Annotated in this window: 105 protein-coding genes, 4 pseudogenes and 1 other annotated feature (2 of these 110 running past the window's edge); of the genes and pseudogenes, 40 read left to right on the forward strand and 69 right to left on the reverse strand. The window is 54.2% G+C overall.

Features of this window, described 5'->3' with window-relative positions; translation table 11 throughout:
* From SK50_RS14120 to hslJ, 4 genes are all read left to right on the forward strand, one after another.
* Positions 1-931 carry the 3' portion of a cytochrome ubiquinol oxidase subunit I gene (locus tag SK50_RS14120; RefSeq protein WP_032671196.1) on the forward strand. 464 nt of this gene lie to the left of the window's left edge, so 931 of the gene's 1395 nt are visible here — the last part of the coding sequence; the start codon falls outside the window, past its left edge; it ends in the stop codon at positions 929-931.
* Between the two features lie 5 nt (positions 932-936).
* Entirely contained in the window at positions 937-1947 is a 1011-nt protein-coding gene (cydB, locus tag SK50_RS14125; protein ID WP_045345113.1) for a cytochrome d ubiquinol oxidase subunit II, read from the forward strand.
* The gene (locus tag SK50_RS14130; RefSeq protein ID WP_017382264.1) at positions 1947-2075 is read left to right on the forward strand and encodes a DUF2474 domain-containing protein; all 129 of its coding nucleotides are present in this window, start codon (positions 1947-1949) and stop codon (positions 2073-2075) included. Before cydB ends, SK50_RS14130 begins: the two co-directional genes overlap by 1 nt.
* Before the next feature lie 123 nt (positions 2076-2198).
* Entirely contained in the window at positions 2199-2636 is a 438-nt protein-coding gene (gene hslJ / locus SK50_RS14135) for a heat shock protein HslJ (protein WP_015570436.1), read from the forward strand.
* Position 2637: 1 nt separating this feature from the next.
* On the opposite strand, the gene SK50_RS14140 is transcribed toward hslJ, so the two are convergent.
* On the reverse strand, positions 2638-2904 hold the full coding sequence (locus SK50_RS14140; protein ID WP_003856935.1) for a putative hemolysin: 267 nt from the start codon (positions 2902-2904) through the stop codon (positions 2638-2640).
* A gap of 270 nt (positions 2905-3174) precedes the next feature.
* On the opposite strand from SK50_RS14140, the gene nifJ reads away from it, so the two are divergent.
* Together nifJ and ompC are read left to right on the forward strand one after the other, a co-directional pair.
* Complete coding sequence (gene nifJ, locus SK50_RS14145) at positions 3175-6699, forward strand: pyruvate:ferredoxin (flavodoxin) oxidoreductase (protein WP_045345112.1); 3525 nt, start codon at positions 3175-3177, stop codon at positions 6697-6699.
* A gap of 386 nt (positions 6700-7085) precedes the next feature.
* The gene (gene ompC / locus SK50_RS14150; RefSeq protein WP_045339863.1) at positions 7086-8201 is read left to right on the forward strand and encodes a porin OmpC; all 1116 of its coding nucleotides are present in this window, start codon (positions 7086-7088) and stop codon (positions 8199-8201) included.
* 34 nt (positions 8202-8235) lie between these two features.
* Here ompC and SK50_RS14155 read toward each other — a convergent pair whose 3' ends face one another.
* The 3 genes from SK50_RS14155 to SK50_RS24170 all read right to left on the reverse strand — a co-directional run bounded on the left by SK50_RS14155 (position 8236) and on the right by SK50_RS24170 (position 9209).
* Positions 8236-8658 carry a GFA family protein gene (locus tag SK50_RS14155; protein WP_045339865.1) on the reverse strand — a complete coding sequence of 141 codons (423 nt, stop codon included), beginning with the start codon at positions 8656-8658 and terminating at the stop codon, positions 8236-8238.
* Between the two features lie 2 nt (positions 8659-8660).
* Positions 8661-8858, reverse strand: a complete 198-nt coding sequence (locus SK50_RS14160; protein WP_000790642.1) for a hypothetical protein — start codon at positions 8856-8858, stop codon at positions 8661-8663.
* Between the two features lie 219 nt (positions 8859-9077).
* Positions 9078-9209: a hypothetical protein gene (locus SK50_RS24170; RefSeq protein WP_255248861.1), complete on the reverse strand. Its 132-nt coding sequence runs from the start codon at positions 9207-9209 to the stop codon at positions 9078-9080.
* A gap of 70 nt (positions 9210-9279) precedes the next feature.
* On the opposite strand from SK50_RS24170, the pseudogene SK50_RS23325 reads away from it, so the two are divergent.
* Both SK50_RS23325 and ttcA read left to right on the forward strand, forming a co-directional pair.
* Positions 9280-9477: pseudogene (locus tag SK50_RS23325) on the forward strand (tyrosine-type recombinase/integrase); the annotation flags it as partial.
* Positions 9478-9526: 49 nt separating this feature from the next.
* On the forward strand, positions 9527-10462 hold the full coding sequence (gene ttcA, locus SK50_RS14165; protein WP_001186974.1) for a tRNA 2-thiocytidine(32) synthetase TtcA: 936 nt from the start codon (positions 9527-9529) through the stop codon (positions 10460-10462).
* Positions 10463-10505: 43 nt separating this feature from the next.
* On the opposite strand, the gene dbpA is transcribed toward ttcA, so the two are convergent.
* From dbpA to SK50_RS14300, 27 genes and pseudogenes are all read right to left on the reverse strand, one after another.
* Positions 10506-11879: an ATP-dependent RNA helicase DbpA gene (gene dbpA / locus SK50_RS14170; RefSeq protein ID WP_017382257.1), complete on the reverse strand. Its 1374-nt coding sequence runs from the start codon at positions 11877-11879 to the stop codon at positions 10506-10508.
* 57 nt (positions 11880-11936) lie between these two features.
* Positions 11937-12083 (reverse strand): proline-rich small protein YnaL, encoded by a 147-nt coding sequence (locus SK50_RS23900; protein WP_275427718.1) that lies wholly within the window; start codon positions 12081-12083, stop codon positions 11937-11939.
* A gap of 281 nt (positions 12084-12364) precedes the next feature.
* Complete coding sequence (zntB, locus tag SK50_RS14175; protein WP_017382256.1) at positions 12365-13348, reverse strand: zinc transporter ZntB; 984 nt, start codon at positions 13346-13348, stop codon at positions 12365-12367.
* A 90-nt stretch (positions 13349-13438) separates the two neighbouring features.
* On the reverse strand, positions 13439-14569 hold the full coding sequence (locus SK50_RS14180) for a methyl-accepting chemotaxis protein (protein ID WP_023303809.1): 1131 nt from the start codon (positions 14567-14569) through the stop codon (positions 13439-13441).
* Between the two features lie 316 nt (positions 14570-14885).
* Positions 14886-15374 (reverse strand): hypothetical protein, encoded by a 489-nt coding sequence (locus SK50_RS14185; RefSeq protein WP_032103614.1) that lies wholly within the window; start codon positions 15372-15374, stop codon positions 14886-14888.
* A 28-nt stretch (positions 15375-15402) separates the two neighbouring features.
* A complete protein-coding gene (locus tag SK50_RS14190; RefSeq protein ID WP_032103615.1) occupies positions 15403-16719 on the reverse strand; it encodes a VasL domain-containing protein in 1317 nt (438 codons plus the stop codon).
* 23 nt (positions 16720-16742) lie between these two features.
* Positions 16743-17198, reverse strand: coding sequence for a type VI secretion system baseplate subunit TssE (gene tssE / locus SK50_RS14195; protein WP_015570427.1), 456 nt, complete (start codon positions 17196-17198; stop codon positions 16743-16745).
* Positions 17198-17743, reverse strand: coding sequence for a type VI secretion system lipoprotein TssJ (tssJ, locus tag SK50_RS14200; RefSeq protein ID WP_026080520.1), 546 nt, complete (start codon positions 17741-17743; stop codon positions 17198-17200). Before tssJ ends, tssE begins: the two co-directional genes overlap by 1 nt.
* On the reverse strand, positions 17721-18806 hold the full coding sequence (gene tssG, locus SK50_RS14205) for a type VI secretion system baseplate subunit TssG (RefSeq protein ID WP_023324760.1): 1086 nt from the start codon (positions 18804-18806) through the stop codon (positions 17721-17723). Before tssG ends, tssJ begins: the two co-directional genes overlap by 23 nt.
* Complete coding sequence (tssF, locus tag SK50_RS14210) at positions 18770-20524, reverse strand: type VI secretion system baseplate subunit TssF (protein WP_048229568.1); 1755 nt, start codon at positions 20522-20524, stop codon at positions 18770-18772. The genes tssG and tssF overlap by 37 nt, the downstream gene beginning before the upstream one ends.
* Positions 20525-20565: 41 nt before the next feature.
* On the reverse strand, positions 20566-22167 hold the full coding sequence (gene tssA / locus SK50_RS14215; RefSeq protein WP_032673230.1) for a type VI secretion system protein TssA: 1602 nt from the start codon (positions 22165-22167) through the stop codon (positions 20566-20568).
* Complete coding sequence (locus SK50_RS14220; protein WP_310996159.1) at positions 22167-25622, reverse strand: ImcF-related family protein; 3456 nt, start codon at positions 25620-25622, stop codon at positions 22167-22169. Before SK50_RS14220 ends, tssA begins: the two co-directional genes overlap by 1 nt.
* The gene (locus SK50_RS14225; RefSeq protein ID WP_048229569.1) at positions 25585-26520 is read right to left on the reverse strand and encodes a hypothetical protein; all 936 of its coding nucleotides are present in this window, start codon (positions 26518-26520) and stop codon (positions 25585-25587) included. The genes SK50_RS14220 and SK50_RS14225 overlap by 38 nt, the downstream gene beginning before the upstream one ends.
* A 22-nt stretch (positions 26521-26542) precedes the next feature.
* Positions 26543-26761, reverse strand: coding sequence for a hypothetical protein (locus SK50_RS14230; RefSeq protein WP_048229571.1), 219 nt, complete (start codon positions 26759-26761; stop codon positions 26543-26545).
* Positions 26762-26812: 51 nt separating this feature from the next.
* Positions 26813-27718 carry a DUF4123 domain-containing protein gene (locus tag SK50_RS14235; protein ID WP_017382246.1) on the reverse strand — a complete coding sequence of 302 codons (906 nt, stop codon included), beginning with the start codon at positions 27716-27718 and terminating at the stop codon, positions 26813-26815.
* 209 nt (positions 27719-27927) lie between these two features.
* Complete coding sequence (locus SK50_RS14240; RefSeq protein ID WP_033486884.1) at positions 27928-28887, reverse strand: putative type VI secretion system effector; 960 nt, start codon at positions 28885-28887, stop codon at positions 27928-27930.
* Positions 28884-31652: pseudogene (locus SK50_RS24265) on the reverse strand (T6SS effector BTH_I2691 family protein). The gene SK50_RS14240 and the pseudogene SK50_RS24265 overlap by 4 nt, the downstream one beginning before the upstream one ends.
* A gap of 46 nt (positions 31653-31698) precedes the next feature.
* Positions 31699-31965 carry a PAAR domain-containing protein gene (locus tag SK50_RS14255; protein ID WP_017382243.1) on the reverse strand — a complete coding sequence of 89 codons (267 nt, stop codon included), beginning with the start codon at positions 31963-31965 and terminating at the stop codon, positions 31699-31701.
* 15 nt (positions 31966-31980) lie between these two features.
* Positions 31981-34353: a type VI secretion system Vgr family protein gene (locus SK50_RS14260; protein ID WP_032673231.1), complete on the reverse strand. Its 2373-nt coding sequence runs from the start codon at positions 34351-34353 to the stop codon at positions 31981-31983.
* Positions 34350-36995 (reverse strand): type VI secretion system ATPase TssH, encoded by a 2646-nt coding sequence (tssH, locus tag SK50_RS14265; RefSeq protein ID WP_047735461.1) that lies wholly within the window; start codon positions 36993-36995, stop codon positions 34350-34352. Before tssH ends, SK50_RS14260 begins: the two co-directional genes overlap by 4 nt.
* A gap of 172 nt (positions 36996-37167) precedes the next feature.
* A pseudogene (hcp, locus tag SK50_RS14270) lies at positions 37168-37659 on the reverse strand (type VI secretion system effector Hcp).
* A gap of 5 nt (positions 37660-37664) precedes the next feature.
* Positions 37665-39371: an OmpA family protein gene (locus SK50_RS14275; protein WP_048229579.1), complete on the reverse strand. Its 1707-nt coding sequence runs from the start codon at positions 39369-39371 to the stop codon at positions 37665-37667.
* On the reverse strand, positions 39368-40057 hold the full coding sequence (gene tssL / locus SK50_RS14280; RefSeq protein ID WP_015570416.1) for a type VI secretion system protein TssL, short form: 690 nt from the start codon (positions 40055-40057) through the stop codon (positions 39368-39370). Before tssL ends, SK50_RS14275 begins: the two co-directional genes overlap by 4 nt.
* Complete coding sequence (gene tssK / locus SK50_RS14285) at positions 40054-41394, reverse strand: type VI secretion system baseplate subunit TssK (RefSeq protein ID WP_017693345.1); 1341 nt, start codon at positions 41392-41394, stop codon at positions 40054-40056. The genes tssL and tssK overlap by 4 nt, the downstream gene beginning before the upstream one ends.
* A gap of 15 nt (positions 41395-41409) precedes the next feature.
* Positions 41410-42945 (reverse strand): type VI secretion system contractile sheath large subunit, encoded by a 1536-nt coding sequence (gene tssC, locus SK50_RS14290; RefSeq protein ID WP_023324775.1) that lies wholly within the window; start codon positions 42943-42945, stop codon positions 41410-41412.
* A 40-nt stretch (positions 42946-42985) separates the two neighbouring features.
* A complete protein-coding gene (tssB, locus tag SK50_RS14295) occupies positions 42986-43477 on the reverse strand; it encodes a type VI secretion system contractile sheath small subunit (RefSeq protein ID WP_003856899.1) in 492 nt (163 codons plus the stop codon).
* A 614-nt stretch (positions 43478-44091) separates the two neighbouring features.
* Positions 44092-45708, reverse strand: coding sequence for a peptide ABC transporter substrate-binding protein (locus SK50_RS14300; RefSeq protein WP_017693344.1), 1617 nt, complete (start codon positions 45706-45708; stop codon positions 44092-44094).
* A 183-nt stretch (positions 45709-45891) separates the two neighbouring features.
* Here SK50_RS14300 and mpaA point away from each other — a divergent pair, with 183 nt between their 5' ends.
* A complete protein-coding gene (gene mpaA / locus SK50_RS14305) occupies positions 45892-46605 on the forward strand; it encodes a murein tripeptide amidase MpaA (RefSeq protein ID WP_017382234.1) in 714 nt (237 codons plus the stop codon).
* Here mpaA and ycjG read toward each other — a convergent pair.
* Entirely contained in the window at positions 46596-47561 is a 966-nt protein-coding gene (gene ycjG, locus SK50_RS14310) for an L-Ala-D/L-Glu epimerase (protein WP_017693343.1), read from the reverse strand. The two genes, mpaA and ycjG, sit on opposite strands and share 10 nt — an antisense overlap.
* A gap of 106 nt (positions 47562-47667) precedes the next feature.
* On the opposite strand from ycjG, the gene tpx reads away from it, so the two are divergent.
* Positions 47668-48174 (forward strand): thiol peroxidase, encoded by a 507-nt coding sequence (gene tpx / locus SK50_RS14315; protein ID WP_015570410.1) that lies wholly within the window; start codon positions 47668-47670, stop codon positions 48172-48174.
* A gap of 34 nt (positions 48175-48208) precedes the next feature.
* Here tpx and tyrR read toward each other — a convergent pair whose 3' ends face one another.
* From tyrR to SK50_RS14330, 3 genes are all read right to left on the reverse strand, one after another.
* Positions 48209-49750 carry a transcriptional regulator TyrR gene (tyrR, locus tag SK50_RS14320; protein WP_045142579.1) on the reverse strand — a complete coding sequence of 514 codons (1542 nt, stop codon included), beginning with the start codon at positions 49748-49750 and terminating at the stop codon, positions 48209-48211.
* 111 nt (positions 49751-49861) lie between these two features.
* Positions 49862-50914, reverse strand: coding sequence for a YcjF family protein (locus tag SK50_RS14325; protein ID WP_017693341.1), 1053 nt, complete (start codon positions 50912-50914; stop codon positions 49862-49864).
* On the reverse strand, positions 50911-52308 hold the full coding sequence (locus SK50_RS14330) for a YcjX family GTP-binding protein (RefSeq protein WP_017382231.1): 1398 nt from the start codon (positions 52306-52308) through the stop codon (positions 50911-50913). Before SK50_RS14330 ends, SK50_RS14325 begins: the two co-directional genes overlap by 4 nt.
* A 155-nt stretch (positions 52309-52463) precedes the next feature.
* Here SK50_RS14330 and SK50_RS14335 point away from each other — a divergent pair, with 155 nt between their 5' ends.
* Positions 52464-53474 carry a LacI family DNA-binding transcriptional regulator gene (locus SK50_RS14335; RefSeq protein ID WP_017693340.1) on the forward strand — a complete coding sequence of 337 codons (1011 nt, stop codon included), beginning with the start codon at positions 52464-52466 and terminating at the stop codon, positions 53472-53474.
* A gap of 33 nt (positions 53475-53507) precedes the next feature.
* Here the strand turns inward: SK50_RS14335 and SK50_RS14340 are convergent, their stop codons facing one another.
* The 15 genes and pseudogenes from SK50_RS14340 to pspA form a co-directional block, all read right to left on the reverse strand.
* Complete coding sequence (locus SK50_RS14340; RefSeq protein ID WP_048229581.1) at positions 53508-54422, reverse strand: OmpG family monomeric porin; 915 nt, start codon at positions 54420-54422, stop codon at positions 53508-53510.
* Positions 54423-54487: 65 nt separating this feature from the next.
* On the reverse strand, positions 54488-55570 hold the full coding sequence (locus tag SK50_RS14345) for an ABC transporter ATP-binding protein (RefSeq protein WP_048229583.1): 1083 nt from the start codon (positions 55568-55570) through the stop codon (positions 54488-54490).
* 13 nt (positions 55571-55583) lie between these two features.
* A complete protein-coding gene (gene pgmB / locus SK50_RS14350; RefSeq protein ID WP_026094298.1) occupies positions 55584-56249 on the reverse strand; it encodes a beta-phosphoglucomutase in 666 nt (221 codons plus the stop codon).
* Positions 56239-58518 carry a glycoside hydrolase family 65 protein gene (locus SK50_RS14355; RefSeq protein WP_017693338.1) on the reverse strand — a complete coding sequence of 760 codons (2280 nt, stop codon included), beginning with the start codon at positions 58516-58518 and terminating at the stop codon, positions 56239-56241. The genes pgmB and SK50_RS14355 overlap by 11 nt, the downstream gene beginning before the upstream one ends.
* The gene (locus tag SK50_RS14360; RefSeq protein ID WP_101731572.1) at positions 58512-59570 is read right to left on the reverse strand and encodes a Gfo/Idh/MocA family protein; all 1059 of its coding nucleotides are present in this window, start codon (positions 59568-59570) and stop codon (positions 58512-58514) included. The genes SK50_RS14355 and SK50_RS14360 overlap by 7 nt, the downstream gene beginning before the upstream one ends.
* 11 nt (positions 59571-59581) lie before the next feature.
* A complete protein-coding gene (locus SK50_RS14365; RefSeq protein ID WP_017693337.1) occupies positions 59582-60370 on the reverse strand; it encodes a sugar phosphate isomerase/epimerase family protein in 789 nt (262 codons plus the stop codon).
* A gap of 16 nt (positions 60371-60386) precedes the next feature.
* A pseudogene (locus SK50_RS14375) lies at positions 60387-61439 on the reverse strand (zinc-binding alcohol dehydrogenase).
* 28 nt (positions 61440-61467) lie between these two features.
* Positions 61468-62310 carry a carbohydrate ABC transporter permease gene (locus SK50_RS14380; protein WP_015570402.1) on the reverse strand — a complete coding sequence of 281 codons (843 nt, stop codon included), beginning with the start codon at positions 62308-62310 and terminating at the stop codon, positions 61468-61470.
* Positions 62297-63178, reverse strand: a complete 882-nt coding sequence (locus SK50_RS14385; protein ID WP_003856862.1) for a carbohydrate ABC transporter permease — start codon at positions 63176-63178, stop codon at positions 62297-62299. The genes SK50_RS14380 and SK50_RS14385 overlap by 14 nt, the downstream gene beginning before the upstream one ends.
* A gap of 21 nt (positions 63179-63199) precedes the next feature.
* Positions 63200-64492 carry an ABC transporter substrate-binding protein gene (locus SK50_RS14390; RefSeq protein WP_017693335.1) on the reverse strand — a complete coding sequence of 431 codons (1293 nt, stop codon included), beginning with the start codon at positions 64490-64492 and terminating at the stop codon, positions 63200-63202.
* A 13-nt stretch (positions 64493-64505) separates the two neighbouring features.
* On the reverse strand, positions 64506-66203 hold the full coding sequence (locus SK50_RS14395) for a sugar phosphorylase (protein WP_017693334.1): 1698 nt from the start codon (positions 66201-66203) through the stop codon (positions 64506-64508).
* A 195-nt stretch (positions 66204-66398) separates the two neighbouring features.
* Complete coding sequence (gene pspD, locus SK50_RS14400; protein WP_003856857.1) at positions 66399-66623, reverse strand: phage shock protein PspD; 225 nt, start codon at positions 66621-66623, stop codon at positions 66399-66401.
* 12 nt (positions 66624-66635) lie between these two features.
* Positions 66636-66995 carry an envelope stress response membrane protein PspC gene (gene pspC, locus SK50_RS14405; RefSeq protein WP_006810819.1) on the reverse strand — a complete coding sequence of 120 codons (360 nt, stop codon included), beginning with the start codon at positions 66993-66995 and terminating at the stop codon, positions 66636-66638.
* Positions 66995-67219, reverse strand: a complete 225-nt coding sequence (gene pspB, locus SK50_RS14410; protein WP_003856853.1) for an envelope stress response membrane protein PspB — start codon at positions 67217-67219, stop codon at positions 66995-66997. Before pspB ends, pspC begins: the two co-directional genes overlap by 1 nt.
* A 49-nt stretch (positions 67220-67268) precedes the next feature.
* Positions 67269-67937, reverse strand: a complete 669-nt coding sequence (pspA, locus tag SK50_RS14415) for a phage shock protein PspA (RefSeq protein ID WP_015570399.1) — start codon at positions 67935-67937, stop codon at positions 67269-67271.
* A gap of 151 nt (positions 67938-68088) precedes the next feature.
* On the opposite strand from pspA, the gene pspF reads away from it, so the two are divergent.
* The 6 genes from pspF to sapF all read left to right on the forward strand — a co-directional run bounded on the left by pspF (position 68089) and on the right by sapF (position 74449).
* Positions 68089-69081, forward strand: coding sequence for a phage shock protein operon transcriptional activator (gene pspF / locus SK50_RS14420; RefSeq protein WP_161799647.1), 993 nt, complete (start codon positions 68089-68091; stop codon positions 69079-69081).
* Positions 69082-69169: 88 nt separating this feature from the next.
* Positions 69170-70810, forward strand: coding sequence for an ABC transporter substrate-binding protein SapA (sapA, locus tag SK50_RS14425; RefSeq protein WP_017383082.1), 1641 nt, complete (start codon positions 69170-69172; stop codon positions 70808-70810).
* A complete protein-coding gene (gene sapB / locus SK50_RS14430) occupies positions 70807-71772 on the forward strand; it encodes a putrescine export ABC transporter permease SapB (protein WP_017383081.1) in 966 nt (321 codons plus the stop codon). Before sapA ends, sapB begins: the two co-directional genes overlap by 4 nt.
* Positions 71759-72649, forward strand: coding sequence for a putrescine export ABC transporter permease SapC (gene sapC / locus SK50_RS14435; RefSeq protein WP_003856843.1), 891 nt, complete (start codon positions 71759-71761; stop codon positions 72647-72649). Before sapB ends, sapC begins: the two co-directional genes overlap by 14 nt.
* The gene (gene sapD, locus SK50_RS14440) at positions 72649-73641 is read left to right on the forward strand and encodes a putrescine export ABC transporter ATP-binding protein SapD (RefSeq protein WP_003856840.1); all 993 of its coding nucleotides are present in this window, start codon (positions 72649-72651) and stop codon (positions 73639-73641) included. Before sapC ends, sapD begins: the two co-directional genes overlap by 1 nt.
* 1 nt (position 73642) lies before the next feature.
* Entirely contained in the window at positions 73643-74449 is an 807-nt protein-coding gene (sapF, locus tag SK50_RS14445; RefSeq protein ID WP_045345103.1) for a putrescine export ABC transporter ATP-binding protein SapF, read from the forward strand.
* Here sapF and SK50_RS14450 read toward each other — a convergent pair.
* On the reverse strand, positions 74446-75036 hold the full coding sequence (locus SK50_RS14450) for a TetR/AcrR family transcriptional regulator (RefSeq protein WP_017693331.1): 591 nt from the start codon (positions 75034-75036) through the stop codon (positions 74446-74448). The two genes, sapF and SK50_RS14450, sit on opposite strands and share 4 nt — an antisense overlap.
* Positions 75037-75168: 132 nt before the next feature.
* Here SK50_RS14450 and SK50_RS14455 point away from each other — a divergent pair, with 132 nt between their 5' ends.
* Positions 75169-75588 (forward strand): RidA family protein, encoded by a 420-nt coding sequence (locus tag SK50_RS14455; protein ID WP_048229589.1) that lies wholly within the window; start codon positions 75169-75171, stop codon positions 75586-75588.
* A gap of 29 nt (positions 75589-75617) precedes the next feature.
* Complete coding sequence (locus SK50_RS14460; RefSeq protein WP_017693329.1) at positions 75618-76439, forward strand: helix-turn-helix transcriptional regulator; 822 nt, start codon at positions 75618-75620, stop codon at positions 76437-76439.
* A 2-nt stretch (positions 76440-76441) separates the two neighbouring features.
* Here SK50_RS14460 and SK50_RS14465 read toward each other — a convergent pair whose 3' ends face one another.
* Positions 76442-77788, reverse strand: a complete 1347-nt coding sequence (locus tag SK50_RS14465) for a sensor domain-containing diguanylate cyclase (protein WP_017693328.1) — start codon at positions 77786-77788, stop codon at positions 76442-76444.
* A 393-nt stretch (positions 77789-78181) separates the two neighbouring features.
* On the opposite strand from SK50_RS14465, the gene fabI reads away from it, so the two are divergent.
* From fabI to pdeR, 4 genes are all read left to right on the forward strand, one after another.
* Positions 78182-78970, forward strand: a complete 789-nt coding sequence (fabI, locus tag SK50_RS14470; protein WP_003856831.1) for an enoyl-ACP reductase FabI — start codon at positions 78182-78184, stop codon at positions 78968-78970.
* A gap of 151 nt (positions 78971-79121) precedes the next feature.
* The gene (locus SK50_RS14475; RefSeq protein ID WP_048229591.1) at positions 79122-80108 is read left to right on the forward strand and encodes a CMD domain-containing protein; all 987 of its coding nucleotides are present in this window, start codon (positions 79122-79124) and stop codon (positions 80106-80108) included.
* 88 nt (positions 80109-80196) lie between these two features.
* Complete coding sequence (locus SK50_RS14480; RefSeq protein ID WP_045345099.1) at positions 80197-82131, forward strand: exoribonuclease II; 1935 nt, start codon at positions 80197-80199, stop codon at positions 82129-82131.
* Positions 82132-82335: 204 nt separating this feature from the next.
* Positions 82336-84327 carry a cyclic di-GMP phosphodiesterase gene (gene pdeR / locus SK50_RS14485; protein ID WP_048229985.1) on the forward strand — a complete coding sequence of 664 codons (1992 nt, stop codon included), beginning with the start codon at positions 82336-82338 and terminating at the stop codon, positions 84325-84327.
* Here pdeR and SK50_RS14490 read toward each other — a convergent pair.
* On the reverse strand, positions 84324-85193 hold the full coding sequence (locus SK50_RS14490; RefSeq protein ID WP_017384209.1) for a crotonase/enoyl-CoA hydratase family protein: 870 nt from the start codon (positions 85191-85193) through the stop codon (positions 84324-84326). The genes pdeR and SK50_RS14490 overlap by 4 nt on opposite strands.
* Positions 85194-85384: 191 nt before the next feature.
* Here SK50_RS14490 and SK50_RS14495 point away from each other — a divergent pair, with 191 nt between their 5' ends.
* From SK50_RS14495 to osmB, 3 genes are all read left to right on the forward strand, one after another.
* Positions 85385-85567, forward strand: coding sequence for a YciZ family protein (locus tag SK50_RS14495; protein WP_032672073.1), 183 nt, complete (start codon positions 85385-85387; stop codon positions 85565-85567).
* Between the two features lie 37 nt (positions 85568-85604).
* A complete protein-coding gene (locus tag SK50_RS14500) occupies positions 85605-86357 on the forward strand; it encodes a DNA-binding transcriptional regulator YciT (protein WP_023296713.1) in 753 nt (250 codons plus the stop codon).
* A 262-nt stretch (positions 86358-86619) separates the two neighbouring features.
* The gene (gene osmB, locus SK50_RS14505; protein WP_017384212.1) at positions 86620-86838 is read left to right on the forward strand and encodes an osmotically-inducible lipoprotein OsmB; all 219 of its coding nucleotides are present in this window, start codon (positions 86620-86622) and stop codon (positions 86836-86838) included.
* A gap of 104 nt (positions 86839-86942) precedes the next feature.
* On the opposite strand, the gene yciH is transcribed toward osmB, so the two are convergent.
* The 5 genes from yciH to pgpB all read right to left on the reverse strand — a co-directional run bounded on the left by yciH (position 86943) and on the right by pgpB (position 90591).
* Entirely contained in the window at positions 86943-87269 is a 327-nt protein-coding gene (gene yciH / locus SK50_RS14510) for a stress response translation initiation inhibitor YciH (RefSeq protein WP_003856822.1), read from the reverse strand.
* Positions 87269-88006, reverse strand: coding sequence for an orotidine-5'-phosphate decarboxylase (gene pyrF, locus SK50_RS14515; RefSeq protein WP_032671609.1), 738 nt, complete (start codon positions 88004-88006; stop codon positions 87269-87271). The genes yciH and pyrF overlap by 1 nt, the downstream gene beginning before the upstream one ends.
* Before the next feature lie 184 nt (positions 88007-88190).
* Positions 88191-89360: a lipopolysaccharide assembly protein LapB gene (lapB, locus tag SK50_RS14520; RefSeq protein ID WP_003856819.1), complete on the reverse strand. Its 1170-nt coding sequence runs from the start codon at positions 89358-89360 to the stop codon at positions 88191-88193.
* 6 nt (positions 89361-89366) lie between these two features.
* On the reverse strand, positions 89367-89675 hold the full coding sequence (locus SK50_RS14525; RefSeq protein WP_003856817.1) for a LapA family protein: 309 nt from the start codon (positions 89673-89675) through the stop codon (positions 89367-89369).
* Positions 89676-89823: 148 nt separating this feature from the next.
* Positions 89824-90591, reverse strand: coding sequence for a phosphatidylglycerophosphatase B (gene pgpB / locus SK50_RS14530; RefSeq protein ID WP_045345097.1), 768 nt, complete (start codon positions 90589-90591; stop codon positions 89824-89826).
* 197 nt (positions 90592-90788) lie between these two features.
* Between pgpB and ribA the strand changes: the two genes are divergently transcribed.
* On the forward strand, positions 90789-91379 hold the full coding sequence (gene ribA, locus SK50_RS14535; RefSeq protein ID WP_003856813.1) for a GTP cyclohydrolase II: 591 nt from the start codon (positions 90789-90791) through the stop codon (positions 91377-91379).
* A 37-nt stretch (positions 91380-91416) separates the two neighbouring features.
* Here ribA and acnA read toward each other — a convergent pair whose 3' ends face one another.
* The 6 genes from acnA to topA all read right to left on the reverse strand — a co-directional run bounded on the left by acnA (position 91417) and on the right by topA (position 98902).
* On the reverse strand, positions 91417-94092 hold the full coding sequence (gene acnA, locus SK50_RS14540; protein ID WP_017693321.1) for an aconitate hydratase AcnA: 2676 nt from the start codon (positions 94090-94092) through the stop codon (positions 91417-91419).
* A 165-nt stretch (positions 94093-94257) separates the two neighbouring features.
* Positions 94258-94356, reverse strand: coding sequence for a small membrane protein YmiC (ymiC, locus tag SK50_RS24175; RefSeq protein ID WP_032103392.1), 99 nt, complete (start codon positions 94354-94356; stop codon positions 94258-94260).
* A 137-nt stretch (positions 94357-94493) separates the two neighbouring features.
* A complete protein-coding gene (locus SK50_RS24030) occupies positions 94494-94658 on the reverse strand; it encodes a hypothetical protein (RefSeq protein WP_162183706.1) in 165 nt (54 codons plus the stop codon).
* A gap of 8 nt (positions 94659-94666) precedes the next feature.
* The gene (locus SK50_RS14555) at positions 94667-94807 is read right to left on the reverse strand and encodes a YmiA family putative membrane protein (RefSeq protein WP_213083754.1); all 141 of its coding nucleotides are present in this window, start codon (positions 94805-94807) and stop codon (positions 94667-94669) included.
* Between the two features lie 336 nt (positions 94808-95143).
* Positions 95144-96118 carry an HTH-type transcriptional regulator CysB gene (gene cysB / locus SK50_RS14560; RefSeq protein ID WP_006810844.1) on the reverse strand — a complete coding sequence of 325 codons (975 nt, stop codon included), beginning with the start codon at positions 96116-96118 and terminating at the stop codon, positions 95144-95146.
* 186 nt (positions 96119-96304) lie between these two features.
* Positions 96305-98902 (reverse strand): type I DNA topoisomerase, encoded by a 2598-nt coding sequence (topA, locus tag SK50_RS14565; protein ID WP_017384217.1) that lies wholly within the window; start codon positions 98900-98902, stop codon positions 96305-96307.
* A 398-nt stretch (positions 98903-99300) separates the two neighbouring features.
* On the opposite strand from topA, the gene SK50_RS14570 reads away from it, so the two are divergent.
* The gene (locus SK50_RS14570) at positions 99301-99552 is read left to right on the forward strand and encodes a YciN family protein (protein WP_048229594.1); all 252 of its coding nucleotides are present in this window, start codon (positions 99301-99303) and stop codon (positions 99550-99552) included.
* A gap of 35 nt (positions 99553-99587) precedes the next feature.
* Here the strand turns inward: SK50_RS14570 and sohB are convergent, their stop codons facing one another.
* Positions 99588-100634 carry a protease SohB gene (gene sohB / locus SK50_RS14575; protein ID WP_023296716.1) on the reverse strand — a complete coding sequence of 349 codons (1047 nt, stop codon included), beginning with the start codon at positions 100632-100634 and terminating at the stop codon, positions 99588-99590.
* Positions 100635-100886: 252 nt separating this feature from the next.
* On the opposite strand from sohB, the gene SK50_RS14580 reads away from it, so the two are divergent.
* Entirely contained in the window at positions 100887-101648 is a 762-nt protein-coding gene (locus SK50_RS14580; protein ID WP_045345092.1) for a YciK family oxidoreductase, read from the forward strand.
* Complete coding sequence (gene cobO / locus SK50_RS14585) at positions 101645-102235, forward strand: cob(I)yrinic acid a,c-diamide adenosyltransferase (RefSeq protein ID WP_032103380.1); 591 nt, start codon at positions 101645-101647, stop codon at positions 102233-102235. Before SK50_RS14580 ends, cobO begins: the two co-directional genes overlap by 4 nt.
* Before the next feature lie 34 nt (positions 102236-102269).
* Here cobO and rluB read toward each other — a convergent pair whose 3' ends face one another.
* The 3 genes from rluB to rnm form a co-directional block, all read right to left on the reverse strand.
* Positions 102270-103145, reverse strand: coding sequence for a 23S rRNA pseudouridine(2605) synthase RluB (gene rluB, locus SK50_RS14590; protein ID WP_003856794.1), 876 nt, complete (start codon positions 103143-103145; stop codon positions 102270-102272).
* A gap of 97 nt (positions 103146-103242) precedes the next feature.
* The gene (locus tag SK50_RS14595) at positions 103243-103863 is read right to left on the reverse strand and encodes an L-threonylcarbamoyladenylate synthase (protein WP_048229597.1); all 621 of its coding nucleotides are present in this window, start codon (positions 103861-103863) and stop codon (positions 103243-103245) included.
* Positions 103860-104753 (reverse strand): RNase RNM, encoded by an 894-nt coding sequence (gene rnm / locus SK50_RS14600; RefSeq protein WP_023303837.1) that lies wholly within the window; start codon positions 104751-104753, stop codon positions 103860-103862. Before rnm ends, SK50_RS14595 begins: the two co-directional genes overlap by 4 nt.
* A gap of 127 nt (positions 104754-104880) precedes the next feature.
* Here rnm and trpL point away from each other — a divergent pair, with 127 nt between their 5' ends.
* The 8 genes from trpL (at position 104881) to yedF (ending at position 113168) form a co-directional block, all read left to right on the forward strand.
* Positions 104881-104925, forward strand: coding sequence for a trp operon leader peptide (gene trpL, locus SK50_RS23905; protein WP_071524153.1), 45 nt, complete (start codon positions 104881-104883; stop codon positions 104923-104925).
* Positions 104902-104996, forward strand: a sequence feature (Trp leader region). Its footprint overlaps the gene before it by 24 nt.
* A 23-nt stretch (positions 104997-105019) precedes the next feature.
* Entirely contained in the window at positions 105020-106582 is a 1563-nt protein-coding gene (locus SK50_RS14605) for an anthranilate synthase component 1 (protein WP_015570383.1), read from the forward strand.
* The gene (trpD, locus tag SK50_RS14610) at positions 106582-108177 is read left to right on the forward strand and encodes a bifunctional anthranilate synthase glutamate amidotransferase component TrpG/anthranilate phosphoribosyltransferase TrpD (protein WP_017384223.1); all 1596 of its coding nucleotides are present in this window, start codon (positions 106582-106584) and stop codon (positions 108175-108177) included. The genes SK50_RS14605 and trpD overlap by 1 nt, the downstream gene beginning before the upstream one ends.
* A 3-nt stretch (positions 108178-108180) precedes the next feature.
* On the forward strand, positions 108181-109539 hold the full coding sequence (trpCF, locus tag SK50_RS14615) for a bifunctional indole-3-glycerol-phosphate synthase TrpC/phosphoribosylanthranilate isomerase TrpF (protein WP_033486853.1): 1359 nt from the start codon (positions 108181-108183) through the stop codon (positions 109537-109539).
* A gap of 10 nt (positions 109540-109549) precedes the next feature.
* A complete protein-coding gene (gene trpB, locus SK50_RS14620; protein WP_003856780.1) occupies positions 109550-110743 on the forward strand; it encodes a tryptophan synthase subunit beta in 1194 nt (397 codons plus the stop codon).
* Positions 110743-111552, forward strand: coding sequence for a tryptophan synthase subunit alpha (gene trpA, locus SK50_RS14625; protein WP_017384225.1), 810 nt, complete (start codon positions 110743-110745; stop codon positions 111550-111552). The genes trpB and trpA overlap by 1 nt, the downstream gene beginning before the upstream one ends.
* A 174-nt stretch (positions 111553-111726) precedes the next feature.
* Positions 111727-112938 carry a selenium metabolism membrane protein YedE/FdhT gene (gene yedE, locus SK50_RS14630; protein ID WP_045345090.1) on the forward strand — a complete coding sequence of 404 codons (1212 nt, stop codon included), beginning with the start codon at positions 111727-111729 and terminating at the stop codon, positions 112936-112938.
* The gene (yedF, locus tag SK50_RS14635) at positions 112935-113168 is read left to right on the forward strand and encodes a sulfurtransferase-like selenium metabolism protein YedF (protein ID WP_003856774.1); all 234 of its coding nucleotides are present in this window, start codon (positions 112935-112937) and stop codon (positions 113166-113168) included. The genes yedE and yedF overlap by 4 nt, the downstream gene beginning before the upstream one ends.
* A gap of 286 nt (positions 113169-113454) precedes the next feature.
* On the opposite strand, the gene ompW is transcribed toward yedF, so the two are convergent.
* Complete coding sequence (gene ompW / locus SK50_RS14640; protein WP_048229599.1) at positions 113455-114087, reverse strand: outer membrane protein OmpW; 633 nt, start codon at positions 114085-114087, stop codon at positions 113455-113457.
* A 282-nt stretch (positions 114088-114369) separates the two neighbouring features.
* On the opposite strand from ompW, the gene SK50_RS14645 reads away from it, so the two are divergent.
* Entirely contained in the window at positions 114370-114774 is a 405-nt protein-coding gene (locus SK50_RS14645; protein WP_023296724.1) for a YkgJ family cysteine cluster protein, read from the forward strand.
* Between the two features lie 25 nt (positions 114775-114799).
* Positions 114800-115343, forward strand: the 5' portion of a protein-coding gene (locus SK50_RS14650) for a YciC family protein (protein ID WP_045347760.1). The gene runs 200 nt beyond the window's last position; only the first 544 of its 744 coding nucleotides appear in the window; the start codon lies at positions 114800-114802; its stop codon lies off the right edge, out of view.

The raw sequence follows: 115343 nt of genomic DNA on the forward strand, positions 1-115343 counted from the left end.
ACCGCAAGGGTATGAAATCATCAACGGTCAGGTCGTTCCGGTGGACTGGTTTGCCGTGGTGTTTAACCCCTCCTTCCCTTACCGCCTTCTGCACATGTCGATAGCGGCATTTCTCAGCAGCGCGCTGTTTGTCGGTGCCTCCGCGGCCTGGCATTTGCTGCGCGGAAACAATACGCCCGCTATTCGCACCATGTTCTCCATGGCGTTGTGGATGACGTTGATCGTGGCCCCCGTCCAGGCGCTGGTGGGGGATATGCACGGGCTTAATACCTTAAAACACCAGCCAGCGAAAATAGCCGCCATTGAAGGCCACTGGGAGAATCCGCCGGGTGAGCCTACTCCACTGCTGCTGTTTGGCTGGCCGGATATGGAGCAGGAACGGACCCGTTTTGGCCTGGAAATTCCCGCTCTCGGCAGCCTGATCCTGACCCACAGTCTCGATAAACAGGTTCCGGCATTGAAGGAGTTCCCAAAAGAAGATCGCCCGAACGCCACCATTGTCTTCTGGTCTTTCCGCATCATGGCCGGCCTGGGAATGTTGATGCTGCTCCTGGGCGTGACGGCAATCTGGCTGCGTTATAAACAGCGCCTTTATACCTCACGTTCCTTCCTGTGGTTTGCCCTGCTGATGGGGCCGTCCGGGCTGATCGCGATCCTCGCCGGATGGGTAACAACGGAGGTCGGCCGCCAGCCCTGGGTCGTCTATGGTCTACAGCGTACAAAGGATGCGGTTTCCGCGCATGGCGATCTGCACATGAGCGTCAGTTTGCTGGCCTTCTTCGTGGTTTATACCGCGGTATTCGGCGTGGGTTACAGCTATATGGTGCGTCTGATTAAAAAAGGGCCGCAGCACCATGGATCCTTCGCGACTGAATCCGATGGCCGCCCTGCTCGTCCGCTTTCTGCCGTAACCACTGAATTTAAGGAGTAACCGTAATGGGTATCGATCTTTCCATTATCTGGTTCGTGATTATCGTTTTCGCCACGTTGATGTATATCGTGATGGACGGTTTTGATTTGGGGATAGGCATCCTGTTTCCGGCAACGCCGAATGCGGACGACCGCGACGTGATGGTCAATAGCGTGGCTCCCGTCTGGGATGGCAACGAAACCTGGCTGGTACTTGGCGGTGCGGCCCTGTTTGGCGCCTTTCCTCTCGCCTATGCGGTTATCATCGACGCGCTAACCATTCCACTGACAATAATGCTGATCGGGCTTATATTTCGTGGCGTCGCCTTCGAATTTCGCTTCAAGGCCACTCCGGCGCACCGCCCGTTCTGGGATAAGGCCTTTATTGGCGGATCAATTGTGGCGACCTTTAGCCAGGGCATCACCGTCGGCGCGGTCATCCATGGGTTCAGCGTCACTGGTCGCGCTTACAGCGGTGGTCCGTTTGACTGGTTTACCGCGTTCAATTTTTTCTGCGGTGCGGGTCTTGTAGTGGCTTACGCGCTGCTAGGTTCAACGTGGCTGGTAATGAAAAGCGAAAATGCCCTGCAACAGCGGATGCGTCAGGTATCGAAAGTGCTTCTGCTCCTGATTCTGGTATTCATTGCAGTAATCAGTATCTGGACCCCTCTCGCCCAACCAGCTATTGCTGCGCGCTGGTTTACGCTGCCGAATCTGTTTTATCTGCTGCCCGTGCCTGCGCTGGTTGCGATCCTGAGTCTGTGCCAGTGGCGCTGCCTGAACGATCCTGCGAGCCATACTCTGCCGTTTATTATGACATTAGGGCTGGTTTTTCTTGGCTTTAGCGGGCTTGGGATCAGCATCTGGCCGCATATTATCCCGCCGGACATTACCCTCTGGCAGGCCGCTGCGCCAGCCCAAAGCCAGGGCTTTATGTTAGTGGGTGCACTGTTGATCATTCCCGTGATTCTGGTCTACACCTTCTGGAGTTATTACGTTTTTCGCGGAAAAGTACAGCATGGGGAGGGTTATCACTGATGCAACAACCTGTATGGAAACGTTTGATGTGGCTTGCCATCATCTGGGGCGGCAGCGTTCTGGCGCTGGCCTGCGTAAGTATGCTCTTTAAAATGCTGATGACCGCAGCCGGATTTAAATCGCACTAACTCACTGACCGGGTGCGCCGCCGCCCGGTCCCTTCCCGCACTTTCAGATAAACCCCATTAACACCCAGGAGGGTATGGTTACACTGAAAAAATATTTACGGTATTGATAGTTTGAGAAAAAAAATGAAAAAGCTCGCGGCAGTAAGTTTAATCAGCCTCGCACTGGCTGGATGCGTTAATCCTGGTAAAGCCTCCGTTCAGACCGAACAGCTAGAGAATCATCGTTTCGTTCTGGAAAATGTGGATGGCAAAGCGGTTAAAGGCGGGAAAACGCAGCCTGAAATTCGCTTCAGTGCGCAACCCAATATCAGCCTGATTAACAACATTGTCGTCTCCGGCACAATGTGCAACGGCTTCAACGGCCAGGGGAAACTGTCCGAAGGAGAGTTGACGGTCAAAACGCTGGCAATGACGCGGAAACTCTGCACCGAGCCGCAGCTAAATGAACTGGATCAGACCATCGCCGATATGCTACGCACAGGCGCACAGGTAGACCTGACCGAAGACCAGTTAACGCTGGCGACAGCCAATAAAACATTGATGTTTAAGCGAGTCGAATAACTCAGTAACTTCCGCACGAACCTACGGCAAGCGACTGCTCACTACAGCGTTTGCCATTTGGCAATGCGCACATGCCGATGGCGGAGCCGTCGAGCTGACGGGCAACGGAGAGTGAACCGCCGATCATTGCGCAGTTGGCCTGACCTGAACTGGACATCGCCGCTCGCATACCCGGCGTAACGTGTGCCGCTGTCGCCTGCTGTACAGGTTCATTGCTGCATGCCGACAACAGTAACGCGGCACATCCGACCCAAAATGCTGAACGCATACCTTCCTCCCCATAATTAACGCGAAACCTATGCATAATAGGCATCACGCGCCGCATCGTCGAGAGCGGATGTGCGTATTTATGCGCCCTGGTAACAATTTCTCGCAATTTTTTAACGCGAATAGCCATCGAGTCATTGATACAGCGCATACCAAGGACACAAAAGCGAAAATCGTAAAACCTGAGCTTTGCTAAAATACACAGATAATATTCAGGGTCTGTCGTCGTTTTACAGGCCCCTCTTTTTGCGCAATGTAAGGGTGTTGTCCTATGCAAACTATTGACGGCAATGGTGCAGTCGCGTCTGTTGCGTTTCGTACCAGCGAAGTGATCGCCATCTACCCCATCACGCCCAGCTCCACCATGGCTGAACAGGCTGACGCCTGGGCTGGTAATGGGATAAAAAACGTCTGGGGCGATGTCCCGCGGGTTGTAGAGATGCAGTCCGAAGCCGGTGCCATTGCCACCGTGCATGGTGCGTTGCAGACCGGTGCCCTGTCGACCTCGTTCACGTCGTCTCAGGGGCTGCTGTTGATGATCCCCACGCTTTACAAGCTGGCTGGGCAATTAACGCCGTTTGTGTTGCACGTTGCCGCACGCACCGTAGCCACTCACGCTCTCTCTATTTTTGGCGACCACTCAGATGTGATGGCCGTGCGTCAGACCGGCTGCGCTATGCTCTGCGCCAGCAGCGTGCAGGAAGCGCAGGACTTCGCGCTGATTTCGCATATCGCCACGCTGAAAAGCCGAGTGCCATTTATTCATTTCTTCGATGGTTTTCGCACGTCCCACGAGATCAATAAAATCGTTCCGCTGCCGGACGACACCATTCTTAATCTGCTGCCGCAGGCTGACATCGATGCGCATCGCGCTCGCGCCCTCAATCCGGAACATCCGGTGATCCGGGGTACCTCTGCGAACCCGGATACCTATTTCCAGTCCCGCGAGGCGACAAACCCGTGGTACAACGCGGTCTATGAGCACGTTGAACAGGCGATGGACGATTTTGCCGCTGCGACGGGCCGCGCATATAAGCCGTTTGAATATTACGGTCATCCGCAGGCCGAGCGCGTGATCGTCCTGATGGGCTCTGCCATCGGCACCTGTGAAGAGGTGGTTGATGAGCTATTGACGCGTGGTGAAAAAGTTGGCGTGCTCAAAGTTCGCCTCTACCGTCCCTTCTCAGCGAAACACCTGCTCGCAGCCCTGCCGGACAGCGCGCGTGCAGTGGCGGTACTGGACCGCACCAAAGAGCCTGGCGCACAGGCTGAGCCACTTTATCTGGATGTGATGACCGCTCTGGCTGAGGCGTTTAACCGCGGTGAGCGCGAAACGCTGCCGCGCGTCATTGGCGGGCGTTATGGATTGTCTTCCAAAGAGTTCGGACCGGAGTGCGTCCTGGCGGTATTTGCTGAACTCCGCGAGGCAAAACCGAAGCCGCGCTTTACGGTCGGCATTTATGATGACGTGACTAACCTTTCTCTGCCCTTGCCGGAAAACACCCTGCCCTCGACTGCGAAACTGGAAGCGCTGTTCTACGGTCTGGGTAGCGACGGCAGCGTCTCGGCAACCAAGAACAACATCAAAATTATCGGCAACTCTACGCCGTGGTATGCGCAAGGGTATTTCGTCTACGACTCCAAAAAAGCGGGCGGACTGACCGTCTCCCACCTGCGCGTCAGCGAACACCCGATCCGTTCGGCATACCTGATTTCTCAGGCAGATTTTGTTGGCTGTCACCAGCTTCAGTTCATTGATAAATATCAGATGGCCGAGCGCCTGAAGCCCGGCGGTATTTTCCTGATCAACACCCCTTACAGCGCCGACGAGGTCTGGGCACGCCTGCCCCAGGAAGTGCAGGCGGTGCTTAACCAGAAACAGGCGCGCCTGTATGTCATTAACGCCGCGAAGATCGCCCGCGAATGCGGCCTGGCGGCGCGCATCAATACGGTTATGCAGATGGCGTTCTTCCACCTGACCAATATTCTGCCGGGCGACAGCGCGCTGATGGAGCTTCAGGGGGCGATCGCAAAAAGCTACAGCAGCAAAGGTCAGGAACTGGTTGAGCGCAACTGGCAGGCGCTGGCGCTGGCCCGCGAATCGCTGTTCGCGGTGCCGTTGAAGCCGGTCAATGCCAGCAGTCCGAACCGGCCGCCAGTGGTGTCTGACGCCGCCCCGGATTTCGTCAAAACCGTCACGGCGGCGATGCTTGCCGGACTGGGCGACACCCTTCCCGTCTCTGCGCTTCCGCCTGACGGAACCTGGCCGATGGGCACGACCCGCTGGGAAAAACGCAACATTGCCGAAGCGATCCCTATCTGGAAAGAAGAGCTGTGCACCCAATGCAACCACTGCGTGGCGGCCTGCCCGCACTCGGCCATTCGCGCCAAAGTGGTGTCGCCAGAAGCGTTAGATGGCGCGCCGGAAAGTTTGCACTCGCTGGATGTAAAATCCCGCGATATGCGTGGTCAGAAATATGTCCTACAGGTGGCGCCGGAAGACTGTACCGGCTGTAACCTGTGCGTCGAGGTGTGCCCGGCGAAAGATCGTCAGGACCCGTCAATCAAAGCCATCAATATGATGTCGCGTCTTGAACATGTTGAAGAAGAGAAAGTGAATTATGATTTCTTCCTCGACCTGCCCGAAATCGATCGCAACAAGCTGGAACGCATTGACATTCGTACCTCGCAGCTCATCACCCCGCTCTTCGAGTACTCCGGGGCGTGCTCCGGCTGCGGCGAAACACCGTATATCAAACTGCTCACTCAGCTTTACGGTGACCGAATGCTGATTGCCAACGCGACGGGCTGCTCGTCGATCTACGGGGGTAACCTGCCGTCCACGCCATACACCACCGACGCGAACGGTCGCGGCCCGGCGTGGGCAAACTCGCTTTTCGAGGACAACGCAGAATTTGGTCTGGGATTCCGTCTGACGGTCGATCAGCACCGCGCCCGCGTAATGCGTCTGCTGGCACAGTTTGCCGATAAGATCCCGGCAGAACTGAATGATGCCCTGCATGCGGAGGCCACACCTGACGTTCGTCGCGCGCAGGTTGCTGAACTGCGCAACGCGCTTCAGGGTGTTGAAGGGGCTGAACAACTCCTCACTGATGCTGACGCGCTGGTTGAAAAATCTGTCTGGCTGATCGGCGGCGACGGGTGGGCCTACGATATTGGTTTCGGTGGTCTTGACCATGTCCTGAGCCTGACCGAAAACGTCAATATTTTGGTGCTCGATACTCAGTGCTATTCCAACACCGGCGGACAGGCCTCGAAAGCAACGCCATTGGGGGCGGTCACGAAATTTGGTGAGCACGGCAAGCGCAAGGCGCGTAAAGATTTGGGCGTCAGCATGATGATGTATGGACACGTCTACGTCGCGCAGATTTCGCTGGGGGCGCAGCTCAACCAGACGGTGAAAGCCATTCAGGAAGCGGAAGCGTATCCAGGGCCGTCGCTGATTATCGCCTACAGTCCGTGTGAGGAGCATGGCTACGATCTGGCGCTCAGCCACGACCAGATGCGTCAGCTCACCGCAACCGGCTTCTGGCCACTGTACCGCTTCGACCCGCGCCGTGCCGATGAAGGGAAATTGCCGCTGGCGCTGGATTCGCGTCCGCCGTCAGACGCCCTTGCCGAAACCTTACTTCAGGAGCAGCGTTTCCGCAGGCTGAACGCTCAACAGCCAGAAGTGGCAGAGCAGCTATGGAAGGATGCGGCAGCGGATCTACAGAAGCGTTATGACTTCCTGGCGCAACTGGCGGGGAAAGCCGAAAAATCGACCAGCGAATAACCTGTATGCCCGGCATGTCCGGGCATTTTTTTGCCAAAAAAAGCCCGATGCACGTGCACCGGGCGAATCCAGAAGATCGGTGAAAATTGCCTCAATGTTCTGAACAATATTCACGGGAATTATGGATGAAAAAATCTTAAAGGCATATAACGGCGTGGAGGTTACCTTGTTTTCCACGTAATTAATAATTTTTATTTTGTATTGATTATAATAATTCATTCATGGCATTAATCGTTATTTCTACCGCATCATTTAGTTTAGATTTTACTTAACCCGTAACAATTATATTTTATTCATCCGCCGTCAGAGTGATTTAGCATGGGACAGCTTTCCAGCCCGGAAAGTTCACGAAGTAATAAAAAAATAACTGCAAAGGAATAATCAAAATGCAAAGAAAAGTACTGGCACTGATGATCCCCGCTTTGTTAATGGCTGGCGCCGCTCACGCAGCTGAAATTTATAATAAAGACGGCAATAAACTGGATCTGTATGGCAAAGTAGATGGTCTGCATTATTTCTCTGACGACGCGTCTAAAGATGGCGATCAAACCTATATGCGACTGGGCTTCAAAGGTGAAACCCAAATCAACGACATGATGACCGGCTTCGCACAATGGGAATACAACATTCAGGCAAACAACACCGAAGGTTCTGACAATCAGTCCTGGACGCGTCTGGCCTTCGCGGGTGTGAAGGTGGGCGATTACGGCTCCTTCGATTACGGCCGTAACTATGGCGTCCTGTACGACGTTGAAGGCTGGACCGATATGCTGCCAGAATTTGGTGGCGACTCTTATACTTATGCCGATAACTTTATGACCGGTCGTGCAAACGGCGTGGCTACCTACCGTAACACCGACTTCTTTGGTCTGGTGCAGGGTCTGAACTTCGCGGTGCAGTATCAGGGTAATAATGAAGATGCCAGCAACAATCAGGAAGGCACCAATAACGGCCGCGATGTACGTCATGAGAATGGCGACGGTTATGGTCTGTCCGCGACTTATGATTTTGGCATGGGCTTCAGCGCGGGCGCGGCATATGCGTCATCTGACCGTACCAACGATCAGGAAATGCATACCACTGCGGGTGGTGATAAAGCGGATGCATGGACTGCTGGTCTGAAATACGATGCAAACAACATCTATCTGGCGGCGATGTATTCCGAAACACGTAATATGACGCCTTACGGTGATGCTCATGACGAAAACACCGTGGCAAACAAAACCCAGAACTTCGAAGTCACCGCACAATATCAGTTCGATTTCGGTCTGCGTCCGGCTATTTCCTATTTACAGTCCAAAGGTAAAGACCTGGGCAATGGCCAGGACGATAAAGATCTGGTGAAATACGCTGACGTCGGTGCTACCTACTATTTCAACAAAAACATGTCCACCTATGTTGATTATAAAATCAACCTGCTGGATGAAGATGATTCGTTCTACAAAAACAATGGCATCGGTACGGATGACATTGTAGCGTTAGGTCTGGTTTACCAGTTCTAATCCCGTTAGCCCGCAGCGATCTGCGGGCTAATTTTTATCGCTGTTTCGCCTGTTCTTTGCGGAAAGAGAGATAGCCAAATACTCCGCTGTCGCCATCCATAGGGTGATTAACTCCATCCATTACCACCACTTCCGGGAAGTCGAATGGCGTGACATTTTCCAGACAGGCAACATTCACACCATATTCATTGGGATTGGAACGTCGTTGATGGAACGTGTAAATACCGCAAATCGAACAGAAGAAATGGCGCGCCATGCCGGTGTTGAAACGGTACTCTGTGAGCGTGTCCGCGCCCTGCGTCACCTTAATGCCCGTCAAAGGCGCTGAAACCACTACCGCCCCACGCATCCTGCAAAACGAGCAGCTACATCGACGTGCGGTATTCAGGCCGTCCGTCAGCTCAACCGTAAATTTCACCGCCCCACAATGACACTGTGCATGACGAATGTCAGCCATCGTTATACTCCTTTTCTCACTAACTCAGCCGCTTTTAAAAAGACCTCATCTTCGACACCATCCCCCTTCTGCCTGCCGAGCCTTACCAGCTCAGCGACAATACTTTCACGGTTGATGATCTTCTGGGATGAAACCAGCCCGATAACGGCGGCACCAATCGCCAGCCCAACTAATCCTGTCTGCTCGTCTTTATTTTTCATAGAAGCGCTCCCTTGTCCCCCTCAAAAGCGTAGCAGGAGAAATGTAAAACGCGCTGGTACGCGGGAATGAGATCCGTGCTTTATCTCAGCTGTTCGCCAGGCAAAACAGGAGGGGTGCTGAGCGGTTATCAGACAACGTTGATGAGGACAACATGAATAGCGGTGCGCGTAGAGAGGCCGAATGGGTGTTAAAACCGCCTTCGAAAAGGCGGCAGGTCATTACTCTGGATCTTTATCGCCTGATTCAGGCGCTGAGCCAGGATCATCTTTCGCTTTTCTTCCATCCTTTTCCGGGTTATCCGGGCTGGGATTATAATCAGGATGGTCACCATTAACGGGACGGTCAGTCATTTTCACCTCCGTTTTTACTGCGTAAGCTGTAAGTGTAGACAACCCTTCAGTCTTAACCAAACTTCTCCTGTGGAGCTCATTTGTAAATCGTGCTGGCATTCGGCGCTGCAATCCGTACCATACACGACACACTTTCGCATGCTGGTTTTTACCGGTAGCCGCAAACCCGTCTTTTATCGCTAACCAGATGGGGCACGTAAATGCGCAGATGGTGTATGAAATCTATGCTACATGGATAGAAGAGATGAACACGAAGCTGACGCTTTGAAATCGTTTTCCTCACCCTGTGCCCCATTTGAGATCTGAGTAACGAATAGATGCAACAAAATCAAGAAATTAACAAGAAAGAACAGTACAACCTGAATAAACTGCAAAAGCGACTGCGCCGTAACGTGGGCGAAGCCATTGCAGACTTCAACATGATTGAAGAAGGCGATCGCATCATGGTCTGCCTGTCGGGCGGTAAAGACAGCTACACCATGCTGGAGATCCTGCGCAATCTACAGCAAAGCGCACCGGTGAACTTTTCCCTGGTCGCGGTTAACCTCGATCAGAAACAGCCCGGCTTCCCGGAACATATCCTGCCGGAGTACCTTGAGAACCTGGGCGTTGAGTACAAAATCGTAGAAGAGAATACCTACGGCATTGTTAAAGAGAAGATCCCAGAGGGCAAAACGACCTGCTCGCTCTGCTCACGTTTGCGTCGCGGCATTCTGTACCGCACCGCAACCGAACTGGGCGCCACCAAGATTGCGCTTGGTCATCACCGGGACGACATTCTGCAAACGCTGTTTCTGAATATGTTCTATGGCGGCAAAATGAAGGGAATGCCACCGAAGCTGATGAGCGACGACGGCAAACACATCGTGATCCGCCCACTCGCCTACTGCCGCGAGAAAGACATTGAGCGTTTCTCCCAGGCCAAAGCCTTCCCTATCATTCCGTGCAATCTGTGCGGCTCACAGCCGAACCTGCAACGTCAGGTCATTGGCGACATGCTGCGTGACTGGGATAAACGCTATCCGGGCCGCATCGAAACCATGTTCAGCGCCATGCAGAACGTGGTGCCTTCGCACCTGGCCGACGTTGAACTGTTCGATTTCAAAGGGATTAACCACGGTTCAGAGGTGGTGAATGGCGGGGATCTGGCGTTTGACCGCGAAGAGATCCCGATGCAGCCTGCTGGGTGGCAGCCAGAGGAAGAGGATGCGCAATTCGATGAACTGCGCCTGAACGTGGTAGAAGTCAAGTAACCTGGGAGCGTCTCAGATATCATTTCTGAGACGCGTTTTAAGCTTATTTCAGCAGTCGAACGCGGCAGGTCTTCCCTTTAATCTTCCCGCCCTGCAACTGTTTCCAGGCCTTATGCGCAACCGACTGGCGTACCGCTACGTAGACATGCGCAGGATGGACCGTGATCTTGCCAATATCTGCCCCGTCGAGACCGATATCCCCAGTTAACGCCCCCAGAACGTCACCGGGACGCATTTTGGCCTTTTTACCGCCGTCGATGCACAGGGTGGCCATTTCCGCCGCCAGCGGAGCGATGCTGATATTACCAGGGGTATTCACCCAGTTGAGTTTCAGTTGCAGCATTTCCGCAAGAATATTGGCGCGCTGCGCCTCTTCAGGTGCGCAGAAGCTGATGGCGAGACCACTGTTACCTGCGCGCGCGGTACGCCCGATGCGGTGGACATGCACTTCCGGATCCCATGCCAGTTCGAAATTCACCACCAGCTCAAGCGATTTAATATCCAGGCCACGGGCCGCCACATCCGTTGCAACCAGCACGCGTGCGCTGCCGTTAGCGAAACGCACCAGCGTCTGATCGCGATCGCGCTGTTCCAGATCGCCATGCAGCGATAATGCGCTCTGTCCCGCATCATTCAGGGCATCGCACACCGCCTGACAATCTTTTTTGGTATTACAGAACACCACGCAGGACGCTGGCTGGTGTTGGCTCAGCAATTTTTGTAGCAGTGGAATTTTGCCGTGCTGCGATGTCTCGAAGAACTGCTGCTCAATCGCCGGTAACGCATCGACAGTATCGATTTCAATGGTCAGCGGGTTCTTCTGCACGCGCCCGCTGATCGCCGCTATCGCCTCTGGCCAGGTGGCAGAAAAGAGCAGCGTCTGGCGTGTGGCTGGGGCAAAGCGGATCACTTCGTCAATCGCATCGCTGAAGCCCATATCCAGCATGCGGTCAGCTTCATCCATCACCAGCGTTTGCAGTGCATCGAGTGAAACGGTGCCTTTTTGCAGGTGATCGAGCAGACGGCCCGGCGTTGCCACAATGATATGCGGCGCGTGCTGAAGGGAATCGCGCTGCGCACCGAACGGTTGCCCGCCGCAGAGCGTTAAAATTTTAGTGTTAGGCAAAAAACGCGCCAGACGACGCAGCTCACCCGCGACCTGGTCGGCCAGCTCGCGCGTCGGGCAGAGTATCAGGGACTGGGTCTGAAACAGGGTTGCATCAATGTGTTGTAACAGGCCTAGCCCAAATGCAGCCGTTTTTCCACTGCCGGTTTTCGCCTGCACGCGCACGTCACGGCCTTCAAGGATAGCCGGCAGCGCGGCGGCCTGGACAGGGGTCATAGTGAGGTAGCCCAACTCATTCAGGTTAGTCAGTTGGGCTTCAGGCAGAACGTTCAGCGTGGAAAAAGCGGTCACAATATACTCTCGTGGTAATGATTGCAGTCAGATGGCGCGTATCCTCGCAGATCTGCGCTAACGATGCGACAATTTAATCGGTTCTTCATCGGGCGGCGGATCCGGCATCGGCTGCGGACGTGGGACAGGATCGGGTATCGGCGTCGGATCGGTGGGCACCGGATCGGACTGCCAGGTGTTGAGGCGTTGCAGGGCAAGTAGCATACTCATCTTTTCCTCCAGATTAGGGTGCTGACCCCTAAAGGGTAGACGCAGATAAACAGGAGGCAAAAAAAAAGCCGACTATGAAGTCGGCGTCGTACGAATCAATTGTGCTATGCAGTAAATCAAAAAAAGGAAGTAAGACAATATGGAGCGCAACGCCCATCGCTTGACGTTGCATTCACCTGCGGGAGTAATATTGCACCTAACATGGTCGGAGTTTATTGACTTCGCTCAATTAAAATGTCGTTTTGAAGCCGACTCTGCCTCAGAAAAGCGTAAATTTACAGCCATTTACTACGATGCAACCACCATGCAACACCCCCAATCAAAACCACTAACATGACGCAAAACGTGGTGAAGCCATAGTGATATTCACCGCCGGGGATCCCTCCGAGGTTTACGCCAAACAACCCCGTCAGGAAGGTACTCGGTAAAAAGACCATCGCCATCAGCGACATGGTGTACGTTCTCCTGGCTAACGACTCCTGCATTACCTGGGCTATCTCATCCGCCATGACTGCCGTTCTGGCAATACATGAGTCAATCTCGTCCAGTCCACGTCCGAGCCGGTCAGCGATATCCTGCATTCTGCGGCGTTGATCGTCGTTCATCCAGCTCATGCGTTCGCTGGCCAGCCGCGCATAAACGTCGCGCTGAGGGGTCATATAGCGGCGCATCACGATGAGCTGCTTACGCAGCAGCGCCAGAAAACCACGTGGGGGGATTTGCTGATCGAGCAGGTTATCTTCCAGATCGATGATTTTATCGTGAAGTTCTTCTATAAACTCGCTGGCATGATCGGTCAGCGCATCACACACATCCACCAGCCAGCTGCCGCAATCCGTAGGCCCCGTGCCCTCTTTCAGATCGTTAATGACGTCATCCAGCGCCAGCACTTTTCTCTGGCGGGTGGAAACAATCAGCCGTTCATCCATATAAACACGCATTGCCACCAACTGATCCGGACGCTCATCCGTACTGCCGTTTATACAACGCAGCGTAATTAGCGTCCCCTCACCCATCCGGCTGACGCGGGGTCTGAGACTTTCTCCCGCCAGCGCATCCCGAACGTTGTTGGGCAATAGCGGCGTGGACGCGAGCCACTCGGCGCTGTCCGGGTGCGTGTAGTTGAGGTGCAGCCAGCATGGATGTTCGCTGTCGATGTGATCCTGATCTTCAAGCGGCCTTGCGCCGCCTTGTCCATCAAACACCCATGCAAAAACTGCGTCAGGTACGTTAACCTCAGACCCTTTAATGCTCTCCACAGCGCCTCCACCGTTTTATCTCTTTCGGTGTCAGTCTAGCTTTCGCCGAGGGTTAAGCAATAATTATGTGAGGCATCGTCCTGAATACGTTCAGGAATTCACCGCCCATTCGCGGCTTTTTAATGCATTATCAGTCTGGAACTCATTTTCCAGACGGAAATTACGTGTTCGTGTCTGAAGCTCAATCACCTGATTGCGCAGCACATCTGACGATCCATTGAGTTCTTCAACCATTGACACGTTGCTCTGCGTTACGCGTTCAAGCTCTGACAATGCCTGCGTAATTTGTGAAATACCTTTTTCCTGTTCTGATGTTGAGGCGGATATTTCATCCATCAGTCTGCTGACATTGCCCGAACCGGTAACAATGTCATGCATGTTTTTTTCGGCTTCAGAGACCACGTTAACGCCCTGCGTCACGTTATGGCTGGTAACTTCAATCAGTGACTTAATATTTTTTGCCGCTTCGGCGCTACGATGCGCCAGGCTTCTCACCTCACCCGCGACCACAGAAAACCCTTTACCATGGTCGCCCGCTCTTGCCGCTTCAACGGCGGCGTTAAGCGCCAGAATATTGGTCTGAAAAGCGATACCGTCAATCAGCGAGATAATCTCTGTCATTTGCTGGGCGCAGTCGGTAATCGACTGCATATTGTTCGCGACCTGCCCCATTAATTCTCCGCCTTTACGCGCCTGTAACGTCGCGATATTCGCCTGCTCGCTGGCTAAACGGGTATTGTCGGCATTATTTTTTGTACTTGCAGCCATCTCTTCCATGCTGGCTGCCGTTTGCACCAGCGAAGCTGACTGCTGTTCTGTTTTGACGGAAAGCTGCGCGCTGCGTGAAGAGAGTTGATCTGACAGGGTCATCGCGGTTTGCGAGGAGGCGCGGATCTCACGGACCAGGGTTGCAATGTTGCTGGAGAGACTATTAATCCCCGGGATCAGGCGTCCCGCACAATTGTTGCCAAATTCAGGTATCGACACGCCAAGTTTGCCTGACGTCACTTCTTCAATACTTTTTTTCACCGTATTGATCGGCGTCACAAGATATTTGGTCATGTACGCCCAGAGTAAAAATAAGGCGATGAATTGTACAATTATGACTGCAATAAAAAGCGAAGAATTTCGTGAAAATAGCGCTATAACTCCATCACTTACCAAAAATACACATAAAAGGAAATAGACAATGAACGTTCTGACACTAATATTTCTTAGCATACGTTTTCCTGGGACATTATATTTTGGTTGGCATTAAGGGTTATAGCATTGCCATACGAATTTGTCCTCACGTTCGTCGCTGGTTTGTTGTTTTGCAGTTTGATTTGCGCAGTTTTATTTAAGGCGGATAAAAAGCATGTTTTACGCTAAATATCTGGCTTGTCGTTGGGTTACTGATACCCCTTCAAAAATGTTAATTATATATTTAAGGAGGGGTACTGTAGGCCACCGGTGTGTAGTGGTGCTTAATAAGTTAACGTAGTTAATATATATTAACTACGTTAATGCGCGCTCCTTCCGTTAGGGTGACTTACGTTCAGGCCAGACAGTCGATAGCCTGGAAAAAACAGTCCTCAGTCATGAGAATATTCTCTTTTGCACTTTGATGCCCGCGACGAATATACCAGCCTGTATCAGGCGCCATGCTTAAATGGAATATCCTCGCCCCCGACAGACTATCGGGGACATTAATACTCATCGTCACACACCCCTTCTCCGGCCCCCTGATCACCTGTTCTGGCATAATGGTGACGCTGCGATCCCCATTTTGCAAAATGATCGTCGTAATGGCATAACGACATATACCGCTACTGAGGCTGTAGCCAACCGTACTTAAATCGGTGATATGTTTTTTAGATAAAAATATTTCAATACCAGAACCTTCAAACCATGTAATGATTTGCTGCGCAAGATCCTCCATCCGCTCACAAAACGCCCTGACTTCGGCCTCAGCCGTATTAACATAGATCGGTTTGTCCCCGATGCTCTGCTGCACTTTCTTAAAAAAACGCTCTCTTGCTGACATGTCAACTCCGTGTTTTTCGCCAGTCTCATTATTCTTTTTGGTGCTTCAGCAAGGCATAGCTGGCAATCAACTGCTGAAGATGCTGTTCGGCCTGGTTTAGCTGCGCTGCTGACACGGGTTGCCCGGCAGGTAAAATGGAAAGCAGACGAAGCTGCTCCTCAAGCGGAACGGTATGGCTGAAGGACTGCGACATGGCAAACACGGCTGATTTCAGTTCGCTGACCGTCATGTACTTCCCCTTCTGTTCATCCAGCGCGTTTAGCCTGTTCGTCAACTGCTGTAACTGCGTCATTCCCTGATGCCAGCCATTCAGCTCTGACTCTGCAAGTCCGGCAACGCTAATCTGCTTGTGCCACTGTTGCGCCAGGGGTTTGGCCTCTTCAGGCCACAGCGTCAGCGCCTGCTGCACCAGACGGTCGCCGTAGCTTACTGCCCAGTCTGGTTTCAGGTGTAAAAGCTGCGCTAACAGCTGCTGTGTCTTGCTGATCCCCGGTTCAGGTGGCGGTGACGTTTGTTGCAGCGCCTGCAACTGTGCTGTAGAGAGTCCATCAGGTAAAGGAGTCAGGGACGCGGCCAGCTGAGTTTGTACTGAATCTGGCGCATGCATCGTCTGCCATCCCACTGCGACAATGCTGGCTGCCACCAGCATGAACAACATACCCGCAGCAAATGGCTTCCACTGCTTCGCGGGTACAGGAGGCTCTTTATTCGGCAACGGCTCGGGCTGAACCACATAAACCCATTTACAACGCTCTGTCGGTTCTGTGAGGTGGAGTTCCGCGGCCCCTACCGCGTTACCCGGCAGACTTACGCCCGTATTTTCGCTGTTTTCCAGACGCACTGCTGCGTTCTGCATCATCGTGCGCAGAGCATCAAGCTGAGCAGCATGCTTAAGTTCGAGGCGCTGCAACATGTCACTCAGCGCGTTCAGATTCTCCTCAGCCTGATAAAGTTGTCCTAAATCGGCATACGTCAACGTCAGCGTTCGCACCACCTGTTGCAGGCGTTTGCTCAGTGCGCTGAGGATTTCAACTCGCGCATGGACAGGCTGTGGCCAGAGGCTACCCCACTGACGGACGACCAGTGCAGCCAGTAGCGCCAGCCCTTCATTCATGCCGTAGAGTCCGGCGAGATGCGTGCGGGCGAGCGTATACCAGGCAGCCGTTTGTAGCTCCACACCGTTATGCTCGAACAGTGACAGACAGAGCGTTTCCGCGTGTTGCCAGTTAACATCCGGGCGTGCCGGATGGGTGAGCTTGTTCATTTCTTCGCGCAAGGCAGCGTAATCCGCAAGTGTGCGCGGATCCCCGCCGGTTTTAAGTTGGCGTTCAGAATTTATTGTCATAACTGTTTTAACCTGAGTAATAACTAGATGGCGGCTCGTGCATCGAGGTATTGCTGTTGTTTCAGATGACGGATTAATACCCTGCCCTCGGGCATAAATTCCGTGCCGTAGCGCACCAGCCCGACCCCCTTCAGCTCCGCATCAATGGCGTAGCGGAGTTCACCGGGCTGAATCTGTTCCTGCATCACCACGTTAATCCGGCTCAGGCGCGGCTCATATTTCAGCAATATGGCCGACAGTGTGGTAATCAGCTGATGGGCGGTACCGGGCATTCCCTGGAGGATTTTTGTCATATCCGGCAGGCCGTAGTCCGGCAGGTGAGCCAGCGTACCGGCGCGGCAGTTGAGGATGCGCTGCATGTTATCGAGTACTGATAAAATCACCTGATTCTGTTCGCTGACCTGGTTGAGGCTCAGGCCACCTGAGAAATTGCCGCTCAGCATTTCATACAGCGATGGCGTATTATGTCCCTTAGGCATCAGTCATCCTTCAATGGCTGTAACGTCAGGTGGTTATTCCCGGCCTCCAGAATCCGCGGCTTATCCGGATCGAGATCTTCACGTTTTAGAACCTGCTTCCAGGTATTGTTTACCAGGTCCGGGTGACGAAACAGGCCGACTATCGCGACAAACTGCGTTTCTTCTTCCATTGGCATATCAAGATTTGTATCACCGCCCGGTTTTACGACCACATCGCGGGTCGCCATCAGGTCGGTTTTCAGAATAGTTTCGCCATCGTTCAGTAGTTGCTGGTAAACCGTTTTATCGAAGATTTTACGGTCTTTCAGCTGATAGACACGAACTACCACCGGCTCGGAGAGTGAGTTACTTTCGCGGGAATCGGTGTTTAGCGCTTCACGCGCCGTGAAATCCAGGTGCAGCATCTTAATTTTTTTGTAGAACACGGCGTTAAATGCCGATTTGGTGCCATCGGTGATACCCTGCGTCATCCCGCACCCCGTCAGGCTGAACACCAGCAGTGCAGGCAACCAGCCTGCGGATTTAATCAAACTTGTACGTAACACGTCGGTTTCCTTGTTGTGGTATTGCCGGCTTCAGGCCAGTGTAATAGCCCAGTTCCGTCGTAAAGGTCGGTGGGATATCGTCTTTAAGTTCCCCCTCATCAGCACCCAGCACGCCGTTCATCCCGAGCCAGAAAGGGCCTTCGCCAAGCGGCGGAACGGCCAGCAGTCGGGTCCGTGTGGTCAGGGTGATCTTTGCTTTAAAACGCCAGCCGAGCCAGACACGAAGCATCACCAGAAAGTCCTGATACAGCAGACCGTCCGGCTTCCAGCCCTGTGCCTCCTGTTCATTATCCGTTGTAAGCGCAACCAGCAGTTGGCTACCCGCATCCATCGCTTCGTCACCCAGTGGCGTGTTGCCGTCCAGCAGAAAATCGTCATCACCGTAAAAGCCCAGCGGCTGACCCATTTCCACCGGCCGCAGGCAGTATGGACTGACCTTCACGGTGGTATCCGGGGCCAGCAACGTCACCAGCGCCTGCATTCCCTCCTGAGTTTTGCCCGGTTGCTGTAGAACACCCAGCAGAGCCAGAAAACGGGATACCGGTGTGGCGATGTGGTCTGCTGTGCCGGGAATACCCAATCCCACCAGGCCCAGCAGTGACTGCGAGATGCTGTCCGTACCACCGGGTTCAAAGGTGGCCGGATAAGAGTATTTACGCCAGATACGGTAAAACTGCGTCAGAATGCGATGGCTGAAAATATCCAGAAAACCCTGTAGTGCGTCATGCCCTTCCCGACGCTGAGCGATGTCATCGAGATACGCCATCGGCAGGGGTGAGTCGACACCGTACATTCCCATAAAGGTCGTGCGGATAAGTGGTGGCCGGCTGTCATCATCCTCATCATACTCCACGGCTTTCAGCTCACTGGCCGGAAATCCCATGCCCGGATGCGGGGCAAAGCGTACCGGGTCATCGCCCGGGTGACTGGTCGAGCCCATCAGCGGCCTGCCCGGGTTACGCTTCTCCAGCAACTGGCATAAACGGTAAAAGTTAATACGATGCAGGTCGGCTTCCAGCCGTGGGCTCAGCCGGGAATGCGGCGGTTGTGCTTCTCTTCCCATTCCAGGCGTTCTCCGGTCGGTTGCAGAATGATAATCAGGCGGTTAAACAAGTAGATGTCAGTGTATAGCGCAAAGAATCGGCTCATCATCTCGCCAAATAAGCAGATGTCGCCGCGTCCGGCAAAGCCATTGCTGTCCAGCGTGACTTCAATCTGCACGCCACGGACCAGGTAGCCCTGTTCAAAGTGCTCCGTTTCACTGTGCTTCACCTCGAGGATGGCTTCCAGACGGCGACGGTTCATCTCGCTGTCGGTCCATTCATACAGCGCCAGGGTACCGCGCAGCACGTCGGCATTATCCATCATCGACAGAAATCCGCTGCCAAGGTGACTCAGTACGCGCCAGTGAAAACGGTCCTGCGCAGGTGGGTAACAAGGCAGCGTCGGCGCACACAGGTTGCGCACGGCAATGCTGACCGAAGTGGTTTTCATCACCGTATCAAGCACGGTGCTTTGCAGCGCACGTCGTGGAAGTTGACCATTGGTGCCAGTTAGCGTCAGCGACAGGCTTTCGTCTTCCGGGACGGTATGATTATCAAATGCTTCGCCGCCAAGGATGAGCCAGGTGTTATGCAGGCCGGACGGACCGCGGCGCACGCGGGTGTGGTAGTAATATTCCGATGCTTCATGACGCATCATTCCTCCCTTATGACGGAAGCTCGAAAACGGCACGTAGGTGTGCTGGCTCGATGACATCACCGAATCCACGGTATATATCTCGGTATGGCCATCCTGCACGCGCATCGGGCGCAGCATGTATTCGGTTTGCAGAGAATTGAGCGTCAGCGGATCGGATTCCAGCGGGAACAGGTTAATGACCGGCACGCAATTCAGGCGCAGGTGCTTTTCGGTAAAGCTGAAGTCATGCTCCCAGCGTTCCGCCAGCACCACGTCGATTTCAAACCACGGGATCTCAGCCGGAAAGACCACGCTCTCCAGCCCGCGCAGCCCCGTAAACATGAATTTCTCGCGAAAGGTGAAGTACTCCAGCAGCAACTGGTAACCGCTGAAACTGCTGTCCCCCTTCGGCCACAGCCTATCATCATCACCAAACCCCAGTGCGGTGAAATACCCGTCCATCGGCCTTCTGTCCATGTCGCCCGGCATGCGCAGCCACAGACGCACAGTATTCATGGTAAAAGCTTCATGCATAGCGCAGGCCAGCGGTGCGTCAGCGTTGAAATAGAACGGGATCTGGCTGAGATCGACACGGCTCCAGTCAGCAAGATGGCTACAACTGAAGCGCAGGCTGATGACAGAGCGCCCGTCAGGATCAGTCGACAGGCGGGCATGCTCCAACGCCAGTGGCTGAAGGGTTATCTCTTTAGTTGTGGTGTAGCGACAACGCGTGCCTTTTTCACCGATCGGCCGCGAATTGACCTCGAAACCTCTGGCAATACGCATCGGTTCTTTCATCTCACGCCAGACAGGAGTGAACTCCACCACCGACATCGAGGGAATAGTGCGCAGGTAATGCGGCCACAGCAGACTGACCAGCCCTTCAGTTAGTTCAGGCAGGTCGTCATCAAGCTTCTCACGCAGGCGGCCCATCAGGAAGGCAAAGCCCTCGAACAGGCGCTCCACGTATGGGTCGCGCGCGCCCGCTTTATCGAGATTGAGCATTGCTGCCTGCTCCGGGTGAGCGCGGGCAAATTCTTCGCCGGCTTCCAGCAGGTAGCGCATTTCAGCGTCGTAATAACGCAGGGTTAAGTCGTCCATAAGAACCTGAATATGTGTGTTTTAAAGGTATGTCAGTCGCTTTACCCGCAAAGCACCGCACTGCCTGCCGGGTCAAGCGCAATCAGACCCGCCAGAAGCTGGTCCATCTCTGGCTGAAGCCGTGACTTGTCGGTTTCACTGCGGGCGGCTTTCATGCGCAGCAGCCTGAGACGGCGCGATTTCACTTCAAACAACAGCGCTGGCGTCCACTGAGTGAGGGTGATGGCCTGTGCTGCACCGTCAAGTTCACCCAGCAGATGCAGCGCCAGTTCATTCTTACCCTTCTGCTCAGCCACACGTGCCATCAGCAGACGCACCAACCATTTGTCTTTGGTGGTTTCGGTGCCCGGGCGCGTTTGCAGCCAGTGGAGTGTGGCATCCAGACCATCCGTGTCAGCTTTCTCCAGTGCTTCCGGTTCAAGGGCCAGAATATCGTTGCCAGTTTCACTCACGGCATTGACAGGTTCATCCCGCCAGTTGGACATCTCGTCGAGCACGCTCTGGTTTATCCAGTTCAGCGTGACCTCATCAGCAAAGGGTGTGCCGTCATTAAAGGCCAGCGTTTCAAGTCCAGGGAGGCGCCGCAGCAGCCCTTTCAGGTCAGCGGTAATGATATCGGCCAGCACATCCTGGCCTGATTTAATCAGGGCCTGATGGATGTACCACTGCAAATCCAGCCAGAGATGATTGGCGCCACGCGAGAAAGTGCTGTCCGCTTGTTCCAGTATCTCCAGCCAGCTCTGTTGCAAATACAGCCGTTTAAGCATTGCACGCTGGTCAGCCCGCGGCGGTTCGATGCGCGTTTTCCCTTCGGCATCCGGTGCCGGGATTGCTCTCAGCGTGTCGTGACGCAGACTTTTCATCAGCCGGTGTGCGGCAAGCCAGCCATCAGGTTGCTCACGCAAATATCCCGTCAGGGTTCGGGCCTGAGCCAGCAAATCCTGACCGGACGTGATGCGGCTCAGCACTGGCGCGTCCTGTTCTGCCGTGTGAGATGCCGACTGCGGGCGTGTCTGACTGCTGGCGTTCTGGGGTATTACCGCATCCACGCCACCGGCTTTCATCAGGCGGGCTCCCAGCGCGCTGTACAGGGCACTCAGATCTGGACGTGACGCTTCAGGCTCAGTTTCAAGACTGTCTCGGATGAGCAGCAACGCACCGGTCGTACGCTGGGCATCGTCGCGTACCACTTCTGGCCAGAGTAACAGGCTGTCAAGTAGACGAGAGCCTGCGAGCCACTCCAGCGCCGGTTTACGGCTTCGCTCGCGCTGTGGATGGAGCTGTGTTCCATACTGGGTTAGTAATCCCGCCAGTAACTCAAGCCCTTCAGCAAACCCGGTTTCACCGTCCTGGTGCAAGCGCGCCCAACAATAGTAAATAGCAACCCGGACATCTTTGGCCTCTGTGGTCAGCACCTTTTCAGCCAGCTGGCAAATCAGCCCGGTATCAATGCCGGAAAGTTTATTGACCTCCTCCCGGATACGCTGGAAATCATCGTCATAACCCGGGTCTTCTCCTGTAGGATTGATCTCACTGATAGGGGTAAGCCAGCGCTGCCAGCTTTCCATACGTGACTGCGCCTGCTGTCGCAGCAAGGTTTCATCCGCCTGGCAGGCAACAACCAGATTCAGCAAAGCGTCCATTATTCGACTCCGTCCATGTCACTGTTTTCTGTGTTGGTCATCAGCGCCTGCGCCATAGCCGCGCTGTCGACGCTGAATATTTGATCTGGCAGCGTAAAACCCCGCAGTGCCAGTAACGCCAGCGGCCCACTGCCCAGTTGTGAACGCAGTACCCACTGTAGGGTCCGACCATCCGGGGCGGTAAAACTCATCATCCACTGACTGCGGTCTAGCTGCTCTCTCTTACTTTCATCCAGCCAACGAATAAAGCCCCAGGTTCCGCTGTAATCACCAAACAGACGTGCGCCCGCATTGACGGTGGTCCATGTCAGCATGGTTCCGGGCTTGTAGGTGTCACCAGGCCAACGGAAGCTCTGCCAGTCTGCCATCTGGTTGAAGTAGTGCAGCTTTTGTCCATCAATAGTCAGTTGCGTTTCTACCACCTGCGGTACCGGACGCGCCTGTAGCTCAAAACTGATGCCCTGACTGCCGTCGGTAAATAAGATATCCGATAGCTGGCTGAGCTGATTAATCGCCCGCAGGAAGGCTGGATTAAAGCTCAGCCCCTGGCTATTAACCTTATCCGGCACCCACTGGCTGCCCTCCTTATGCAGCACACCGCCGAGTTCCGCGGTCAGGAAGCGCTCAATGCGTCCGCTGTCCTTACGCACAAACTCAGCCAGCATTGGCAGAGAGGAATCACTCTTGCTGATCGCGAATGGGAAACGTCCGTCAAATGCCGTATGCCAGTTCGCCACCACGGAGCGACTCCATTTGTCATTCAGGCTCGCTGCCGATGGCTGAAGCACAGTTTCCCAGGCCTGGGTCAGTGGCTGCACAAACATGGTGCTGCCAAAACCACTCCACTCTTCGCCCAGGCTTGCAGCAATCAGGCTGCCGTACTGCTGGGTGTCGGTCAGATCCACACTTTTACCCTGGAACACGGTCTGCGCCAGGCTCTGCATCATTTCCTGAGGGTCAGAGGCGCTGGCGACCTGTTGCAGACGCAGACGCACACGGGTGATACGGGTAAGATACGTTTGCAGGCTCAGTGAGTTGTCAGCCGACATAACGTTGCTGCCTTTGTTTTTACCCATAAGTGCCAGCAACGGTCCAAAGGTTTCATCCAGTGGGCCCTGCGGGCCTGAGGCTGACTGGTCAATTACCGGTTTGTCCTTCCCGCCTACCAGGTCTTTAGCCGATTTGATGATGGAGTCCGACAGGCCTTCACTCTTCTGGCCGGTCTGCCCCTGCCAGGCGAGGGTGTTCATCAGGGCAATCAGCGGTGACTGGCGAACATCACTCATCAGCGTCAGCTGGTCGGTGACGTCTGCAATATTGTTTGCCGGATTAAGTTGCAGGCTGTTGAGGAAGCTCAGCCAGCTACCGGCAAAGTCGGTGAAGTAGCGTTCCGTCAGACGTGCTTTCAGTGCTTCCGGCGACAGGTCTGAGGAGACGGCTTTCCGGCTGTCGCTCAGCACCCAGTCAATTTCATCGCGGCGGGAGTTTGCCGCTTTCTCAATGGCCTGCTGAATACCACCCTCCCAGGCCTGACGGGTGAACATGCCCGGCACCACCTCATCGGTGGTAAACAGGCGACGGGCATCGGTACCGCCGGTCATGTCCTCCAGAGACACATCGGCGAAGTTGCGACGCACGGATTTGAGCATGTTCTCGTAAAGCGTACTTTCCGCGTTGCGCCGTCCAATTTGCTGCAACAGCACCTGGCGGCTCTGGCTGGCCAGTTGCGCATCCGGTGTGGTTTTCCACTGTGGCTGCGCTGGCAGTTCGGTGATGTAGAAAGCCCATAAATCCGGTGACAGGCTTTGCCACAGGCCAGCTGAGATGCCTAAACGCGTCGGCTGCACGGTTTTCATGGTTTGCGCGTAGAATGCACCATCAGCTTTATCCGGACGGGACATCATCAGCCAGGCTTTCAGCTGATCATAACCCGGTTTCGCCATCTGTGTCCGCTGGTCGCTGTTGGGTGCCGAATTGACCAGCGCAATGAGCTTCTGCTTAAGCGCTTCATTTGCCGGGTCACGTATCAGACGGTTGTTCGCCACCCCGTACCAGGGCAGCATTGCGTCAAGCAACTGCTGATCATGGTCCAGACCAAAGCGCTGATACCATGGCGCGCCGTCCTGAATATGGTGCAGCAGGCGACCGGCATCATTACGCAAAGCATGCAGGGCCGTCAGCTGGTAATCCGATACAGAAGGGTGCTCCACCAGAGCATGAGCCTGCTGTGCAACAGAAACTATTTGTGACCGGTTGACCGCAAACGACAGCAGCGTCCCTCCCCCCCAGACACTGATGATGGCCATCAGTGTCCAGGCCATCGCCCGTTCCCACGGCATACCGACACGACGGCCATGTACGCGGGTGCAGTCGTCGACAATCCCCTGCCAGGTTGCTGGCAGAGTCAGGGCATGACGCTGTGATCCATAATTCTCAGCGTCGGCTGTTCCCGCTGACATTCCGGCAGGTTTCTTCTCCGACAGGCTGAACATCAGACCACGCAGCGGGACGCGCTGCTGAGAAACAAAGAGCCATGGCTGCAACTGCTGAGCCCAGCGGGCAATAGCACCGTCGTTCAGGTGCTGGCTCAGGCGCAGCAGGAAGTCGTGGCTGCTGTTTTCCGCGACCTGACTCATCCCCTGCGCCCGCAGGGCTGGCAGCATCAGTTCCAGCTGGCGGATTACATCGTCTTCTTTTGCGCGTGGTGGAAAGCTTGCACCTACCGCCTGCTCAGGACGCGTACTCTGCGACCAGTGACTGCTGCACAGTTGCCACAGCCAGACCGGAGCGGAATAACGCAGCAGTTCGCTGATTTTTTCCAGGCCGCGTAAATCGCTGTCGCTGATATGTGGGGTCAGCTTAAGCGACTCGGGCAGTAAACGGATAATCCCGTCCAGCGGGCGCCCGCGGCGTAGTTTACGCAGCGCTGTGTATTTTTCGCGGTCAGGCTCCGATGCCAGGCTGCCGCCATAAATCAGCACGGTGCGGTTGCCTTCAAGCCACTGCTGCTTTTGCAGGCCGGGTAGCAGTTGCTCAATCGCGGCTTCATCGCCGGTGATCAGCAGCAGGCGGATCTTGTTTTGCCAGAAGAAGCTATAGCGTCGGCATAAATGAGCTTTTACAGGATCCTTTTTACTGGACTTTTTATAGTTATTAAGAACATTAGCTGTGACGGACTTCCCTCCCGCGATATGCTGAAAGCGATACTCTTTTTGATGGAACCATACACCGAAGTTCATCAACATCAGGAACACAGAAATTAAAAACATGCATAAGAACCAAAGGCTCACTTTTTCTTTTGAGGATACCCATCCAAAGATATCCCCATAGTAGTAACATCCTATAAAAGTCAGTACACCAAAAATAATGAGACAGGATACAAGGCCAATCACTCTCCATTTTGCCGAGGTGTTCAATTTAATGCTCCTTGCTATTATCAAATGGCTTAATGACATTTAAAAGGTATTCATCACCAACGCCAGTGACCATTAAAACCGGCTCATTGTTTTTTTCTGATATGAAAAGTGCCAGAGCAAACACCAACCAAAAATGGTGCTCATTTAAATTACCCAGCATCAAATTTAAATACATTCTCTCACACTCCCATTCAACATTCATAGATAAAGATGAGAGTCTTAATATCCCCGAAACTTCTGAAGCTTCCTCTGCACTCATATTGCTAAAAAGTACTCTTGTCGTTTTAAGGACATCTGACTGGTAAGTCATCATGTGGATGACCTCTTGTTTGGTGAGATTTTTGTTGCATACCATTGGTCGCAAGGCTATACCGTTATTGGCTTTTTCAGGTGGTTGCTCTTGATGAGTCACCAGCAATATTGAAGCGAACTCTGTTGAGTTAGGAGGGTATTTTTCAAAACTTTCAATGTTTGCAGATATTATTATTGACACCCGATTTTTTGAGATGTTGGATAATGTATCAAATTCCTGCCCTAATGCTTTACTCCAACAGTAATAATTACGCAAGCAATTTTCATCAAACCCGATCGCAGCCCAGCACTCTTTAAATATTGAGAAAGTAATATAATTACTATCATAGGTAAATATAACATCAAATATACATGATTCACTCAACCGTAACAGCCTTGTTCTGACAGACGCCAACAGTTCGTAAATCAGTTGTTCTTCAGTATATAAATCATCGTTATGGCCCCGTAGTTTCAATCGCTGGTTATTATATATTTCAACCGAATGAGACATTGCCATATCGGTTTGCGATATTACAGAAGGGAGAAACGCTTTATAAGCGGAAACATAAAATTTTTGACTTGCCCATTCAGTCCAGTCTTTCCTGACCAATGCTGCTTCGCGCTCTCTTGCTTCGAATGCCGACAAACACAAACCATGGTAATAGGTTCTAACGGGAATTATGACAGAAAAAGCTAGGGGCACCGAAAAAAACCAACAGGGTAAGTAATTTTAACAACTCATTATCTTCAGCAGGCAAAATAATTTTAGCCCCAACCCAACTAACCACCACAGTCAACAAAATACTTATGAAAGAAAAAAACCATTTACTCCATTTAATTCCAGGAATCTTATCGACTGGAGGGATTATTTGTACAGGCCAATTCATATCATTCTCCATCATTGTTAACAGCACATTTTCTTTAAGAGAAAAAACTTCTTAACATGCCATACTGTCAATTATGGATTTAATATCTGAGTATGACTGAAGATCTTTACTGCGATTACTAAATATGATCTTCTTAAATACCTCATCCTGATAAAATAGTCGCTGCGCGCTCAACACGTCAAGCCCAAAATCAATAAGATCCTTAGCGGATGTAGAGAAAGTTGAATAATAATAATCCAGCGCAGGACTCAATAATTTCATCACATCACGCTCACTAAATTTATGCGGCATTCTCATTTTCCGATATGCTCGCAAAATATTATTAACAACTGAAATCCGGCCCATTTCGAATGCATTTTGCTCTGTTAATCCAAGTGAGTAGTTTAATTTTTTTTTGCATTTACCATCACCATTCGCCACCTGAGCTATTCCGCCTCCATCAATATAAGACCATGTATTAATATTGCTTAATAGCTGTTGCTTTTGCCATTTATCCAGCGTATACATTAACAAACCAAATACTGATGGGTCGTAATAGCGAAGTAATATATTACCAACTGATTGAATCGACTGTACGGCGGACAAAGCGACCTGTTCAGCAAGCTGCTCCCCAGTTAAATCCGTCGAAATCCACGCACAGACGCTGCGCCCTTCCCCGGACTCAAGTTTTTCTATTTTCAACTCATTCAATGAATTGTAAATACTATTCTTAAACAATTGGCCATCTCTCTCGCTGGAGGCACTAAGAGGGAAAAGGTAAAGTGGTAAAGCCCCCTGAAGTTCATCCTGGCGGAATGTAACAGGGTAAGATTTATATTCTCTAAGAATACTGGGCAAAAAAAGTGATGAATGATACTGTTCTAAAGATGCATCTATCAGTAGAAAACATTTCCCATTTTTCCCAAAAGCAGCATTGGTAATTTCTTCATGTATATCGTTAAAAAATATACCATCCATAATCAACCCCACCAGAATAATATCAGAAACACATTTCAATTAATTTATATTTATGACTTTCATAAAATATCATTATCTTATTCATATTGAGCCGCCCCCTCTCAGTAGCGATAGCAATTTTCTCCTGAATAGGTAAATTTCAAACTTGGGCATGCTGGTTTACCTTGATTCCTGCCGGGGGCAACCAAAATAACAATGTTTTTTTCTGTCTAGTAGTAAAACCAGCCTTCATCTGAATAAATGAATTTCCCACTGGGACAGGCTGGTTTGCTTTTATCACCCGGCTCATACCACTTCCCATTATCTTTTAGTTGCTGCTCATGTTTTTTTGTTATTTTATTGAGATTGATTGTTGCAACACGTCTCATCCCCAGCAACTGAAATATCTCCTCCGCCAGTTTGCAGCGTGTTGGCGCACAGGCTTTATATGCAAAGAATGCAATCAACCCCGAAATTACAGAAGATACCACAAAAGCCATTACCAGGAAAAGATAAAACCTCTCAAATAAAGAGACACCATTTGGATTTCCTTTTGAGAGAGAGATAAATACACATACAGAAACAAAAGCCACCATCAATATGGTGATTAGAATGAACATATTTTTAATGCGCCACAACATATGCGCAATATGCCCCATATCACATTTCGGACATACTGACACTATCCGCTCTTCCGGTAACGCAATGGCATAGACCTCATAATGGTCATGCTGCCACTCAACAATCATGTCCACATCATCGCCAGTCTGAAGTCGGGTGACACCCACCCAGCCGCGAAACGGCTGGCCATTAATCATCCCCTGCACATATTCCGCCGAATCATTCGATGACTCGCTTTCAGCCATCATTACAGCCCCGACACCCGGGCTCCCTGCAACTATCGCTGCAGCGGCGGCAGCTCCGCGCTGGCCATCTGATATCTCCGGCAACATGCTGGTCCGGTAGGCAACTGCATCAAAATACTCCCGAAAATATTCGCTACGGAAAGACTGCAGTTTCCCTGATATTTTCTCCAGAGGACCATAAGGCGGCAATACCGGCGGCGGCGGAAGCTCACGTGTCCACGGCCTGCCGTTCATCACCTCAATCTCTCGCTTTGTACGCAGGTCTGCTAATTTTTCTGGCTCAACAAAACGGGAGCATATCTGCTGATTTTCAACTGAATTCATGAAATATCCTTTATCGCCCCTTCCAGGGCTTTATTCTGGTCTGTCAGACTGCGGTTGAAAGGTGCTGTACCGAACACGCATTTTCTACACCATATCTGAAGCTCATCGTCCGATATCCAGGTCACAACCACCTGTAACAAAGTTATCGCAACCATCACTTCCCAGGTCATCAGTACTGCAAGTATTCGGATCCCTAAAATTTCCCAAGCCAAAAAACCTGTAATTTTCCCAGCTACTTTTTTAGCTATCGGTTGACTAAACTGTTCCAGCAGAAGACCGACTGATTTTGTGACTGCCAGGACATCAACTGTTGTTTTAATAAGCAATACAGAGGAAAGTAAAAAACGATTGCTTTGCAACTCTTCGTAAGTACTTGCACCATCAGCAAACACCGAAATTAAAGACGCAGTTCCACCCGCTGCCGCCCCAACCCCCTTGACCCAGGCCACTGTAAGCTCACGCGCTTCCAGACCTTTTTCTATTGCCGGCAAAATAACCGACGTCCCCTGACTCACCATCGCCAGCCCGCTGGCCAGCAGGCTCGCCAGCGGCTTCTTTTCATCCCTTACCTGTCCGCACAGGTAGATAAAATCCATCGCATTCAGCACCAGCAACAGACTGTTTATTCCCGCCAGCCGGTATTCGGCCTTGCCCTTTTCTGATGCAAAGTGCTCTTCCAGCCTGCTGCTCATTCTCTGTTTAATCTCGGCGACTTCATTCCCGCTCGCCATAAAACGTCCACTGCGCCGTATACCTTCCAGCACCGTCTGACGTAACGCCGGGGCATCTTTCAGATACGCATTCACTAACGAGTGAACTTCTTCTGAAGGTATTCCCGCCCTTATCATAAATATCAGCCTGAACGCCGTGGTCGCCAGCTTCTCGCCTGCCTTATCCACCCGCAGAATGCGGCTTACCCTGTCTCCCACCGTGACGATAAACGCATCCGTGTTGAAGAGCTGTACTTCCAGTTTGCTGGCATTTTCCCTCAGCCCCTTCACGACACTGTTCATCGATTTCTGGTAATACCCCTCCAGCTTTTTCATATTGCTGACCTGCTGCATCAGGGCTGCCGTCATGGCGGTCGCCGTCAGAGGCGTCACGTCCTCGTCCTTTTTCCCTTTCACCGTCGCCAGATACGGCTCCAGCTCACTGATTAGCTGCGGGTTATTGGCCGCCACATGCCGCCACAGCAGATTCCCGCGATTTTTAGTGCTGTACTAATTCCACCAGCCGTCTATCTTTGCCGCCCCTGCCGGACAACTGTTGATCCCGTGCATGGCCATCCCCACCGCTGACTGGTAGAACAGCCCTGCCCGCTGTGCCTCGCAGTGGAAATCATCCAGCGTTGCCAGCAGTACCGGTGCACTGAGCCAGTTCACCACGCTGACGATACGCTTCTGGAAGATAGCGTTAACCGAATCAACCAGGTTCGTGTAGCATGTATCAAAGTTCGCCTGTCGGGTTGCGTTGAGCTTTTTCTGATAGGGTGCCCAGCTCCGGGCCCGGACTCCACTGAAATCCTGCGAGGGTTTAGGCAGATTTAACGCCAGCTCCTCATCGACCTGCGCCTGTATCGCGGCAACCCGTCGCTGGTGAGCAGCCAGCGGTTCGGGTGGACTCATCAGCACACTCTCCGGGTATGATGCCGTCACGTTCTGCGCATGCCAGTTTCTCACTAACCTGTCATCTGCCCTGATTTGTGCCAGCACATCAGGCTTACCCTGATACCTTTTCTCAAGCGCCTGCAGACGCGAATCCAGATATTCGTCTGTCAGCATGGGACCATCAGTTCTTCGTCTCCGCATTGCGTCCTCCCGAGATTCGGCATTGCTTTCCAGCAGCGTTCTGACGGCATCGAGATTTGTTTTGGTGGCGAACTCAAGCTCACGTTCCTGCAGAAACTGCGCCTGGCGCCCCAGCACATCCTGGCTCCATCCGTTAAGTTCATGAACAATCCCCACCGGATCCCAGAGTGGAAGCAGCAGCGGCGTCATCCCCTCACTTCGGTTTTCCATGGCCGTGACCGTCGCGTCTGCCATGCCACTGCGGTTTTTTGCCCACGGATACAGACTGGACTGCAGTTTCACCACATCATTATTAACCCGCCAGGGATCATCCACCGTCGGATCCCAGAGTGACGATGCCCGGCTGACGTTTACCACTTTCGCATCATCCGGACCAGGAAGCAGACCAGAAACAGAAGGAACCTGATAGTCCAGTACCTGATTCAGGCTTGCCCCGGTAACGTCGGTCCCTGTTTTTGTGCGCTGAGATCCCGCCACCGAAGGCATCACTTTCTGCATTCTCTCAGTGCGCTCTTCTGGCCTGGTGCGATACCGATCGAGCGTTTCCTGCTCCCACGGATACTGACTGAACGCAAACCACACATTGCCGCACTTATCCGGGGATTCAATGCTCATGAACTCGACGTTTTGAGCGATATGCTCGCCCGTTTCGCACAGCGCTTTATCCACCGGTACAGGATTAGACGCCACCTGTTGCAGCCACAGTGAGCCGTCCGGCGCAACGCTGTAGCACTGCCAGTAATTGGTGCCCTGCTTTCCTTTTTCATAAAAAACGTAAAGGTAGCCCTGGCGAAGCGCGCGGAGTGTGTACTTTTCATTACTGGCGAGCGTTACCCCGGTGATGCACGGATCATTCGCCCATCCCGGTAAACTAGCATTAATATTTTCCGGCACAACAGCATAGCGCACGGGCAGTACTGTCAGGCCTTTCGTTGTGCATAACCCCTGGCATGCCATATTCACATCCTTTTTTTAATTAAGCCTGTAAATAAAAAATTCTTATTCAACCAGTGAAAAAATTAGAGCCTGCGATCACTTTATGGCCGGAACATAGACAAAGCACACGGTCCTGATCCTGTACCAGAACTATGCCATTACTGACGATACCAACTGCAGTGGCCAGGATGGGAAATGTTCCCTTACAGACAGTACAGATGGCTTTGTCATTATTTTGTGCCACCTGTTTTCCATCACTAAAATAATTCGCAGTTGCAGTAATTATTTTCCCATTACTCGTCCTGTCACCTAAAACGGCTAATTTTGTAGTCATCTTTTTCCTCAAGTATTAGCTAAGCATCACCACAGCCCCTTGCTGTTGGGCTGCAGAAATTACTCCAGGTTTGCAACCAGAAGGTAGCGAAAGCGTTGAATTTAACGTCGCCGCAGACTGCTGTTGAACCGCAATACATTTCAACGTGACGTTTTTGCCAGTACCAACTTCAACCCCCGCGTCACTTAACCGTATAAATGCCCCCCCACAAACCAAAAGGATTTCTTTTTTGGCTGATATGACAACGCTGTTGTCAGAACTGGCAACAGAAAGCTTTTCTTTAGCAAATAAATTCAGCGCGTCCGACTGTGCCTGAATATCTACTTTGCCCTCCGAGGCATACATTTTTATTCCCAGTTTGTGTGCAAATAAGCTCAGAATATCGCCCACCGCCAGGGTTAATTTTTTGGCAATGCTAATGTCTGCATTTTGACCTGCGGTAACAATTAGATTCTCCCCTGCCGAGACTTGTATGCTCGCGGGGGTGACCTGCGCAATTCCTGAAGGGGCAGACAGAAGTAACGCTTGCTGCTTAAGATCGCTAAGCGTCTGATTCATTAATGTTGTTTGTTTCTCAAGATCGGCTAATTCCGCCTGGGCTGCTTGAGCAGCGTGACGTAATCCAGAAGTCACCTCTCTGGCAGCGTCAAGTTCTTTGAGCGCAGCTTGCATTTCACGCTGCAGTCCCTTCGCTTTCGCCTGCCCGTCCGCCGAGATGAATAGTCCTTTCTGCGCCCGGATGGCCCCCCAGCTGTCCGTCCTGAGCTCAAACCCCTCACCGCGCTGCTGTTTCTCGCTGTCGACCAGGTGGCCTAGATTCAGCTGGCTCTTGCCGCCGTACTCCGTGCTGACCTTGATATGCTCTTTCCCGCGCTCGTCGTCGAGGCGGATTTTGTTGTTCGCCGGCGTGCGCAGCACGTTGCGTCTGTAGTTGCGGATGGTGACGTGGTCGCCGTGCGCCGAGTCGTGCAGCACACCGGCAATGTACGGCCGGTCCGGGTTGCCGTCCTCAAAGCCAATCGCCACCTCGGTACCCGCCAGCAGCGGCAGGTGCAGGCCGTAGGTATTCCCGGCGTACGGCCGGGACTGACGGACCCACAGGCTCTCGAACCCTGTCTCCCAGTTCTCACGGTCAAACAGCATGTTGACGCGGTAGCGGCCGTCTTTATCGATATGCCCGTAGATGTCATTTTCAGTGGTACTGGTGACGCGGGCCGGTAAGGTACCGGCCATCACCGGACGTGAACCAGGTTCCGGGCGGAAACTGAAATCCGGACTGTCCGGGATACCGTCAAACCTGACGCAAAAGTCCGCATCACGCTGCGCATGGCTGTGCATCGCCGTGACAACCACGCCCTGCGCAAACACTTCTGCCACTTCGTACCCGCCGGTGACTTTCAGCAGCATACCCGGTGAAAGGGCCGGGCAGCTGGTGAAGGCAACGGTTTGCGTCTGGCCATTCAGGTAGCGTTCGTGACGAATGCGGGCATAAAACGCCCCGGACTCCGGGGCCGGGTTGCGGTCATACGCGCTGCCGGGTGTCAGGTAGTTATCGGCCCAGTGATAGGCCTCACCGTAGGTGGTGGTATCCCCGCCGGTTGCGTCAACCCGGGTGTTCATATCCTCCGAGGCCTGACGGTAGTTGTAGTCGCAGGTGCTGACCTCCTTCTGTACCACGTTATGGTGGCACTCCATATCCCACACCGAGTCCACCCCCTGTGCGTGCTGCCCTGACGGCGGCACCGACGGCAGAGTCAGGCCTTTCTCATACCCCTGCTGGCTGTCGTAAAACTCCACCACGTCGATGTTCAGTCGCGTGTCGGTGGTGAAGCGGAACCAGATACCGACCTCGCCCAGCAGGCGGGTGATAAAGTGCAGGTCGTCCTCAGCGTACTGCATCACCTGCTCACGGCGCGGATACTCTTTACTCAGTGAGAACAGGAAGTCCTGGCCGCGCATGCCGTGGCGCTCGCGCAGGATTTTCTCCACAATCTGCGGGACGGACATATCCTGGTAGACGGCGTTCTGGTGCGAACGGCTGAGCAGGGCCAGACGCGGCTCAAGCGTCACTGCGTAACGGGTTTCATCCTTTGAGGTACCCAGACGTTCAAAACCCGTGACCACGCCCTGAATCACCCGCACCGGCTGCTGTATTTTGATGCCGTAACCCTGGTCAACCGGGGCCTGAAGCGTCAGGGAAGCCGCTTTCATCAGCATCATCTCTTTGCTGATGGCATGGTCCGCGCTGGTGAATTCAGTACGGTAGCTGAACGGTGTGCTCAGGGCTTCATCACCCTCAAACGCCAGTACATCAAGCTCTGCATCGCAGCCCTTCACCGACAGCAGGTGATGGCTGTGGCTGAATCTCAGCGGGGGATTGCTGCTCATGCGTGCACTCCTTCTGTCCGGTCAAACTCGAGCACTATGCCCTCTTCCTCATCCCAGCCGAGCGTCAGGGTATGCGGCTTCTGCCCCGCTGCCATGTGGGTCAGCAACTGCTGGCTCAGCACCGGCAGAATCTGCTGGTTCAGCAGGCTGTCGATATTGCGCGCCCCGGTGTCCGGCAGCAGGCAGGCATCGGTCAGTGCGTCGTACAGACTTTCGTGGATATCGGTCTTCATACCGTAGTGACGGTTGAGGCGTTTACTGACCTGCGCCAGCTTCATTTCCACGATGGTGCGCATCGCTGCCTGCGCCAGCGGACGGTAAATCACCGTCTGGAAGCGCGCCAGCAGCGCGGGCTGGAAGTGGTCCCGCAGGACAGGACGCAGCAGTTCATGCAGATCCGGCTCTGTCGCCTCCGGCTGTTCCTCCAGCATCTGCATGATGAGGTCGCTGCCGAGATTAGAGGTCATCAGAATCACCGTGTTGCGGAAGTCAATTTCCCGTCCCTCGCCGTCGCGCATGACGCCCCGGTCAAACACCTGGTAGAACAGGTTCATCACGTCCCGGTGCGCCTTTTCCACTTCATCCAGCAGCACCACGCTGTACGGGCGCTTACGGACGGCTTCGGTCAGAATGCCGCCCTGACCGTAACCCACGTAGCCCGGAGGTGAGCCCTTGAGCTGCGAGACGGTGTGTGGCTCCTGGTATTCCGAAAGGTTGATGGTGATAAGGGACTTCTCGCCGCCGAACAGTTCATCGGCCAGCGCCAGGGCGGTTTCGGTCTTGCCGGTGCCGCTCGGCCCCACAAGCAGGAACACGCCCTGCGGGCCGTTCTCCGGCGCCAGACCGGTTTTGCTGGCGCGCAGGCGCTGCGCAATGGCATTGAGAGCACTGTCCTGACCGACAACGCGTTTCGCCAGACTGTGCTCAAGGCTCAGCAGTTCCGTCTGCTCGTCCTTCATCAGGGAAGAGAGCGGTACGCCCGTCCAGTCGGCGATAACGGTGGCGACGGTACGCGCGTCCACATCCAGCCCCAGCAGCGGGGTATTCTGCTGCACGGCAGTAAGCTGCATCTGAAGGTCCGCAATCTCCCCCTGACGGGAGATATCCGTGCGGCAGGCAAGCAGTTCTTCCGTCAGTTTCAGCTCCTGGCCGTACTGGGCTTCCCGTTCGTCGAGCTGCAAAATGATGGCGACCTCTTCCTCTCCGATGGCGGCCAGACGTTCGCCGTGAGCGGTGTTGCTCACCGCGATATCCTCCAGCAACGCCTGCTTCTCCATAGTCAGTGCCGTGAGCTGCGCCTTCATGCGGGTCAGCGGCTCCGGCACCGTATCCAGGCTCATACGGACACGGGCAGAGGCAGTATCCAGCAAATCCACCGCCTTGTCAGGAAGCTGGCGTCCGGTCAGATAGCGTCTGGACAACGTGACGGCAGCTTTAACCGCCTCATCCGTAATGTGTACGCCATGGTGCTCCGCGTAGCGTGACTTGAGTCCGCGCAGCATCAGGCAGGCGGTGTCGTCGTCCGGCTCATCAACTTTAACCATCTGGAAACGACGCTCCAGCGCGGCGTCGCGCTCAAAGTACTGTTTGTACTCACTCCAGGTGGTGGCGGCGATGGTTCTGAGCTCACCGCGGGCGAGCGCCGGTTTCAGCAGGTTGGCCGCATCGGCGCCGCCCGCCTGGTTGCCCGCGCCGATAATGGTGTGCGCCTCGTCAATGAAGAGCAGAACCGGCTGGGGTGACTGCTGCACCGCGTCGATGATGTTTTTCAGGCGCTGCTCGAATTCCCCCTTCACACCCGCCCCGGCCTGTAACAGGCCGAGGTCAAGGGTGCGTACCGAGACCGGCTTCAGCGCGTCCGGCACATTGCCCTCATGAATGCGCAGCGCCAGTCCTTCCACGAGCGCGGTCTTACCCACCCCCGGTTCGCCGACCAGAATCGGGTTGTTCTTGCGGCGCCGGGAAAGAATGTCCACCATCTGGCGGATTTCATTGTCGCGGCCATAGACCGGGTCGATTCTGCCCTCACGGGCGCGGGCGGTGACGTCGAGGGTGAACCTGTCCAGCGCATTCTGCAACGCCGGGTTCAGCTCTCCTTTTATATCCGCATTCACCGGACGACCGACAAACTCCACCTCATCACCCTGCGTAAGCTCCGCTTCCTGCTGCACCTCCGGGCGTTCATCCGACTGCGCATCCAGAAGTCCACGCAGGCGCTCAAGCTGGCTCTGCGCCAGCGTCAGCAGCGGCCACAGGCCGTCGCAGCGCAGCAGTTTCGGTTTTTCCACCAGAGCCATCAGGAGGTGAATGCTGCGGATATGCTCTTCCTCCGCCAGCGAGGCGTGCAGCCAGGCATCCTGCATCAGTGACTGCACGCCCTCCGAAAGCTGCGGACGGCTGCGCACTGACCGTGGCAGGCTGTCCAGAAAACCCAGCATATCCTGCCATATCGTATCCATATCCCATTCGTAGCGCCGCGCCAGCACCGTCAGGTCGCCCTCACCCTGTTCCAGCAGTTTCAGCAGCCAGTGCTCAGGCAGGATTTCCGCATGGGCGCGGGTCTGGCACAGGGAAGCGGCCCCTTCCATCGCGCGGGCACAGTAAGGGTTAAGACGGCGTAACAGGATGGCTGGATTTTCCATGAGACTCTCTCTTTATCAGTTCCGGACACGCTACCGCCCGTCGCTGTTCCCTGTTATTCAGGAACCCAAAGCGCATCAGGTCGGGCAGGCAGATTGTGTTTTTCTTTGCTGACCACCCGTCAGTGCAGGCGCTCAGCAAAAAAAGCAGACGGCTGACCGTCTGCTCGGGGACTTACGCAGTGGCGCGTTCGTTCCAGGAATCGGAATGAATGATGTTGCCGTCCTTGTAGGTCCAGGTGATTTTTTCGTAGCGCAGTTCAATCTGCTCGAGGTGGTTGTGCTTCTCGAAAGCAGGATCCTTGATGTCATGCATCTTCGGATTCACTTTCACCAGCTTCACGTTCTCAAGCTTCGTGTTGAAGTACTCCACTTCCTGGCCTGCGTCATTGATTCTGTACCATTTGAACTCAGCAGATTTCAGGGTCTGGCCGGTCGTCACCGCCTTGTACAGGTACGGGCTGGAGGAGTCGATTTACTTGGTGAACAGGAACGGGGTGTGGATACGGGTGCCGGTCAGCTTGCCGGTATTGTTATCGGTCGGGATGTACAGGTTGTGCTCCTGGGCCACCACTTCGATACTGCCTTCACGATCCTGAACGTCCACGGACCCTTTGATGTCCGCGCCGCCGTCGTCCTTCAGCCACAGATAGACTGGAATTGCCATGTTAATTACTCCGTTACATTGTTATCAGCGCCATCATCCTGAGATGACGCATGGGTCGTGCCCGGCGCCTGACAGGCATTCGCCTGCGGTACCAGACTGATTTCGACACGGCGGTTCAGCGCCCGGCCTTCCGCCGTGTCGTTGGTGGCGACAGGACGGCTTTCACCATAGCCCTGCACCGCAAAACAGCTCTCCGGCACATCGCCGGTATCCCGCATCCAGTCGCGCACCGACTCCGCACGCTTAAGCGACAGCACCTGGTTGGACTGGTCATCCCCGGTGCTGTCGGTATGGCCCGCGACCACAATCAGCCAGCCGGGCTTCGCCTTGATCCCCACAAGCGAGTTCACCAGCAGCTTTGTTGAGGCGGGTTTAAGCGCCCACTTTCCGGTATCGAACAGCGACATGCTGTCGAGGCGGACAATTTTCGGTGCCGGTTTGAGTTCCGGTTCAGGCGGCGGAGGCGGAGGCACATAAGAGCGAATCGCATTCAGCACTGGCATACGCAGACGTCCGCCCTGATACAGACCCAGACTCAGCCGGGCCGGTACACCGTTACGTGCATGGTCGTCCAGCAATGCCGCATCCTCGCGCAGCACGGCAACGGCGTCAGCTTTCGGCCCGAAGTCATTCATCGGTATACGTTCATAGCGTGCAATATCGAAGCTCACGCGTTGCAACAGCTGGCGATTATTCCAGCCACTGCTGAGTAGCGCAGCAATGGTCGCCAGCGTGAAGATTCCGAGCGCACCGCGCCAGGTTCGACCATGCGGTGTCAGGCCTCGTCCTTCTGGCAGTAAAGGGAGGACAAAATTCGGGAACAGGGAAATAACCGTACTGTCCGTTCCCGCCGGCTGCCAGCCAGACACCTGCTGCATCGCAGTATGGCGGGACAACCACGCTGTCCAGACAGAGGTGGCCATGCTTCCGGCCAGGATCGGGCCCAATCCCCACAGAACCGCAACAGGTTCAATGACAGGAATATCGGGGTTTTCATCCATAAGGACAGCCTGGACGTGCTGTTGGAACCAGCTCATCAGGCTGTTCATCAGCACCTGTTGCTGCATCGCAGGCGTTCCGCCAGTATTAACCCATTCAGCAACTGAGCCAGGCGCTGAAGTCCCACTCCAGACCTTTACCCCTTCCCCCAGGATCGCCGTCTGCCAGAGCATGTCATTCATCATCGCACTGCCGACCTGTCCATTCAGAACCAGTGGCACAGAATGGCCGGTTGCTTTACGCAACCGGCTAATATGCCAGCGCAGGGCAAGCAAACGACTGGTAAGGCGCTCACTGTCAGGGTGCTGCTGCGGACAAACACTGACCATCACTGACAGCTGACGTCCCCAGTCGGGGCGCAACCACAGTACCTGACGGGCGGCCTGCTCCAGTTCCAGATGATCCTCCACACGGATCCAGCAGCCCTGCGTGACAGTAAGCACAGGTGACTGATGCGGCCAGGCAAGCGGCAGATCGCCACAGACCAGTACCACGGGCTGACAATAATTGGCTTCAGGCAGGTCATCCAGACACAGGGTGAAATCGTGCTGCACGCGACGGCAGGCGACAGCCCAGAACGCTATGATGAGTCCCAGTACCGCCAGCAGGACGAGAATGGAAACCAGACGGGATGCTGGCAGAAACCACAGGCAGACCACTGCACTCAGCAGGGCAGCCCAGAGCGCAAGCCCGCGCTGTTGTGCAGGGCTCATTTCACGGCTCCCGGCAGCAGGGTAAGCAGTGTCTGATCCAGCCAGCAATCCAGTCCCCACCATAATGCGGTGACCACCACCACACTCAGGCCAATGCGCATAGGCCATGATGCCAGCCACCCCCCTATCCCCCGTCCGGCATGGCTTTCCGCCAGAACGGGATGGGGTTGTGAATAGCTGAACGGCGCAACATATTCATTCAGTGCATTCATGAGTTTCTGCCGCTCAGGATCGTTCAGGGAGCGGAAGTTGCCGAGGAATCCGAGCATCATGACTCGCTGGAAGCAGGTCACAACGGCGTGGTCAGGAGCCGGTTCACGCAGCACATCACGCATCCGATCGCATAACGTGTCACCGGCGTCCATGGTGCCAAGAAAGTATCCCTGTAAGGGAATGTCATACCACTGTATACAGGCGTCATCCTCTACACCGCGACCTTTGACCGCCTCATCAAGCAGCGCACACTGTGCCGTAAGGATATGCTGGCAGCTGGCTTCATCGAGTTCGCTCGCTTTCAGTTCTCGCTGCACACGCCCGACATCATCAATGCAGCGCTCCCAAAGCGTACGACCTTCCCCGTCCTGGAATGTCGGGCCGTGACGCAGACTGATCACCTGTAGCCAGGTGTCCTGTAACAGGGCATCAATATCAATGAACGCGGCAGTAGCGCGTTTACGATCATTCATGTTCTCAGTACCGCAAAGAGTTCAAGTTCAGGCTCGGCGAGCATTCCCGGAACGTAAAACATACAGGTGCCGCTCTGGAACATTTCGATGGCCAGAGGATGAGAGACATCAAGGCTGAAATACTGATTTTCCAGACGTAGTGGAATGGCTGCCGGCACATGGCGCAGCGGCATCAGAGGGACGCCCACCCGCGATGAATTGACGATACTCCTGACATGATCGGGACTGCCGACCTTGCACTGACGCGGGAACTGCTCCTGCAATTGTGCCACCGGCATCGGTGAACGCACGGAGAGGTAATAATCAGCGCCTTCGCGCAGACGTGGATCATGCAGACGGGCCTGCCAGAAGTGAAGCCGGTCATCATGCTCAAGCTCAATTGCCACCACCCGCGATGGCAGGCTGGCTTCCAGAAGATCGCCAAGTAAATCAAACAGCGGCGGGAAGACGTTATTCAGCTGCTCATGCTGCCATGCCGGGATCGCACTGACCTGATGCTCCAGCGAGAATGTCAACAGGCTGCCTGCAAGCCTTGCCAGCTCCGGATAGAGACGCTCAGGCGGGCTTTGCGGGTGGCGCTGAAACTGACCCAGCACGGGCTCAGCACTGTTCAGGGCATTGAGCAACCAGAACAATGAAACATCGGCTACGGCAAAATCCGCCATGCGCTCATTACTTTCCCGGCGCATGTCCATCAGGCGGCCCAGACGGGCGCGCAGTTGCGTCAACAGTTGCCCCAGCTGGGTCATCAGCCAGCGGCTGCCCAGCAACGCCAGCAGCGGCGGAAGGTATGTCTCATCAAGTGCCCAGTTCCCCTGCGAATCTTGTTGCAGGCGGGCAACCGGACAGGTCAGGTAATCGCTGTTGTTCTGATGGGCAAATCGCAACGTCAGCTCTGGCCGCATCACTGCAATCTGGCGGGTATCATCGCCAAAAAGGTTGCGGACATCCCGCCAGCGCTGGCGATAGCGAACAGGACGCGCGGCCACCTCATCGGGCTTAAGGCAGTTGCCACCATTCGCGCGCAGCAGCGGAAGAGCCAGAACCACCACCACGTCCTGTGTTTCACTCTCAAGCGCCAGCACCGGTGGCAGGTCGTCAGCATTATCCGTATCGATTAATGTCCCGTCAGGGAACCGGAGGTGCAGATGACGGGCCTGTAGACGGCCCAACTTCAGTACATCCGGTTCGAAAGTGGCATTAATCACCCCCCAGGGATGGGAGAGACCCAGTCGGGCGATACATTCCGCAGACCAGGCCGCATAGGCGGCCTGTTGCTGGAAGTGCTGGGGAGAGACCATCTGGCCCCTGCCCCATAACGGTTGTTCCGTTTTCATGCTTCCTGCCTTACGTTACGCTTTCGCTTTCGGCATCTGGCTCACCAGAGACAGGTTCACATCCATGCCTTCCACCTGGAAGTGCGGCACCGCAAACAGCTTCACGCGGAAGAAACCCGGGTTGTCTTCGATATCTTCCACCACCACCTTCGCGTCACGCAGCGGATGAGAAGCCTGCAACTCATCGCCCGGATCGGTCATTTCCGTCACCAGACTACGCACCCAGGTATTCAGCTCCAGCTCCAGCAGACGGCGGTCCTTGGTGGTGCCAATGTTCTCGCGCTGGATGAGCTTCAGGTAGTGCGCAATACGCGACAGCAGGAAGATATACGGCAGACGGGCGTTGATGCGGCTGTTGGCCGTGGCATCTGCGGTGTCATACAGCGCCGGTTTCTGCGCGGAGTTCGCCGAGAAGAAGCAGGCATAGTCGCGGTTTTTGTAATACGAGAGCGGGATAAAGCCGAGGTTGGCAAACTCAAACTCGCGGGTCTCCGGGATCATCACCTCAGACGGGATTTTCACCTGGTTGCCGGTACCCAGATCGTACAGATGAATAGGCAGGTCTTTCACCGCCCCGCCCGCCTGCGGGCCACGGATCTGCACGCACCAGCCGTTATTGATGAAGCTCTTCACCATGTTTGACGCGAAGGAGAACGACGCGCTGGTCCACAGGTATTTCTCGTGATCCGGGCCTTTCACCTGCTCAACGTAGTTAAAGCTGCGTACAGGTACGGTGTCCGGGCCATACGGCAGACGCCCCAGCACGCGCGGCATCACGAGGCCGATGTAGCGGGCGTCGTCGGTGTCGCGGAAGGATTTCCACTTGATGTATTCCGCGCGGTCGAAGTAGTTGCCGATATCCTTAATTGCAGCCACCTCTTCCATGGAGTCTTTCAGGAAGAATTTCGGCCCGACAGAGCCAATAAACGGCATATGTGCGGCAGCTGACACTTTAGAGATGTTGCGCAGCAGCGCCACATCCTGCGGGCTGGCGTCAAATTCATAGGATGAAATCACGGAACCAATCGGCTCTCCGCCCGGGGTGTCGTATTCGGCGGTATAGGTGTGCCAGTAGAGGCCGCTCTGGATAAGTTCCGGCGCGTCTTCAAAGTCCTGACGCAGATCTTCTTTCGACACATCCAGAATTTCGGTTTTCACGTTCTGGCGGTAGTCGGTGCTGTCCACCAGCTGCTTCAGGCCGCGCCACAGGGACTCCACCTTCTGGAACTCCTGGTGATGCATTACGGCATCCAGCTGACGGCTGATCTGGAAATCCAGCTCAGCGATATGGTGGTCAATCAGCGTTTTGTCGAGCTTCTCCACCGGCTGACCGGATTTGCGGATGCAGTCCATAAACACCTGCATCGCCGCCGTCAGGCGTTCACCCGCCGGAGCGTCAGAAAGCGCGGCGTCATCCAGAAACGCATTGATATCCCCCAGGCTGGAGGCCGGGGTCAGGTTGATTTTTTCAAACAGGGAGGCGTAGACGCCCTCTTTTTCCAGTACGGTGGTCTGCCCCTGCGCGGAGGCGGTTTCAGTATTCACAGACATCAGCATATTCCCGGTTAATCCATTAAATTACACATGCCGCTTATTTCGGGGCCAGTGCACTCATTTCGTCGCGTAATTCCTGAGACAGCGCCGGGTCTTTAAGAATTTTCTCGAGTTCTTTTCTGAAAGTGGCGTTATCAAGGAGATTGGATTTGAGGTCGCGTAATAAATTACGCATGGCCAGCATGGCGCGGAGCTGGGGGATCTGGCGGGCAACCTGTTCAGGTTCGAAATCCTTAATATCGGAGAAATTCAGTTTTATGCTTTCTTCCGAACCATCCCCGGCCATTGTGTTAGGAACCGTCAGATTCACTTCCGGGTTAAATTCCGAAAGTACGCTGTTGAAGTTATTTTTATTGACGTTAATTTTCTCCCTTTCCGATAATGGGCGATTCTCTTTTCCATTACTGAAATCACCGACGGTGAGGAGTTTAAGCGGCAGTTCGATTTTCTTCTGCGCGCCACCTGTATGCAGAGCCAGCTTTAAGTTTATGCGTGCCTTGGGCACCTCATTCTGGAATGAATCGGCCATAGCAGTCCCTTTCTTTAAAAGAAATAAATGTTAAGTGAGTGACGTTTCTTTACAAAACCATATTAGAGCAAAAGCCCATTTAAAATCAACTTCCCAGATCAAAGATCTACCATTAGACTTTTCTTAAGAATATTCCACTAAATAATTGTACTCATAAATGCCATAGATACATGATACACAGTAAAAATTAACTATTTATTCACATTAATTTGGCAGAAATGACTGCTTTGATTGGAAATATTGAACTTATTGTTCCATGAGGTTGAATAATTGATTTACATCAATGCATTTATTAACGCGTCCCGTAACAGTGCAGAGAAATAAGGTTTTAATTCAATAAATGGCCTGAATATGAAAAAATCCTGTATCGGACAAATTTAATCTTAAAAACAGTAATGACTACACTGCTACAGGAATGGCGAATAAATGACTACGCGTTTTTCGATAAACGGGAGGAAGAATCTCTCTGAAGATATTCATCATGACAATGAGTGATGGGCTGATATGAAGGGGATATTCGGAAATAACCAGGCTGTAAAACTATCAACCCTGAGAGCGGGCGCTTATGCGGTTAATGGATGTTAACCATAATCACGTAGCGCCCTGAGCTCTTTTTAGTGCTTTTCAATATACATTGTACGGCTGTACGCAACATCCTCTGGGTTATTTATCGGATAACCTTTAACCCATGGCTTGATGAGACGGCCATTGGTGTACTGATAAATAGGGGCAATCGGTGCTTTCTCGGTGAGGATCTTCTCGGCCATGTTGTAGTCGGCATTACGCGCTTTTTCAGTAGTTTCGAGCGTCGCCTGATGAATAATCTTATCGTAAGCAGGATCGTTGAATCGTGAGATATTCCCGCTGTGGGAGGAGGTCAGCAGCGACAGGAATGTCGACGGCTCATTGTAGTCCCCTACCCACGATGCACGGATGACGTCAAAATTCCCGGTATTGCGGCTGTCGATGTAGGTTTTCCACTCCTGATTCTGCAACTTAACGTCAACACCCAGATTTTTCTTCCACATGGATGCGACGGCAATCGCAATTTTCTGATGGTTTTCAGACGTGTTGTACAGCAGCGTTAATTTTAGCGGCCGCTGAGGGCCATAGCCTGCCGCCTGCAACAACGTTTTCGCCTGCGCATTCAGCTCCTGCTGCGTCATCTGCTCAAATGGCGAGGCTTCCGGCGTAAAACCCGCAGTGACATCGGGAGTAAAATGCCAGGCCGGTTTCTCACCGGTCCCCAGGACTTTCTCCGCCATAATACGTCTGTCGATAGTCATGCTGAGCGCGAGACGTACGCGGGCATCCGCGGTTGGGCCTTTTTGCGTGTTAAACGCGTAGTAATAGGTCCCAAGCTGTGGCGGTGTATATACCTGACCCGGAATATCTTTAAGCAGCTTCTGGTACATGTTTTTCGGAAACGATTCTGTAATATCGATATCGCCCGCCAGATAGCGTTTGGTCGCTGAGGACTCCTGGTTGATTGGCACAAAGGTGACTTTTTTAAGCACCGTCCTGCCGTTATCCCAGTAATGAGAATTTGGCTCAACCACCAGTTTTTCATTCACCACGCGATCTTTCAGCACATACGCACCGTTGCCAATGAGCGCGCCAGGGCGCGTCCATTCCTTACCGCTTTCCACATTGGCCTTTTGAACAGGATAAAACGCGAAGTTAGCCGTCAGATTGCTGAACCAGGGCAGCGGTTTGTCCAGCTGCACGCGCAACGTTTTAGCATCCACCGCCGTCACGCCGAGGGTATCCGGAGCAGCTTTGCCGTCGATAATGGCCTGGGCATTGTTAATGCCCGCCAGCGCCGCAAACCAGGCGAAAGGTGACGTTGTTTTAGGATCAACCAGACGACGCCAGCTATAGACAAAATCTTGTGCCGTCACCGGGGTTCCGTCAGACCACTTAGCGTTATCCCGCAACGTGAACGTCCAGACGCGGTTGTCATTGCTCTGCCAGCGCGTCGCCACGCCGGGAACTAACTCCCCTTTTTCGTTCTGATTTACCAGCCCTTCATAGAGGTCGCGGATCACCTGTATCTCGGGCAACCCCACCGCTTTTGCCGGATCGAGCGAAGCGGGCTCATCTTTAATATGTCGAACCAGCTCCTGCTTTTGCGCCAGAACCGTTCCTTCGGGAACCTCCGCGGCATATGAAAGTGAAGAAAGCCCGCACAGCCACAGCGCAGTACAAAGAAGCGAAACAGGATGCTTCATACGATCCCCTTAATGATGTCAGGTAACAGGCAGATGCGTAATTATTTGTTTCGAAACGGAGAAATGCAAATGCTTCCTCCGGAAAGTTGATGTCAGGCAATTTTCCACACACACGGAAACTATTTGATTAAGCGCGGCTTTTGCACAACACTGCCAGAAGTGACTTTATCATCAGGGTTTACTATGGCAACTACCCGACCAAGAACGGAACGCGGCGCCTTCCCGCCCGGGACTGAACATTATGGACGCTCGTTTTTAGGCGCGCCGCTGATCTGGTTTCCGGCACCCGAGGCCGATCGCAATAGCGGCTTAATCATTGCGGGCACGCATGGCGATGAAAACTCGTCTGTCGTGACGCTCTCGTGCGCGCTACGTACGCTGGCCCCCGATTTACGACGTCATCATGTGATTTTGACCGTCAATCCGGACGGTTGTCAGCTTGGATTACGGGCGAATGCACGCGGCGTTGACCTGAACAGGAACTTCCCGGCGGCAAACTGGCGCGCCGGTGAAACGGTGTATCGCTGGAACAGTTCGGCGCAGGAGCGAGATGTTGTCCTGCTCACGGGAGACAAACCCGGTTCCGAACCGGAGACTCAGGCATTGTGCCAGCTTATTCATAAGATCCACCCGGCCTGGGTTGTCTCTTTCCACGATCCCCTCGCCTGTATTGAAGATCCTCGTAATACGGCGCTCGGGCAGTGGCTGGCGGATGCGTTTGCTCTACCTCTGGTGAGCAGCGTTGGCTATGAAACACCCGGGTCGTTTGGCAGCTGGTGCGCAGACCTCAGCCTTCACTGTATCACCGCAGAGTTTCCGCCCATCTCCTCGGATGAAGCGAGCGAAAAATACCTGCGGGCGATGACAGATCTCCTGCGCTGGCAGCCTCAAAGATGAAGTACGCCGGAGGTAAAATTCAGGGCGGGTGATACGTCAACCGCCAGCCAGGTTGGGCCGTCCAGATCGGCAAAACGCACGCTGTTCACCAGCGGGAGCGCAGCGCCGATCGCTCTGGACGTGCACAACATGCAGCCCAGCATCAGAGCAAAGCCTTGCGCCTGCGCATCTTGTGCCAGTGCCAGGGCCTCGGTTAATCCACCTGTTTTATCCAGCTTAATGTTCACCATCTCGTAGCGTCCCTTGAGAGCTGACAGGCTCTCACGGGTATGACAGCTTTCATCTGCACAGACGGGAAGCGGATGAATAAAATTCGCCAGGGCGGCATCGTCTTCTGCCGGGAGGGGTTGCTCCAGCATGGCAACGCCCAGATCGGCAAGCAGCTGACAACGGGCTGCCAGCCCTTCGCTATGCCATGATTCGTTCGCATCGACGATAAGAGTGGCATCAGGCACCGCCGCACGAATGGCGACCATGCGTTCGCTAATCAGACGATCGTCGAGCTTCACCTTTAATAATGTTGCACCGGTGGCATACAACGCCTGAGCGCTGGCGGCCATTTGCTCTGGTTCACCGATGACCACCGTTTGCGCGGTGACGATCGATTGCGGCAGCGTAACGTCCAGCAGCGCAGGCAGCGGTTTTTGTTGTTTCGCCGCTTCCAGACTCCAGAGTGCGCAGTCAATCGCGTTGCGTGCCGCGCCGGCCGGCAACCGAAGCTGAAGAGCCTCGCGCGTCAGACCCGCCTGCAACTCGGGCACCACCGTCATAATTTGCGCCATGACTGACGCCAGGCTTTCTCCGTAGCGAGGATAAGGGGTACATTCCCCGACGCCTTTTACGCCGTCCTCTTCACATTCAACCACGACCACACAGGCCTCATTACGGCTGCCACGCGAGATCACAAACGGGGTGTGCAATGGCCAGGCTTCTTCATAGACCTTAACGCTTCTCATCACTGACTCCTTGCAGGCCGGAAAGGCAGAAAATTGGTTTGCCGTGCTAACTGCGGATGACATACACTAGCCACGACGTTAACTATTTGTAAACAGGAAGATATCTATGTCACAACTCGTTCATTTCCAGGGCAACCCGGTTGCTGTTGCAGGTTCCATCCCACAGTCTGGCAGCAAAGCACAGCCTTTTACTCTGGTGGCTAAAGATCTGTCTGACGTCACGCTGAGCCAGTTTGCTGGCAAACGTAAAGTCCTGAACATTTTCCCAAGCATCGATACTGGCGTTTGCGCTGCATCAGTGCGTAAATTCAACCAGCTGGCGACCGAAATGAACAACACCGTAGTGCTGTGCATTTCTGCTGACCTGCCGTTTGCCCAGTCCCGCTTCTGCGGCGCTGAAGGCCTGAGCAACGTCATCACCCTTTCCACTCTGCGCAGCCCGGATTTCCTGGAAAAATACGGTGTTGCCATCTCCGAAGGCGCGCTGAAAGGTCTGGCTGCTCGTGCGGTGCTGGTGATCGACGAAAACGACAACGTTGTTTTCAGTGAGCTGGTTAACGAAATCACTACCGAACCGGATTACACCGCTGCACTTGAGGCGCTTAAAGCCTAAACGTAAAAAAGCCTCTGCAAAGAGGCTTTTTTATTTATTCGTCACCCTTCTTCTGATTTAACCCATACTCGCGCAGCTTATTCGCAATCGCGGTATGAGACACCCCAAGACGTTTAGCCAGCTTGCGCGTGCTCGGATAGCTGCGATAAAGCTGCGTTAACACCGAACGCTCGAAACGGCTGGTGATGTCATCCAGCGAGCCTTCCATTGCCTCTTCGCCTACCGAGACCGTCCCGGCATCGTAATCCGGCAACAGAATATCCTGAGGGCGCAGTTCATACCCTTCAAGCTGAGTTAATGCGCGATAGACCGCATTTTTAAGCTGACGAATATTGCCCGGCCAGCCGTAACGCGTCAGCACGGTGCCCAGGTCGGCAGAGAGCTTCGGACGCGGCACGCCCTGCTCGTCGGCAAAACGGGCCACGAACAGTTCTGTCAACGGCATGATGTCCTGCGGGCAATCGCGCAGCGGCGGAATATTGAGCGTCAGAACGTTGAGACGATAGTAGAGATCTTCGCGGAATACCCCTTTCTGCACCAGCTCCACCAGGTTTTTCTGGGTGGCGCAGATGACGCGCACATCCACGTGTACTTCATGATCTTCCCCCACGCGGCGAAACGTGCCGTCATTGAGAAAACGAAGCAGTTTCGCCTGCATGCGTGGCGACATTTCGCCAATCTCGTCCAGCAGCACCGAGCCGCCATTCGCCTGTTCAAAGAAGCCTTTTTTACCTTCCGGCGCATGCCCGAACAGCTCACTTTCCACCGCATCTTCAGGAATAGAGGCGCAGTTCAGCGCCAGATACGGTTTTGCCGCACGCGGGCTGGCCATGTGCACAGCATGCGCCAGCAGATCTTTCCCCGTACCGGTATCCCCGGTAATCAGCAGCGGCGCCGTAAGATTTGCCAGCTTGCGCGCCTGGTCGATTACATGACGCATCTTCGGGCTCACCGCAATAATCTGGCTGAATGCGCAGACGTCCTGGCTGGAAAGGTTCTGTAACTGACGCCCCATGCGCACCGTGGAGCGCAACATGATCACTGCGCCGGTCAGCACCCGCGCGGCATTTTCCCCTTTCAGGTAGACCGGCGTGATCTCCATCAGGAAATTCTGTCCGTTGATAACGACATGCTCGCTATGGGTATTTTGCGGGTTGCTGTCCAGCCAGCGCTGGAAATTAAAACCGGTGATCAGTTGCGTGGCGTGGTGCCCGATAAGTTTTTCCTGAGTCTGCGCAAACAGCTGGCAGCTGGCCTGGTTAACGCGCTCGACTTTATTTTTCAGATCGAGAGAGAGAAACGGCTCCGGCATTGCTTCCAGCAGCGCGCTCAGCGCAAGATGTTCCCGCTCGGACGGCATCCAGGGGATGGTGCGTACATCCGTAACGCCAGCGATACGGCGGATTTCCGCCATCAGGCTACTGAAGGTATTAAATTCAATTTCGGCAAAATTGAGGTAAATTCGCCCGACAGGGTCGATCTCTATGCCACGTAAATCAATGCTACGTAAAACAAGAAGATCGAGTAACTCGCGGGTCAGACCGAGACGGTCCTCACAAAAGACTTCCAGACGCATGGGAAATTCACCGTTTAAGCCAATAACAGTAAAATGATATGTCAGATCACGGTATTCGGGAAGGTGGCTGTCAACAAATATTGACAGCCCGCACGATTAGTAAACAAAACCTCACTGAGCAGGTTTTTTATTGAGCGTCTCTTTAAGCTGGCCAATCAATTCGCGACGGAAATCCCCCAGCCGCGGCTTATCGCCATCGATCCAGGGGAGTGGACGACAAACCTCCATCGCTTTGATGCCCAGGCGTGCCGTCAGCAGACCGGCACCAATCCCCTGCGCCGCCCGGGCAGAGAGACGCGCCGCAAGATCCTGCGACATCCAGTCCATCCCGACCTCCCGTACCAGTTCGCTTGCCCCGGCGAAGGCGATATTCAGCAATACCAGTTTGAACAGGCGCAGCCGGCTGTAATAGCCAAGCTCGATGCCATACAGTCTGGCGATGCGGTTGATCAGGCGCAGGTTGCGCCAGGCGATAAAGGCCATGTCCACCATCGCCAGCGGACTGACGGCGATCATCAGGGTAGATTCCGCCGCCGAGCGGCTGATCTCACGACGAGCCTGCGCATCCAGCACCGGCTGAACAATGTGGGCATAGAGCGTGACCACTTCCTGGTCATTCTGGGTTTCGTGGATCGCCGCATACCAGCGCTGAAGCGCCGGGTGAGAGTGATCAATCCCGGCCTGAGCCGCAAGCTTTTCACAAAAAGCACGCCCTTTTCCTGTGCCGTGACTGTGCAGCAGATCCCGCGCTTCATCGCGTTCGTGGGCACGCTGACGCAAACGCCATAGGCGACGCCACTCGGTGACGACTGAGCCAACGCCCGCACCAACAATCAACGCCCCGGCGGCGCATCCCCCCAGCGCCACCCAGTCCTGCGTTTGCCAGGCATTGACGCCCCACTGCACGCCCTGGCCGATTACGCTCACACCAAAAAGGGCTAACCCGGCGGTCACCATCTTGCGCCACAGGCTGCGTTTCGGGCGCAGTGCCGCATCAACCACCGCTTCCGCCTGCCCCTCTTCAGCCAACGGCTCGTCTGCCAGCACGGGAGCAAAGTTGTCGGCCTGCGGCCCGCTGAAGGTTTGCGCCGTTTTAAACGCCTCATGCGGGGTCTGCTCAAGCTGGCCGGTAAAATCAATGCGTGGTTTTAACGGTTCCGTCATCGCAATTTATCTCCAATTAAAAACTCCAGCGCGGCATCCAGACGGATATGCGGCAATGGCTGGTCAACGTTCATACTCTGCGGACGGAAGGCTTCGAACTGAAAACCCTGGCTTTGCCAGAAAGCCTGGCCCGGCAGACGCGCCGGAACTTCCCCCGGATAGACCGTGAGCGGCTCACCGTCGCTGAGACGGTTGCCCCGCAGGGCCGGAATTTTCTCGCCATTCAGGTCAATCAACCCACTCTGCGTTGCCTGTACGGACGCCAGCCCCAGACAGTCCATGCTGATCCCTTCGAAGGCCGCATTCTGCCAGGCATCCTGCACCAGCTGTTGCAGCAGGGATACCATGTTGGCGTGCTGATCGACCGTCACATGGTCAGCTTTTGTGGCGGCAAACAGCAGCTTGTCGATGACCGGCGAGAACAAACGGCGAAACAGCGTACGCTGGCCATAATGAAAGCTTTGCATCAGCTGCGTCAGCGCCAGCCGCATATCATTGAACGCCTGCGGCCCGCTGTTGAGCGGTTGCAGGCAGTCCACCAGTACGATCTGGCGGTCAAAGCGTAAAAAGTGATTTTTATAAAAGCCCTTAACCACCTTCTCACAGTAATAATTGTATCGCTCGCGGAGCATACCGGCGTTGGTGGTCTTGTCCGCCTGCGCCAGTTTCGATTCACCGATGCTGTCAACGTCCGGCCACGGGAAAAACTGTAGCGCGGGAGCACCGGCTAAATCACCCGGCAGAACAAAGCGGCCCGGCTGAATAAAATGCAACCCCTCCTGCTTGCACTGATGCAGGTAATCCGTCCAGGCTTCGGCTATGACGGCCAGACGGTTTTCATCCGCCGGTGCCAGCGGATCCAGTCCTTCGCAAAGCTGGCGCCATTTGGTCGACCACTCTGCCCGCTGCCCCTGCAACAGACCGGTCATCTGTCGGGACCAGCTCAGGTAATCCTGCGCCAGCATCGGTAAATCGAGCAGCCATTCTCCCGGGTAATCCACAATTTCGAGATAGAGCGTGGACGTTTCTTTGAAGTGACGCATCAGGGATTCATTCGAGCGGAAACGAAGCGCAAGACGGATTTCGCTCACGCCACGCGTCGGGGTGGGCCAGGCGGGAGGCTCCCCATATAACTGCGCCAGACCTTCATCATAGGTGAAACGGGGTATGCCAAAATCACGTTGCGGTACGCGTTTCACCCCAAGCAACCGCTCCTCGCGCACTGCGCTAAGCAGTGGCAGGCGCGCCCCTGCATGCAGGTTCAACAGCTGATTGACCATCGCCGTAATGAATGCTGTCTTACCGCTGCGGCTCAGCCCCGTCACGGCAAGACGCAGATGGCGATCAACGCCACGGTTCACCAGAGAATTGAATTCGTTTTTAAGTCGCTTCATCGCTGTCCTTCATTGCCTGGAACCCTGAAAAAAGTCACTTCAGAATACAGTAAATTGGGGCAGATCGTTGATTATCAATTCTTAATTATTGCTATTGCCGTTTTCTCTCCAGTAAGATGGGCGCAATTGCTGTCCGTCTGGAGTGAGTAAGGTGTATGTCACCCACCATCTATGATATTGCCCGCGTTGCTGGCGTTTCGAAATCAACCGTGTCGCGCGTTCTGAATAAACAAACGAATATTTCTCCTGAAGCGCGCGAAAAGGTGTTGAAGGCGATAGAAGAATTAAATTATCAACCGAATAAACTTGCCCGCGCACTCACCTCTTCTGGCTTCGACGCCATTATGGTTATTTCGACCCGTTCAACCAAAACCACCGCAGGCAATCCGTTTTTCTCTGATGTACTACATGCCATTACGGCAAAAGCAGAAGAAGAGGGTTTTGATGTTATTTTACAAACGTCCAAAAGCAGCGAAGATGATCTGCAAAAATGCGTGGGTAAAATAAAGCAGAAGATGATCAAGGGGATCATCATGCTAAGCTCGCCGGCGAACGAGTCTTTTTTCGCGACGCTGGACGAATATGGCGTGCCCGTGGTCGTTATTGGTAAAGTGGAAGGTAATTACCAGAATATCTATTCTGTCGACACGGATAATTTCCGCGACAGCGCCATATTAACCGACTCATTTATCAAACATGGTCGCACTAAAATTGCCTGCCTGCATGCCCCGCTCGATTATCACGTTTCTATCGATCGCCTGGCGGGCTATAAATCGAGTCTTGAGAAGCAGGGTATTGCAGTTAACCCGGACTGGGTTATTGATGGCGGATATACCCATGAAAGCGCGCTTCAGGCGGCCTGTCAGCTACTCTCTTCAGACAACCCGCCCGATGCGGTTTTTGCGACAGACAGTATGAAATTGCTGAGTCTTTATCGTGCCGCGGATGCGCTAAACCTGACGATCCCGGAACAGGTCGCAATGGCAGGATACAGCGACCCAATGCTATCTCTCATTTTAACCCCTGCGCCTGGCGGCTTTGATATCCCCACCAGAAAGCTGGGCGAAGAGAGCTGCGATGTGTTGTTCAGGTGCATAGCGGGTAAACCTGCCCCGCATAAGATATTGGTTGAAACGCATTTTTCAGATGCGGCTTCATTACGCTAAAAACCAGGGGCAAACGCCCCTGGTGAAGTGTTATCAAAACGCGTAATTCACGCCGATACCGGCATAGTGGAAGCGGTCACTTTCCCCTTCGTCATGGTTTTCCCATTCGTAGGCATATTCCAGCGTCATGGATAAACCATTGTTAAAATCATAGGCATACAGCATACCCAAACGGTTGAAATCATGTCCTTCACGCTCAGGATCGTCTTGCCAGTCCCAGTTTGACCAGCGATCGAGTCCCAGACGGGTATAAGGCGTTAGCGTCGTCTGACCCAATGAAATCGGCAGATAGGCGCGAATTTCCTGAGTGGAGAATTCACCGTTATTACGTGAACCGTCCATATTAAAACCGCGCTCTAAATAGTAATTAACTTTTGCCGAGACCGTTTCGTTAATTGTCCAGGTAAAACCGGTTTCGGTCTCGACGCGGCTGTCAGAATAGCCGGTTTTTTCCAGATCGTTGGCAAACTGATACATGGCAAACCAGCCGCCAAAACGCCAGTCGTCGGTTAGTTTAATATCCCAGTCAGGCTGAACTTTGTAGCGCTGCATATTAGCACTACCGTCTTTAGCACCATGCTCATCCTTAAAGTGATAGCCATAATTACGGAAGCCACCGGTCAGGCCGAACGTAAAATCATCGGTGCCGATAAAACGATAGCGTAATTCTACTTCAGGACGATCGAAATAGGTGCCGCGCGTCATGCTACTGTAATCGACCGGCCCTTCCTGATACATAGCCAGCGAAATGGTCCAGGCATCCCATGTGGCATTAAACCACACGGAGGGTTCATATAATCCATCTTTATCGTCAGCCTGACCTTCTACGTTTTCAATTTCATACATGGCGCCAATATTAAATTCCCACTTTTTGGCTGATTCTGTTGCTTGCGCGCAGCTCCCCCCTGCGCACAGGACGAGCGCAGCACTTCTTAGTAGAGTACTCATTAAAATATTCCTTTATAATTAACACACAAAAAACCGGAAACTTTCATTTCCGGCGAACACCTTTCTTATCTAATAGCTGTTTCAGTATCAGCATCGAAGAAATGGCACTTATTCATATCGAACTGGATGCCGATATTCTCTCCGGCAACGTAATCATCCGCCGCTCCCGCACGGACAACCAGTTCATGCCCACCCACGGTGGCATAAAGCATAAATTCAGCCCCGGTCAGCTCAGCAACGCTGATCTTCGCCGTGATGTTTTCACCGCTTCGCTGTGCGGTGAGAATGTCTTCCGGACGGATCCCAAAGACAACCGCTTTACGCTGGTAACCTTGCGCATTCAGTACGGCCAGCTTGTCCTCCGGGATCTCCAGGCGCAGCGTTTCCGTCACAAAGTAGCGGTCGACGATCGCGCCACGAATGAAGTTCATCGCCGGTGAGCCAATAAACCCTGCAACGAACATATTCGCCGGCTCGTTGTAGACCTGCTTCGGCGCGCCCACCTGCTGAATGATGCCGTCTTTTAAAATCACGATGCGGGTCGCCATCGTCATGGCTTCCGTCTGATCGTGCGTCACGTAAATCATGGTGGTGTTAAGCTTCTGGTGCAGCTTGCTGATTTCAGCGCGCATCTGCACACGAAGTTTGGCATCGAGGTTGGATAAAGGCTCATCCATCAGGAAGACCCCCGCTTCGCGCACTATCGCCCTGCCTAACGCCACGCGCTGGCGCTGACCGCCGGACAACGCGCCAGGTTTACGCTGGAGATAGTCGCGCAAGCCCAGGATCTGTGCCGCCCAGGTAACGCGTTCTTCAATGACGGAGGGCGCAATTTTTTGCATTTTCAGGCCAAACGCCATGTTGTCGTAGACCGTCATATGCGGATAGAGCGCATAGTTCTGGAAGACCATCGCGATATCACGGGACTTTGCGGGAACATCATTCATGCAAACCCCGTCAATAATCAGTTCACCCGCGCTGATCTCCTCGAGGCCAGCAATCATTCGCAGCGTCGTGGATTTCCCACAGCCCGATGGACCAACGAAGACAATAAATTCTTTGTCTTCAATTTCGAGGTTGAAATCCTTCACCACGTGGACCTGGTTATCATAGATTTTCTGAATGTGTTTCAGAGACAGTTGAGCCATTATTAATTCCTTATCAATACGCCCGGGATGCCCAGAACGCCGTCAGGCGTTCCCAGGTCAGTTCCTGCGTTGAATGAAGTTGTAATCCCGCATGGTTCAGGCCAGGCCCAATCCCCACCGACAGCATTCCTGCGGCGTTAATCGCATCTACTCCTGCGGCGGCATCTTCGATACCAATGGCCTCTTCAGGACGCACGTTCAGTCCTTTACAGGCCGCAAGGAAGATTTCCGGGTCCGGCTTTGAGCGGCAAATGCGCGAAGCATCGGCGCAAAAATCGAAAGCCTGATGAATACCCAACGCGTGCAAAATCCCAGGAGCATTTAGCGATACGGATGCCAGGCCAATTTTGACCTTCGCGGCGCGAATATCCGCCAGCACGTCGCGAATACCCGGCAGCAGCGAATCCTGCGTCAGTGATGCCAGCGACTGGACGTAAAGCGCGTTTTTTTTCGTCGCCAGCGCCAGGCGCTGCTCGTCACTGAACATCCCTTTTTTCCCGCCATGTATCAGAATGCGCTGAAGGGAGTCCATACGGCTTATTCCCTTCAGCTGTTCGTTAAATACTTCGTCGAAGGTGATACCAATCTCCTCCGCCACGGCGCGCCAGGCCAGAAAGTGAAGATGCGCGGTATCGGTGATCACCCCGTCCAGATCGAATACAACAGCGTTAAGCGTCATGGCGCCCCTCCGTGGTAGCGGTCCCATTAACAGATGCAAGAAAGTCCTTACGCGCACAGACCTTTCGCCCTGATACGTGCAGCGTTTTACCCCACAGCGTCAACGTGACAGGTGCGGTAGTTTCAATGGTTAACTGGTCATCTTCACAGGTAACGTGCATTGTTGCGTCCCGCCACCGCAGCGGGAAGGCGAGTTTCTGCCAGTGAACAGGCAGCTTCGGCGCAAGATGCAGCTCCCCTTCGCTAATGTGCAGGCCAGCAAATCCCTGAATGGCGCCCAACCAGATCGCACCGGTGGCGGCGGCATGAATACCATCATCGCTGCTGTGCGGGTCGTCTCCCAGGTCAATGGCGATACCATCGCGCCAGAAGGCATACGCCCCGTCAGTGTCACCGCAGCGTGCGAGCACAATGCCGTGAATGGCTTTACTCAGGGATGAATCATGGATCGTGCGTGGCTCGTAGAACGCCAGATTGGCGGCACATTGCTGCGGCGTAAACCGTTCCGGCAGCAGGTAGTTAAGCATCACCACGTCGGCCTGCTTCAGGATCTGCATCTCGTTCACTTCCGCGCGAGAGTAATCAAGCAGAATGGTTTGCTTACCCGCTTTGGCTTTATAGCGGCTCAGATCGATGGCAGGTTTTGCCATGAAGGTATCATCCTGCGGGATCACACCCTCTGCGTCGGCCTCTGGCAGCCACAGGCGCGCCAGAAACGTCCCGGCATTCTCCGTAAAACGCGCATCTTCATGCCCAAACATCGCCATAAACTGACGCGCGCAGGCAACGTTGTGCCAGGCCAGATAGTTGGTGTAGGCGTTGTTGTTGACATGCTCGGTGTATTCATCCGGTCCGATTACGTCATGGATCTCAAGACGACCATTAATTTCCGTCGCGCGTCCCATCCAGAACGAAGCGGTTTCCATCAGCAGCGTCAGGCCCTCATTGCGCATAAAGGCATCGTCGTTTGTTGCCTGCCAGTAAGCGACAGCGGCCCAGGCAATATCTGCCACGATGTGGTGTTCAGCGAGTGCGGAGGCGACCTTCTGGCGAACCCCGGTGCGGATGTTAATGGCCGCGAATTCTGGCGTCTCTTCCTGTCCGCTGGCGGCGCTTTCCCACGGGAACAACGCGCCCGGCCAACCGTTACGGCGTGCTTTTTCACGCGCGCCCGAAAGATTGAGCCAGCGATAGCGCAGCAGACTGCGGGCAATCTGTGGACGGGTAAACAGATGGAACGGCAGCAGGAAAATTTCGGTATCCCAGAAGACGTGTCCCTTATACCCCTCACCCGTCAGCCCTTTAGCCGCAATACTGCTTCGCTCATCATGAGCAGGCGTCATTGTCGTCAGATGCCAGACGGCGTAATCCAGCGCCAGCTGATCCTGCTGTTCTGCACAAGTCACTTCCACCCGAGCATCACGCCAGACCGCTTCCCAGGCGTACGCTGAGCTCTCAAGCAACGTATCGTAGCCTCTTGCCGCGCAGACTTTGAGATCGGCCAGCGCGTTGCGGGCGAAAGACTCCTGCGAGAGCGATTTATCGCAGCGATGCGTCAGCCAGACAATTTTTTCAAGCGTGACAGTGTCACCTTGCAAGATAGTCAGAGAATGATGAACGCTGAGGCGACGATTTTTGGCGGTGAAACAGCTATCGCTCTTAGCGGAGAGCTGACAAAACGCCGAAACAACAACTTCAGACGCCCGGTCCTGCGTTTCATACACACCCTGCATGTAGTGCTGGTCAAAGACCCTTACCGAGATTTCATCCAGATGCTGCCTGCCGCTGTTCGTTTGTGTCGCATCTATGCCGGTTTTCAGCACGGCCTGAGCGGCGCCGTCAAGCGGTGTGATCGAGAGCTGCATTGCCACTAAGGGCAACTGGTCCAGCGAAACAAAACGACGGCTCTCGAGGCGATAGCGTTTTCCGTCCGGCGAACGCCAGACAACATTACGATGCAGTTCGCCGTTAGCAAAGGCCAGCTCGCGTTGCCACTCAAGAATTTCGCCTGAAAGGAGCGTGAAATTGATGCCGTCCAGCTCAACTTCAATCCCGGTGACATCCGGCAGATTGATCAGCTCAGTGGTTTCGTTGCGTCCCGCGCGATGATACAGCCCCGCGAGGTACATGCCTCTGGTCTGCTGGGTGTAATCTTCTTCATGCGTGGCGCGAATGCCCATGTAGCCATTGCCGCAGGCCATAATGGACGCGTACTTATTCAGGCTATGCGGGCAAAAGCCCGGATCGGTTAATACAGACTGGTTCAGCATAACGTCACGCTTTCCCCTGTTTCCGCGGCTTCATATAACGCCGCGACTAATTGCTGGATCACCAGCCCCTGCTCCGCATCGGCAATCATGACCGGCTCGCCCATTACGTGGCGAACAAACGCGTCCATACTGCGCAGATGTCTCCGATCGTCAGCTTCTTCACGCTGGGTCAGCGTCTGCAAAACACCGGCTTCGTCGTTATAAATGTGTGCCGGGAACAGCGTTGCACCCGCCTTCTCACCGCAGAAAGAGACGTTCATGATCGACTGCTCGCGGATATTAAGCGCAAAAGAGGTGTCCAGACGCAGAATGCCACCGTTGCAGAACTCAATCGTGCCAAACAGGGCATCTTCCACGGTAAACTGCGCAGGATCCCATTCGCCAAACTGGCCGGTGTGTTTCCGGTTCCCCAGTCTCTGGAAGCTGTGCGCGGTTACCCGCTTCACGGCCGGGAAGCCCAGCACATACATCGCGGCATCCAGCATATGAATGCCGATATCGATCAGCGGCCCGCCGCCCTGAAGCGATTTATTGGTGAACACGCCCCACCCCGGCACACCGCAACGACGCAGCGCCTGCGCGGAGGTGAAGTAAATTTCACCGAGCGTTCCGTTCATAACCGCATCGCGCAGGAGCTGGGTATCCAGGGCGAAGCGATGGTGAAAATCGTACGCGAGGACTTTTCCGGCCTTGCGCGCCGCCAAACGCATCTCATCCGCCTGGTGCGGCGTCATCGCCGGCGGCTTTTCACACATCACATGACAGCCTGCTTCGAGAGCCGCCATCACATGTTCAAAATGGAACCGGTTAGGCGAACAGACGCTCACCACATCCGGTTTTACTTCCTGCAACATCTCGTGAGCGTCCTGCCATGCCGATGGAATAGCATAACGTTCCGCAAACGCCTGTGCCTGCTCAAGGTGGCTGTCCATGACAGCCACCATTTGAACATCACTGCGCGTGGCGTAATACGAGGCATGCACTTTGTCTGCAACCTGCCCGGCGCCAATGATGGCGACGCGCAGAGGCAAAGGTGTAGAAGCACTCATCACGCTCGTCATCCTTAGCATTCACGCAAGTAAGTGAGAGAGTCCTTATAGGCCTGAGCCGGATCGTCGGCACGCACCCGGCACTCGTACACGACATAACCCTGATAGTTATCGGCACGCAGCTGATCGAACAGGCTGGCGAAATCGAGGCTGCCGCTGCCCGGCTGATAGCGGTGGTTATCAGCAATGTGCACATGACCCAGCAGGTCGCGGTTGTGATGCAGCGCTTCCGCCAGGGAGTCTTCTTCAATATTCATGTGGTAGAAATCACCGATGATCTGCACGTGCTTCAGGCCGTTCTCTTCGATATAACGACGCGCATCGGCCAGGGTGTTGATCATATGATCCTGATAGCGGTTCAGCGGCTCCAGGTAGACGGTAGTACCGGTGCGCGCTGCCACCTCATCCAGCCAGCGCAGGGAAGCGCTGACCGCTTTGCGATCGCCGTCCAGGCTACGTGGCGAAGTCATTGGCGGCAGACGGAAAGTAAACATCCCCCAGGCAGCCGGAACGATAATCCCCTTTCCGCCCACTTCTGCCAGCGCTTCCAGAATGCGTTCAATCTGCTGTAGACCGTTCAGGCGGCGTTCTTCGATAAAATCCCCGATCCAGCCATCGTATCCGCCACAGGCCGTCGTGACCGGCAGGCCGGTGGCTTTGATAGCCGCTTTTACTTCGTCGAGGTTTTCCACCAGCAGCCGGCCATCAATTTCGTAGCCATCAAATCCCATCGCTTTGATGTATTCGAATTTTTCCATGATAGCGGTCGGGAAAAAAGCCTGGTTTTGTGTTGCGATTTTCATGATTGCTGTCCTTAGCTTAAAAAGTGACGCCCATTTTGATACTGAGTTCCGGGTGCTGATCGACATACTTCATATAGCTTTCCGGGCTGGTGGTGAAGGTGACGACCGGGTCGATCAGATCTTCGCAATTGAGATAACCGTTCATCAGCAATTCCCAGCAGGTCTCTTCAATACGCTTGCGGCTCCAGCGCGGATAATCCGGGTTGGGTTCACTGCATGCGCGGGAGAAGACAATTTTGGCGTTGTTGAAGTGTGCCTCGCGACCGAGGTTGAAGCCCGCCGCAAACGGCTTGGCGAAGGCCACGTAGGAGATCGTTCCGCCCTAGGCGAGACCGCGCAGCGCAGATTGCAGCGCATCTGCAAATCCGCTGGTTTCGATGATCACATCCGCGCCCTGCTTGCCGGTCAGTTTCTTAATTTCCAGACCGACATCGGTACCGATTGGGTTCAGGCAGTGGTCTGCACCGTGACGGCGGGCGATCTCACAGCGATGTTCGATAGGATCGACACCAATAACCACTGACGCGCCGGCTTTTTTCGCCAGCTGAATCGCAATCTGACCAATCGCGCCCAGCCCCACAACCACGACGAAATCCCCTACGCGGACGTTAGCATCACGCACGCCGCTCATGGCGAACTGCGCCGGATCGTAACAAACGGCATTTTTCCAGGATGCACCCTGCGGCATTTTGCGCAGCTTATAGTTGTTCACCGCGTTAACAATGACCGTTTCCTGCAACGGGCCGTAGTAGCAGACGCTGTCGCCGATCTGGTATTCGGTCACGTCCGCACCACATTCGATGATGTCGCCGACGATCATGTTCCCCAGCTGGAATTTACCAAATTCGATGCCGCGGGCTGCACCTTCTTCACGCGGGGTAAACATCTGCCACTCCGCGTTGAACTCTTCATCGATGAACGGGCTTGCCGCGCGGAAATCCACGACTTCGGTGCCGTGTTTCGGGGCGCCATAACGGGCACGAATCTTCACCTCATGTGCTGCAACAGGACGATCTTCGTATTCCACCAGCGCCGCTACACGAGGCGCTGTCGCAACTAATTTTTTCATGACTGACTCCTTGTTAAAATCGGCCGCCTCAGCCCTTCACGCCGCCGGCGGTCAAACCACTTTTAATGAAACGTTCAGACAGGGCATACATAATGACGACCGGAAGTGCCGTTACCAGCGATGCAGCCATCATGCGACCCCAGATGTAATCTGGCGTACTGAAGAGCGTGTTCAGCCCGACCGGCAACGTGAAGTTGCTGGCGCTGGACAGGAAAATGGAGGCGAACAGATAGTCATTCCACGCCACCATGAAGCAGTAGACAAAGACCGACACCAGACCCGAGATCGCCAGCGGCACGGTGATGCGGAAGATGATTTGCAGGCGGTTCAGGCCGTCCATCATCGCGGCTTCTTCGATTTCGTCCGGGATGGTGTCGAAATAGCTGCGCAGCATAAAGACCGCGGTAGGCAACGTCTGCGTCACCATGGTGATGATCAGCGCCAGTTCGGTGTCATAAATGCCGAGCGCGGTGATGATTTTGAACAGCGGCACCACCAGCAGGATCCCGGAGAACATATAGACGGTGTAGAAGCTCGCATTGATCGTAGTGCGCCCTTTAAAGCGCAGTTTGGATAACGCATACGCGCCCAGCGTGCCGAGAAACACCGCAATGACCGAGGAGGTCAGCGACACCACCATGCTGTTACGAAAGTAATCCACAAACGGGAAAATCAGCGGGTTAAAGATGTCGATGTAGTGCTGTAGCGTCCACTCCTGCGGCAGAATGGTCGGGTGCAGCGAGATCGCCTCTTTCGCGCTTTTGAACGACGTCATCAACATCACAAAAAATGGAAACAGCGTGATAATCAGAAATAGCGCCAGTCCCAGATAAAAACCGATACGGCCCAGAACGCGTTTATTTGTTGCCATTGAGGTTTACCCTTTTTCTGGTCAGCAGAATGACAGCGAAGATGATCACAAACAGCACAACGGAAATGGCGGCTGCTTTACCCAGGTCATTGAACGCAAAGGCGGTTTTGTAGAGATATACGCCCAGAATGTCGACCTTGGTGGTGAGCAGATACACATCCGCAAACATGTAGAACATCCAGATGGTTCGCAGCGTGACCACCGTGGCCAGCACCGGCATGATGGCGGGCAACGTCACGATACGAAAACGCTGCCAGGCATTTGCTCCGTCCATCTCTGCCGCTTCGTACAATGATTTATCAATGGTCTGCAAAATCGCGAGGAACGAGATAAAGGCGTACGGGAAGTAACGCCAGATGGCGAACAGCACAACCAGCACAAAACTGCTGCCAGGATTATCGAACCATAGCGGCGCCTGATCGTAGAGATGCAGCAGATCAACGCCCAGGTAGTTCACAATCCCGTAGCCGTTGTTGAACATGTATTTCCAGGCAAATACCAGTGAAATAGACGGCGTCACGTAGGACAGGATCACCAGTGAACGAGCCGTTTTCCGCATGCGGAATTCACGGTTAAAGAAGATCGCTACGGCCAGTCCCAGCCCGGTGCTGCCGAGCACGACCAGCGCCGTATACCAGAACGTCATCCACAGGGAGTGCCAGAACGCAGCATCGCCCAGAATGCGAATGTAGTTATCCAGGCCGACAAACACCGCATCAATACGCGGGTTCAGCGGTAAACGTAAAAAACTGATTTCAATGTTGGAAATCATTGGCCAGGCCACCAGGCCCCCCAGCAAAATCAGGCTGGGGGCCAACAGCAGCATGGCGAAAGGCATATCTGAACGACCAGAAAACAACGTCTTCATAATTCCCTTCGCAAAGCGCTCCTATCGTTGTGATATCAGGTCAGTCAGTTTCTTCTGGCTGTTGCTTAACGTCGCATTGAGATCTTTTTGTCCCACCGTCACGTTATGCACCATGGAACTGATAATGCCGGAGCCGGTAACGTCTCCCATGCGGGTAAAGTTTTTGTCGCCTACGGCGCCAAATACCTGGACGTTCGGGAACTGCGCAATCAGCTCGTAAGGCAGTTGGCCAAAGGCTTTGATCACGTCGTTGTTTTTCCAGCTCTCAGTGCCCACCACGAGTTTGTTCACCGGCAGCGCCGCACCAGGGGACATCATCACCCAGTCAGACGCGTTTTGAGCCTGCTCCATCCAGGTCACAAATTTTTCTGCCGCCTGCGTTTCCTCTTCGGTCTGGCCGGTCGTGATCGTCAACGAGGTGATCATGCCGTACACGGCTGATGATTTTTCCGTCGGAACCACGAACCCCAGGTTGGCCGGATTACCATCTTTGTAGACCGCGGGCAGGATATAGGTGGAGTAAACGGCCATAGGCGCAGAGCCGTTCATGAAGGCGTCTTTGATCTCCATGACATCATTGGAGCCCGGCATGGTGTTCGCGGCCAGTGCCCGATAAAACGCCAGCGCTTTCGACATTTCAGGGGTATCGATTTTCACGTTGCCGTTTGCATCAAAGACGTTGGCTCCGCCTGACAACGCAAACTGCGAGAAGGCCTGCTCCGTCATGACGCTTTCTGCGGTTGGAAGCGCGATACCGTAATGTTTTTTCGCCGGATCGTTGAGCGCCTGACTGGCTTTCAGCAGTTGCTCCCAGTTGTGCGGTTCTTCGATTCCCGCTGCCGCGAGCGCATCTTTGTGATACCAGACGCCGGACAGCCACGCGCTAACCGGCACCCCCGTCCATGCCTTGCCGTCTTCGGTGCGAACAACGCGTAAAATACCGTCGTAAAAGGTATCTTCACCGACGGCTTTAATCGCGTTGCCGATCGCGTCACGGTCCAGCAGTTGCTCTTTATCCATGACTTTGGCGTAGTCATGGCTGACTTCAATCACTTCCGGCAGCGCGCCGGTACGGGCCAACGTAATGACCTTGGTGTTATAGGCATCTTCCTCAACGGGGACCTGTTTCACCGTAATAGTCGGGTTTTCTTTCTCGAATTTTTCGATCAGTTTCGTAATAACTGCCTGACGCTCCTGTTCTACCGACGAGTGCATAAACTCAATGGTGACCTGAGATGCTTTATCGTCCTTACAGCCTGATAACAGGGCGCACGAAACCAGTGCTGATAACAGCACAATTTTGGGCATTTTCATTTTAGGGTCCTTTTTAGTTTTCTTTAATCCACATTACCTGCCATGGATTGAGGGTCAGTTCCGTACCGCTAATATTTTGTCCTGAGAGTAATTCCCTACCAAAGAGCGTTTGTCCATAAACGGTCTGCATTTTATTGCTAAAATTAAATAATGCTGTCATTCGCTCGCCATTTTCAGCAACACGAACAATTTTAAGAATATGTTCACCGATTGCGTCAAAAATAGCCTGACTATCCGGATGGAACGCACGCTCGCCGCGACGAACAGCAATAAGCTCATTCAAACGAGAATAAATTTGATAACGAATACTCTTCTTATTATTGAGCTCCAGATCAACCTGACCTACGGTGTATTTCTTCCTGTTTATCGCGCGGTTATATCCGAGACGTTCGACACCCTCATAATCGTTACGCGAACCAAGAATGCTTTGAATATATACAGCCGGTACGCCAGGAAAACTTAACAACACAGCATGCGCCAGGATGAACCGCGCAATGCGCTCATCATCTGAGCTGTCTCGCAAACTCAACGCATCAAGATAGGTGACATTAATTTCATAGGGGCTTCGCGTTCCGTCAGGATTATTTTTCCAGTTGACCAGCGCGCCTTCCTGCTGAAGCTTTTCGACCAGCGAGAGGATCTCTGATTCCGGAAGGATGCCGCGTAATGGGTTCAATCCGATACCATCATGTGAAGCCAGGAAATTAAACCAGGTGGTGTAAGTTGAAGGCAGCGCCAGCGAGCCCGCCCACCGGCACAGGGCTTTAACATCCTGACGATGAACGGCGTGCAGCACCAGCGGTGGTAAGGAAAACTGATAGACCATCTGGGCTTCATTTTCACCATCACCGAAGTAAGAGATATTGTCTTTGTGGGGAACATTTGTCTCAGTGATGATCACCGTGCCAGGCGCCACGGCGTCCGTAATGGCGCGGAACAGCTGGATAAGGCAATGGGTTTGTTCCAGATGGATACAGGTGGTTCCCGGGATCTTCCACATAAACCCGACCGCATCCAGACGGATATAACGCGCCCCTTCCATGAGGTAATGGAGCAGAACGTCAACCATGGCAATCAGCACCTGCGGCGAGGCGAAATTGAGATCGATCTGGTCATCGCTGAATGTGGTCCACAGATGACGAACGCTGCCATCATTAAGCGTGAACGGCGTCAGCAGCGGTAATGCGCGGGGACGAGTCACCGCCGATAAATCGGTTTCGGGATCGACAGAAATAAAGAAATCTTCGTAGCCCGGCTTCTGCGCCAGATAATTAGCAAACCATTCGCTTTTCGCTGACATATGGTTGCAAACGAAGTCAAACATTAAGCTGGCAGACTGTTTTAATTCCGCGACATCTCGCCAGGTTCCGGTTTCAGGTGCAACTTCGTGATAATCAATAACGGAAAATCCATCATCCGACGACCACGGATAAAACGGTAACAGATGGACATGAGAAAACGTGCGAGAAAGCCATTCATTATAGAACCGGGTAAATACCGGCAACGCTTTTTCCCCTTTCGCGGAGAACTGATCGGCATAGGTAATCAGCACAACGTCTTTTTCATCCCAGCCTGACTTACGCTTTTCCGTAATATTAACCGCCGCCTTTTCAAGCTTAGTTAATAACACGTTAAGGTGTGCATCTGAAAATGATTCACCGTAAATATGATTGATAAGTTTTTTAATTTTTGCGTTCACATTATTTTCCATGGTAGCGGTCCCACGGATTGGCAATCTACTCCCATGTAAAATATCTGTCAACGGACCCGGGGGCAGAAAGCGGCAATCTCAGCGCAGCGCAACGCATTATTGTGAGCTGCCGCAAAGAAAGCAGAAAAGCAGAAGAAACGCAGAAGGGAAAGTCATGCCCCTTCTCTGGGCGAGAAAGGGCTTATGCGGGAGGAACTAGCGTGACAGGTAGCGCCGGGAAACGCGTTTTGCCAGCTTCTGTAACAGCGGCTCCAGAGCGACCGCCAGCATCATTCTGACCGGCTTGCGGGCAACAGACTTGATCGCCCAACCCGCCACACCGGCCGGGCCATAACGTAACGCCGTCATCAGAACCAGTTTACCTGCGATTTTCAGGCCGGGTTTTACCTTCTGACCGGCCTGTTGCCAGTTTTGTTTCATGTAAGTTCTCTCTTAAAGCTGACGAAAACGACTTCTCAGCGTAAAGGTATCGGAGGTGACATAACGTTCCATCTCGCGCAATCGCTTCTCCCCTGCGCTCAGCTGTTCATCCACCGCGTTCAGGAGATCGCTGCTGGTTGGCGTGTTCTCCGCATCCAGCTCACCTTCCGGCATAGGATCGAGTACAAACGACAGAATGATGTATGCCACCAGTGTAATAAAGGCCAGGCCGAAGAAAATCGACAATACCGTGACCACACGCACCAGTTTTACCGGAACATCCAGATAGTGCGCCAGCCCGGCGCAAACACCCCGAACCATGCCCTGCTGTGGGATCCGCCACAGTTTTTTATTCAGATTCAGTCCAGCCATTACCGTTCCCTCCAGTTCGGGTGTTCCGCGTCCAGGATCGCTTCCAGCGCCTGAATACGTTCGCGCATTTTATTTGCCTCGGCAGAGAGCTGCGCCAGCCGCTGTTGTTCACTCTGCGACAGCTCACCGCGTGAAGAGCGGTTGCTGTAGTGCAGCCATAACCAGATGGGCAGAACAAACAGCACGAAAATGGTCAGGGGTATAGCCAGAAAAAGCGCGCTCATGTGTACTCCTTGTCTTACGATGCGGCACGCTCAGGTGCCGCAGGAATTATTATTGGTTGTCTTGTTTCATTTTGGCTTTCAGCGCAGCCAGTTGCTCGCTAATTTCATCATCGGCCTTCAGGTCAGCAAACTGCTGATCGAGGGTTTTCTGTTTACCGATGCTGTGGCTCTCGGCTTCCGCTTCCATGTGGTCGATACGACGTTCAAACGATTCGAAACGGGCCATCGCTTCATCCAGCTTGCCGCTGTCCAGCTGGCGACGCACGTCGCGGGACGAGCTTGCAGCCTGGTGGCGCAGCGCCAGCGCCTGTTGACGTGCACGGGTTTCGCTGAGTTTGTTTTCAAGCTCACCAATCTCTTTCTTCATACGCGCCAGAGTATCATCCACCAGCGTCACTTCGTGTTCCAGCGTGGCAACCATGTCGGTCAGCTTCTGCTTCTCAATCAGCGCAGCGCGAGCTAGATCTTCTTTATCTTTACGCAGCGCCAGTTCCGCTTTTTCCTGCCATTCGTTAAGCTGGGCAGTTGCCTGCTCGATACGACGCGTTAACTGCTTTTTCTCTGCCAGCGCGCGGGCGGAGGTGGAGCGTACTTCAACCAGCGTGTCTTCCATCTCCTGAATCATCAGGCGCACCAGCTTCTGCGGATCTTCCGCTTTCTCCAGCAGCGAGTTGATGTTGGCGTTCACGATGTCGGCAAAACGAGAAAAAATACCCATAATTCAATCCTCATAGTTCTGTTATCGGGCGATGCCCTGCTGAGTAGTTAATACAAATCCCATGCCAACTTTTTATCTTATTGATTTTACTGAGTGTGATTGATATTTATCCAGCCAGCGGCTATTCTCACCTGGTGAATATCACTAAGGAGTGGTTAATTTCATCATGGCTGAATATAAAGATAATTTGCTTGGCGAGGCCAACAGCTTCCTGGAAGTGCTTGAACAGGTATCGCGCCTCGCGCCGCTGAATAAACCGGTGCTGATTATCGGTGAGCGCGGAACAGGTAAAGAACTTATCGCTAACCGCCTGCACTTTCTGTCTGGCCGCTGGGACGGCCCTTTTATTTCCCTTAACTGCGCGGCGCTGAATGAAAACCTGCTCGACACCGAGCTGTTTGGTCATGAAGCTGGCGCCTTCACCGGCGCACAAAAACGCCATCCCGGACGCTTTGAGCGCGCCGATGGCGGAACGCTCTTTCTCGACGAGCTGGCGACCGCACCAATGCTGGTGCAGGAAAAGCTGCTGCGCGTCATTGAGTACGGTGAACTGGAACGCGTTGGCGGCAGTCAGCCCCTCCAGGTCAACGTTCGCCTGGTATGCGCCACCAACGCCGACCTGCCCGCGATGGTGGCTGAGGACAAATTCCGCGCCGACCTGCTGGACAGGCTGGCTTTCGATGTTGTACAGCTGCCGCCGCTGCGGGAACGGCGCAGCGATATCATGCTGCTGGCCGATCAGTTTGCCATTCAGATGTGCCGGGAACTGGGTCTGCCTCTCTTTCCGGGCTTCAGCGAACGGGCCACCGGGACCCTGCTCGGTTACCACTGGCCGGGCAATATTCGTGAACTGAAAAACGTGGTGGAACGGTCCGTTTACCGGCATGGCAGCAGCGAGACCGAACTGGACAACATTATTCTCGATCCGTTTCGGCGTGAGGATAAACAGCCCCCGGCTCCGGCGACGCGCCAGCAGGCTCCGGCGTTGCCGCTCGATTTACGCCAGTTCCAGCATCAGCAGGAGCAACAGCTGCTTGAGCAGAGCCTGAAAGAGGCGAAATATAATCAGAAACGGGCGGCTGAACTGCTGGGCCTGACCTACCATCAGTTAAGGGCATTGCTCAAAAAACATCAAATGCGCTGACATTATCAGCACATACCCCCAGACATTTTTACGAAGCAGGCGTAAGTGCGATACACTTTGCAGATCGAATCTAAAAACCTTAAAAACTATGCGCCTGGTTTTATCGTCCCTGTTTGCACTCGGTTTGTTCAGCAATCTGGCCTTTGCTGCGCCCGATCGCGCTGTGCCTCCTGATATCCGTGATAGTGGTTTCGTCTACTGCGTCAGCGGGCAAGTTGATATTTTTAATCCGCAAAAAGCGGGGAGCGGCCTGATTGTCGATACGCTGGCCGCACAGCTCTACGATCGCCTGCTCGACGTCGATCCTTATACCTATCGGCTGGTTCCGGAGCTTGCTGAAAGTTGGGAAGTGCTTGATAACGGCGCCACATACCGCTTTCGTCTACGCGATGATGTCGCATTTCAGCACACCCCGTGGTTTACCCCAACCCGTAAGCTCAACGCGGATGACGTGGTTTTCACCTTCCAGCGCATATTCAACCGCAATCATCCGTGGCATAACGTTAATGGCGGGAACTTCCCCTATTTCGACAGTCTGCAATTCGCGGACTCGGTCAAAAGCGTTCGCAAACTGGATAACCGTACGGTTGAGTTTCGTCTGAATCGCCCGGATGCCTCCTTCCTCTGGCATCTGGCGACGCACTACGCCTCGGTCATGTCAGCCGAATACGCGGATCAGCTGACGAAAAAGGATCGTCAGGAACGTCTCGATCGTGAGCCTGTAGGCACCGGTCCGTTCCAGTTAGCAGAGTACCGCGCCGGACAATACATTCGCCTGCAACGCCACGATCGTTTCTGGCGCGGCAAGCCGCTGATGCCGCAGGTTATTGTTGATCTGGGTTCAGGTGGAACAGGCCGACTCTCCAAACTGCTGACCGGCGAGTGCGACGTGCTTGCCTGGCCTGCGGCCAGCCAGTTGACCATTTTGCGCGACGACCCACGCCTGCGCCTGACCCTGCGCCCGGGCATGAACATCGCTTATCTGGCGTTTAACACCGATAAGCCGCCGCTGAATAATCCGGCCGTGCGCCATGCGCTGGCGTTAGCGATCAACAATCAGCGTCTGATGCAGTCGATTTACTACGGTACCGCGGAAACCGCCGCCTCTATTCTTCCGCGCGCCTCCTGGGCCTATGACGGCGAGGCGAAGATTACGGAATATAATCCGGCGAAAGCGCGCGAACAGCTTAAAGCGCTGGGGGCAGAAAACCTGACGCTACAGCTGTGGGTGCCCACCAGCTCTCAGGCGTGGAACCCCAGCCCGCTGAAAACGGCTGAGCTGTTGCAGGCTGATATGGCGCAGGTGGGCGTTAAGGTGATCATCGTGCCTGTCGAAGGCCGTTTCCAGGAGGCGCGTCTGATGGACATGAATCACGACTTAACGCTGGCTGGCTGGTCCACCGACAGTAACGACCCGGACAGCTTCTTCCGTCCGCTGCTGAGCTGTGCGGCAATCAACTCCCAGACCAACTACGCCCACTGGTGTAACCGGGAATTTGATGCCGTGCTGCAAAAAGCGCTGGCGTCTCAACAGCTTGCCTCACGCATTGAGGCCTACGATGAAGCGCAAAATATTCTGGCCAGAGAACTTCCCGTGTTGCCGCTTGCCTCTTCCCTGCGCCTCCAGGCCTACCGTTACGATATTAAAGGGCTGGTACTCAGCCCGTTTGGTAACGCCTCCTTCGCGGGCGTGACCCGTGAGAAAGAACAAGAGGTGAAGAAACCATGATTATATTTACCTTGCGTCGGCTGCTGTTACTGCTGGTGACCCTGTTCTTCCTGACCTTTGTCGGCTTTAGCCTGAGCTACTTTACGCCGCACGCCCCGCTTCAGGGCTCATCTCTCTGGGACGCCTGGCTGTTCTGGTTTAATGGCCTGCTGCACTGGGATTTTGGCGTGTCCAGCATCAACGGACAGCTCATCTCCGAACAGCTGAAAGTGGTTTTCCCGGCCACCATGGAGCTGTGTATACTCGCCTTTGGCTTTGCCCTCATGGTGGGGATCCCGGTGGGAATGCTGGCGGGAATTTATCGTAATAAATGGCAGGATAAATTTATTAGCGCGCTTGCCTTAATTGGCTTTTCCATCCCTGTTTTCTGGCTGGCGCTGCTGCTTACCCTCTTCTTCTCACTGACGTTAGGCTGGCTGCCGGTATCTGGCCGTTTTGACCTGCTGTATAACGTGCAAACGGTGAGCGGCTTCGCGATCGTTGACGCCTGGCTTTCTGATTCAGTCTGGCGCGACGAAATGATCGTGAGCGCGCTGCGCCACATGGTGCTGCCGGTGCTTACGCTGGCCGTCGCGCCGACGACCGAAGTGATCCGCCTGATGCGCATCAGCACTATCGACGTCTTCGATCAAAACTATGTGAAAGCCGCCGCCACGCGCGGACTGTCTCGCCTGACGATTTTACGTCGCCATGTGCTGCACAATGCGTTGCCCCCCGTAATCCCACGTCTTGGGCTGCAATTCTCAACCATGCTGACGCTGGCAATGATCACCGAGATGGTTTTCAGCTGGCCGGGCCTTGGGCGCTGGATGATCAACGCCATTCGCCAGCAGGATTACGCGGCGATCTCCGCCGGCGTGATGGTGATTGGCTCGCTGGTCATTATTGTTAACGTTATTTCCGATATTTTGGGTGCCATGGCCAACCCATTGAAGCATAAGGAATGGTATGCCTTACGATAACGTCTACAGCGAAAAGCGCACGCCCGGTGCGCTACGCACCGTGTGGCGTAATTTTTACGGCGACACCACGGCGATGATCGGCTTTTACGGCTGCATTGGCCTCGTGTTGCTGTGCGTTTTGGGTTCGTGGTTTGCACCGTATGGCATCGATCAGCAGTTCCTTGGCTATCAGCTTTTACCGCCGTCGTGGTCGCGCTACGGGGAGGTTTCGTTCTTCCTGGGGACTGACGATCTCGGACGCGACGTGCTAAGTCGTTTGCTGAGCGGCGCCGCACCTACGGTGGGCGGCGCGTTCGTGGTCACCCTGGCTGCCGCGATCTGCGGCCTGGCGCTGGGCATTTTTGCCGGCTCAACCCACGGGCTGCGGTCGGCCGTGCTTAACCATATTCTTGATACCCTGCTCTCTATTCCTTCGCTGCTGCTGGCGATTATCGTCGTGGCCTTCGCGGGGCCGCACCTCACCCATGCGATGTTCGCCGTCTGGCTGGCCATTCTGCCGCGCATGGTGCGCTCGGTTTACAGCCTGGTTCACGACGAGCTGGAGAAAGAGTATGTCGTTGCCGCCCGCCTGGATGGCGCCACCACGTTTAATATTTTGTGGTTTGCCGTGCTGCCTAACATTGCCGCCGGGCTGGTGACGGAGATCACCCGCGCCCTGTCGATGGCGATTCTGGATATCGCAGCGCTGGGCTTCCTGGACCTTGGCGCGCAGCTCCCTTCCCCGGAATGGGGCGCTATGCTTGGCGATGCGCTGGAGCTGATTTACGTGGCGCCGTGGACGGTCATGCTGCCGGGCGCGGCCATCATGGTGAGCGTGCTGCTCGTTAACCTGCTGGGCGACGGGATCCGCCGCGCAATCAATGCGGGGGTGCAATAATGCCGTTACTCGATATCCGTAACCTCACGATCGAAATTAAAACGGGCGAAGGCTGGGTCAAGGCCGTGGATCGCATCAGTATTACGCTCGCAGAGGGCGAAATCCGCGGGCTGGTGGGCGAATCGGGTTCAGGGAAAAGTCTGATCGCCAAGGCCATTTGCGGCGTGGCGAAGGACAACTGGCGGGTGACCGCCGATCGTATGCGCTTCGACGACATCGATCTGTTGCGTCTCTCCCCGCGCGAACGCCGTAAACTGGTGGGCCATAACGTCTCGATGATTTTCCAGGAGCCGCAATCCTGTCTCGATCCGTCCGAGCGCGTCGGGAAACAGCTGATGCAGAACATCCCCGGGTGGACCTATAAAGGCCGCTGGTGGCAGCGTTTCGGCTGGCGTAAACGCCGTGCCATTGAGCTGTTGCACCGTGTCGGGATCAAAGACCATAAAGACGCGATGCGCAGTTTCCCCTACGAACTGACCGACGGTGAATGCCAGAAAGTGATGATTGCCATCGCCCTGGCGAATCAGCCGCGTCTGCTGATTGCGGACGAACCAACGAACGCGATGGAGCCAACCACCCAGGCCCAGATTTTCCGCCTGCTCACGCGTCTGAACCAAAATAACAACACCACCATTTTGCTGATCAGCCATGACCTGCAAATGCTGAGCAAGTGGGCGGATAAAATTGACGTAATGTATTGCGGCCAGACGGTAGAAACCGCGCCAAGCGAAGACCTGGTGACAACGCCGCATCATCCCTACACGCAGGCGCTGATCAGGGCGATCCCTGACTTTGGCAGCGCGATGCCGCACAAAAGCCGTCTGAATACGCTGCCTGGCGCGATACCGCTGCTGGAATCGCTGCCCATTGGCTGCCGTCTGGGTCCGCGTTGCCCGTATGCTCAGCGTAAATGTATCGAAACACCGCGCCTGACAGGGCCGAAAAACCATCTGTTTGCCTGTCATTTCCCGCTGAACATGGAGAGAGAGTGAAATGGTCGAAACCTTACTGGAAGTACGTAACCTGAGTAAGACCTTTCGCTATCGCACCGGCCTGTTTCACCGTCAGACCGTCGAGGCGGTTAAACCCCTGAGCTTTACGCTGCGCGAAAAGCAAACGCTGGCAATTATCGGTGAAAACGGCTCGGGCAAATCGACCCTGGCAAAAATGCTCGCGGGTATGGTCGAGCCGAGCGGCGGTGAAATACTGATTGACGATCATCCTCTGGAATTTGGGGACTACTCTTTTCGCAGTCAGCGCATCCGGATGATTTTTCAGGATCCGTCGACGTCCCTAAACCCGCGCCAGCGTATTTCCCAGATCCTGGATTTCCCGCTGAGGTTGAATACCGACCTGGAGCCGGAAGCGCGTCGCAAACGGATTGTCGAAACCCTGCGTCTGGTAGGCCTCCTTCCCGAGCATGTCAGCTATTACCCGCACATGCTGGCCCCGGGCCAAAAACAGCGTCTCGGTCTGGCCCGTGCGCTGATCCTGCGCCCTAAGGTCATTATCGCCGACGAAGCGCTGGCATCGCTGGATATGTCGATGCGTTCGCAGCTCATTAACCTGATGCTAGAGTTACAGGAAAAACAGGGTATCTCGTATATCTACGTGACTCAGCACCTGGGCATGATGAAGCACATCAGCGATCAGGTGCTGGTGATGCACCAGGGAGAAGTTGTCGAGCGCGGCAGTACCGCTGACGTACTGGCCTCCCCGCTCCATGACCTGACGAAACGCCTGATTGCCGGACACTTTGGTGAAGCGTTGACGGCGGACGCGTGGCGTAAAGATCGTTAGCCGTTGCGTAACCCGCTTGCCAGCAGAGTAAACACCTCTATGGCATGCGGAAGTGTCTTCTGCGGTTCATCGCTCGCGGCAATCAGCAGAGCCGCATTCAGCGCAGCGCCATTCAGCAGATGGGCTGCGACTCGGGCATCCATCTTTTTGATTACGTTGCACTCCATCATTTTTTCGATGGTCTGACGGGTCGACTCAAGGCAGCTGTTCTGGCTGGGCCAGTGCGCCGGATCGCCCAGAACAGCCGGGCCGTCAAGAAGCACGATACGCTGAACTTCCGGAACGAGCGCCATTTTGATATAGGCGATGCCCTCCGCCAGCAGTCTCTCCCAGTCATCTTCGGCGGCGGCGGCAATCGCTTTTGCGTTTGCTGCCATTTCGCTGTCTATCTGCGCGACCACGGCTGCCAGTAATCCCTTCTTGTCGTTGAAATTATGATATAGCGCGCCGCGTGTTAACCCCACGCTTGCCGTGAGTTCATCCATCGACGCTGCGGCATAGCCTTTTTCAGCAAACGCCTTTCGCGCCGCCCGAATCATTTTCTCGCGATTTTCTTGGGCCGTTTCAGCGCGACGTTTCGTAGCCATGGGACTTCCTTCATTAAGCGGTAATTATAATTTGACATACGCGGCGTATGTGGCTTACATTTTTGACATACATCGCGTATGTTACTTCTACCGCGTAAGCACAACAATACCTCTGACAGAAAAGGAAAAGCCATGCCTTCACGTGATCCCGTCTTCCCGGCTAACCGACATGCCCTCTATGAAGAGCATGGCTATTCAGCTGCAATCCGCTCTGGCGATCTGTTATTTGTTTCCGGTCAGGTTGGCAGCCGCAGCGATGGCACACCTGAACCCGACTTTCCCGCTCAGGTGCAGCTGGCGTTCGATAAATTACGGGCGATCCTGGCAGCCGCGGGATGTACTTTTGACGATCTGATTGATGTCACGACGTTTCATACCGATCCTGAAAACCAGTTCCCCGTTATCATGGCGGCGAAAAAACTGGCATTTCCGCACGCTCCTTACCCAAACTGGACAGCAATAGGCGTTAACTGGCTTGCGGGTTTTGATTTCGAAATTAAGGTTATTGCCAGGATCCCTACGCCCGCGAATCAATATCAGGCAGCAAACTGATTTACCGTTAAACTATCACTGACGCACAAATGAAAGACAGCATCAGTAACTATATTCTCTCCTGGGTAGAAGAAAATAACTTTACTATTTTACACATTGATGATTTGGTTGCAGATATTGGATACAGCAGAAGAACCATCGAAACATGGTTTAAAGAGAAGTATCGGCTCTCTCTAGGTGAGTATATTCTCCGACGGAGGTTAAGCCGTGCCGCCATTATGTTGAGAATGACGTCGATTCCGGTGACGGATATTGCGTATTTATTCCATTACCAGAGCAGCCAGGGATTCTCCAGAGCCTTTAAAAAAATGATGGGGCTGACACCCTCTGAGTACAGATGTGCCAGAGGGTGGAATTTTGACATCTTACAGCCCTCTTTTTTATTAAGCGAACTGGAAACGCCTGAGCTCGAGGTCTGCTTTCTAGATGAAACGTTTGTCTATACGCATGAAATTATCGAGCACGATCATCTTTTTGATACCTCGGTGCATGATATTACTAAAAAAATCAAAAAGCTCCTGACAGAAAACCGCCATGATATCGATAAAATTATTCTGATGCCCCGCCGCCCCGAGTTAGGCAAAAGCCGATCGTATCTGGTCGAGGTATTAATATCGTACGCTTTACAAAGCGACACGGTGACAAATAAAAAATCCCGCGTTGTGCGTGGGAGATACGCAAGAATGCCCTTTAGCGGTAGCTGGGAAAGCTACAGCGCGTTTAACAAGATTGGCTTCGTTAAGGCGATGGTAAATAAACGCCTGACGTTGCGCGACGGTATTTACCTGATGAAAATTAATGCGTACAGCGATGAGCGTGTCGATTTTGATGTTTTCATCCCCATCCTGTAACCTCAGCTGCATTCCGCCTGTCTGGTAACGATTCTGTTTTTACCGTTGTGCTTAGCCTCATACAACGCCTCGTCCACGTCACGCATAATATCATTGCTGTTGACGTTATTCTGAATGGCTGAGCACACGCCGATACTTAATGTGACCTTTACAGGGAGAGCATAATGGTAGCCAGGCCCGGTGCGCTGTTGAACGTTCTGGCGAATACGTTCCGCGACGGCAATAGCCTGCCTACTGTCCGTATCCGGCAGCAGAAGACCAAATTCCTCGCCTCCCAGTCGGGCAAAGATGTCGTTATCGCGAATGCTGTCTTTGATAATATCCACGACCGCCAGAATCACGCGATCCCCCACAAGATGGCCCCAGTTATCGTTAATCGACTTAAAGTTGTCGATGTCCAGCATCATGATGCTGGCCCCCTTTTCTGTCCTGAGCGAGCGGATCCGCGGAAGTGCCTCGTAAAAATATTTACGGTTGTAGATCTGAGTATGCGGATCGCGATCAACCCGATCGCCGAAAATTTTCAACAGGTTAAAGACATGGAACATTAAGGTACAAATCACAAATAATTTACTGAGGACCTCTACTGCCCGGCTGATATACCAGAGCGACAGATTGTAGGTATCAAGCAGTAAGAGGAAAAAATTGTAAACGATGGCGGAAAGGCAGACCACAATAATACTGTTCCAGATCCCGGACGCCAGGCGTGTCACTGAAATCATATAACAAAGTAAAGCCGACCAGAGCAGGATCAGAACGTTTACGTACCTGATATCCCAGACAGGATGATGATGTTCATCTTCGTATGCTGCAATCGTTAATGTCCAGGCCGGATGGTAGCTGCTGAGATAATGGGCCAGCATCGGAAACATAACCAGTGACATCATTAATGCTAACGTCATGCTGATCTTATTTCGGAATCTGAGCGTAGATCGTATCGTGATTTTCTCCACACGGACCGCCAGCGCCAGTAATACGATAAAGCTCAGCTGCCGGAAAAAATAGAATACCGCCGTATCGTTGGTTTTTGCCGCCTGGGTAAAACCAGCATGCTCCGGAAGCTGAATAACAATGATCGTCTCAATAAAATAAACCAGCCCACTAAGAAATGCCAGGCTCAGAATGAATAATGAAAAACGCGTTCGGTCGGAGGCATACAGCATCTGGATAAAAATAAAGATAATGGTATCCAGAAAGAACAGCGCAATCATGACGATCAAATAGGTGGTCATAGGCACCCTGAAACCAGGATTATCATTCACGCAAAAGGAGTTCACCGCGATCATTAGTGCGAAAAGCACCGCACCTGACAGCATGATCAGTTTTTCGGCCAACGTAATATTTTTCATCTTCCTTCTTACCGCACACAGATAAAGACGCAAAATGGCATAGCCGTTATCAACCCTCGCGCAATTTTAAAGCGTTTAAAGGGCTAAACGGATCATTTTGCGCAAAAGGCGCTGGACACATCAGCATGAGGGCGGCGTCACGGTGCCCGCTGGTTGGATGAGGCGAACCACGCGTGCGGTGATATACTGCTGGGATACACACGAAACAGCCTGATGAAGAGACAGTTCGACCTCTTCCGTGAGCCCATTCACGGCGCAGGAGCGAGAAATATCGTGACACAAGGGGCTGTGAGTGGGCTATAATTTCGAGCTAATTTCGAATGATTTTGAAATACTGCCTGTAACGCTATGAATTACAAGGCAAAATAAGCAATGAATATAAGGATTAAAGCTATGGGTTTTCTTTCCGGTAAGCGCATTCTGGTGACTGGCGTTGCCAGCAAACTGTCCATCGCATACGGCATCGCACAGGCAATGCATCGCGAAGGCGCTGAGCTGGCGTTCACCTACCAGAACGACAAGCTGAAAGGCCGTGTTGAAGAATTTGCCGCGCAGCTGGGTTCCAGCATTGTTCTGGAATGTGACGTTGCACAAGACGAAAGTATTGATGGCATGTTTGCTGAACTGGCAAAAGCATGGCCGAAATTCGACGGTTTTGTTCACTCCATCGGCTTCGCTCCTGGCGACCAGCTGGACGGCGACTACGTGAACGCGGTTACCCGTGATGGCTTCAAAATCGCCCACGACATCAGCTCCTACAGCTTCGTTGCAATGGCAAAATCCTGCCGCGCGATGCTGAACCCGGGCGCAGCCCTGCTGACCCTGTCCTACCTCGGCGCAGAACGTGCTATCCCTAACTACAACGTTATGGGTCTGGCGAAAGCGTCTCTGGAAGCCAACGTGCGCTACATGGCGAACGCGATGGGTCCTGAAGGCGTGCGTGTTAACGCTATTTCTGCGGGTCCAATCCGTACCCTGGCCGCTTCCGGTATCAAAGATTTCCGTAAAATGCTGGCACACTGCGAAGCGGTTACCCCGATTCGTCGTACCGTTACTATCGAAGATGTGGGTAACTCTGCGGCATTCCTGTGCTCTGACCTTTCCGCAGGTATCTCCGGCGAAGTGGTTCACGTTGACGGCGGCTTCAACATCGCTGCAATGAACGAGCTGGAAATTAAATAAGCTTGTCACTCTCTTCCCGTCAGGGAAGAGAGTTTCCCCCGCCCCGCCCCTCGTTATTCCGTTCTGCTATTTGTTATCACCTAACAATATTTTTCCGCTCATCCGCCTTACGCCAGGATATTGATCGCCATTTTGAGATCAAGGAACGCCCATGGAACAACGCCGTTTTTCCGGCAAAGGCCACTGGTATCATGAAACCCAGTCGAATCATTCGCAGACGGACGTTCTGCCGCTGGTGCCCGAAGCCGCTAACGTCGACGACCGTTTTTTGCTCGATTTAGCCCTGCCCGATGACATTCTCGCAAGCTGTGCTGGTTGGCTTACGCCTGCCCGAACCCTGTGTCATCTTTTGTTCCCGCTTGATACTCCCGTGAACCGTCTGCATACGCTCAGCGCCTACGACAGGCTGAGCACGGCATTAACGGTTGCCCAGGCGTGTGGCGTTCAGCGGCTCTGTAACCACTACGCTGCTCTGCTCGCCCCTCTTCCGGGGCCGGACTCCTCCCGGGAAAGCAATCGACGCCTTGCAGAAATTACCCAGTATGCCCGCCAGTTAGCCAGCTCACCCGATGTCATCGATGATAAAGCCCAAAACCAGCTTGATGAGGTTGGACTCACAACGTATGACATTGTGCTTATCAACCAGATCATCGGCTTTGTCGGTTTTCAGGCGCGAGTGGTCGCGGTATTTCAGGCATTGCTTGGCCATCCGGTACGCTGGCTGCCCGGGCATCACATTCAGCCCCATACGCTGCCGGTCAGCTTCAGCAGATGGACCGCCACGCTACCCCCGGTTGAGCTAAAATATGCCAGTGCGCTTCAGCTTGAGGCGCTCTCACGCTGGCAGGCGGAACCGGCGCTTGAAGCGCTTACTCCTGTGCTGTGTCATGAGCCGATGCTGCTTGATCTGACGGGAGAAATTCTGCTTAACCATCCGCGAAGTGAAGGCCCAGCGTCTTCGATGCTCTCAGCCGCTCGTGCGCTGCTTGTCGCCTCTCCGGATCGCTTTAGCGCCGCCCAGTTAACGCCCCTGACCGGGTCAGATCTCTCGCCAGAGAAGGCCATCAACCTGCTTACCCGAGATGCATTTTATGGCTGGCTGGACCGTCTGCGCGTGGCGCTCGGCAAAGAGGAATAACCATACTCTTTACCTAAAGAGCGCTTGCTGTAGCAGTGAGATTCGCGTAAAACTGTCAGCCGCTCAATGGCTACGAAAATAGAACATTATGTTTCAGGACAACCCGCTGCTAGCGCAGCTTAAACAGCAACTGCATTCCCAGACGCCGCGTGCAGAAGGGGTCGTAAAAGCCACGGAAAAGGGCTTTGGCTTTCTTGAAGTTGACGGGCAGAAGAGCTACTTCATTCCGCCTCCTCAGATGAAGAAAGTGATGCATGGCGACCGCATTTCGGCCGTTATTCATACCGAAAAGGAACGAGAGTCTGCCGAGCCGGAAGCACTGATCGAACCTTTCCTGACCCGCTTTGTCGGGAAAGTGCATAAAAAAGACGATCGTCTTTCTGTCGTGCCGGACCATCCTCTCCTGAAAGATGCTATTCCGTGCCGCGCCGCGCGTGGCGTTGAGCATGATTTTGTTGAGGGTGACTGGGCGGTTGCTGAGATGCGCCGTCATCCTTTAAAAGGCGATCGCGGTTTCTACGCCGAGCTTACCCAATACATTACCTTCGGCGACGACCATTTCGTCCCATGGTGGGTGACGCTGGCGCGCCACAACCTCGAAAAAGAAGCGCCTGAGGGCGTGGCGACTGAAATGCAGGACGAAGGTCTGGAACGTCGCGATCTGACGGCGCTGCACTTTGTCACCATCGACAGCGCCAGCACCGAGGATATGGACGATGCGCTGTATGCCGAAGAGACAGCCGATGGCAAACTGCATCTGACCGTCGCAATTGCCGACCCTACCGCATGGATTGTCGAAGGCAGCAAGCTGGACGAGATGGCCAAAGTGCGCTCGTTCACCAACTACCTGCCGGGCTTTAACATTCCGATGCTGCCGCGTGAACTCTCCGACGATCTTTGCTCGCTGCGTGCGCACAAAGTACGTCCAGTGCTGGCCTGTCGGATGACCATTGCGGCTGACGGTACCATTGAAGAAGATATTGAATTCTTCGCCGCCACCATCGAATCCAAAGCCAAGCTGGCCTATGACGACGTGTCCGACTGGCTGGAGAACACGGGCAGCTGGAAACCCGAGTCCGACAACATTGCCGCACAAATTCGTCTGCTGCACCGCGTCTGCCTGAGCCGCAGCGAATGGCGTCAAACTCACGCGCTGGTCTTCAAAGATCGTCCGGACTACCGTTTTGTGCTGGGTGAAAAAGGTGAAGTGCTGAATATCGTCGCTGAGCCGCGCCGTATTGCCAACCGCATCGTTGAAGAAGCGATGATATCCGCCAACATTTGTGCCGCCCGCGTGCTGCGCGACAAATTAGGCTTTGGCATTTACAACGTGCACACCGGGTTTGATCCGGCGAACACCGAAGCGCTGGCTGCCCTGCTGAAAACCCATGACGTACACGTCGATCCTGAGGAAGTGCTGACCCTGCAAGGTTTCTGCAAACTGCGCCGCGAGCTGGACGCGCAGCCTTCAGGGTTCCTTGACAGCCGTATTCGCCGCTTCCAGTCCTTTGCGGAAATCAGCACCGAGCCAGGCCCGCACTTCGGCCTTGGCCTTGAGGCTTACGCGACCTGGACCTCCCCGATCCGTAAGTACGGCGATATGGTTAACCATCGTCTGCTGAAAGCGATCATCAAAGGGGAATCTGTTGCCCGCCCACAGGATGATACGACGTTGCAGATGGCAGAACGTCGCCGACTGAACCGTATGGCGGAGCGTGATGTCGGCGACTGGTTATACGCGCGCTTCCTGAATGATAAGGCAGGGACTGACACCCGTTTCCCGGCTGAAATCATTGACATCAGCCGCGGCGGTATGCGCGTTCGTCTGGTGGATAATGGCGCCGTTGCCTTTATTCCTGCCCCGTTCCTGCATGCCGTTCGCGACGAACTGGTTTGTAGCCAGGAAAACGGGACCGTGCAAATTAAAGGCGAAACGGTTTACAAGGTCACTGACGTGATTGATGTCACCATCGCTGAAGTGCGCATGGAAACCCGCAGTATTATCGCGCGCCCTGTCGCCTGATAACCGCGTAAACTTCCGGCCGTTCCGTTAAGGGGTGGCCGGGAGTTCTCTTCTGTATTATCTCCCGCAAAATCATCGTTTTTTCTCACACTTTTCTGTTTCCCATCGCCACATTTCGCCAGAATTATCTACAGTAAAAGAGAGCCGTCATTGTCGACTGCAAATGAATAATTTGTGCGCTACTCAGCAGCCGCGGGAGAAAACGTGATGGACGATCTGGAGCAGAATTTGCTGTTTCGTTACATGGGTACGCATAGCCCCTGGTGGCGACTGACAGCAGACAGCAATGCTCTGCATCTTGCTGCCAGTGAAAGCGCTGACATCATTCAGGTGGTGGCGCTGGATGATGAGCAGGCCGCGCTGATCCGCCAGCTCACCGTGATAACTTCCAGCATTGCCATGACCCTGCCCTTGTACGGTGTGGACGTTCCCGTTCATCTTGTCGGCCGTAAAATTAACAAAAATGAGTGGGCAGGAACGGCATCAGCCTGGAACGATACTCCTTCCGTGGCGCGGGACCTGGCGCAGGGGCTCTCCTTCGCCGAACAGGTAGTGTCCGAGGCTAACTCCGTGATTGTGATCCTCGACCAGAACGGGAATATTCAGCGCTTCAACCGTTTAAGTGAAGAATATACGGGCCTGAAGGAACAGGAAGTTATCGGGCAAAACGTGTTCAAACTGTTTATGAGTCGTAGCGAAGCCGCAGCCTCCAAACGCAACATCACCGGTTTTTTTCGTAACGGCAGCTCGTACGAAGTTGAACGCTGGATCAAGACCCGCAAAGGGCAGCGCCTGTTTCTCTTCAGAAATAAATTTGTTCACAGCGGCAGCGGGAAAAATGAAATTTTCCTCATCTGTTCAGGTACCGACATAACCGAAGAGCGTCGGGCCCAGGAGCGCCTGCGCGTACTCGCCAATACGGATACGATTACCGGTTTGCCTAACCGAAACGCCATCCATGAGCTGATCTCTGATGCCATCACCGCTCGGGGTGACACGCAGGTAGGCGTGGTTTATCTCGATCTGGATAACTTTAAAAAAGTGAACGATGCCTATGGGCATATGTTTGGCGACCAGCTGCTACAGGCCGTTGCGCTGGCGATCCTGAGCTGCCTGGACGAAGGACAAACCCTGGCGCGCCTGGGTGGGGATGAGTTTATCGTGCTGGCCACCGATACCTCGCAGGGCGCGCTGGAAGCCATGGCATCGCGCATACTGACCCGACTTCGTCAGCCTTTCCGCATCGGGCTGATAGAGGTTTACACCGGCTGCTCGCTGGGCATCGCGCTTGCGCCCCAGCACGGTAACGATCGCGAAAGCGTCATTCGTAATGCCGACACCGCCATGTACACCGCCAAAGAAAATGGCCGGGGCAAATTCTGCGTCTTCTCGCCAGAGATGAACCAGCGCGTATTTGAATACCTGTGGCTGGATACCAACCTGCGTAAAGCGCTGGATAACGATCAGCTGTTAATCCACTACCAGCCCAAAATAACCTGGCGCGGCGAAGTCAGAAGTCTGGAGGCGCTGGTGCGCTGGCAGTCCCCAGAGCGTGGCCTGATCCCGCCGATGGAGTTTATCTCCTATGCTGAGGAGTCAGGGCTGATTGTGCCCCTGGGCCGCTGGGTTATGCTTGATGTGGTGCGCCAGGTGGCAAAATGGCGCGACAAGGGGATCAACCTTCGCGTCGCGGTCAACGTCTCCGCCCGTCAGCTGGCGGACCAGACCATCTTCAGCGACCTGAAGCAGGCGCTGAAAGACCTGAATTTTGAATACTGCCCGATTGACGTGGAATTGACCGAAAGCTGTCTCATTGAAAATGAAGAGCTGGCCCTGTCAGTGATCCAGCAGTTTAGCCGCCTGGGAGCGCAAATTCACCTGGATGACTTTGGTACGGGGTACTCTTCCCTGTCGCAGCTGGCGCGCTTCCCTATCGATGCCATTAAGCTTGACCAGTCTTTCGTGCGGGACATTCATAAGCAGTCTATTTCACAGTCGCTGGTGCGTGCGATAGTCGCCGTGGCGCAGGCGTTAAATTTGCAGGTCATTGCTGAAGGGGTGGAAAGTGCAAAAGAAGACGCCTTTCTGACGAAGAATGGCGTCAACGAACGGCAGGGTTATCTTTTTGCTAAGCCCATGCCCGCTGCCGCATTCGAGCGATGGCTAAAGCGCTATCAGGCCAGAAATGTCCGTTAGCTGGCTTTGCGTAAGCCCGTCGCCTGATGGCGATTTTGCAGCATAACCAGCCGCTCCATGTAGGCGATATCCTTCGGTTCAAGGCAGAAGGCGGCATCAACCCAATCCTCGGTAATGTCCATCAGCTCGCTTCGCGGAAGTGGCAGCACGCGCGTACGCGCACGCAGCATGGCCCTTACGCCGTTGAGCTTCGGCTGTAGCGTGTCGATAAACGTCCGCACCGAAACATAGCTCTGTAACGGCTCGAATAAGAGATCCACAAGACCATACTGCTCATACCATTCCGCCGTATGCGTCTCACCTTTGTAGATCAGCGCCTCCGCCATTTTCATGCCGGCACGACGCGCCACCAGTGAATAGCCGCCCATGCCCGGGAACAGATTGAACGCGATTTCCGGAAAGCCTAATCGGGCATCGCGCTGGGCCAGAATGAAATGATGCGCCAGCGCGGCTTCAAACCCGCCCCCTAACGCGCTTCCTTCCACCATAGCCAGCGTGACAGCTCCGGTATCAAACCCTCGCGAGGCGGCATGAACGCAGTCCACACAGGCCCGGGCATAGGCGCGTAACGCTTCGCGTCGGTTGTTTTTGATGCACTCAACGAAGAACTGTAAATCACCGCCGGTATTGTAGATGTCGGGGACCAGCGATCCGGTGACCCAAAAATCAACGACAAATCCGGACTGTCGAACCAGCCAGGAGAGATTCATGATCTCCTCGATCAGCGCATGATTGAAGCAAGGCCGTGGCGTGGCACGTAACATCATCCACACCGTACGCCGTTCGGCCTCATAATAAGCCGCCAGTTGAGTGAATCGTTCAGCATCAGTAAACAATGTGCAGGTTGTCTGGTTGATAACTGTCATAGTCGAATTCCTCTTATAAAAAAGCGCGTTGCGCGCAGTTTTAGACTAATCCACCCCTACAACCCGCAGCATACGGGGGCCAAATTTATCACTTTCATTTATGAACTTTGGTTATTGCATTTTTTACCTTCTCTTTTGAATCAATTTTCTGCATCATTGATAATATTAACTTTTCGCTTCAGGGTGAGCTTATGTCTAACATTGATGCAACAGCCGTGGCACAGCGTATTGATACTGTGCTGGATATTCTTGTCGCAGGCGATTATCACTCTGCTATCCGTAACCTTGAAATCCTCAAGTCTGAACTGCTGGCTGAGAACGGCGCTGATGACGCTCCAGAATCCACTCAACCTAAAGCCCCGTGGGAAGTGTAGCCACGTCGTTTCCGCCCTTGCCTTTTAAATGGATGCTATGAATTCCCGACAACAAATCATTTTGCAGATGGTGATCGATCAGGGACGCGTAAGCGTGGTCGATCTCGCTAAAGCCACCGGCGTTTCTGAAGTCACCATTCGTCAGGATCTGAATCTGCTGGAAAAACAGAGCTACCTGCGGCGTGCGCACGGATATGCCGTTCCACTGGACAGCGACGACGTCGAAACCCGCATGATGAACAATTATGCGCTCAAGCGGGAGCTGGCGGAGTTTGCTGCATCCTTAGTGAATAGCGGTGAGACCGTCTTTATTGAAAATGGCAGCAGTAACGCCCTTCTGGCGCGCACGCTCGCCGATCAAAAAGACGTTACCATCATCACCGTAAGCAGCTATATCGCCCATCTGTTGAAGGAAACTCAGTGCGAGGTGATACTGCTGGGCGGCATTTACCAGAAGAAAAGCGAAAGCATGGTGGGGCCATTAACGCGTCAATATGTTCAGCAGGTTCACTTCAGTAAAGCATTCATTGGTATTGACGGCTGGCAGCCCGACACCGGCTTTACTGGTCGCGACATGATGCGTTCAGACGTGGTTAACGCAGTACTCGCCAAAGAGTGTGAAGCGATAGTGCTGACCGACAGCTCTAAGTTTGGCGCCGTACACCCTTATACGATGGGTCCGGCTTCGCGCTTCAGCCGCGTGATCACGGATGAGCGTTTGCGCGATGAATATCGCCAGCAATTAGAACAAGACGGCCTGACTGTCGATATTGTGAAAAAAACGGCCTGATTATCCTGCTGCGCCCGAATAATGGGCGCACTTAAACCTTTCTCTGAGAGTATTCTGACCCTGCCTTTAAGAGTTTTTACCTGTTGAAACCGTTCTAAACACGTAAAATTAATATTAGCGATATAACAGGAAGTGACTATCACCTGCGTGATGATGAAACACCTGCGCGACCAGCTTTCACGGGAACAGAATTTAAGTATGGATATTGTCTATACTTAAAGTGCATTCCTTTCCGTGAATCGATAATTCAGGAGAAAGTATTATGACCTTTACCAGCAAAAAATTAGCCGCCGCTGTTCTGGCAATCACTGTAGCAATGTCCCTGAGCGCTTGCTCTAACTGGTCTAAACGTGACCGTAACACCGCGATTGGTGCCGGTGCTGGTGCGCTTGGTGGTGCAGTATTAACGGATGGTAGTACGCTGGGTACATTAGGTGGTGCTGCCGTAGGTGGTGTTATCGGTCACCAGGTGGGCAAATAATCACCATAACGGCTCTCACCGGTATAATAATATATTTTGTATTTTCAGGTCTGACTTACGCACGTAAAAAAAAGAGCCACGGCAATGTCCGTGGCTCATTTATTTTAGCCGCCCGCCAGTTTAACTTTCATTCCTTTGGCTTCCAGCAGCGTTTTAATTAAATCCCGTTTATCACCCTGAATCTCAATAATGCCGTCTTTTACTGCCCCACCGCATCCGCACTTCTTTTTAAGTTCAGCGGCGAGCTTTACCAGGTCTGCATCATCCAGATCAATGCCAGTGACAAGGCAAACCCCTTTACCTTTCCTGCCGCTGGTCTGCCGCTGAATTCGCACGATACCATCGCCTTTCGGACGTTCAGCTTTCTCTTTTGGCTCTTCAATGCGCCCGGTATCCGTTGAATAGACCAGACGACTGTTGGCGTCACGCATTATGCCCCCTTTTTCAGTGATGCATTAATCGCTTTCAGGGTCTCTGCCGGATGAGCGGATTGCGTCACCGGGCGACCAATCACCATATAGTCTACACCCGCGCTCAGCGCCTGCTCTGGCGTCATGATGCGTCGCTGATCCCCAGACTCGCTGCCTGCCGGACGGATGCCTGGCGTTACCAGTTTAAAGTCGCGGCCTAGCTCAGCTTTGAAGCGAACCGCCTCCTGAGCCGAACAGACCACGCCATCGAGACCACACTGTTGCGTGAGGCGCGCCAGACGCTCCGCGTGTTCGGCAGGTGACAACGTCACACCCAGATCGCGCAGGTCGGATTCATCCATACTGGTCAGCACGGTGACGGCGATCAGAAGCGGAGCGTCATTGCCAAACGGCACCAGCGCTTCGCGCGCAGCCGTCATCATGCGTGCCCCGCCGGATGCATGAACGTTAACCATCCACACGCCCAGTTCAGCCGCCGCAGCTACGGCGTGCGCAGTGGTATTCGGAATATCGTGGAATTTCAGGTCGAGGAAAACGTCGAAGCCACGCTGGTGCAGATCGCGGACGATTGACGGGCCGAACAGCGTAAACATCTCTTTGCCTACTTTCAGACGGCAATCGCGGGGATCAATGCCATCAACAAAGGCCAGTGCGGCGTCACGGTTATTGTAATCCAGAGCAACAACTACGGGAGAATCGGTAACTACGCGGGAAGTGGAGGATGTAACAGACGTCATGACCAGCCCTTTTCGTCTATGGGCGCGCAGCGGCGCGGAACAGATAAACGGCGTGCATTCTACCTGCCCTCGGGGTAAATGAACAGAATCGAATGATTTTCCTGCCGAACCCCAGACCGCACGGTGCTGACGAAATTACCACAACAATTAGTATGTTGTAACTAAAATGTGGAGTTTTAAAAAATCACTGCCCGTCCAGACCTCGGATTGGCTTAATGGTTGACCACGCCCGGCAGGAAGGGCAATGCCAGTAAAGCGAATAGGCGGTGAAGCCGCATTTCTGGCAGCGATAGCGCGGTTTGCTGCGCACCTGTTCACCCACCATGTCTCGCAGCACCATCAGGCTCTCTTTAGCGCGCCCTTCTTCTGCGTCATTAAGGTGGTAATCCATCAGCTTATGGAATACCCGCATGGTAGGATGACGCTGCAACTGACGGGTAATGTATACCTGGGCGGTATCACTCCCTTCGTGCTCTTCAACGACATCTGACAGCATCAGTTCGGCTGTGGCACCGGTGTTTTCTTCAACGCAGCGACGCAGAAACGCAACCCACTCGTCCTGCTTACCTAACTGCTGATAGCAGGTTTGCAGCATTTCCAGCGTTTCGCTGACCAGCTCTTTGTCCTGATCGATAACGCGAAGCAGGCTCTCCACGGCTTTGGCGTAATCACCGTTAGCCATAAAGACCCGCCCCATCATGATCGAGATGCGCGCGCTGTTGCGATCGGCCGCAGCGCCTTTCTTTAACAATGCCATGGCTTTATCCATGTCATCGCTACCCATCTGCTGGAGAGCCAGCTCGCAATAGAAGTGGGCAATTTCGACGCGCTGTTTGTCTTTACCGAGTTTGACCAGCCGTTCAGCAGTATCAATCGCTTTTTGCCAGTCGCTGGTGGCCTGATAGATTTGCAAAAGCTGCTGAAGCGCACCGATACGGAAGTCCGTCTCATCCACCAGCTGAGAGAACATATCCTCGGCGCGATCGTAAAGCCCCGCGGCCATGTAATCCCGCCCAAGCTGCTGCACGGCCAGCAACCGTTGCTCATAGGTCAACGAAGCGCTTTCCATCAGGGTCTGGTGGATACGAATGGCACGGTCAACCTCTCCGCGCGAGCGGAACAGGTTTCCCAGGGTGAGGTGCGCCTCTACGGTGCCGGTATCCTCTTTAAGCATGTCGAGGAACAGATCCACCGCTTTATCCTGCTGATTGCTCAGCAGGAAGTTCACCCCCGCTACGTAGTCACGGGAGAGTCGGTTTGCTTCATCCTGTTTTGTTTGTTGCGCGCTTCTGCGGCCCATATACCAGCCATAGGCTGCGGCGACAGGCAAAAGCAGAAACAACAACTCCAGCATATTCGATTATTCCTTGACTACCGGCACACCAGAGCTCGCCGGAATGTCAGACGCAGGCGTAAGTTGATGTTCAAGCCGTTTAATTTTACGTTCAGCGCGAACAAGAGAAACACGAACCTTAAGCCAGAACAGGCCGCATACAAGCCAGCCGATGACAAAACCCGCCGCGAATAACACCGCCAGCAGGCTCGACACCCGGTACTCGCCCTGCGCCAGCAGATAGTTAAAACTTACCTGTTGATCGTTTTGCGCGCCCAATGTGACTGAAATGACAAAAATCGCCAACACCAGTAAGAAAATGAGTAAATATTTCACATGACTTCCCGTTATGTGGTTCGAGCGTATAAAGCGTGTTCAACTCACTGCAATCAGCCTTATAAGCTACCATTTTAGTGGCGGGCGCGAAATGGAAAAAGTAACGCGCCCTACATGGATTTATGGTCAAAATGCGGAATATCAACCTTCAGGTTCCGCCAGACTCCCTTTCGGCTATTTCTTCCTTCTCTTCCGGCGGCGGCGTCAATGGTCCGCAAAAACGTTGTGCAAGCCAGGTCGCCAGCGTCACCAGTACCCACGAGATCAGCGTTGCCACCACCAAATCACGCGGCCAGTGCATCCCCAACAGCATCCGGCTGCCCATTACGCCTGTCGCCCAGACCAGCAAAATCGCAATCGTGAGGGTACGCCGACGCGGCCACAGCAGTCCCACGCCAAGTAGCGCCCAGCTGGCAGCAAACATCGTATGCCCGGAAGGAAACGCAAAGCCGGTCTCTTTTTGCCAGTGTTTGCGTATAAAGGTCGGGATATCCTGCTGTTCTGCAAGCTGCTCCTTTACCAACGCACCGCGATCTTTACGCTTTAAATTGTAGAACTCATCCACCGGAACATGATGCGTTTTTTCCAGCCAGACGACGAAAGGACGGGGTTCCTGCACACGATCCTTGACCCACGACTTCACCCCTTGCCCGATAAGTATGGCGCCGCCGAGAATAGCGAACAGTACCAGCGCCGCGCGAAGGCGAAAGCGCAGGCACCACAGGAACCAACCACAGAGCAACACGTGCGTAATAATCCCCCACGGCTGGGTGACCGTCTCGGTTATCCAGTATAAGGCTTTCAGCCACGTCTCGTTTTGTCCGGGCTGCCACATCCAGCCGGAGAACCAAACGACCAGGGGTATAACGAGCAATACGGCGGCTCCTGCGGCCGTTCGTCTGGCAATTGAAAGCATGTCCTCTCCTTTTTCACTAAGCACCACAATCATAACTGAATTTCATCATTCTGGTGGATATGTCGGATTGTGCGTTTAACGTTTGTAAAGCGTGGTGGTGATTAGGTGAAGTTGCCGGGCTTGTGGCAAAATAGTCCGATACAGAAAGCATAATGGGGCAAAGGCACGAAACGTGTCAGCCTAGTCTGGAGAATCACATGCAGCTTAAACGTGTGGCAGAAGCCAAACTGCCAACCCCATGGGGCGATTTCCTGATGGTGGGTTTTGAAGAACTGGCAACCGGGCAAGATCACGTCGCCCTGGTGTTCGGCGACATTTCGGGGCAAACGCCGGTGCTGTCCCGCGTTCATTCAGAATGTCTGACCGGTGACGCGCTGTTCAGTCTGCGGTGCGACTGCGGTTTTCAGCTTGAAGCCGCCCTTTCTCATATCGCAGAGGAAGGACGTGGCGTTCTGCTGTATCACCGTCAGGAAGGTCGCAATATTGGACTGCTGAATAAAATCCGCGCCTACGCGTTGCAGGATCAGGGCTACGATACCGTCGAAGCGAACCATCAGCTCGGCTTTGCTGCTGACGAGCGCGATTTCACCCTGTGCGCGGATATGTTCAAGCTGCTGGGCGTGGACGAAGTGCGTCTGTTGACCAATAACCCGAAAAAGGTGGAAATCCTCACTGAAGCGGGCATCAATATTGTGGAACGCGTACCGCTGATTGTCGGCCGCAACCCGAAAAACGCGCACTACCTCGATACCAAAGCTGCCAAAATGGGGCATCTGCTGAGCGAGTAAACGCAAAACGCCCGGCACATGTGCCGGGCGAGTTTTATCAGTCCAACATCTTACGAATCACATAATGTAAAATGCCGTCGTTCTGATAATAGGTCAGCTCTGTTGCTGTATCAATACGACACCGGCAATCCAGCACTTCTGTCGTTCCATCTGCGCGCGTTAACTTCACCGGAACGGTTTTACCCGGTTGCAGATTTTGCAGACCGCTGATATCAATCTGCTCTTCCCCGGTCAAACCCAGCGTTTTACGCGTTACGCCCTGCGGAAACTCCAGCGGCAGGATCCCCATCCCGATCAGGTTTGAGCGGTGGATACGTTCAAAGGATTCGGCAATCACCACGCGAACCCCGAGCAGACGCGGACCTTTTGCCGCCCAGTCGCGACTGGAACCGGAGCCGTACTCTTTACCGGCAATAACGGCCAGCGGCGTACCCTGCTGCTGATACTTCATGGCTGCGTCATAAATTGAAATGACCTCTGTATCCGGCAGGTGGCGCGTCATACCCCCTTCCACGCCTGGGACCATTTCATTGCGAATGCGGATGTTGGCAAAGGTCCCGCGCATCATCACTTCGTGGTTACCGCGGCGCGAACCGTAGGAGTTGAAATCGCGACGTTCCACGCCACGACTTTGCAGATACCGACCTGCCGGACTGTCCGCCTTGATGCTACCCGCAGGGGAGATATGGTCGGTGGTGACGGAATCGCCCAGCATCGCCAGAATGCGCGCGCCGTGAATATCTTTCAGCGGTGCAGGCTCCGCCAGCATTTCGTCGAAGAATGGCGACAGGCGAATATAGGTGGAATCATCCTGCCAGTCATAGGTATCGGAACCCACTACGTCGATCGCTTTCCACTCCGCTGTGCCTTCGAACACTTCCGCATACTCTTTGCGGAACATCTCGGTGGAAACTTTCTCTACCGCGCGCGCAATTTCGCGCGATGATGGCCAGATGTCTTTCAGATAGACCGGTTCATTTTTGCGATCGTGACCAATCGGATCGGTCGCCAGGTTAATGTTCATGTTTCCGGCCAGCGCATAGGCTACAACCAGCGGCGGCGAGGCCAGCCAGTTGGTTTTCACCAGCGGATGAATACGCCCTTCAAAGTTTCGGTTACCGGAAAGTACCGCGCCAACGGTCAAATCCCCCTGCTTGATCGCCATTTCAATAGGTTCAGGCAGTGGACCAGAGTTACCGATGCAGGTCGTACAGCCGTAGCCCACCAGGTTAAAGCCCAGCTCGTCGAGGTAAGGCGTGAGTCTGGCCTGTGCCAGGTAATCGGATACCACTTTCGAACCAGGCGCCAGGGAGGCTTTAACCCAAGGCTGTGGCTTGAGCCCCAGCTCTACCGCTTTTTTTGCCAGCAGCCCGGCAGCCATTAACACACTCGGGTTGGACGTGTTGGTACAGGAAGTGATAGCGGCGATCACCACGGCGCCGTCAGGGAGCTGATACTGATGCCCGTTCAGAACATAGTCCACCGGACGGTGATCTTTTTGTGCGGCGTTAACTTCCAGCTCATTGCTGGCGGCAAAGGCTTTCGGAACGTTGCTCAGGGCGACGCGGTCCTGCGGACGTTTTGGCCCTGCGAGGCTTGCCTCAACGGTGCCCATATCCAGCTCCAGCGTACTGGTAAATACCGGCTCGTCACCCGGGTTACGCCACATGCCCTGCGCTTTGGTGTAGGCCTCAACGAGAGCCACCTGCTCCTCGCTGCGACCACTGAGGCGCATATACTCCAGCGTAACGCTATCAATCGGGAAAAAGCCGCAGGTCGCGCCATATTCCGGCGCCATGTTGGCGATGGTGGCCCGGTCCGCCAGCGGCAGTGAATCCAGACCATCGCCATAAAATTCAACGAATTTGCCCACCACGCCATGCTTACGCAGCATCTGGGTGACCGTCAGAACCAGATCCGTGGCGGTAATGCCTTCGGACAATTTACCGGTCAGCTTAAAGCCCACCACATCGGGAATGAGCATTGATACCGGCTGGCCGAGCATGGCCGCTTCCGCTTCAATACCACCGACGCCCCAGCCCAGAACGCCAAGGCCGTTAATCATGGTTGTGTGTGAATCGGTACCCACCAGCGTATCCGGGTAAGCCACCCACTCTTTATCCTGCAATTCACTCCAGACGGCTTTGCCGAGATATTCCAGGTTGACCTGGTGACAAATGCCGGTGCCCGGTGGAACAACGCTGAAGCGGCTGAACGCCTGCTGACCCCATTTCAGAAATACGTAGCGTTCATGGTTACGTTCCATCTCCAGACGGACGTTTTCGCCGAAAGCATCGTCGTCACCAAAGTGATCGACGGTGACGGAGTGGTCAATGACGAGGTCTACCGGGGACAGGGGGTTAACCTTAGCAGTATCGCCCCCAAGACGCTTAACGGCTTCACGCATGGCAGCCAAATCCACAACCGCTGGCACGCCGGTGAAATCCTGCATTAGCACCCTGGCCGGGCGATAGGCAATTTCTCTGTCTGCATGAGCATTTTTAAGCCACCCTGCCAGAGCCTGGATATCCTCCTCGGTAACCGAGTCGCCATCCTGCCAGCGCAAGAGGTTTTCCAGTAAGACTTTCAACGACTTGGGTAACCGCGAAATGTCCCCAAGCGTTCTGGCAGCCAGCGGTAAGCTGTAGTAGCGCCAGGTTTTATTTTCCGCCTGTAATGTGTCCTTACTGGCTTCGCGTAGGGTTAACGACATAAGCTCCTCCTTAAAAACAGGGATGTCCTGACAATCATCAGGGCTGTAATTAAAGATAACACAAAGATGTCGTAACGTTTTGATAACAACCCAAATTGATAAATTTAGGAATGGTCTAACGCGAGGGATAAAACAAAAAGCCCCGCCGTGGCGAGGTTTTACGATTTAGTGCAAGGCCAGCCAGAGGAGCTGACACCAGAAGAGGATCGACGCTGAGAATACGCCGAGCCATGACCAGTATTTTACGGTTGTCATGTTATTCATCATAGGGACACCAGACTTTAATTATTTAAGGTTGCGAGGTCTGCCCTCGTTCTATATTGCTGATGTGTATTTATTAAGGAGTACAAAAGTGCACGGTCTATATTCAGACTATTTGCATCATTACGCAAAAATCAAAATTATTGTTTTTTGGGTTCGTCTTCCGCGAACACATCAATAAAGGCCTGCTGCTGCGGCGTCAGTTTCCAGGAAGCTGGCACGCTGGTTGCTGGCGCCTTACGGGCTTTGTGAGCATTGTCACGAAGCTGACACATCTCTTTTCTCGCTTCTGTACGCACCGTCATGACCATAATCAACCCCAGTAATTCCAGACAAGAAGAGCAACCACCACCCAGAACAGGGCAGAGCCAAGAAAGACCGCCAGCCAGGCTTTACGCTTAAGCGCGGGATCCCTTTGCGGTTCTTCACTTCCTGACGGCATTGCTAACCTCATACAATCGATATCGCTTATCATTTAGAGACCAAACAATTGGCACAAGTAATCATCTGATGAGATAAATCCTAAAGAAACTTTAGCCGAAAAGCCAGTGAATTTACGTATCCGAGCCCGGGAAAATTCAATCTTTTGACCCGAAATAAATAATTGAAAAGAATAATTTGCACAGCTGTAAATTAGTTTCTACTTTTGTCGCAAATTTGCGACAGTAAAACCATAGTCATCAAATGGGTTATGACGATATATGACAGTGGGCGTAGATGATGATAATTCTAATTCAGGTTTAAAGCGGAATGACGGTATCTTTCCGCAAGAGAAAGATACCGGGAGTGATTATTTGGCGGGAAGTTTAATGTCTTTAAACATCTCTTCGATGTCTTCATTGGAGCGTAACGCCACAGCTGTATCCACCACATCGCGCGTTAAATGTGGCGCAAAGCGTTGAATAAAATCATACATATAGCTGCGCAGGAACGTGCTGCGACGAAAACCTATCTTGGTGGTGCTGTGGCTGAAAATATCATGCGCATCCAGACGCACCAGATCCGGGTCTGAGACAGGATCCACCGCCATGCTGGCAATAACCCCAACGCCCAGGCCCAGACGCACATACGTTTTTATGACGTCCGCATCCGTCGCCGTAAAGACAATCCGTGGCGTTAATCCGGCGCGGTTAAACGCGGTGTCCAGTTCAGACCGGCCCGTAAAGCCGAACGTATAGGTCACCAGCGGGTATTGCGCCAGTTCTTCGATTGTCACTTCGCCCTTCCCCGCCAGCGGGTGATCCGGGGTCACGACAATAGAGCGGTTCCAGTGGTAGCACGGGAGCATGACCAGATCATCGTACAGATGGAGCGCTTCCGTCGCGATAGCGAAGTCTGCATTGCCTTTAGACACGGCCTCTGCGATTTGCGTCGGTGAGCCCTGATGCATATGCAGGGAAACGCGGGGATAGCGTTCTATGAAGCCTTTGATCACCCCGGGAAGCGCATAACGCGCCTGTGTATGCGTGGTGGCAATATACAGAGAGCCTTTATCCGGCCAGGTATGTTCCCCGGCGACGGATTTAATGGCGTCGACTTTGGAGAGCACTTCCCGTGCGATGCGTATGATTTCCTGTCCTGCCGGGGTGACCTGAGTCAGGTGCTTACCGCTGCGGGCAAATATCTGAATACCTAACTCATCCTCCAGCATACGCACCTGCTTACTGATGCCTGGCTGAGAGGTATAAAGACCTTCTGCGGTGGAAGAGACATTGAGGTTATGATTGACGACCTCAACGATATAGCGAAGCTGCTGTAATTTCATGCCAGACCATCCGATTTAGCGCATGCGTCAATCGCTTAAGACGATTTGATAATAAGAAACGGGTTAACTATAACCACTATATCATTTATAGCCAGGCTGTATAGTACGGAACAAAAAATAATAACTACGCAATAAAAAAGGGCCGGAAGTCCGGCCCTTTTACAGGTAAGTTACGGTAAGGGAAGATTATTTCTTGCCTTCAACCCATTTCCCGTCGACAAAGAAGGCTGACCATCCGGTCGCTTTGCCCTCTTTCTCTGCCGCCACATACTGCTGCTTCGTTTTACGGCTGAAGCGCACCACGGTTTTATTGCCTTCCGGATCCTGCTGTGGCGCATCGGCCAGGTAACGCAGTTTCTCCGGCAGACGATCGCGGAAGCGGTACAGCTCTTCTACCAGCGGCGCGCGGGTTTCGCGTGATTTCGGGAAGGTGTTGGCGGCCAGGAATACCCCGGCAGCGCCGTCACGCAGCACGAAATACGCGTCAGACTTCTCGCACGGCAGCTCAGGAAGCGGAACCGGATCTTCCTTCGGCGGCGCAACTTCACCGTTACGCAGGATCTTACGCGTGTTTTTACAGTCGTCGTTGGTGCATGCCATGTACTTACCGAAGCGTCCCATTTTCAGGTGCATTTCGGAACCACATTTCTCACACTCAACGATTGGACCGTCATAGCCCTTGATACGGAACTCACCTTCTTCGATCTCATAACCATCGCAGGTCGGGTTATTGCCACAAACGTGCAGTTTGCGTTTTGGATCGATCAGGTAGCTGTCCATCGCCGTGCCGCATTTCTTACAGCGGCGTTTGGCGCGCAGTGCGTTGGTCTCCGCATCGTCACCTTCCAGCACGTTGAGAACTTCGTTCTCCGGCACGAGGTTGATGGTGGTTTTGCAACGCTCTTTCGGCGACAGCGCATAACCAGAGCAACCGAGGAACACGCCCGTGGTCGCGGTACGGATCCCCATTTTACGGCCACAGGTTGGGCAGTCGATGCTGGTCAGTACCATCTGGTTAGGCAGCATGCCGCCCTCTTCAGGATCTTTCTCGGCTTTCTCAAGCTGATTGGTAAAATCGCTGAAGAAGCTGTCGAGAACTTTCTTCCACTCTGCCTTATGGCTGGCAACCTCATCGAGGCTGTCTTCCATCTGCGCGGTGAAGTCATAGTTCATCAACTCGCGGAAGTTCGCTTCCAGACGGTCGGTGACAATCTCACCCATTTTTTCAGCATAGAAACGACGGTTCTCGACGCGAACGTATCCACGATCCTGAATGGTCGAAATGATTGACGCATAGGTGGACGGGCGACCGATGCCGCGTTTTTCCAGCTCTTTCACCAGCGATGCTTCGCTGAAGCGCGCAGGTGGCTTGGTGAAGTGCTGAGCCGGGACCAGATCAACCAGCGACAGCTCGTCACCTTTGTTGACTGAAGGCAGCGTTCTGTCTTCATCGCCTTTACGCAGCGCTGGCATCACTTTTGTCCAGCCGTCGAAGCGCAGAATGCGGCCGCGCGCTTTCAGGCGGAAATCACCCGCGCCGACCGTCAGCGTGGTGGAGTCGTATTTCGCTGGCGTCATCTGGCAAGCTACGAACTGGCGCCAGATCAGCTGATACAGCTTCTGGGCGTCCGCTTCCATATCTTTCAGCGATTCAGCCAGAACAGAAACGTCAGAAGGACGAATCGCTTCGTGCGCTTCCTGAGAATTCTCTTTGCTGGCGTACTGATTAGGCCCGTCCGGCAGGTATTTCTTACCGAAGTTGTCCTCGATATAGCCACGCACCATGTTGACAGCGTCCTGGCTCAGGTTGGTGGAGTCAGTACGCATGTAGGTGATGTAACCCGCTTCATACAAGCGCTGGGCCATCATCATGGTTTTCTTCACGCCGTAACCCAGACGGGTACTTGCCGCCTGCTGGAGAGTTGACGTGATAAACGGTGCGCCAGGCTTGCTGCTGGTTGGTTTATCTTCACGATCCAGAACCTGATAACGCGCTTTTTCCAGCAGCGCCACGGCGGCCATGGTCTGATCGCGATTTTCAGGACGGAACGGTTTGTCGTTGTGATGGCTCACCTGCAACGGCAGCGCATCGCCGCCCGGCGTGGTGACATTCGCATCCACTTCCCAGAACTCTTCCGGGACGAACGCTTTGATCTCGCGTTCACGCTCAACAACAAGACGAACAGCCACAGACTGCACACGCCCCGCAGACAGGCCGCGAGCGACCTTTTTCCACAGCAACGGCGAGACCATGTAGCCTACAACGCGGTCCATAAAGCGACGCGCCTGCTGAGCGTTAACACGGTCGATATTCAGTTCACCCGGCTTTTCAAACGCCTGACGAATCGCATTCTTTGTAATTTCGTTGAACACTACACGGCTGTAGCGTTTGTCATCACCCCCGATCACTTCCCGCAGGTGCCATGCAATGGCCTCCCCTTCGCGGTCAAGGTCGGTTGCGAGATAAATGTGGTCTGCTTTTTCAGCAAGCTGTTTCAGCTCGTTAACGACTTTTTCTTTGCCTGGCAGCACTTCGTAATGTGCATCCCAGTTGTGCCATGGGTTAACACCCATGCGGTTGACAAGCGCGCTACGTTCATCCTTTTTAGGCTTTTTAGCCCCTTTGGTGGAGGTAGAGTCTGCGCTCTTTTTGCTGGCTGAGCCACTGGTCGGCAAATCGCGAATGTGACCAACGCTGGACTTAACCACGTAGTCATTGCCCAGATATTTATTGATCGTTTTGGCTTTTGCCGGGGACTCAACGATGACGAGAGCTTTACCCATATTCACCTTTACCTAATTTAATTCTTCCAGGAATACGCCGCACGTTGATTTCCCTTCCGCTGACGACGAGCCATTGATATTGCGACATCGTCAGGGGATATCAACCCCTATGTGTTACCGAACGTCAGAATGGCGACATCCAGGTCATTGAGTTTTCGGGTATTTTTCTCACATCAAAGTTCATTCGTTACGAATTCCCGGTCGAATGTCAAGCAATTCTGTTGCCAGAATGACGAAAGCGCACACTGTACCTGATAAAATTCGTTACGCAACTTTATTAGCATGCAAAAGCAAATCCCGCCAGCCAGCCCCTGTTTCTTATCCCCTCGGATAACAGGGAAAATTTGCCCCCGAAGCGACCCAGGCGTAGACTATTGTCACTGTTTAAGGAGTGGAATATGCAGAATACGACCCAACCCATTGACCGAGCTTCATTGCTTATCGAAGCAAACAAACTCATTCGCGACCATGAAGACACCCTGACGGGAATTGAAGCGACTGGCGTGGAACAACGTAATGGCGTGCTGGTGTTCAGCGGTGAATACTTCCTTGATGAACAAGGGCTACCCACCCCGAAAAGCACCGCCGCGTTTAACATGTTTAAATACCTGGCGCATACCCTCTCAGAGAAGTACCACCTGGTCGATTAAAACGAAAACGCGAGGCATCTGCCTCGCGTTTTTCTTTACAGCAGCGGCTTTTGGCCGCGCTGCAACCAGCGTAGCAGCAGGCGATCCGCGCTTTCTGCCGCGCTATTGGTAAAACGGTCGAGCAGGCGCTTACGTCGGGTGAAGCGCACCCCCACCAGCTCACGGCCTTCCATCAGGTTGAGCAGGAGGTCATCGCTGGTACCCACTTCATCCACCAGCCCTTTCTCCTGCGCCTGCGTGCCGTACCAGTGTTCGCCCGTAGCCACCTGCTCAATGTCCAGCGTTGGGCGCATGCGGTGCACGAAATCTTTGAACAGATGGTGGGTTTCGTTCAGATCTTCCCGGAATTTCTGCCGTCCCTCTTCGGTATTTTCGCCGAGCAGCGTCAGCGTACGTTTGTACTGACCCGCCGTATGCAGTTCGATGTCGATCTCTTTATTTTTCAGGAAACGATTGAAGTTAGGGATCTGCGCGACCACCCCAATCGAGCCGATAATGGAGAACGGTGCCGCGACGATTTTATCCGCCACGCACGCCATCATATAGCCGCCACTCGCCGCGACCTTATCTACCGCAACGGTGAGTGGGATCTGTTTATCCCGCAGACGTTGTAACTGCGAAGCCGCCAGTCCATACCCATGCACTACGCCGCCCGGGCTTTCAAGGCGTACCACCACCTGATCCTGGGCTGTCGCCACGGCCAGCACCGCCGTCACTTCTTCACGCAGAGAGGAGACTTCATGCGCATCCATGCTACCTTTAAAATCGAGCACATAGACGCGCGGTTTTGCGTCAGCCTGTGGCGTGGCGAGCTTAGCTTTCGCCTTCGCGGCTTTGGCGTCCTGCTTATGTTTTTTCTTCTGGGCTTTTAGCCACAGCTTCTGTTGATGATCGTCAAGCAGCGCCAGAGACATCTCCTCCTGCATCTCTTTATACTGCTCGCTCAGGCGGGTAATGCGTAACTCACCACGCTGACGCTTACGCTGCGTCAGGTTGACAATCAGGACGGCAATCACCGCGACAGCAATAACCACCGTCGCGATTTTGGCCAAAAACAACCCATACTGAGAAAGTAATTCCACGCGTTCCACCTTGATTTAACCACGAATCTTTCACGCCAGTGTACAACAGCCCTGCGCAGGCGTCTCGCTCTGGACATTACCTCTGCGAGGCGGCTTCAGGAATCCCCCGCTTCTGGTTTAAATCTTTGCAAATTGTTAATTTCCCAGCGTTCTGTCCTGTAGACTGATTGAATTCTGACGCTGTTTCGGGCATAAAGCCGAAAAGTCATAAATAAAGGTGCAAGTCACGCCCAATGCGCCTGAGGAGCCACCGTGCATTATCAGCCACAAAAAAACCTTCTACAGAACCGCATCATTCTGGTTACCGGTGCCAACGACGGGATTGGTCGCGAAGCGGCGCTGACCTATTCTGAATACGGTGCGAGCCTTATTCTGCTGGGACGTAATGAAGAAAAGCTCAAGGTCGTCGCCCGTGAAATCGAAAACGCCGGCGGTACCCCCACGCCCTGGTATACGCTCGATCTGCTGACCTGCACGCCAGCGTCATGTCAGGCCCTTGCCCAGCGGATCAGCACACATTATCCGCGTCTGGACGGCGTACTGCACAACGCGGGGTTACTGGGCGAAGTGCGCCCGATGGATGAACAGGATCCGGAAATTTGGCAACAGGTGATGCAGGTTAACGTCAACGGGACGTTTTTCCTGACCCAGGCCTTGCTTCCTTTATTACTCAACTCCGATTCCGGCTCGCTGGTATTTACCTCCTCCAGCGTGGGGCGTCAGGGGCGTGCGAATTGGGGGGCTTACGCCGTCTCAAAATTTGCCACCGAAGGAATGATGCAGGTGCTGGCCGAAGAGTACCAAAGCCGCCACCTGCGGGTTAACTGTATTAATCCAGGCGGTACGCGCACCAAAATGCGCGCCAGCGCCTTCCCGACAGAAGATCCGCAGAAGCTTAAAACCCCGGCCGATATCATGCCCCTTTACCTGTGGCTGATGGGTGACGACAGCCGTCGCAAAACCGGAATGACCTTCGATGCCCAGCCAGGCCGCAAACCGGGGATATCGCAATGAGTGATGATCGTCATCAGCAGCGCCAGCAGCGTCTGAAAGAACAGGTTGATGCACGCGTGGCGGCCGCTCAGGACGAGCGCGGTATCCTAATCGTGTTCACCGGCAACGGCAAAGGCAAAACCACCGCCGCATTTGGGACCGCCACCCGCGCAGTCGGGCATGGGCAGAAAGTGGGCGTGATCCAGTTTATCAAGGGTGAATGGCCCAACGGCGAGCGTAATCTGCTCGAGCCGCATGGCGTTGAGTTTCAGGTAATGGCAACCGGTTTTACCTGGGATACCCAGAACCGGGAAACCGATACCGCAGCCTGCCTCGCCGTCTGGGAGCATGCCAAAAGAATGCTTTCAGACCCGTCGCTGAACATGGTGTTGCTGGATGAGATCACCTATATGGTGGCGTATGACTACCTGCCGCTGGAAGCCGTGCTGGAGGCCCTCACGAACCGCCCTGCACACCAGACGGCGATCGTCACGGGGCGCGGGTGTCATCGGGACATTCTGGAGCTGGCCGATACCGTCAGCGAGCTGCGTCCGGTTAAGCATGCGTTCGATGCGGGTATCAAAGCGCAAATTGGGATTGATTACTGAAAAAAAAGCCCGGTATATTCACCGGGCTTTTCAATTAACCGTTGTTATTACGGCTGCCAGAGCGGCGATTGCTGCTGACCTGGCTATGACGTTTCACCGCACGGCGGATTTGATTCGCCTTCATGCGACGACGATCTTTCTCTACCGCCACTTTCGACGTGGTTTCTGGCGTCAGGCCAACCAGATCGCGCAGGTAGTTGGTTTGCGTCAGATCCAGTTCGGTATAGCCGCCACGTGGCAGGCCTTTCGGCAGCAGAATGTCGCCATAGCGGACGCGAATCAAGCGACTCACCTGGACACCGACCGCTTCCCACAGACGACGCACCTCGCGGTTACGTCCCTCTGTCAGGGTAACGTTGTACCACTGGTTAATGCCTTCACCACCGGTAAACTTGATGGTTTTGAACGCCGCAGGGCCGTCCTCCAGCTGAACGCCACGCGACAGGTCGCGCAGTTTATTCTCATCAACCTGGCCGAAAACACGAACGGCGTATTCACGTTCCACTTCACGACTCGGGTGCATCAGACGGTTTGCCAGTTCACCATCGGTGGTGAACAGCAGCAGGCCGCAGGTGTTCACGTCCAGACGCCCTACGGCAATCCAGCGGGCGCCACGCAATTTTGGCAGACGGTCAAACACCGTCGGGCGACCTTCCGGGTCGTTGCGGGTACACAGTTCGCCTTCCGGCTTGTAGTAAGCCAGTACGCGGCAGATCTGTTCAGCAGACTCTTTCACGGAGATAAGATGGCCGTCAATGCGGATCTTCAGCCCCGGTACGATTTCAACGCGGTCACCGAGCGTGGCGATTTTACCGTCCACACTCACGCGGCCTGCTTCAATAATGGCTTCGATTTCACGGCGCGAACCGTGGCCGGCGCGCGCCAGCACTTTCTGTAACTTCTCGCTCATTGAGCTTCCTCAGGTGTCGCCTTCACAGGCGTCGAATCAGGTCAAAAACAGGGCGGCGCCCTGCTTTGATGGCCGCGTAGTATATCTGCTTACACCCTTACAAGAAAGGCTTAACATCGCCCACGCCTTCACGAATCACTTCTGGCGCGTCTTCGGTGAGATCCACCACGGTGGTCGGCTGCTGGCCAAGATAGCCGCCATGAATAATCAGCTCCAGCACCTTCTCCAGACGATCTTTGATCTCTTCCGGGTCGGACTCGGTAAACTCACTGCCCGGCAGCATCAGCGATGTGGAGAGCATGGGCTCGCCGAGGGTTTCCAGTAGCGCCTGGGCAATCGGGTTCGACGGCACGCGCATGCCGATGGTTTTACGTTTTTCCTGCAACAGACGACGCGGCACCTCTTTTGTCCCCTTCAGAATGAAGGTGTAGTTACCCGGCGTGTTGTTTTTAATCAGACGAAAGGCCACGTTATCAACATAAGCATAGGTCGACAGCTCAGAGAGATCGCGACACATCAGGGTGAAGTTGTGGCCATCCGGCAGCTGGCGGATGCGACAGATGCGCTCCATCGCCCCTTTATCCTCAATTTTACAGCCCAGCGCGTAGCCAGAATCGGTTGGGTAGACAATAACGCCGCCTTTGCGGACGATCTCCACGGCCTGATTAATCAGACGTGGCTGGGGGTTATCCGGATGGATATAGAAAAACTGACTCATACTTCCCTCTCTTCAATTTGCTGTGGCTGTTCCCAGAGCTGCCAGACAGGCTCAACACCCGCGGGTAACCAGAGCTTGCGCCCCAGTTCAATCCACGCGCAGGGTTGATGGAAATCTGAACCCTGTGACCCAAGCAGACCAAACTGACGGGCATAGGTCGCGAGCTGCGAGCGCTCATTGGGTGCCTGCTGACACTGGGCAACTTCCATCGCCTCACCGCCGCATTCGGCAAAGTGTGCCAGCAGTCTTTTCAGCCATTTAGCAGAAAGATTATACCGCCCCGGATGGGCCAGCACGGCCTTACCGCCAGAATGATGAATCACATCAATAGCTTGTTTTATTGTACACCACTGTGGGGGAACGTATCCGGTTTTCCCGCGCGCCAGATACTTTTTAAAGACATTCGCCATGGTCGTCGCCTTACCGGCATCCACCAGAAAACGGGCGAAATGGCCGCGCGTCACCGCCCCACCGTTCGCCAGCGTTCGCGCGCCTTCCAGCGCACCGGGAATATGCGCTTTTTCCAGACGTTCGCCAATCATCTCCGCGCGTTGATTGCGGCGTGTTTTTTGTTCTTGCAAAAAAGCACGCATGGCCGGATGTTCTGTATCGATATTCAGGCCAACGATATGAATTTCGTGGTTTTCCCAGACCGTCGAGATCTCAACCCCGGCCACCAGATCCAGCGCCAGTCCGCTGCGGGCAATCTCGGCGCGCGCGGCGGGAATGCCGTCAGTGGTATCGTGATCGGTTATTGCCAGCGTGCCGACACGCATTTCAACGGCGCGATGGACCAGAGCTTCGGGTGTCAGCAGGCCATCTGAAGCCTGCGTATGGCTGTGTAAATCATAAATTACGGCGTAGGTGGTATCGCTCAAAGCACTTCCCATAACAGGTTGGAGACATCCGAAGCCCCTATGATACCGACTAACCGTGAAATACTGAAATCAGGGGTTGACAACACGCCATCGAACTAGTTAACTAGTACGCAAGTTCACACGAGAAAGGTATCGGAAAATGACAGCACATTTCGCTCTGCACGGTTGGTGGCGTACTTCCTGATCTTCGGGCAGTGTCACGCGTCTGCGAAATGCAAACAGATACCCGGCCCGCTACCCAGCGGGCTTTTTTTTGAACAGAATATGAGAACAACAACATGCAAACAGCCAAACCTCATCTCGAACTGCTGACCTGCGAGGCGGCCTATCGCCATAACCCTACCGCGCTGTTTCATCAGGTGTGCGGCGCACGTCCCGCGACGCTGCTGCTGGAGTCAGCTGATATCGACAGTAAGGACGACCTCAAAAGCCTGCTGCTGGTTGACAGCGCGCTGCGCATTACCGCGTTAGGTGACACCGTCACTATCAGGGCGTTGTCTGACAATGGCGCGTCGCTCCTGCCGCTGCTGGATGCGGCGCTGCCTTCAGGCATTGAAAATGAACGCCACCCGGACCTGCGTATTCTGCATTTCCCGCCGGTGAGCCAGCTGCTGGATGAGGATGCCCGCCTCTGCTCGCTCTCCGTTTTTGACGCCTTTCGCCTGCTGCAAAATCTGGTGGCCGTGCCGGAAGTTGAGCGCGAAGCAATGTTTTTTGGCGGGCTGTTTGCTTACGACCTGGTTGCTGGCTTTGAAGATTTACCGGAAACCGAGCAGGGAAACCGCTGCCCGGACTACTGTTTCTACCTGGCCGAAACCCTGCTGGTGATCGACCATCAGAAAAAATATACCCGCATCCAGGCCAGCCTTTTCACTCCGTCTGAGTCTGAGAAAAATCGCCTCGCGCAGCGCATCGCCCAACTGCAACAGCAGATGTCAGAAGCACCGCCCGCGCTCCCGGTGCAGCGTGTTGAAAAGATGACCTGCGAGGTGAGTCAGACCGACGATCAGTACGGCGCGGTGGTACGTCAGATGCAAAAAGCGATTCGTGCCGGGGAGATTTTCCAGGTAGTGCCGTCCCGTCGCTTCTCACTGCCCTGCCCGTCGCCGCTGGCGGCTTACGATGTGCTGAAAAAGAGCAACCCAAGCCCGTACATGTTCTTTATGCAGGACAATGATTTCACCCTGTTTGGCGCGTCGCCGGAAAGCTCCCTCAAGTACGACGCCACCAGCCGCCAGATTGAGATCTACCCGATAGCGGGAACCCGTCCACGCGGCCGTCGTGCCGATGGCTCCCTGGACCGCGATCTCGACAGCCGCATCGAACTTGAAATGCGTACCGACCATAAAGAGCTCTCCGAACACCTGATGCTGGTTGACCTGGCGCGTAACGATCTGGCACGTATTTGCACCCCAGGCAGCCGCTACGTGGCGGACCTGACCAAAGTCGACCGCTACTCCTTCGTCATGCACCTGGTATCCCGCGTGGTGGGTGAACTGCGCCACGACCTCGACGTTCTGCATGCCTACCGCGCCTGCATGAACATGGGCACCCTGAGCGGCGCGCCGAAAGTCCGCGCCATGCAGCTGATCGCCGAAGCGGAAGGACGCCGTCGCGGCAGCTACGGTGGTGCCGTGGGCTATTTCACCGCTCACGGTGACCTTGATACCTGCATCGTGATCCGCTCCGCCTACGTTGAGGACGGCATTGCCACCGTCCAGGCCGGAGCCGGGATTGTGCTGGATTCTGTTCCGCAGTCGGAAGCCGACGAAACCCGCAGTAAAGCGCGCGCGGTACTGCGCGCCATTGCTACCGCACACCATGCACAGGAGATTTTCTGATGGCTGACATTCTGCTGCTCGATAATATCGACTCCTTTACCTACAACCTGGCAGATCAGCTGCGTGCGAATGGTCACAATGTCGTTATCTATCGCAACCACGTTCCGGCCCAGACGCTAATTGACCGTCTGGCGACCATGCAAAACCCGGTGCTGATGCTCTCCCCGGGCCCAGGCGCACCGAGCGAAGCAGGCTGTATGCCTGAGCTGTTGACCCGTATGCGCGGCAAGCTGCCGATTATCGGCATCTGCCTCGGCCACCAGGCGATTGTCGAAGCCTACGGCGGTTACGTGGGTCAGGCGGGGGAGATCCTCCATGGTAAAGCGTCAAGTATTGAACATGACGGTCAGGCGATGTTTGCCGGTCTGCCGAACCCGCTTCCGGTAGCGCGTTACCACTCGCTGGTCGGCAGCAATATTCCGGCCGGGCTGACCATTAACGCCTCGTTTGAAGGGATGGTGATGGCAGTGCGTCATGATGCGGATCGCGTCTGCGGGATGCAGTTCCACCCGGAATCTATCCTGACGTCCAACGGCGCGCGCCTGCTGGAGCAAACGCTCGACTGGGCGCTGCAAAAGCTGGAGCAGACCAACACCCTGCAACCGATTCTGGAAAAACTGTATCAGGCCCAGACCCTGAGCCAGCAGGAGAGCCACCAGCTGTTCTCCGCCGTCGTGCGCGGCGAGCTGAAGCCTGAGCAGCTGGCCGCTGCGCTGGTGAGCATGAAGGTACGCGGCGAAAGCCCGCAGGAGATCGCCGGCGCGGCAACCGCACTGCTGGAAAATGCCGCCCCGTTCCCGCGCCCGGACTATCCGTTTGCCGATATTGTCGGGACCGGTGGCGACGGCAGTAACAGTATCAATATTTCCACCGCCAGCGCCTTTGTGGCCGCGGCATGCGGTCTGAAAGTGGCGAAACACGGCAACCGCAGCGTGTCCAGCCGTTCCGGATCGTCCGACCTGCTGGCGGCTTTCGGTATCAACCTGGACATGAACGCCGAGCGTTCCCGTGAAGCGCTGGATGATCTGGGCGTCTGTTTCCTGTTTGCGCCGAAGTATCACACCGGTTTCCGCCACGCGATGCCGGTTCGCCAGCAGCTTAAAACCCGCACGCTGTTTAACGTGCTCGGTCCACTCATTAACCCGGCGCACCCGCCGCTGGCGCTGATTGGCGTTTACAGCCCGGAGCTGGTCCTGCCGATTGCGGAGACGCTGCGCGTCCTCGGTTACCAACGCGCCGCCGTGGTACACAGCGGCGGGATGGATGAAGTTTCCCTGCATGCGCCCACGCTGGTGGCGGAACTGAATAACGGTGAAGTGCTGAACTATCAGCTTGAGGCCGCTGACTTCGGGTTGACCCCGTACCATCAGGACGCCCTGGCGGGCGGCACGCCGGAAGAAAACCGTGACATTCTCACGCGCTTATTACAAGGTAAAGGTGAGGCCGCCCATGAGGCCGCCGTGGCGGCCAACGTAGCCATGCTGATGCGTTTACATGGCGAGGAAGATCTGAAAGCCAACGCCCAAAAAGTTCTGGACGTACTGCGCTCCGGTGCAGCTTACGATCGCGTTACCGCACTTGCGGCAAGAGGGTAAATAATGCAGACCGTTTTAGCGAAAATCGTCGCCGATAAGGCCATCTGGGTGGAAGCCCGTAAGCAACAGCAGCCGCTCGCCAGTTTTCAGAATGACGTCGTTCCGAGCAGCCGTCGTTTTTATGATGCGCTCCAGGGCGCGCGTACCGCGTTTATTCTGGAGTGTAAAAAAGCGTCTCCGTCCAAAGGCGTGATCCGCGACGATTTCGACCCGGCGCGTATTGCCGGTATCTACAAGCATCATGCGTCTGCCATTTCTGTGCTGACGGATGAGAAATATTTCCAGGGCAGCTTCGATTTTCTGCCCGTTGTCAGCGGCATCGCGCCGCAGCCGATTCTGTGCAAAGACTTTATTATCGACCCGTATCAGATCTGGCTGGCGCGCTTTTACCAGGCAGATGCCTGCCTGCTGATGCTCTCCGTTCTGGATGACGAGCAGTATCGCCAGCTCTCCGCCGTCGCGCACAGCCTGAATATGGGCGTACTGACCGAAGTGAGCAACGAAGAGGAGCTGGAGCGCGCCATCGCGCTGGAAGCCAAAGTGGTCGGCATTAACAACCGCGACCTGCGCGACCTGTCGATTGACCTCAACCGTACGCGCCAGCTTGCGCCGCGTCTGGGCGCGGGCGTCACGGTGATCAGCGAATCCGGGATTAACAGCTACGCTCAGGTGCGCGAACTCAGCCACTTTGCCAACGGTTTCCTGATCGGCTCCGCGATGATGGAACACGACGATCTTAATGCGGCCGTGCGCCGCGTGCTGTTGGGTGAGAACAAAGTCTGCGGCCTGACCCGTGAACAGGATGCGCAGGCCGCATATGAAGCGGGCGCAATCTATGGTGGTCTGATCTTTGTTGAGTCCTCTCCTCGCGCCGTTAATGAGGAACAGGCGCGCAAGGTGGTGGCGGCTGCGCCTCTGAGCTACGTGGGCGTGTTCCGCAATGCGGATATTAACGACGTTGCGGCAAAAGCGGACGCGTTATCCCTGAGCGCGGTCCAGCTGCACGGCGATGAAGATCAGGCGTACATCGATGCTCTGCGACATGTTCTGGCGCCTCAGGTTCAGATCTGGAAAGCGCAAAGCGTTGGCGCCACCCTGCCCGCGCGTAACCTGAAGCATGTTGATAAATACGTGCTCGACAACGGCCAGGGCGGCACGGGGCAGCGTTTTGACTGGTCACTGTTGCGTGGCGAAGTGCTGGACAATGTCCTGCTGGCGGGGGGATTAAGCCCCGATAACTGTGTGGAAGCGGCCAAAACCGGCTGCGCCGGCCTCGATTTCAATTCAGGCGTAGAGTCCCAACCGGGCATTAAAGACGCCAGCAAGCTGGCATCGGTATTTAAAACTCTGCGTGCATATTAAGGAAGAGAAGATGACGACATTACTTAACCCGTATTTTGGTGAGTTCGGTGGGATGTATGTCCCACAAATCCTGATGCCCGCGCTGCGCCAGCTGGAAGAAGCGTTCGTGAGCGCACAGAAAGATCCGGCGTTTCAGGCGGAGTTTACTGACCTGCTGAAAAACTACGCCGGTCGTCCGACGGCGCTGACAAAGTGCCGCAACCTGACCGAAGGCACTAAAACTACGCTGTATCTTAAGCGTGAAGATCTGCTGCACGGTGGCGCGCATAAAACTAACCAGGTGCTTGGCCAGGCGCTGCTCGCGAAGCGGATGGGTAAAACCGAAATCATCGCCGAAACCGGCGCGGGACAGCACGGTGTGGCTTCAGCGCTCGCCAGCGCCCTGCTCGGCCTGAAATGCCGCATTTACATGGGGGCGAAGGACGTTGAGCGCCAGTCGCCAAACGTGTTCCGTATGCGTCTTATGGGGGCGGAAGTGATCCCGGTGCACAGCGGTTCTGCCACGCTGAAAGATGCCTGTAATGAAGCGCTTCGCGACTGGTCTGGCAGCTACGAAACCGCCCACTACATGCTCGGTACCGCCGCGGGCCCGCACCCGTTCCCGACCATCGTGCGTGAATTCCAGCGCATGATCGGCGAAGAGACTAAAGCGCAGATCCTCGAAAAAGAGGGTCGCCTGCCGGATGCGGTGATCGCCTGCGTTGGTGGCGGATCTAACGCCATCGGCATGTTTGCCGATTTTATCGACGAAACCAGCGTTGGGCTGATTGGCGTTGAGCCTGCCGGCCACGGTATTGAAACGGGCGAGCATGGTGCGCCGCTGAAGCATGGCCGCGTGGGGATCTACTTCGGCATGAAGGCCCCGATGATGCAGACCGATGAAGGGCAGATTGAGGAGTCTTACTCGATCTCTGCCGGGCTGGATTTCCCGTCCGTAGGGCCGCAGCACGCGTTCCTCAACAGCACCGGCCGCGCGGATTATGTCTCCATCACCGATGACGAAGCGCTGGAGGCCTTCAAAACGCTGTGCCGCAATGAAGGGATCATCCCGGCGCTGGAGTCTTCCCACGCGCTGGCGCACGCGCTGAAAATGATGAAGGAAAACCCGGAAAAAGAGCAGCTGCTGGTGGTAAACCTTTCCGGTCGCGGTGACAAAGATATCTTCACCGTTCACGATATTCTGAAAGCACGAGGGGAAATCTGATGGAACGCTACGACAACGCATTTGCACAACTGAAAGCTCGCCAGGAAGGCGCCTTCGTTCCCTTCGTGACGCTGGGCGACCCCGGCCCGGAGCAGTCGCTGAAGATTATCGACACCCTGATTGATGCCGGTGCCGACGCGCTGGAGCTCGGTATTCCGTTCTCCGATCCGCTGGCGGATGGCCCGACCATTCAGAACGCAACGCTACGCGCGTTTGCCGCGGGCGTGACGCCGAGCCAGTGCTTTGAAATGCTGGCGGCGATCCGTCAGAAGCACCCGACCATTCCGATCGGCCTGCTGATGTACGCCAACCTGGTGTTCAGCCGCGGTATTGATGCGTTTTACGCAGAGTGCGCCCGCGTGGGCGTTGACTCCGTGCTGGTGGCTGACGTGCCCGTTGAAGAGTCTGCGCCATTCCGTCAGGCGGCAATGCGCCACAACGTCGCGCCGATTTTCATCTGTCCACCGAATGCCGATGACGATCTGTTGCGCCAGATTGCCTCTTACGGACGAGGTTACACCTACCTGCTCTCCCGTGCGGGCGTCACCGGTGCGGAAAACAAAGCCGCGCTGCCGCTGCATCATCTGGTGGAGAAGCTGGCAGAATACCATGCTGCACCGCCGCTTCAGGGCTTTGGCATTTCCTCACCGGATCAGGTTACTGCGGCGATTGACGCGAAAGCCGCCGGAGCCATTTCGGGTTCGGCTATCGTGAAAATCATCGAGAAGAACGTGGATAAGCCAGAGCAGATGCTAACTGAGTTACACGCATTCGTCACATCCATGAAAGCAGCCACGCGCAAGGCGTAACCGTTAACACCGTCTGGCCCCGGCGTCAGGCGGTTTTCCCTTCTCTCTTCCTGAAAGAAGCAGGTCAAAATTGATCCTGTCGATATTTTCGGTGTGAATGACTTTCCAAACTTTCGCGTAAGCGTATGATCTGGGCTCTTTTTAGCGTTACCCTTCTGAGTTCAGAGGTTATTCATGTCATGGCATTCCTTCAAACAGACTTACCTGGTTAAGTTCTGGTCACCTGTTCCGGCCGTTATCGCGGCAGGCATTCTCTCTACTTATTATTTCGGTATTACCGGCACCTTCTGGGCTGTTACGGGCGAGTTTACCCGCTGGGGTGGGCAGCTATTACAGCTGGCAGGCGTCCATGCCGAAGAGTGGGGCTACTTCAAACTGATCCATCTTGAGGGCACACCGCTGACCCGCATCGACGGGATGATGATCATTGGCATGTTCGGCGGCTGTTTTGCGGCCGCGCTGTGGGCCAATAACGTTAAGTTGCGCATGCCAAAAAGCCGCATCCGCATTGTGCAGGCCGTGGTCGGCGGTATCATTGCCGGGTTTGGCGCTCGTCTGGCGATGGGCTGTAACCTTGCCGCGTTCTTCACCGGTATTCCGCAGTTCTCGCTGCATGCCTGGTTCTTTGCCGCCGCCACCGCCATCGGCTCCTACTTCGGTGCTAAATTCACCCTGCTGCCGCTGTTCCGCATTCCGGTGAAAATGACGAAAGTTAGCGCTGCCTCTCCGTTAACGCAAAAACCCGATCAGGCGCGTCGTCGCTTCCGCCTCGGTATGCTGGTCTTTTTTGCCATGGTTGCCTGGGCGATTTGCACGGCGATGAATCAGCCAAAACTGGGACTGGCCATGCTGTTCGGCGTCGGCTTTGGTCTGCTGATTGAACGCGCGCAGATCTGCTTTACCTCCGCGTTTCGCGATATGTGGATCACCGGACGCACCATGATGGCGAAAGCCATTATTGCCGGCATGGCCGTGAGCGCGATCGGCATCTTCAGCTATGTTCAGCTCGGCGTGGAACCGAAAATCATGTGGGCGGGCCCAAATGCCGTGATTGGCGGGCTGCTGTTTGGTTTTGGCATCGTGCTGGCGGGCGGGTGTGAAACCGGCTGGATGTATCGCGCCGTGGAAGGTCAGGTGCATTACTGGTGGGTGGGTCTGGGTAACGTGATTGGCTCTACCCTTCTGGCCTGCTACTGGGATGACGTCTCGCCAGTACTGGCAACAAACTGGGACAAGGTCAACCTGCTGAAAACCTTTGGTCCACTCGGGGGACTCCTGGTGACCTACGCCCTGCTGCTTATCGCCTTCTTGCTGGTTGTTGCACAAGAGAAGCGCTTCTTCCGACGCGCCACCGCCAAAACTGAAACTCAGGAGAATGCCGCATGAAAGAGATCGTGCCTGATTATCGTCTCGATATGGTGGGTGAACCTTGCCCTTACCCGGCCGTCGCCACGCTTGAAGCGCTACCGCAGCTAAAGAAAGGTGAAATTCTGGAAGTGGTGAGCGATTGCCCCCAGTCGATCAATAACATTCCTCTTGATGCCAAAAATCACGGCTATACCGTGCTGGATATCCAGCAGGACGGACCAACCATTCGTTATTTAATTCAGAAGTGACTTCACGATCTAAAAAGGCCTCTCAGAGGCCTTTTCTAGTTTACTGGCTTTGGCCACCGTCGTCGTCTGAGCTTCGGCAGGCATGAATGAATGGTGAGACGTGTTCCGCAAACGGAACAGATAGCACCGTGAGGTAGGCTATGTGCTGGGCTGAACGTCGTGAACTGAAACTGTTTACCTGCACAAACCGGACACTCAAATTTGATGTTGGGGATATCCCCTCCAGCCAGGTGTATGGAACAACCACCTTACAGCAATCACCGGCTGACAGGGGATATATCTTCTGTCAGAAACGATAGCCTGCTGAGAACATAAATACCCACGGATCCAGATGGGTATTGATACTTTGCTGCTGCCCGTCAGCTTTAAAGCGCACGTCCGTATCAATGTCCATATACCAGACCGAGGCGTTGATCAGCCAGTCACGGTTAATCAGATAATCCAGACCAACCTGCCCCGCCATGCCCCACGAGTCTTTCAGGCTGAGATCGGAGAGCCCGGCCTCTTTACCGGTATCGTTAAATTTCTCATCAAAGAAGGTGGTGTAGTTAACGCCTGCACCAATATAAGGGCGCACCTTGCTGCTGGAATCGCCGAAGTACCACTGCGCCATCAGCGTTGGTGGCAAATGGTGAACCGTGGCAATGTCCCCGGTCGGTCCTATACCGACGCGGTGACGGAATGGCGTGGCGGCTAAAAGCTCGACGCCAACGTTATCCGTTGCCATATACGTAAACGTCAGGCCTAACTGGGTGTTATTGCTGACGTTAAACCCGCCCATACCCAGTACATTATCGGACCCTTCCGTTGGACGTACCGTTGCCGAACCGGCACGAATAAAGAATTCGCCTGCTTCATGCGCGTACGCGCCGCCAGAGAGACTGCTTAAGATAAGGGCTGCCACCGCTAATTTTTTCATATCCGCTCCATCGTTGTGGTTTTAATTGCGGAGGAGAATATACTCACAAATGAGTAATAAGTGATCTAACACAGATCACATTAAAACCAGTAAGTTAACATTCATTGATCTAGGTTAATTTTTGGTGACGCCTCATAAAGCAATAAGTTGTTACCGCGTCAATTTTTGGCATTTCATGGTTACAAAATTTTCTGTCTTCCCTCTCTTGCGCTTCCTGTAGCGGCTGGATAATTTATCGCTCTCACAATGTGATTTGATGCGTTCTACTTTTGCAGGTGTGCCATGAGTGATCATAACCCGTGCATGACGTGCGGAGCCTGTTGTGCGTATTTTCGAGTCTCTTTCTACTGGGCTGAAGCCAGCGATGGCGGCGGCACCGTTCCGGTTGATCTCACGGAACCCTTAACCCCTTTTCTGCGCTGTATGCGCGGCACCAACCAAAAACAGAGCCGCTGTGTGGCACTGCAAGGTGAGCCTGGGGTATCCACCCGCTGTTCCATTTACGCGGATCGCCCCAGCCCGTGTCGCACTTTCGCGATGTCGGGAAAGGATGGGCAGGTCAATGAGGCATGCAATCGCGCCCGCGCCCGCTATGGATTACCGCCGCTTTACAAAGATATGCTTTTCCATACAAGCCTTGATGCTGCCACCAGCGTGTTATCCGGTGTACAATTGCCGGCTAATTAACACCTGCAATACTCAAGGAGAGTGCATGTCTATCACGGCGAAGTCTGTCTACCGTGACACGGGAAATTTTTTCCGCAATCAGTTCATTACCTTTTTACTGATCGCGTTGTTGTGCGCCTTTATTACGGTGGTGCTGGGTCATGCGTTCTCACCCAGTGATGAACAGATTGCCACGCTGAGCCAGGGGGATCATCTTGCAGGCAGCGCAGGGTTGTTTGACCTTGTACAGAATATGACGCCAGAGCAACAGCAAATCTTGCTGCGCGCATCTGCGGCATCTACCTTCTCGGGCCTGATTGGCAACGCCATTCTGGCGGGTGGCGTGTTGCTGATGATCCAGCTGGTGTCTGCCGGCCAACGCGTCAGCGCGTTACGTGCAATCGGGGCCAGCGCTCCGGTGCTGCCAAAACTGTTTATCCTCATCTTCCTTACCACGCTGCTGGTCCAGATGGGGATAATGTTGGTTGTCGTTCCGGGCGTGCTGCTGGCTATCGTGCTTTCATTCGCGCCAGTAATGGTTGTGCAGGACAAAATGGGCATTTTCACCGCCATGCGCAGCAGCATCAGGC

Origin of the sequence: Enterobacter sp. BWH64, assembly GCF_001037645.1 — a bacterium.
GTDB classification, from domain to species: Bacteria; Pseudomonadota; Gammaproteobacteria; order Enterobacterales; family Enterobacteriaceae; genus Enterobacter; species Enterobacter hormaechei_C.

Coding starts and splice junctions, on each gene's coding strand:
- cydB (WP_045345113.1), top strand. CDS start 937: ATGGGTATCGATCTTTCCATTATCTGGTTCGTGATTATCGTTTTCGCC.
- SK50_RS14390 (WP_017693335.1), bottom strand. CDS start 64,492: ATGAAAATGCCCAAAATTGTGCTGTTATCAGCACTGGTTTCGTGCGCC.
- tssF (WP_048229568.1), bottom strand. CDS start 20,524: ATGGACGACTTAACCCTGCGTTATTACGACGCTGAAATGCGCTACCTG.
- cobO (WP_032103380.1), top strand. CDS start 101,645: ATGAGTGATGATCGTCATCAGCAGCGCCAGCAGCGTCTGAAAGAACAG.
- SK50_RS14365 (WP_017693337.1), bottom strand. CDS start 60,370: ATGAAAATCGCAACACAAAACCAGGCTTTTTTCCCGACCGCTATCATG.
- SK50_RS14395 (WP_017693334.1), bottom strand. CDS start 66,203: ATGGAAAATAATGTGAACGCAAAAATTAAAAAACTTATCAATCATATT.
- SK50_RS14490 (WP_017384209.1), bottom strand. CDS start 85,193: ATGACAGTTATCAACCAGACAACCTGCACATTGTTTACTGATGCTGAA.
- SK50_RS14130 (WP_017382264.1), top strand. CDS start 1,947: ATGCAACAACCTGTATGGAAACGTTTGATGTGGCTTGCCATCATCTGG.
- SK50_RS14595 (WP_048229597.1), bottom strand. CDS start 103,863: ATGAGTCAGTTTTTCTATATCCATCCGGATAACCCCCAGCCACGTCTG.
- rnm (WP_023303837.1), bottom strand. CDS start 104,753: ATGGGAAGTGCTTTGAGCGATACCACCTACGCCGTAATTTATGATTTA.
- ttcA (WP_001186974.1), top strand. CDS start 9,527: ATGCAACAAAATCAAGAAATTAACAAGAAAGAACAGTACAACCTGAAT.
- SK50_RS14555 (WP_213083754.1), bottom strand. CDS start 94,807: ATGAGGTTAGCAATGCCGTCAGGAAGTGAAGAACCGCAAAGGGATCCC.
- SK50_RS14380 (WP_015570402.1), bottom strand. CDS start 62,310: ATGGCAACAAATAAACGCGTTCTGGGCCGTATCGGTTTTTATCTGGGA.
- tssL (WP_015570416.1), bottom strand. CDS start 40,057: ATGAATGATCGTAAACGCGCTACTGCCGCGTTCATTGATATTGATGCC.
- SK50_RS14460 (WP_017693329.1), top strand. CDS start 75,618: ATGAAAGACAGCATCAGTAACTATATTCTCTCCTGGGTAGAAGAAAAT.
- sapA (WP_017383082.1), top strand. CDS start 69,170: ATGCGCCTGGTTTTATCGTCCCTGTTTGCACTCGGTTTGTTCAGCAAT.
- trpB (WP_003856780.1), top strand. CDS start 109,550: ATGACGACATTACTTAACCCGTATTTTGGTGAGTTCGGTGGGATGTAT.
- SK50_RS14240 (WP_033486884.1), bottom strand. CDS start 28,887: ATGAATTCAGTTGAAAATCAGCAGATATGCTCCCGTTTTGTTGAGCCA.
- pspC (WP_006810819.1), bottom strand. CDS start 66,995: ATGGCTGGACTGAATCTGAATAAAAAACTGTGGCGGATCCCACAGCAG.
- SK50_RS14475 (WP_048229591.1), top strand. CDS start 79,122: ATGGAACAACGCCGTTTTTCCGGCAAAGGCCACTGGTATCATGAAACC.
- SK50_RS14230 (WP_048229571.1), bottom strand. CDS start 26,761: ATGAATTGGCCTGTACAAATAATCCCTCCAGTCGATAAGATTCCTGGA.
- pgmB (WP_026094298.1), bottom strand. CDS start 56,249: ATGACGCTTAACGCTGTTGTATTCGATCTGGACGGGGTGATCACCGAT.
- mpaA (WP_017382234.1), top strand. CDS start 45,892: ATGGCAACTACCCGACCAAGAACGGAACGCGGCGCCTTCCCGCCCGGG.
- SK50_RS14340 (WP_048229581.1), bottom strand. CDS start 54,422: ATGAGTACTCTACTAAGAAGTGCTGCGCTCGTCCTGTGCGCAGGGGGG.
- SK50_RS14180 (WP_023303809.1), bottom strand. CDS start 14,569: ATGCTAAGAAATATTAGTGTCAGAACGTTCATTGTCTATTTCCTTTTA.
- tssH (WP_047735461.1), bottom strand. CDS start 36,995: ATGGAAAATCCAGCCATCCTGTTACGCCGTCTTAACCCTTACTGTGCC.
- tssB (WP_003856899.1), bottom strand. CDS start 43,477: ATGGCCGATTCATTCCAGAATGAGGTGCCCAAGGCACGCATAAACTTA.
- SK50_RS14155 (WP_045339865.1), bottom strand. CDS start 8,658: ATGGCTGACATTCGTCATGCACAGTGTCATTGTGGGGCGGTGAAATTT.
- cysB (WP_006810844.1), bottom strand. CDS start 96,118: ATGAAATTACAGCAGCTTCGCTATATCGTTGAGGTCGTCAATCATAAC.
- yedF (WP_003856774.1), top strand. CDS start 112,935: ATGAAAGAGATCGTGCCTGATTATCGTCTCGATATGGTGGGTGAACCT.
- nifJ (WP_045345112.1), top strand. CDS start 3,175: ATGCAAACTATTGACGGCAATGGTGCAGTCGCGTCTGTTGCGTTTCGT.
- fabI (WP_003856831.1), top strand. CDS start 78,182: ATGGGTTTTCTTTCCGGTAAGCGCATTCTGGTGACTGGCGTTGCCAGC.
- tssG (WP_023324760.1), bottom strand. CDS start 18,806: ATGGGAAGAGAAGCACAACCGCCGCATTCCCGGCTGAGCCCACGGCTG.
- SK50_RS14480 (WP_045345099.1), top strand. CDS start 80,197: ATGTTTCAGGACAACCCGCTGCTAGCGCAGCTTAAACAGCAACTGCAT.
- ompC (WP_045339863.1), top strand. CDS start 7,086: ATGCAAAGAAAAGTACTGGCACTGATGATCCCCGCTTTGTTAATGGCT.
- SK50_RS14465 (WP_017693328.1), bottom strand. CDS start 77,788: ATGAAAAATATTACGTTGGCCGAAAAACTGATCATGCTGTCAGGTGCG.
- rluB (WP_003856794.1), bottom strand. CDS start 103,145: ATGAGCGAGAAGTTACAGAAAGTGCTGGCGCGCGCCGGCCACGGTTCG.
- pgpB (WP_045345097.1), bottom strand. CDS start 90,591: ATGCTTTCAATTGCCAGACGAACGGCCGCAGGAGCCGCCGTATTGCTC.
- SK50_RS23900 (WP_275427718.1), bottom strand. CDS start 12,083: ATGCTACTTGCCCTGCAACGCCTCAACACCTGGCAGTCCGATCCGGTG.
- SK50_RS14235 (WP_017382246.1), bottom strand. CDS start 27,718: ATGGATGGTATATTTTTTAACGATATACATGAAGAAATTACCAATGCT.
- SK50_RS14325 (WP_017693341.1), bottom strand. CDS start 50,914: ATGACGGAACCGTTAAAACCACGCATTGATTTTACCGGCCAGCTTGAG.
- pspA (WP_015570399.1), bottom strand. CDS start 67,937: ATGGGTATTTTTTCTCGTTTTGCCGACATCGTGAACGCCAACATCAAC.
- SK50_RS14255 (WP_017382243.1), bottom strand. CDS start 31,965: ATGACTACAAAATTAGCCGTTTTAGGTGACAGGACGAGTAATGGGAAA.
- SK50_RS14500 (WP_023296713.1), top strand. CDS start 85,605: ATGAATTCCCGACAACAAATCATTTTGCAGATGGTGATCGATCAGGGA.
- SK50_RS14450 (WP_017693331.1), bottom strand. CDS start 75,036: ATGGCTACGAAACGTCGCGCTGAAACGGCCCAAGAAAATCGCGAGAAA.
- lapB (WP_003856819.1), bottom strand. CDS start 89,360: ATGCTGGAGTTGTTGTTTCTGCTTTTGCCTGTCGCCGCAGCCTATGGC.
- SK50_RS14495 (WP_032672073.1), top strand. CDS start 85,385: ATGTCTAACATTGATGCAACAGCCGTGGCACAGCGTATTGATACTGTG.
- ompW (WP_048229599.1), bottom strand. CDS start 114,087: ATGAAAAAATTAGCGGTGGCAGCCCTTATCTTAAGCAGTCTCTCTGGC.
- SK50_RS14645 (WP_023296724.1), top strand. CDS start 114,370: ATGAGTGATCATAACCCGTGCATGACGTGCGGAGCCTGTTGTGCGTAT.
- SK50_RS14140 (WP_003856935.1), bottom strand. CDS start 2,904: ATGCGTTCAGCATTTTGGGTCGGATGTGCCGCGTTACTGTTGTCGGCA.
- tyrR (WP_045142579.1), bottom strand. CDS start 49,750: ATGCGTCTGGAAGTCTTTTGTGAGGACCGTCTCGGTCTGACCCGCGAG.
- SK50_RS14260 (WP_032673231.1), bottom strand. CDS start 34,353: ATGAGCAGCAATCCCCCGCTGAGATTCAGCCACAGCCATCACCTGCTG.
- sapF (WP_045345103.1), top strand. CDS start 73,643: ATGGTCGAAACCTTACTGGAAGTACGTAACCTGAGTAAGACCTTTCGC.
- tssA (WP_032673230.1), bottom strand. CDS start 22,167: ATGGACGCTTTGCTGAATCTGGTTGTTGCCTGCCAGGCGGATGAAACC.
- tssE (WP_015570427.1), bottom strand. CDS start 17,198: ATGCCTAAGGGACATAATACGCCATCGCTGTATGAAATGCTGAGCGGC.
- pspB (WP_003856853.1), bottom strand. CDS start 67,219: ATGAGCGCGCTTTTTCTGGCTATACCCCTGACCATTTTCGTGCTGTTT.
- SK50_RS14330 (WP_017382231.1), bottom strand. CDS start 52,308: ATGAAGCGACTTAAAAACGAATTCAATTCTCTGGTGAACCGTGGCGTT.
- SK50_RS14345 (WP_048229583.1), bottom strand. CDS start 55,570: ATGGCTCAACTGTCTCTGAAACACATTCAGAAAATCTATGATAACCAG.
- SK50_RS14455 (WP_048229589.1), top strand. CDS start 75,169: ATGCCTTCACGTGATCCCGTCTTCCCGGCTAACCGACATGCCCTCTAT.
- ribA (WP_003856813.1), top strand. CDS start 90,789: ATGCAGCTTAAACGTGTGGCAGAAGCCAAACTGCCAACCCCATGGGGC.
- hslJ (WP_015570436.1), top strand. CDS start 2,199: ATGAAAAAGCTCGCGGCAGTAAGTTTAATCAGCCTCGCACTGGCTGGA.
- SK50_RS14160 (WP_000790642.1), bottom strand. CDS start 8,858: ATGAAAAATAAAGACGAGCAGACAGGATTAGTTGGGCTGGCGATTGGT.
- ymiC (WP_032103392.1), bottom strand. CDS start 94,356: ATGAATAACATGACAACCGTAAAATACTGGTCATGGCTCGGCGTATTC.
- yedE (WP_045345090.1), top strand. CDS start 111,727: ATGTCATGGCATTCCTTCAAACAGACTTACCTGGTTAAGTTCTGGTCA.
- SK50_RS14190 (WP_032103615.1), bottom strand. CDS start 16,719: ATGACAATAAATTCTGAACGCCAACTTAAAACCGGCGGGGATCCGCGC.
- SK50_RS14385 (WP_003856862.1), bottom strand. CDS start 63,178: ATGAAGACGTTGTTTTCTGGTCGTTCAGATATGCCTTTCGCCATGCTG.
- SK50_RS14275 (WP_048229579.1), bottom strand. CDS start 39,371: ATGAGCCCTGCACAACAGCGCGGGCTTGCGCTCTGGGCTGCCCTGCTG.
- SK50_RS14185 (WP_032103614.1), bottom strand. CDS start 15,374: ATGTCAGCAAGAGAGCGTTTTTTTAAGAAAGTGCAGCAGAGCATCGGG.
- sapB (WP_017383081.1), top strand. CDS start 70,807: ATGATTATATTTACCTTGCGTCGGCTGCTGTTACTGCTGGTGACCCTG.
- SK50_RS14355 (WP_017693338.1), bottom strand. CDS start 58,518: ATGCTGAACCAGTCTGTATTAACCGATCCGGGCTTTTGCCCGCATAGC.
- SK50_RS24170 (WP_255248861.1), bottom strand. CDS start 9,209: ATGACTGACCGTCCCGTTAATGGTGACCATCCTGATTATAATCCCAGC.
- topA (WP_017384217.1), bottom strand. CDS start 98,902: ATGGGTAAAGCTCTCGTCATCGTTGAGTCCCCGGCAAAAGCCAAAACG.
- pspD (WP_003856857.1), bottom strand. CDS start 66,623: ATGAAACAAAACTGGCAACAGGCCGGTCAGAAGGTAAAACCCGGCCTG.
- SK50_RS14605 (WP_015570383.1), top strand. CDS start 105,020: ATGCAAACAGCCAAACCTCATCTCGAACTGCTGACCTGCGAGGCGGCC.
- ycjG (WP_017693343.1), bottom strand. CDS start 47,561: ATGAGAAGCGTTAAGGTCTATGAAGAAGCCTGGCCATTGCACACCCCG.
- SK50_RS14220 (WP_310996159.1), bottom strand. CDS start 25,622: ATGTCATTAAGCCATTTGATAATAGCAAGGAGCATTAAATTGAACACC.
- trpCF (WP_033486853.1), top strand. CDS start 108,181: ATGCAGACCGTTTTAGCGAAAATCGTCGCCGATAAGGCCATCTGGGTG.
- sapD (WP_003856840.1), top strand. CDS start 72,649: ATGCCGTTACTCGATATCCGTAACCTCACGATCGAAATTAAAACGGGC.
- yciH (WP_003856822.1), bottom strand. CDS start 87,269: ATGCGTGACGCCAACAGTCGTCTGGTCTATTCAACGGATACCGGGCGC.
- osmB (WP_017384212.1), top strand. CDS start 86,620: ATGACCTTTACCAGCAAAAAATTAGCCGCCGCTGTTCTGGCAATCACT.
- trpD (WP_017384223.1), top strand. CDS start 106,582: ATGGCTGACATTCTGCTGCTCGATAATATCGACTCCTTTACCTACAAC.
- SK50_RS14300 (WP_017693344.1), bottom strand. CDS start 45,708: ATGAAGCATCCTGTTTCGCTTCTTTGTACTGCGCTGTGGCTGTGCGGG.
- pyrF (WP_032671609.1), bottom strand. CDS start 88,006: ATGACGTCTGTTACATCCTCCACTTCCCGCGTAGTTACCGATTCTCCC.
- tpx (WP_015570410.1), top strand. CDS start 47,668: ATGTCACAACTCGTTCATTTCCAGGGCAACCCGGTTGCTGTTGCAGGT.
- tssC (WP_023324775.1), bottom strand. CDS start 42,945: ATGTCTGTGAATACTGAAACCGCCTCCGCGCAGGGGCAGACCACCGTA.
- SK50_RS14570 (WP_048229594.1), top strand. CDS start 99,301: ATGCAGAATACGACCCAACCCATTGACCGAGCTTCATTGCTTATCGAA.
- SK50_RS14335 (WP_017693340.1), top strand. CDS start 52,464: ATGTCACCCACCATCTATGATATTGCCCGCGTTGCTGGCGTTTCGAAA.
- trpA (WP_017384225.1), top strand. CDS start 110,743: ATGGAACGCTACGACAACGCATTTGCACAACTGAAAGCTCGCCAGGAA.
- acnA (WP_017693321.1), bottom strand. CDS start 94,092: ATGTCGTTAACCCTACGCGAAGCCAGTAAGGACACATTACAGGCGGAA.
- SK50_RS24030 (WP_162183706.1), bottom strand. CDS start 94,658: ATGACGGTGCGTACAGAAGCGAGAAAAGAGATGTGTCAGCTTCGTGAC.
- sapC (WP_003856843.1), top strand. CDS start 71,759: ATGCCTTACGATAACGTCTACAGCGAAAAGCGCACGCCCGGTGCGCTA.
- tssK (WP_017693345.1), bottom strand. CDS start 41,394: ATGAAAACGGAACAACCGTTATGGGGCAGGGGCCAGATGGTCTCTCCC.